Annotated in this window: 98 protein-coding genes, 1 tRNA gene and 4 pseudogenes (2 of these 103 running past the window's edge); 56 read left to right on the forward strand and 47 right to left on the reverse strand. The window is 57.9% G+C overall.

Features of this window, described 5'->3' with window-relative positions; genetic code table 11:
- The 3 genes in view from FHW68_RS06940 to FHW68_RS06950 are tightly spaced (at most 10 nt apart) and all read left to right on the forward strand, a layout consistent with a single transcriptional unit that may run on beyond the window.
- Positions 1-300, forward strand: the end of a protein-coding gene (locus FHW68_RS06940; protein ID WP_183679540.1) for a peptidase U32 family protein. 696 nt of this gene lie to the left of the window's left edge; the window shows 300 of its 996 coding nt (coding positions 697-996); its start codon lies off the left edge, out of view; the stop codon is at positions 298-300.
- A 10-nt stretch (positions 301-310) separates the two neighbouring features.
- Positions 311-1,201, forward strand: a complete 891-nt coding sequence (locus FHW68_RS06945; protein ID WP_183679542.1) for a U32 family peptidase — start codon at positions 311-313, stop codon at positions 1,199-1,201.
- Positions 1,195-1,662, forward strand: coding sequence for an SCP2 domain-containing protein (locus tag FHW68_RS06950; protein WP_183679544.1), 468 nt, complete (start codon positions 1,195-1,197; stop codon positions 1,660-1,662). The genes FHW68_RS06945 and FHW68_RS06950 overlap by 7 nt, the downstream gene beginning before the upstream one ends.
- Positions 1,663-2,381: 719 nt before the next feature.
- Here the strand turns inward: FHW68_RS06950 and FHW68_RS06955 are convergent.
- The 4 genes from FHW68_RS06955 to FHW68_RS06970 form a co-directional block, all read right to left on the reverse strand.
- Positions 2,382-2,780, reverse strand: a complete 399-nt coding sequence (locus FHW68_RS06955) for a putative zinc-binding protein (protein ID WP_183679551.1) — start codon at positions 2,778-2,780, stop codon at positions 2,382-2,384.
- A 73-nt stretch (positions 2,781-2,853) separates the two neighbouring features.
- Positions 2,854-3,528 (reverse strand): Crp/Fnr family transcriptional regulator, encoded by a 675-nt coding sequence (locus tag FHW68_RS06960; RefSeq protein ID WP_183679553.1) that lies wholly within the window; start codon positions 3,526-3,528, stop codon positions 2,854-2,856.
- Positions 3,529-3,614: 86 nt separating this feature from the next.
- Entirely contained in the window at positions 3,615-4,262 is a 648-nt protein-coding gene (gene narL / locus FHW68_RS06965) for a two-component system response regulator NarL (RefSeq protein WP_095631837.1), read from the reverse strand.
- On the reverse strand, positions 4,259-6,061 hold the full coding sequence (locus FHW68_RS06970) for a HAMP domain-containing protein (protein WP_183679555.1): 1,803 nt from the start codon (positions 6,059-6,061) through the stop codon (positions 4,259-4,261). Before FHW68_RS06970 ends, narL begins: the two co-directional genes overlap by 4 nt.
- A gap of 303 nt (positions 6,062-6,364) precedes the next feature.
- On the opposite strand from FHW68_RS06970, the gene FHW68_RS06975 reads away from it, so the two are divergent.
- The 11 genes from FHW68_RS06975 (at position 6,365) to FHW68_RS07025 (ending at position 21,100) form a co-directional block, all read left to right on the forward strand.
- Positions 6,365-7,669, forward strand: coding sequence for a nitrate/nitrite transporter (locus FHW68_RS06975; RefSeq protein WP_095631839.1), 1,305 nt, complete (start codon positions 6,365-6,367; stop codon positions 7,667-7,669).
- Entirely contained in the window at positions 7,647-9,044 is a 1,398-nt protein-coding gene (locus tag FHW68_RS06980; protein ID WP_183679556.1) for a NarK family nitrate/nitrite MFS transporter, read from the forward strand. Before FHW68_RS06975 ends, FHW68_RS06980 begins: the two co-directional genes overlap by 23 nt.
- A 69-nt stretch (positions 9,045-9,113) precedes the next feature.
- On the forward strand, positions 9,114-12,887 hold the full coding sequence (locus FHW68_RS06985) for a nitrate reductase subunit alpha (RefSeq protein ID WP_095631841.1): 3,774 nt from the start codon (positions 9,114-9,116) through the stop codon (positions 12,885-12,887).
- Position 12,888: 1 nt separating this feature from the next.
- On the forward strand, positions 12,889-14,427 hold the full coding sequence (narH, locus tag FHW68_RS06990) for a nitrate reductase subunit beta (protein WP_095631842.1): 1,539 nt from the start codon (positions 12,889-12,891) through the stop codon (positions 14,425-14,427).
- A 2-nt stretch (positions 14,428-14,429) separates the two neighbouring features.
- Positions 14,430-15,185 (forward strand): nitrate reductase molybdenum cofactor assembly chaperone, encoded by a 756-nt coding sequence (gene narJ, locus FHW68_RS06995; RefSeq protein ID WP_095631843.1) that lies wholly within the window; start codon positions 14,430-14,432, stop codon positions 15,183-15,185.
- Positions 15,178-15,858 (forward strand): respiratory nitrate reductase subunit gamma, encoded by a 681-nt coding sequence (gene narI, locus FHW68_RS07000; RefSeq protein ID WP_095631844.1) that lies wholly within the window; start codon positions 15,178-15,180, stop codon positions 15,856-15,858. The genes narJ and narI overlap by 8 nt, the downstream gene beginning before the upstream one ends.
- Positions 15,859-15,868: 10 nt before the next feature.
- Entirely contained in the window at positions 15,869-16,828 is a 960-nt protein-coding gene (locus tag FHW68_RS07005; RefSeq protein WP_183679559.1) for a peptidylprolyl isomerase, read from the forward strand.
- Between the two features lie 25 nt (positions 16,829-16,853).
- Complete coding sequence (gene moaA, locus FHW68_RS07010; RefSeq protein WP_183679561.1) at positions 16,854-17,846, forward strand: GTP 3',8-cyclase MoaA; 993 nt, start codon at positions 16,854-16,856, stop codon at positions 17,844-17,846.
- Between the two features lie 346 nt (positions 17,847-18,192).
- The gene (locus tag FHW68_RS07015) at positions 18,193-20,208 is read left to right on the forward strand and encodes a ribonucleoside triphosphate reductase (RefSeq protein WP_183679563.1); all 2,016 of its coding nucleotides are present in this window, start codon (positions 18,193-18,195) and stop codon (positions 20,206-20,208) included.
- Between the two features lie 32 nt (positions 20,209-20,240).
- A complete protein-coding gene (nrdD, locus tag FHW68_RS07020) occupies positions 20,241-20,408 on the forward strand; it encodes an anaerobic ribonucleoside-triphosphate reductase (RefSeq protein WP_095631848.1) in 168 nt (55 codons plus the stop codon).
- The gene (locus tag FHW68_RS07025; RefSeq protein WP_183679565.1) at positions 20,405-21,100 is read left to right on the forward strand and encodes an anaerobic ribonucleoside-triphosphate reductase activating protein; all 696 of its coding nucleotides are present in this window, start codon (positions 20,405-20,407) and stop codon (positions 21,098-21,100) included. The genes nrdD and FHW68_RS07025 overlap by 4 nt, the downstream gene beginning before the upstream one ends.
- Before the next feature lie 16 nt (positions 21,101-21,116).
- On the opposite strand, the gene FHW68_RS07030 is transcribed toward FHW68_RS07025, so the two are convergent.
- From FHW68_RS07030 to FHW68_RS07045, 4 genes are read right to left on the reverse strand one after another with little or no spacing between them, the layout of a single operon-like run.
- Entirely contained in the window at positions 21,117-22,496 is a 1,380-nt protein-coding gene (locus tag FHW68_RS07030; RefSeq protein ID WP_183679567.1) for a 4Fe-4S binding protein, read from the reverse strand.
- Positions 22,484-23,338, reverse strand: coding sequence for an FTR1 family protein (locus tag FHW68_RS07035; protein WP_183679569.1), 855 nt, complete (start codon positions 23,336-23,338; stop codon positions 22,484-22,486). The genes FHW68_RS07030 and FHW68_RS07035 overlap by 13 nt, the downstream gene beginning before the upstream one ends.
- A gap of 22 nt (positions 23,339-23,360) precedes the next feature.
- Positions 23,361-23,693, reverse strand: coding sequence for a cupredoxin domain-containing protein (locus tag FHW68_RS07040; protein WP_183679572.1), 333 nt, complete (start codon positions 23,691-23,693; stop codon positions 23,361-23,363).
- Positions 23,694-24,224 carry an iron transporter gene (locus FHW68_RS07045; protein ID WP_183679574.1) on the reverse strand — a complete coding sequence of 177 codons (531 nt, stop codon included), beginning with the start codon at positions 24,222-24,224 and terminating at the stop codon, positions 23,694-23,696. It lies immediately after the preceding gene.
- Between the two features lie 204 nt (positions 24,225-24,428).
- Here FHW68_RS07045 and FHW68_RS07050 point away from each other — a divergent pair, with 204 nt between their 5' ends.
- Positions 24,429-24,671, forward strand: a complete 243-nt coding sequence (locus FHW68_RS07050) for a DUF3079 domain-containing protein (RefSeq protein WP_183679576.1) — start codon at positions 24,429-24,431, stop codon at positions 24,669-24,671.
- A 67-nt stretch (positions 24,672-24,738) separates the two neighbouring features.
- Here FHW68_RS07050 and FHW68_RS07055 read toward each other — a convergent pair.
- The 6 genes and pseudogenes from FHW68_RS07055 to FHW68_RS07080 form a co-directional block, all read right to left on the reverse strand.
- Positions 24,739-25,412: pseudogene (locus FHW68_RS07055) on the reverse strand (polysaccharide lyase family 7 protein).
- A gap of 211 nt (positions 25,413-25,623) precedes the next feature.
- Positions 25,624-28,719 (reverse strand): efflux RND transporter permease subunit, encoded by a 3,096-nt coding sequence (locus FHW68_RS07060; RefSeq protein WP_183679578.1) that lies wholly within the window; start codon positions 28,717-28,719, stop codon positions 25,624-25,626.
- Positions 28,716-29,828, reverse strand: coding sequence for an efflux RND transporter periplasmic adaptor subunit (locus tag FHW68_RS07065; protein WP_183679580.1), 1,113 nt, complete (start codon positions 29,826-29,828; stop codon positions 28,716-28,718). The genes FHW68_RS07060 and FHW68_RS07065 overlap by 4 nt, the downstream gene beginning before the upstream one ends.
- 30 nt (positions 29,829-29,858) lie before the next feature.
- Positions 29,859-31,373: an efflux transporter outer membrane subunit gene (locus tag FHW68_RS07070; protein WP_183679582.1), complete on the reverse strand. Its 1,515-nt coding sequence runs from the start codon at positions 31,371-31,373 to the stop codon at positions 29,859-29,861.
- A 118-nt stretch (positions 31,374-31,491) separates the two neighbouring features.
- Positions 31,492-31,707, reverse strand: coding sequence for a hypothetical protein (locus FHW68_RS07075; RefSeq protein ID WP_183679583.1), 216 nt, complete (start codon positions 31,705-31,707; stop codon positions 31,492-31,494).
- A 122-nt stretch (positions 31,708-31,829) separates the two neighbouring features.
- Positions 31,830-34,727: an AAA family ATPase gene (locus FHW68_RS07080; protein WP_183679585.1), complete on the reverse strand. Its 2,898-nt coding sequence runs from the start codon at positions 34,725-34,727 to the stop codon at positions 31,830-31,832.
- Between the two features lie 266 nt (positions 34,728-34,993).
- Here FHW68_RS07080 and FHW68_RS07085 point away from each other — a divergent pair, with 266 nt between their 5' ends.
- On the forward strand, positions 34,994-36,652 hold the full coding sequence (locus FHW68_RS07085) for a bifunctional 3-(3-hydroxy-phenyl)propionate/3-hydroxycinnamic acid hydroxylase (protein WP_183679587.1): 1,659 nt from the start codon (positions 34,994-34,996) through the stop codon (positions 36,650-36,652).
- Between the two features lie 2 nt (positions 36,653-36,654).
- Positions 36,655-37,299, forward strand: coding sequence for a TetR/AcrR family transcriptional regulator (locus tag FHW68_RS07090; protein WP_008067041.1), 645 nt, complete (start codon positions 36,655-36,657; stop codon positions 37,297-37,299).
- A 24-nt stretch (positions 37,300-37,323) separates the two neighbouring features.
- On the opposite strand, the gene FHW68_RS07095 is transcribed toward FHW68_RS07090, so the two are convergent.
- The gene (locus FHW68_RS07095) at positions 37,324-38,559 is read right to left on the reverse strand and encodes an NADH:flavin oxidoreductase/NADH oxidase family protein (RefSeq protein WP_095631861.1); all 1,236 of its coding nucleotides are present in this window, start codon (positions 38,557-38,559) and stop codon (positions 37,324-37,326) included.
- Between the two features lie 350 nt (positions 38,560-38,909).
- Here FHW68_RS07095 and FHW68_RS07100 point away from each other — a divergent pair, with 350 nt between their 5' ends.
- The 5 genes from FHW68_RS07100 to FHW68_RS07120 all read left to right on the forward strand — a co-directional run bounded on the left by FHW68_RS07100 (position 38,910) and on the right by FHW68_RS07120 (position 45,194).
- Positions 38,910-39,524, forward strand: coding sequence for a TetR/AcrR family transcriptional regulator (locus FHW68_RS07100; RefSeq protein ID WP_095631862.1), 615 nt, complete (start codon positions 38,910-38,912; stop codon positions 39,522-39,524).
- A gap of 85 nt (positions 39,525-39,609) precedes the next feature.
- The gene (locus tag FHW68_RS07105; protein ID WP_183679590.1) at positions 39,610-40,701 is read left to right on the forward strand and encodes a VOC family protein; all 1,092 of its coding nucleotides are present in this window, start codon (positions 39,610-39,612) and stop codon (positions 40,699-40,701) included.
- 172 nt (positions 40,702-40,873) lie between these two features.
- On the forward strand, positions 40,874-41,830 hold the full coding sequence (locus tag FHW68_RS07110; protein WP_095631864.1) for a fumarylacetoacetate hydrolase family protein: 957 nt from the start codon (positions 40,874-40,876) through the stop codon (positions 41,828-41,830).
- Positions 41,830-43,731: an acyl-CoA synthetase gene (locus FHW68_RS07115; RefSeq protein WP_183679592.1), complete on the forward strand. Its 1,902-nt coding sequence runs from the start codon at positions 41,830-41,832 to the stop codon at positions 43,729-43,731. Before FHW68_RS07110 ends, FHW68_RS07115 begins: the two co-directional genes overlap by 1 nt.
- Positions 43,732-43,874: 143 nt before the next feature.
- On the forward strand, positions 43,875-45,194 hold the full coding sequence (locus tag FHW68_RS07120) for an outer membrane protein transport protein (RefSeq protein ID WP_095631866.1): 1,320 nt from the start codon (positions 43,875-43,877) through the stop codon (positions 45,192-45,194).
- A 38-nt stretch (positions 45,195-45,232) separates the two neighbouring features.
- Here the strand turns inward: FHW68_RS07120 and FHW68_RS07125 are convergent, their stop codons facing one another.
- Positions 45,233-45,943 carry a bifunctional 2-polyprenyl-6-hydroxyphenol methylase/3-demethylubiquinol 3-O-methyltransferase UbiG gene (locus FHW68_RS07125; protein ID WP_183679594.1) on the reverse strand — a complete coding sequence of 237 codons (711 nt, stop codon included), beginning with the start codon at positions 45,941-45,943 and terminating at the stop codon, positions 45,233-45,235.
- 182 nt (positions 45,944-46,125) lie between these two features.
- Here FHW68_RS07125 and FHW68_RS07130 point away from each other — a divergent pair, with 182 nt between their 5' ends.
- From FHW68_RS07130 to FHW68_RS07150, 5 genes are all read left to right on the forward strand, one after another.
- Positions 46,126-46,287, forward strand: coding sequence for a DUF2986 domain-containing protein (locus tag FHW68_RS07130; RefSeq protein ID WP_095631867.1), 162 nt, complete (start codon positions 46,126-46,128; stop codon positions 46,285-46,287).
- Positions 46,288-46,435: 148 nt separating this feature from the next.
- Entirely contained in the window at positions 46,436-47,131 is a 696-nt protein-coding gene (locus FHW68_RS07135; RefSeq protein ID WP_311655114.1) for a tRNA (adenine(22)-N(1))-methyltransferase TrmK, read from the forward strand.
- Positions 47,132-47,295: 164 nt separating this feature from the next.
- Positions 47,296-47,913 (forward strand): DUF4157 domain-containing protein, encoded by a 618-nt coding sequence (locus FHW68_RS07140; RefSeq protein ID WP_183679596.1) that lies wholly within the window; start codon positions 47,296-47,298, stop codon positions 47,911-47,913.
- Positions 47,914-47,972: 59 nt separating this feature from the next.
- On the forward strand, positions 47,973-48,323 hold the full coding sequence (locus FHW68_RS07145; protein ID WP_095631869.1) for a helix-turn-helix transcriptional regulator: 351 nt from the start codon (positions 47,973-47,975) through the stop codon (positions 48,321-48,323).
- Between the two features lie 38 nt (positions 48,324-48,361).
- Positions 48,362-49,438: an NAD(P)/FAD-dependent oxidoreductase gene (locus FHW68_RS07150; protein ID WP_311655118.1), complete on the forward strand. Its 1,077-nt coding sequence runs from the start codon at positions 48,362-48,364 to the stop codon at positions 49,436-49,438.
- A gap of 40 nt (positions 49,439-49,478) precedes the next feature.
- On the opposite strand, the gene FHW68_RS07155 is transcribed toward FHW68_RS07150, so the two are convergent.
- The 3 genes and pseudogenes from FHW68_RS07155 to FHW68_RS27055 all read right to left on the reverse strand — a co-directional run.
- Positions 49,479-50,153 carry a MarC family NAAT transporter gene (locus tag FHW68_RS07155; RefSeq protein WP_095631871.1) on the reverse strand — a complete coding sequence of 225 codons (675 nt, stop codon included), beginning with the start codon at positions 50,151-50,153 and terminating at the stop codon, positions 49,479-49,481.
- 49 nt (positions 50,154-50,202) lie between these two features.
- A complete protein-coding gene (locus FHW68_RS07160; protein WP_095631872.1) occupies positions 50,203-50,769 on the reverse strand; it encodes a hypothetical protein in 567 nt (188 codons plus the stop codon).
- 51 nt (positions 50,770-50,820) lie between these two features.
- Positions 50,821-50,916: pseudogene (locus tag FHW68_RS27055) on the reverse strand (carbamate kinase); the annotation flags it as partial.
- Positions 50,917-51,114: 198 nt separating this feature from the next.
- Between FHW68_RS27055 and FHW68_RS07165 the strand changes: the two are divergent.
- The gene (locus FHW68_RS07165) at positions 51,115-52,047 is read left to right on the forward strand and encodes a transporter (protein ID WP_095631874.1); all 933 of its coding nucleotides are present in this window, start codon (positions 51,115-51,117) and stop codon (positions 52,045-52,047) included.
- A 117-nt stretch (positions 52,048-52,164) separates the two neighbouring features.
- Here FHW68_RS07165 and FHW68_RS07170 read toward each other — a convergent pair whose 3' ends face one another.
- Complete coding sequence (locus FHW68_RS07170; protein WP_183679598.1) at positions 52,165-53,730, reverse strand: lytic transglycosylase F; 1,566 nt, start codon at positions 53,728-53,730, stop codon at positions 52,165-52,167.
- A 476-nt stretch (positions 53,731-54,206) separates the two neighbouring features.
- Between FHW68_RS07170 and FHW68_RS07175 the strand changes: the two genes are divergently transcribed.
- From FHW68_RS07175 to FHW68_RS07185, 3 genes are all read left to right on the forward strand, one after another.
- The gene (locus FHW68_RS07175; RefSeq protein ID WP_095631876.1) at positions 54,207-54,776 is read left to right on the forward strand and encodes a DJ-1/PfpI family protein; all 570 of its coding nucleotides are present in this window, start codon (positions 54,207-54,209) and stop codon (positions 54,774-54,776) included.
- A 379-nt stretch (positions 54,777-55,155) separates the two neighbouring features.
- Positions 55,156-55,506, forward strand: coding sequence for a tautomerase family protein (locus FHW68_RS07180; protein WP_260296366.1), 351 nt, complete (start codon positions 55,156-55,158; stop codon positions 55,504-55,506).
- A gap of 393 nt (positions 55,507-55,899) precedes the next feature.
- On the forward strand, positions 55,900-56,544 hold the full coding sequence (locus FHW68_RS07185) for a LysE family translocator (RefSeq protein WP_183679600.1): 645 nt from the start codon (positions 55,900-55,902) through the stop codon (positions 56,542-56,544).
- A 388-nt stretch (positions 56,545-56,932) separates the two neighbouring features.
- Here FHW68_RS07185 and FHW68_RS07190 read toward each other — a convergent pair whose 3' ends face one another.
- The 3 genes from FHW68_RS07190 to FHW68_RS07200 form a co-directional block, all read right to left on the reverse strand.
- The gene (locus tag FHW68_RS07190; protein ID WP_183679602.1) at positions 56,933-58,363 is read right to left on the reverse strand and encodes an IS1182 family transposase; all 1,431 of its coding nucleotides are present in this window, start codon (positions 58,361-58,363) and stop codon (positions 56,933-56,935) included.
- Between the two features lie 753 nt (positions 58,364-59,116).
- Positions 59,117-61,540, reverse strand: a complete 2,424-nt coding sequence (locus FHW68_RS07195; protein ID WP_183679603.1) for a class I SAM-dependent methyltransferase — start codon at positions 61,538-61,540, stop codon at positions 59,117-59,119.
- 2 nt (positions 61,541-61,542) lie between these two features.
- Entirely contained in the window at positions 61,543-62,286 is a 744-nt protein-coding gene (locus FHW68_RS07200; protein ID WP_311655126.1) for a protein-L-isoaspartate(D-aspartate) O-methyltransferase, read from the reverse strand.
- A 221-nt stretch (positions 62,287-62,507) separates the two neighbouring features.
- Between FHW68_RS07200 and FHW68_RS07205 the strand changes: the two genes are divergently transcribed.
- Complete coding sequence (locus tag FHW68_RS07205; RefSeq protein WP_048381736.1) at positions 62,508-62,744, forward strand: hypothetical protein; 237 nt, start codon at positions 62,508-62,510, stop codon at positions 62,742-62,744.
- A gap of 146 nt (positions 62,745-62,890) precedes the next feature.
- A pseudogene (locus FHW68_RS07210) lies at positions 62,891-63,370 on the forward strand (transposase); the annotation flags it as partial.
- Between the two features lie 78 nt (positions 63,371-63,448).
- Here the strand turns inward: FHW68_RS07210 and FHW68_RS07215 are convergent.
- Positions 63,449-64,222, reverse strand: a complete 774-nt coding sequence (locus FHW68_RS07215) for an NYN domain-containing protein (protein ID WP_218228029.1) — start codon at positions 64,220-64,222, stop codon at positions 63,449-63,451.
- Between the two features lie 582 nt (positions 64,223-64,804).
- Here FHW68_RS07215 and FHW68_RS07220 point away from each other — a divergent pair.
- Complete coding sequence (locus FHW68_RS07220; protein ID WP_183679604.1) at positions 64,805-65,743, forward strand: hypothetical protein; 939 nt, start codon at positions 64,805-64,807, stop codon at positions 65,741-65,743.
- 181 nt (positions 65,744-65,924) lie between these two features.
- Here the strand turns inward: FHW68_RS07220 and FHW68_RS27225 are convergent.
- From FHW68_RS27225 to FHW68_RS07245, 6 genes and pseudogenes are all read right to left on the reverse strand, one after another.
- A pseudogene (locus tag FHW68_RS27225) lies at positions 65,925-66,086 on the reverse strand (MFS transporter); the annotation flags it as partial.
- A 100-nt stretch (positions 66,087-66,186) separates the two neighbouring features.
- A complete protein-coding gene (locus FHW68_RS07225) occupies positions 66,187-67,221 on the reverse strand; it encodes a GlxA family transcriptional regulator (RefSeq protein ID WP_183679605.1) in 1,035 nt (344 codons plus the stop codon).
- A gap of 48 nt (positions 67,222-67,269) precedes the next feature.
- The gene (locus tag FHW68_RS07230) at positions 67,270-68,619 is read right to left on the reverse strand and encodes an MmgE/PrpD family protein (protein ID WP_183679606.1); all 1,350 of its coding nucleotides are present in this window, start codon (positions 68,617-68,619) and stop codon (positions 67,270-67,272) included.
- 86 nt (positions 68,620-68,705) lie between these two features.
- Entirely contained in the window at positions 68,706-69,749 is a 1,044-nt protein-coding gene (proX, locus tag FHW68_RS07235) for a glycine betaine/L-proline ABC transporter substrate-binding protein ProX (RefSeq protein ID WP_168185071.1), read from the reverse strand.
- 69 nt (positions 69,750-69,818) lie between these two features.
- Positions 69,819-70,823 (reverse strand): glycine betaine/L-proline ABC transporter permease ProW, encoded by a 1,005-nt coding sequence (gene proW / locus FHW68_RS07240; RefSeq protein ID WP_095631883.1) that lies wholly within the window; start codon positions 70,821-70,823, stop codon positions 69,819-69,821.
- An 8-nt stretch (positions 70,824-70,831) separates the two neighbouring features.
- Entirely contained in the window at positions 70,832-71,869 is a 1,038-nt protein-coding gene (locus FHW68_RS07245; protein ID WP_095631884.1) for a glycine betaine/L-proline ABC transporter ATP-binding protein, read from the reverse strand.
- A 448-nt stretch (positions 71,870-72,317) separates the two neighbouring features.
- Here FHW68_RS07245 and FHW68_RS07250 point away from each other — a divergent pair, with 448 nt between their 5' ends.
- Positions 72,318-73,271 (forward strand): LysR family transcriptional regulator, encoded by a 954-nt coding sequence (locus FHW68_RS07250; RefSeq protein ID WP_168185072.1) that lies wholly within the window; start codon positions 72,318-72,320, stop codon positions 73,269-73,271.
- Between the two features lie 146 nt (positions 73,272-73,417).
- On the opposite strand, the gene FHW68_RS07255 is transcribed toward FHW68_RS07250, so the two are convergent.
- Positions 73,418-74,653 (reverse strand): aromatic ring-hydroxylating dioxygenase subunit alpha, encoded by a 1,236-nt coding sequence (locus FHW68_RS07255; protein ID WP_095631885.1) that lies wholly within the window; start codon positions 74,651-74,653, stop codon positions 73,418-73,420.
- 790 nt (positions 74,654-75,443) lie between these two features.
- Between FHW68_RS07255 and FHW68_RS07260 the strand changes: the two genes are divergently transcribed.
- The 4 genes from FHW68_RS07260 to FHW68_RS07275 all read left to right on the forward strand — a co-directional run bounded on the left by FHW68_RS07260 (position 75,444) and on the right by FHW68_RS07275 (position 80,324).
- Positions 75,444-76,355 (forward strand): dihydrodipicolinate synthase family protein, encoded by a 912-nt coding sequence (locus tag FHW68_RS07260; protein WP_183679607.1) that lies wholly within the window; start codon positions 75,444-75,446, stop codon positions 76,353-76,355.
- Positions 76,348-77,865: an aldehyde dehydrogenase gene (locus FHW68_RS07265; RefSeq protein ID WP_095631887.1), complete on the forward strand. Its 1,518-nt coding sequence runs from the start codon at positions 76,348-76,350 to the stop codon at positions 77,863-77,865. The genes FHW68_RS07260 and FHW68_RS07265 overlap by 8 nt, the downstream gene beginning before the upstream one ends.
- Entirely contained in the window at positions 77,862-79,208 is a 1,347-nt protein-coding gene (locus tag FHW68_RS07270) for an FAD-binding oxidoreductase (RefSeq protein WP_095631888.1), read from the forward strand. Before FHW68_RS07265 ends, FHW68_RS07270 begins: the two co-directional genes overlap by 4 nt.
- A 198-nt stretch (positions 79,209-79,406) precedes the next feature.
- Complete coding sequence (locus FHW68_RS07275; RefSeq protein WP_183679609.1) at positions 79,407-80,324, forward strand: DMT family transporter; 918 nt, start codon at positions 79,407-79,409, stop codon at positions 80,322-80,324.
- A gap of 101 nt (positions 80,325-80,425) precedes the next feature.
- Here the strand turns inward: FHW68_RS07275 and fdhA are convergent, their stop codons facing one another.
- The 3 genes from fdhA to FHW68_RS07290 form a co-directional block, all read right to left on the reverse strand.
- Positions 80,426-81,625, reverse strand: coding sequence for a formaldehyde dehydrogenase, glutathione-independent (gene fdhA, locus FHW68_RS07280; protein WP_095631890.1), 1,200 nt, complete (start codon positions 81,623-81,625; stop codon positions 80,426-80,428).
- 197 nt (positions 81,626-81,822) lie between these two features.
- Positions 81,823-82,578, reverse strand: coding sequence for an SDR family NAD(P)-dependent oxidoreductase (locus FHW68_RS07285; protein WP_095631891.1), 756 nt, complete (start codon positions 82,576-82,578; stop codon positions 81,823-81,825).
- Positions 82,579-82,590: 12 nt separating this feature from the next.
- Positions 82,591-83,358: an SDR family NAD(P)-dependent oxidoreductase gene (locus FHW68_RS07290; protein ID WP_095631892.1), complete on the reverse strand. Its 768-nt coding sequence runs from the start codon at positions 83,356-83,358 to the stop codon at positions 82,591-82,593.
- Between the two features lie 240 nt (positions 83,359-83,598).
- Between FHW68_RS07290 and FHW68_RS07295 the strand changes: the two genes are divergently transcribed.
- Both FHW68_RS07295 and FHW68_RS07300 read left to right on the forward strand, forming a co-directional pair.
- On the forward strand, positions 83,599-84,306 hold the full coding sequence (locus FHW68_RS07295) for a TetR/AcrR family transcriptional regulator (protein ID WP_095632016.1): 708 nt from the start codon (positions 83,599-83,601) through the stop codon (positions 84,304-84,306).
- Positions 84,296-85,072 carry a pyrroline-5-carboxylate reductase gene (locus FHW68_RS07300; protein WP_095631893.1) on the forward strand — a complete coding sequence of 259 codons (777 nt, stop codon included), beginning with the start codon at positions 84,296-84,298 and terminating at the stop codon, positions 85,070-85,072. Before FHW68_RS07295 ends, FHW68_RS07300 begins: the two co-directional genes overlap by 11 nt.
- A gap of 70 nt (positions 85,073-85,142) precedes the next feature.
- Here the strand turns inward: FHW68_RS07300 and FHW68_RS07305 are convergent, their stop codons facing one another.
- From FHW68_RS07305 to FHW68_RS07315, 3 genes are all read right to left on the reverse strand, one after another.
- Complete coding sequence (locus FHW68_RS07305) at positions 85,143-85,526, reverse strand: VOC family protein (protein ID WP_095631894.1); 384 nt, start codon at positions 85,524-85,526, stop codon at positions 85,143-85,145.
- A gap of 63 nt (positions 85,527-85,589) precedes the next feature.
- The gene (locus FHW68_RS07310) at positions 85,590-86,714 is read right to left on the reverse strand and encodes an S-(hydroxymethyl)glutathione dehydrogenase/class III alcohol dehydrogenase (protein WP_183679611.1); all 1,125 of its coding nucleotides are present in this window, start codon (positions 86,712-86,714) and stop codon (positions 85,590-85,592) included.
- A gap of 56 nt (positions 86,715-86,770) precedes the next feature.
- Positions 86,771-88,807, reverse strand: coding sequence for an NADH:flavin oxidoreductase (locus tag FHW68_RS07315; protein ID WP_095631896.1), 2,037 nt, complete (start codon positions 88,805-88,807; stop codon positions 86,771-86,773).
- A 205-nt stretch (positions 88,808-89,012) separates the two neighbouring features.
- Between FHW68_RS07315 and FHW68_RS07320 the strand changes: the two genes are divergently transcribed.
- The 4 genes from FHW68_RS07320 (at position 89,013) to FHW68_RS07335 (ending at position 93,008) form a co-directional block, all read left to right on the forward strand.
- Entirely contained in the window at positions 89,013-89,762 is a 750-nt protein-coding gene (locus tag FHW68_RS07320; RefSeq protein WP_183679613.1) for an electron transfer flavoprotein subunit beta/FixA family protein, read from the forward strand.
- Positions 89,762-90,697 carry an electron transfer flavoprotein subunit alpha/FixB family protein gene (locus FHW68_RS07325; RefSeq protein ID WP_095631898.1) on the forward strand — a complete coding sequence of 312 codons (936 nt, stop codon included), beginning with the start codon at positions 89,762-89,764 and terminating at the stop codon, positions 90,695-90,697. The genes FHW68_RS07320 and FHW68_RS07325 overlap by 1 nt, the downstream gene beginning before the upstream one ends.
- Before the next feature lie 142 nt (positions 90,698-90,839).
- Positions 90,840-91,739, forward strand: coding sequence for a glycine betaine ABC transporter substrate-binding protein (locus FHW68_RS07330; RefSeq protein ID WP_183679616.1), 900 nt, complete (start codon positions 90,840-90,842; stop codon positions 91,737-91,739).
- 288 nt (positions 91,740-92,027) lie between these two features.
- Positions 92,028-93,008, forward strand: coding sequence for an isopenicillin N synthase family oxygenase (locus FHW68_RS07335; RefSeq protein WP_095631900.1), 981 nt, complete (start codon positions 92,028-92,030; stop codon positions 93,006-93,008).
- 625 nt (positions 93,009-93,633) lie between these two features.
- Here FHW68_RS07335 and FHW68_RS07340 read toward each other — a convergent pair.
- Positions 93,634-93,721: transfer RNA gene (locus FHW68_RS07340), tRNA-Ser, on the reverse strand.
- Between the two features lie 124 nt (positions 93,722-93,845).
- Between FHW68_RS07340 and FHW68_RS07345 the strand changes: the two genes are divergently transcribed.
- Positions 93,846-94,517, forward strand: coding sequence for a Bax inhibitor-1/YccA family protein (locus FHW68_RS07345; RefSeq protein WP_007898177.1), 672 nt, complete (start codon positions 93,846-93,848; stop codon positions 94,515-94,517).
- Positions 94,518-94,575: 58 nt separating this feature from the next.
- Here FHW68_RS07345 and FHW68_RS07350 read toward each other — a convergent pair whose 3' ends face one another.
- The 3 genes from FHW68_RS07350 to FHW68_RS07360 are packed head-to-tail and all read right to left on the reverse strand — an operon-like array spanning position 94,576 to position 95,816.
- Positions 94,576-94,980 carry a VOC family protein gene (locus FHW68_RS07350; RefSeq protein WP_183679618.1) on the reverse strand — a complete coding sequence of 135 codons (405 nt, stop codon included), beginning with the start codon at positions 94,978-94,980 and terminating at the stop codon, positions 94,576-94,578.
- An 11-nt stretch (positions 94,981-94,991) separates the two neighbouring features.
- On the reverse strand, positions 94,992-95,321 hold the full coding sequence (locus FHW68_RS07355) for a YceK/YidQ family lipoprotein (RefSeq protein ID WP_183679620.1): 330 nt from the start codon (positions 95,319-95,321) through the stop codon (positions 94,992-94,994).
- 57 nt (positions 95,322-95,378) lie between these two features.
- Positions 95,379-95,816 carry an Lrp/AsnC family transcriptional regulator gene (locus FHW68_RS07360; protein ID WP_183679622.1) on the reverse strand — a complete coding sequence of 146 codons (438 nt, stop codon included), beginning with the start codon at positions 95,814-95,816 and terminating at the stop codon, positions 95,379-95,381.
- Between the two features lie 135 nt (positions 95,817-95,951).
- On the opposite strand from FHW68_RS07360, the gene FHW68_RS07365 reads away from it, so the two are divergent.
- Positions 95,952-96,845, forward strand: coding sequence for a DMT family transporter (locus FHW68_RS07365; protein ID WP_183679624.1), 894 nt, complete (start codon positions 95,952-95,954; stop codon positions 96,843-96,845).
- A 7-nt stretch (positions 96,846-96,852) separates the two neighbouring features.
- Here the strand turns inward: FHW68_RS07365 and FHW68_RS07370 are convergent, their stop codons facing one another.
- The gene (locus FHW68_RS07370) at positions 96,853-98,478 is read right to left on the reverse strand and encodes an NADP-dependent glyceraldehyde-3-phosphate dehydrogenase (protein WP_095631904.1); all 1,626 of its coding nucleotides are present in this window, start codon (positions 98,476-98,478) and stop codon (positions 96,853-96,855) included.
- Between the two features lie 331 nt (positions 98,479-98,809).
- Here FHW68_RS07370 and FHW68_RS07375 point away from each other — a divergent pair, with 331 nt between their 5' ends.
- The 6 genes from FHW68_RS07375 to FHW68_RS07400 all read left to right on the forward strand — a co-directional run bounded on the left by FHW68_RS07375 (position 98,810) and on the right by FHW68_RS07400 (position 107,944).
- Entirely contained in the window at positions 98,810-99,697 is an 888-nt protein-coding gene (locus FHW68_RS07375; RefSeq protein WP_183679626.1) for a Dyp-type peroxidase, read from the forward strand.
- A gap of 273 nt (positions 99,698-99,970) precedes the next feature.
- Positions 99,971-100,588 carry a transcriptional repressor LexA gene (gene lexA / locus FHW68_RS07380; protein ID WP_095631907.1) on the forward strand — a complete coding sequence of 206 codons (618 nt, stop codon included), beginning with the start codon at positions 99,971-99,973 and terminating at the stop codon, positions 100,586-100,588.
- Entirely contained in the window at positions 100,588-101,205 is a 618-nt protein-coding gene (imuA, locus tag FHW68_RS07385; protein WP_008006531.1) for a translesion DNA synthesis-associated protein ImuA, read from the forward strand. Before lexA ends, imuA begins: the two co-directional genes overlap by 1 nt.
- A gap of 7 nt (positions 101,206-101,212) precedes the next feature.
- Entirely contained in the window at positions 101,213-102,628 is a 1,416-nt protein-coding gene (locus FHW68_RS07390) for a DNA polymerase Y family protein (protein WP_095631909.1), read from the forward strand.
- Positions 102,604-105,702: an error-prone DNA polymerase gene (locus tag FHW68_RS07395; RefSeq protein WP_311655152.1), complete on the forward strand. Its 3,099-nt coding sequence runs from the start codon at positions 102,604-102,606 to the stop codon at positions 105,700-105,702. The genes FHW68_RS07390 and FHW68_RS07395 overlap by 25 nt, the downstream gene beginning before the upstream one ends.
- A gap of 130 nt (positions 105,703-105,832) precedes the next feature.
- The gene (locus tag FHW68_RS07400; RefSeq protein WP_095631911.1) at positions 105,833-107,944 is read left to right on the forward strand and encodes a PAS domain-containing sensor histidine kinase; all 2,112 of its coding nucleotides are present in this window, start codon (positions 105,833-105,835) and stop codon (positions 107,942-107,944) included.
- A gap of 193 nt (positions 107,945-108,137) precedes the next feature.
- On the opposite strand, the gene FHW68_RS07405 is transcribed toward FHW68_RS07400, so the two are convergent.
- A complete protein-coding gene (locus FHW68_RS07405; protein WP_095631912.1) occupies positions 108,138-108,659 on the reverse strand; it encodes a DUF4142 domain-containing protein in 522 nt (173 codons plus the stop codon).
- A gap of 217 nt (positions 108,660-108,876) precedes the next feature.
- On the opposite strand from FHW68_RS07405, the gene FHW68_RS07410 reads away from it, so the two are divergent.
- Positions 108,877-109,119 (forward strand): hypothetical protein, encoded by a 243-nt coding sequence (locus FHW68_RS07410; RefSeq protein WP_095631913.1) that lies wholly within the window; start codon positions 108,877-108,879, stop codon positions 109,117-109,119.
- Positions 109,120-109,225: 106 nt separating this feature from the next.
- Positions 109,226-109,486: a hypothetical protein gene (locus tag FHW68_RS07415; protein ID WP_095631914.1), complete on the forward strand. Its 261-nt coding sequence runs from the start codon at positions 109,226-109,228 to the stop codon at positions 109,484-109,486.
- 121 nt (positions 109,487-109,607) lie between these two features.
- Here FHW68_RS07415 and FHW68_RS07420 read toward each other — a convergent pair whose 3' ends face one another.
- The 4 genes from FHW68_RS07420 to FHW68_RS07435 all read right to left on the reverse strand — a co-directional run bounded on the left by FHW68_RS07420 (position 109,608) and on the right by FHW68_RS07435 (position 114,615).
- A complete protein-coding gene (locus tag FHW68_RS07420) occupies positions 109,608-110,696 on the reverse strand; it encodes an SMP-30/gluconolactonase/LRE family protein (RefSeq protein WP_095631915.1) in 1,089 nt (362 codons plus the stop codon).
- Complete coding sequence (locus tag FHW68_RS07425; protein ID WP_095631916.1) at positions 110,693-111,838, reverse strand: SRPBCC family protein; 1,146 nt, start codon at positions 111,836-111,838, stop codon at positions 110,693-110,695. Before FHW68_RS07425 ends, FHW68_RS07420 begins: the two co-directional genes overlap by 4 nt.
- Positions 111,839-111,948: 110 nt before the next feature.
- Positions 111,949-112,812, reverse strand: a complete 864-nt coding sequence (locus FHW68_RS07430; RefSeq protein ID WP_095631917.1) for a LysR family transcriptional regulator — start codon at positions 112,810-112,812, stop codon at positions 111,949-111,951.
- 84 nt (positions 112,813-112,896) lie between these two features.
- Positions 112,897-114,615: a hydrogenase maturation protein gene (locus FHW68_RS07435; protein ID WP_183679630.1), complete on the reverse strand. Its 1,719-nt coding sequence runs from the start codon at positions 114,613-114,615 to the stop codon at positions 112,897-112,899.
- Positions 114,616-114,873: 258 nt separating this feature from the next.
- Here FHW68_RS07435 and FHW68_RS07440 point away from each other — a divergent pair, with 258 nt between their 5' ends.
- On the forward strand, positions 114,874-115,343 hold the 5' portion of the coding sequence (locus FHW68_RS07440; RefSeq protein ID WP_095631919.1) for a PAAR domain-containing protein. Its footprint extends 58 nt past the window's final position; only the first 470 of its 528 coding nucleotides appear in the window; the start codon lies at positions 114,874-114,876; its stop codon lies beyond the right edge, outside the window.

Here is a 115,343-nt window from a genome sequence, read left to right on the forward strand (position 1 = left end):
AAGGGCCGTTTCCTGGTCGGCGGCAAACGCTTTCATGCGCTGGAAGAACCCACCAGCCTCGACACCCTGGACTTGCTGCCGGAGCTGACGGCCATCGGCGTCGAAGCCGTGAAAATCGAAGGCCGCCAACGCAGCCCGGCCTATGTCGAACAAGTCACTCGTGTCTGGCGCGCGGCACTGGACGCCCATCGTGGCGCGCCGGGCAGTTTTCGGGTCAAGGAGGAATGGCGTCAGGTGCTGGCCGGTTTGTCCGAAGGCAGTCAGACCACCTTGGGTGCTTATCATCGATCATGGCAATGAGGGATTGGACATGAAACTCAGCCTGGGACCGGTCCTGTTCTATTGGGACAAGGAACAACTCAGCCACTTTTACGCCGAGATGTCGGCCTTGCCCCTGGATGTGATTTACCTGGGGGAAACCGTGTGTTCGAAACGTCGGGCTTTTTCATTGGATCAATGGCTGGGGCTAGGCCGTGAGTTGCAGGAATGCAGCCACGCGCAGTTGGTGCTTTCCAGCCTTACGCTGATCGAAGCGGCGTCCGAGATCTCCAGCCTGCGTCGGCTATGCGACAACGGCCAATTGCTGGTGGAAGCCAACGACATGGGCGCGGTGCATTTCCTGGCCGAACGCAAGTTGCCGTTCGTGGGCGGCCCGGCCCTCAATCTGTACAACGGACACTCATTGGCGCAACTGCTCGACAGCGGCATGACTCGCTGGGTGCCGCCGGTGGAATGTTCGGCGGCGCTGATTGCCGATGTGATCGGGCAGGTGCGCGAACTGGGCCGTGCAGTGCCGGAAGTTGAAATCTTTGCGTATGGGCATTTGCCGTTGGCCTATTCGGCCCGCTGCTTTACGGCCCGGGCGGAAAACCGGCCCAAGGATGACTGCCAGTTTTGCTGCATCAACTACCCCGACGGCCTGGCGCTGACCAGTCAGGAAGGGCAGGCGCTGTTCACCCTCAATGGTATTCAGACAATGTCGGCCGAGGTGACCAATCTGCTGGCCGATTACTCCGGCCTGGTGGCCTGCGGTGCCGATCTGTTGCGCTTGAGCCCTCGTGCTCAGGGCATGGTCGAGGTGATCGCGGCCTATCAGCGGGTTCGTCTGGGTGAGACACCGCCGCTGTTCGTCGAAGGGTGCAATGGTTATTGGCATGGCCAGGCCGGAATGTTGCGTGTCGAGGAGGTCGGCCTGTGTTGAATCGAAAAAAGTGGCTGTTGAAAGGTGCCGACCGGGTGTTGCCGCTGGTGCGCCGAGTGCCTTTTGCCGTGCAGCGGCTGGCGTTGCAACAGGCGCTGAACCGCTGCCTCGCCGGGCCGTTGCGTGATGGTGAGTTTGAAGTTTTACGTGGGCGTTGGTTGTGCTTGCGGATTCCGGATCTGGGGTTGTCCTGGTATCTGACGCTCAGTGGTAAAGGGTTGCGGATTGCCGAGCAGGCCGTGGCGCATGTGACGATCAGTGGCAACTGGCGGGAGTTTTTACTGTTGGCGAGTCGTCAGGAGGATCCGGATACGCTGTTCTTTCGCCGGCGTTTGGTGATTGAGGGTGATACGGAGTTGGGGCTGACGTTGAAGAATCTGATCGACAGTCTGGATCCTGATGTGTTGCCTGTTTGGTTGTGGCGCAATCTGGAGCGGGCGGGGAAGGGGTTGGCGGCCTGATAGGCGACCTGTTTTTCGGTCGGAGTACATATCCATTTCTGCGGTAACGGCGGCTTTGGGTTCCGCCCTTACGGCGGGTCACTTTGGAAAAGCGCCAAAGTAACCAAAACGCTTTTGCCCCTGACGTACGGTGCCTCGCCCAGGCTCGGCATGCCCTCGCTCCGGTCCTGCTCCGTGGGCCCGCCGCCATCGGCCATCCATGGCCGGGGGCGGCTAACCCGGCATCCATGCCGGGTTGCCCACTGCGCAGAACCTGCGCTCGGCCTTCCGACGGGGCAGATCAAGATCAAAAGCCAAAGCAAAGCCAAAGCAAAGCAAAGCAAAGCCACGGAAGCCGTTCCCACACTGATCGTTCCCACGCTCCGCGTGGGAATGCCGCCGGGGACGCTCCGCGTTCCGCTCGCGACGCAAGACTTGAGTCCTGCGCATTGGTCACGCGGAGCGTCACGGGATGCATTTCCACGCGGAGCGTGGGAACGATCAATACGCGCAGGCGTTGAAGAAAGCAGGACCGGAGCGAGGCACCGAACGAAAGGGGCAAAAGCACTTTGATTACTTTCCGCCGGGCCGCGCAGGCTTTTCGAAAGTGACTCGCTGTAAAAGCGAAACCGATAGAAGCCGTTACCGCAGGAATGGATCTGTACTCCGACCAAAACTATAGGTCGGCAGTCAGTCCGCCATCGCGGGCAAGCCCGCTCCCACAGGGTCTTTGTTGTTCTTCAGGCCGTCGTTTCCTGGCGGGATACATGCTGGCGAGCATCACTGGCAATCAACTGCTTGATCCCTTCAAACAACTCATCACTCTGCGCCTGCGTGCAGTCCTCGCCATGGCGCTTGCGCAACCCGTAATGGCTAAGAATCAAATGCACATCCGCATGCAGCCCATGTTGCTTGAGGCAGTTTTCAACGCATTGCAATGGACAGCCATCCAGCGCAAAAATCCGCCGTCCCGAGCGCGCTTTGTTGACCAGCGCCGCCACATGCCCGCCGACACCGACGATGCAGGACATTTCCGCCAGGCCGCTGCGGTCCAGGCGCACGGCCAGGCTGTTGGCCAGTTGGGCGACGTTGGAGCAGCCTGAGCAGGAGTAAACCAAAGGCAGGGTTGAACGGGGCATTTGCACTCTCCGTGGATGGACGCTGCCAGTGTGCAAGACGCCTGGCATTGCGCCTTGATGACAGTCAATTCGCCTATTGGAAAGCCGCCAGCTCCTCTTCAGCGAGGATGCTGATATGGCGACGTTCCATGGCGATCAGGCCGCACTCCACCAGACGATGCAAAATCCGCGAGAAGGTTTCCGGCTGAATCCCAAGCTTCGATGCCACCAGGCGTTTGGACACCTGCAAGACAATCTGGCCGGTCACCGGGTGGCGTTCCTGGAACAGAAAATTGATCACCCGACGAGTCGCACTGGCCATGGTCAAGGTATCGATGTCGCGCAGACGCAGGTGCAGGTGAACACTCATGCTCGCCAGGATCGCCAGACAGACTTTCGGCTGGTCCTCCAGGGCATTGCGGTAATGGTTGCCGTCGATGCTCACCAGCACGCTGTCCTTCAGCGCCGTGGCGCTCACCGGGTAGAGCCGGGCCTGGCTGAACAGCAAGGCTTCGGCAAAGGTCTGGCCGGGCTGGATGATCTCTACCAGATTTTCCTGGCCTTCGCCGGTGAGCCGGTACAGCTTGACCTGGCCGCTGACCAACAAGAAAAAACGCCTGGCCGGATCCCCTTGATGCATGAGCGTACTGTGACAACTCAGGCGCTTGAGCAGGGCCAGGCTGCAGACTTCCTCGAAGACTTTTTCCGGCAATTGGCTGAACAGATGATGACGGCGTAACGTTAAAACGATGGAAGGGTGGGTCAGCATGGCGTACCTCCGCTGACCGTCATAGTAGAGAGCGCAGGCCAATTGACCTATGCCTCTGCTGGCCTACCTCTAAAGAGGAATGCCTGTCAGCCCGCACTGCGCAGATGTTCCATGGCCCACACCGCCGCCTCAACCCGCGAGCGCAAGCCGAGTTTGTGCAGCAGGTTTTTCACGTGGACCTTGACCGTCCCTTCGGTGATGCCCAGCTTGTGCCCGATGACCTTGTTACTGAAGCCGCTGGCGATGGTTTTCAGCACCTGACGCTCACGCTCGGTCAGTTCCACCACGGCCTGGCGCGGCGGCGAGCGCAGCGCCTGGGCCATGACTTGAGTCAGCCCCGGACTGATAACCAAGGCGCCGTTCAAGGCATCGCGGATGTACTGGATCAACAATTCCGGTTCCATGTCCTTGAGCAGATAACCGTCAGCATCCAGGCGCAGCGCGTCGCGAATATCGTCTTCTGCATCCGACACCGTAAACAGCAGCACTTTGCCGGTGTAGTTCATCGTCCGTAACCGGCGCAGGGTTTCGATGCCATTCATCTGCGGCATGTTGTTGTCGAGCAGGACCAGATCCGGTCGAAGCGGCTCGATCAGCCCCAGTGCTTCTTCACCTTGGCTGGCTTCGCCGACGATGAGGAAATCATCTTCGAGTTCGAGCATCTGGCGAATGCCGTGACGCATCATCGGGTGGTCGTCTACCAGCAGGATTCTGTGTTGCGGGGACGGGGTCATAGGGTGCTGCCTTCTGTTTGCTGCCCGAGAAATTCCGGGTGGAATTCCAGTTGGACACGGGTGCCTTGGGGTTCCCTGGAGAGGATTTGCAGCTGGCCGTGCAAGCTGCGAGCCCGCTCATCCATGATGTTCAGGCCATGGTGTTCGCGTTGGTCGACGTTGCCGCTGAAGCCGCGACCGTCGTCTTCGACCGACAACCTGACTGTCTCGCCGTCTTGGCGCAGTTGTAGCCAGGCGTTTTGCGCATGGGCGTGGCGCAAGCAGTTGGAGAGCGCCTCGCGGGTGATCTGCAGAATGTGGATCTGTTCGCTGGCCGATAGCTGAAAGGCCAGGGTGTCGACGTGCAAATGCACCTGGAATTCCCCGCGCCGGGAAAACTCCTCGGCGGTGTCCTTGAGTTCCTGCACCAGCCCCGCGTCGTGAATCTGCAAGCGAAAAGTCGTCAGCAATTCGCGTAACTGGCGATAGGCATTGTTCAGTCCCTCGCGCAATTCGACGGTAACGGTTTCCAGGGTCTGGACCGGTTCGCCGCGGCGCATCAGGGTCTGCATGCGGCTGACTTGCAGCTTCATGTAGGACAGGGCCTGGGCCAGTGAGTCGTGCAGCTCGCGGGCAATGATCGTGCGTTCTTCGAGCAGCAGCAGGCGATGATCCTGTTCCCGTTGGCGCTTGAGCGAGAGCGAGGTGCCAATCAGGTTGGCCAAGGCCTGGATCAGCTGGGTTTCCCAGGCTTGCATGGCATGTCCGTCGACAAAGTGTGCCTTGAGCTCACCCAGTTCACTGCCCTGGTTGCTGATGCTGAAAGTTTGCGGATTGGCTTTGTGGTGCTTCTGGCATGTGGCGCAGTCACTGCTGGCGCAGACTTCGCGGATGTTCGCACCATGCAGGGCCAGTAGCTGTTGAGCCGGTGCCTGCTGTTGGCCTTGCAGGCACAGCGACAGGCGCAAGCCAGGCAAGCGTTGCTGGAAGCGTCGAATCAACTGATCGAGACCTTCGGCATTGGCCAGGCGGGTGGCCAGGCTTCGGCTGCTTTGATACAGCAGCTCCAGGGCGGCATTGGCTTGTTGCAGGTTCAGGGTTTTCTGCCGGACCTGACTTTCCAGGGTGCGATGGGATTCTTCGATCGTCTCGGCCATGGTATTGAAACTCATGGCCAACTGGCCCAGTTCGTCCTGGGACTGATGGTTGACCCGCACCTTGAAATCGCCGCGACGAAAGCGCTGGGTGGCGTCTACCAATTCCTTGAGGGGCGTGACGACACCGTACTGCAACTCGTACAACCCGATCAGCAGGACAATCATGGTGGTGAACAAGGCCAGGCCCTGGATCGCCTGTTGCCAGCCTTGCTTTTGTTCGCTCTGGCGCTGCAACAGATTGACGAACTGGTTCAGTTGCTCAACGAAGGAATGAGCCTGGACTTGAAAGACAGCCGCATCGCCGCGCAGCAGTGCCGGGAGTAAATCCTCGTTCCATTGTTGCTGGATTTTCCCATAACTGACTTGCAGGGCGGCGGTTGGGCCATCTTCCAGCACAGCCTTGAGTGACTGGCTGGTGAGACGGGTTTGCAGGCTGTCAGTGATGGCGGCGATTTCTGCGGGCGTTGCACCCGCGGCCAGTTTCCAGCTCAGGTGATAAGTCTCCATGCGCACCGAGCCGGCGGTGTTGATGGCGGCGGCATCGCCCTGGCTGAACCAGGCGATCAGCCCGGCGCTCAGCGAACTGGCGAGCGCCAGCACGGCGATCAGGATCACCGCCAACCCGGCGCGAGCGGGCAGGGAGCTGCGCAACCAGCGCATCATCGGCGCAGGTCCCGGAGCAAATCAGGAAAACAGAGCATGTGCAGCACCAGAGTGGGTTTAGCCGCCGATCCCGGGCGCGCTACCTCTAAAGAGTTGTCGACAGTTCCTTGTCAGCAAAAGCGTCGGTAAAAACTCTTAACAAGCTGATAAATAAAGGGTTTTAAGACTCTCTTGCACTACCTCCTTGGAGGTAGGCCGCACAAGCATAGGCCTATGCCCCCTTGGGCTTCGTTGACATGGGTCAAGTTTTTGCGGGGTTGGCCTCTCTAGTCTGCCGCCATGGCTAACTGACGGGAGAGCATTGTGAACCCACCGCGAGTAAGACAAGGCTTGGTGCTGGGCATGAGCACGCTGGCCTTCACTGTGTGCTTCATGGTCTGGATGATGTTTGCCGTGCTCGGGGTGCCGATCAAGGAACTGCTCCAGCTCAACGAAACCCAGTTCGGCCTGCTGGCTGCGACCCCGGTGCTGACCGGCTCGCTGGTGCGTTTGCCGCTGGGTTTGCTGACCGACCGCTTTGGTGGGCGCAGCGTGTTCTTCCTGCTGATGCTGAGCTGCGTCGCACCGCTGTATTTGATCAGTCACGCCACCGCCTACTGGCAGTTCCTGGTGCTGGGTTTGTTCGTCGGTCTGGCCGGCGGTTCGTTCTCGGTCGGGATTGCCTATGTTGCCAAATGGTTCGACAAGGAGAATCAGGGCTTCGCCATGGGCATCTTCGGCGCCGGTAACGCCGGGGCTGCGGTGACCAAGTTTCTCGCCCCGGCACTGATCGCCGCCGGCAGCTGGCAACTGGTGCCGAAAGTCTTTAGCGCGATCCTTTTTATTACCGCGCTGCTGTTCTGGTTTCTCAGTGCCGAAAACAAGGACCACCGCAGTGCATCCGGCGCTACGTTGCGTGAGCAACTGCGCTCATTGAAAGACCCTGCGGTGTGGCGCTACTGCCAGTACTACTCGATCGTCTTCGGTGGCTACGTCGCCCTGGCCCTGTGGATGACCAAGTACTACGTCCAGGAATACGGTTTCAGCCTGCAAAGCGCGGCGCTGCTGGCGGCCTGTTTTTCCTTGCCCGGTGGCGTGCTGCGTGCCGTCGGCGGCTGGCTGTCGGATCGCTGGGGGGCGCAAAGCGTGACCTGGTGGGTGTTGTGGGTCAGCTGGATCTGCCTCTTCCTGCTTTCATATCCCCAGACTCAACTGCAAGTGCAGACCATCAACGGCCCGGTGGATTTCCACATCGGCCTGAACCCCGCGTTGTTCACTGTGTTGCTGTTCGTCATAGGCATCGCCTTCGCGTTCGGCAAGGCCTCGGTCTTCAAATACATCGCCAATGACTATCCGAAAAACATGGGCGCCGTGTCCGGCATCGTCGGCCTCGCCGGTGGCCTGGGCGGTTTCGTGCTGCCGATCCTGTTTGGCGCCCTGGTGGACCTCACCGGCGTGCGCTCTTCCTGCTTCATGTTGATGTACGGCGTGGTCTGGGTCTCCCTCACCTGGATGTACTTCAGCGAAATACGCAAAAGCGCGGTGCTGGGTAAAGCGCCGCAGCTGACCCCGTCCCCGATTTCCAGTATTGCCCTAGGAGAAGAACATGTCCGTTCTGCAAAAGCCTGACAAAGGCCCGGTCATTCATGACTGGCGCCCCGAGGACCCAGCATTCTGGGGAAGTAGCGGCAAACAGACCGCCACGCGCAACTTGTGGATTTCCATTCCTGCGCTGTTGCTGGCCTTCGCGGTGTGGATGGTCTGGAGCACGGTGATTGTGCGTTTGAACGCCATCGGCTTCAGCTTCACCACCGACCAATTGTTCTGGCTGGCGGCGTTGCCAGGGCTGTCGGGTGCGACTTTGCGCGTCTTCTATTCCTTTATGGTGCCGATCTTCGGTGGCCGGCGCTGGACCGCCCTGAGCACCGCGTCGCTATTGCTGCCATCGATCTGGATGGGCTTTGCCGTGCAGGACCCGAGCACCTCCTACAGCGTGTTCGTGTTGATTGCCTTGCTCTGCGGTTTTGGCGGCGGCAACTTTGCCTCGAGCATGTCCAACATCAGCTTCTTCTATCCCAAGTCGCAGCAGGGCACGGCCCTTGGCCTCAATGCCGGCCTGGGCAATCTGGGTGTCTCGGTGATGCAGTTCTGTGTGCCGCTGGTGATTACCTTCGGCGTTTTCGGCTTCATGGGCGGCTCGCCGCAAGCACTGCCGGACGGTGGTCAGTTGTGGCTGCAGAACGCCGGGTTCATCTGGGTGCCGTTCATTGTCCTGGTGACGGTGCTGGCCTGGTTCGGCATGAACGACCTGTCCAGTGCCCGCGCGTCGTTCAGCGAACAGGCGGTGATCTTCAAGCGCAAGCACAACTGGCTGATGTGCTGGTTGTACCTGGCGACCTTCGGTTCATTCATCGGTTTTTCCGCCGCGTTTCCGCTGCTGATCAAAACCTCGTTCCCTGATGTGATTGCCTTGAAATTCGCCTTCCTCGGCCCGTTGGTCGGTGCGCTGGTGCGGCCATTGGGTGGCTGGCTGGCGGACAAGCTCGGTGGCGCGAAAGTGACCTTGTGGAACTTCGTGGCGATGATCGCGATGGTCTTCGCCGTGATGCACTTTTTGCCGCAGAACGGCACCGGCGGCAACTTCTACGGCTTCCTCGGCATGTTCATGTTGCTGTTTATCACCACGGGCGTCGGCAACGGTTCCACCTTCCGGATGATCCCGGTGATCTTCCGTACCCAGCATGAAAAAGCGTCGGCCGGCAAACCGCCAGCCGTGCGCGAACAAGCGCTCAAGGATGCCGGCAAGGAATCGGCCGCGGTCCTGGGCTTCAGTTCGGCCATGGGCGCCTTCGGTGCGTTCTTCATTCCCAAATCCTTCGGCTCTTCGATGGCCCTGACCGGCGGCCCGGAGATGGCCTTCTACATGTTCGTCGGCTTTTACCTGAGCTGCATCGTGGTGACCTGGTGGTGGTACGCGCGCAAAGGCGCCGCGACACCCTGCTGAGACGACCCGAATTCAACCATTGCGTGGGCGGGGCACAGACTCCGCGACGAAGCCTGAGAGGACTGCACCGTGAGTCATTTACTGGATCAATTGCGGTTTTTAAACCGTAAGCAAAACGAGTTTTCCGATGGTCATGGAGAGACCCGCAAGGAGTCTCGCGACTGGGAAAACGTTTACCGTTCGCGCTGGCAGTACGACAAGATCGTGCGTTCCACCCACGGGGTGAACTGCACCGGTTCCTGCTCGTGGAAAATCTACGTCAAGAACGGCCTGATCACCTGGGAAACCCAGCAGACCGACTACCCGCGTACCCGCAACGATCTGCCGAACCATGAACCCCGTGGCTGCCCCCGTGGTGCCAGTTACAGCTGGTACATCTACAGCGCCAACCGGCTCAAGTACCCGAAAATCCGCAAGCCGTTGCTCAAGCTCTGGCGCGATGCGCGGCAGACCATGGCGCCGGTCGAAGCCTGGGCCAGCATCGTCGAGGACAAGGCCAAGGCCGATTCCTATAAAAGCAAGCGCGGCATGGGTGGCTTCATTCGTTCCAACTGGGAGGAAGTCAACGAGATCATCGCGGCGGCCAACGTCTACACCATCAAGCAATACGGCCCGGACCGGATCGTCGGCTTCTCGCCGATCCCGGCCATGTCGATGGTCAGCTACGCCGCAGGCTCGCGTTATCTGTCGCTGATCGGTGGCGCCTGCCTGAGCTTTTATGACTGGTACTGCGACTTGCCACCGGCCTCGCCAATGGTCTGGGGCGAGCAGACCGATGTGCCGGAATCGGCCGACTGGTACAACGCCAACTACATCATTGCCTGGGGCTCCAACGTCCCGCAGACCCGTACCCCGGACGCGCACTTCTTTACCGAAGTCCGCTACAAGGGCACCAAGACGGTCGCGATCACCCCGGACTACTCGGAAGTCGCCAAGCTCACCGACCTGTGGCTGAACCCCAAACAAGGCACCGACGCGGCGCTGGCCCAGGCGTTCAACCATGTGATCTTCAAAGAATTCCACCTGGACAAACCGAGCGCCTATTTCACCGATTACGCCAAGCGCTTCACTGATTTGCCGGTGTTGGTGCTGCTCAAGCAAATGGTCGACAAGGCACCGGGCGCCGGTTACCAGCCGGACCGCTTCCTGCGCGCCTCGGACCTTACCGACAACCTCGGCCAGGAAAACAACCCGGAATGGAAAACCATCGCCCTGGATGTAAACGGCGAACTGGTGTCCCCTCAAGGCTCCATCGGTTATCGCTGGGGCGAGAAGGGCAAGTGGAACATCCTGCCTCGTGAAGGTGGCGAAGGCCGTGAGATCGATCTGAAGCTGAGCCTGATCGGTGATGACGTGGCCGAAGTGGCGTTCCCGTATTTTGCCGGCGAATCCCATGAGCACTTCCAGCATGTGGCCGGCGATGCGGTGCAATACCGTCGCGTGCCGGTGCATAACGTGGTGCTGGCGGATGGCAGCGTGGCCAAAGTCGCCACCGTGTTCGACCTGTCGGCGGCCAACCTGGCGATCGATCGTGGTCTTGGTGGTGAAAACGTCGCCAAGGATTACAACGATGCTTCGGTGCCCGGCACCCCGGCGTGGCAAGAGCAGATCACTGGCGTGAGCCGCGAGAAAGCCATCCAGATCGCCCGTGAGTTCGCCGACAACGCCGACAAGACCAAGGGCCGCTCGATGATCATTGTTGGCGCGGCGATGAACCACTGGTACCACATGGACATGAACTACCGCGGGCTGATCAACATGCTCATGCTCTGCGGCTGTGTCGGCCAGACCGGTGGCGGTTGGGCGCACTACGTCGGCCAGGAAAAACTGCGTCCGCAATGCGGCTGGCTGCCCCTGGCGTTCGGCCTGGACTGGAACCGTCCGCCTCGCCAAATGAACGGCACCAGCTTCTTCTACGCCCACAGTTCGCAATGGCGCCACGAGAAGATGAGCATGCACGACGTGCTCTCGCCATTGGCCGATAAATCACAATTTCCCGAGCATGCCCTGGACTACAACATCCGCGCCGAACGCGCCGGATGGTTGCCAAGCGCACCGCAACTGAACACTAACCCTTTGCACATTTGCCGCGACGCGGCGGCTGTCGGCATGGAGCCGAAAGACTACGTGGTCAAGTCGCTGCAGGACGGTTCGCTACGTTTCTCCTGCGAACAGCCGGACAGCCCGGTCAACTTCCCGCGCAACATGTTCATCTGGCGTTCCAACCTGCTGGGCTCCTCGGGCAAGGGCCACGAGTACATGCTCAAGTACCTGCTCGGCACCAAGAACGGGGTGATGAACGAAGACATCGGCCAGGTCGGCGACTGCAAACCCGAAGAAGCCGAATGGGTGGACGAGGGCGCCATCGGCAAGCTCGATCTGGTCACCACGCTGGACTTTCGCATGTCGTCGACCTGCGTCTATTCCGACATCGTCTTGCCGACCGCGACCTGGTACGAAAAAGACGACATGAACACCTCGGACATGCACCCGTTCATTCACCCGTTGTCGGCCGCCATCGACCCGGCCTGGGAATCGCGTTCCGACTGGGAAATCTACAAAGGCATCGCCAAGGCGTTTTCCAGCATGGCGGTCGGGCATCTGGGCGTTGAAAAGGATCTGGTGACCATCCCGCTGATGCACGACAGCGTTGGCGAACTGGCTCAGCCGTTTGGTGGCACCGACTGGAAAAGCGCCGGCGTGGCCCCGGAGCCGGGCAAGAATGCGCCGAACCTGCATGTGGTGGAGCGCGATTACCCGAACATCTACAAACAGTTTTCGTCGCTGGGGCCATTGCTGGAAAAACACGGCAACGGTGGCAAGGGCATCAACTGGAACACCGACGCTGAAGTGAAATTCCTCGGTGCGCTCAATCACAAAGAAGGGGCTGTGGGTATCAGCCAGGGTCGGCCGAAAATCGACTCGGCGATCGATGCTGCAGAAGTGATTCTGTCCCTGGCGCCGGAAACCAATGGCCATGTCGCCGTCAAGGCCTGGGCCGCGCTGTCGGAATTTACCGGCATCGATCACAGCCACCTGGCGCTGTCCAAGGAACACGAGGCGATTCGTTTCCGCGACATTCAGGCACAGCCGCGCAAGATCATTTCCAGCCCGACCTGGTCGGGTCTCGAAGACGATCACGTCAGCTACAACGCGGGCTACACCAACGTTCACGAAGCGATCCCATGGCGCACCATCACCGGTCGCCAGCAGTTCTACCAGGATCACCCGTGGATGCAGGCGTTCGGCGAGCAACTGATGAGTTATCGCCCGCCCGTCAACACCCGCACCATCGAAGGGGTGAAAGGCAAGCGCAATAACGGCCACAAGGAAATCGTCCTGAACTGGATCACCCCGCACCAGAAATGGGGCATCCACAGCACCTACAGCGACAACCTGCTGATGCTCACCCTCAGCCGTGGCGGGCCGATTGTCTGGCTCTCGGAGAACGACGCGAAAAGCGCCGGCATCGAGGACAACGACTGGATCGAGTGCTTCAACGCCAACGGCGCACTGACCGCCCGGGCGGTGGTCAGCCAGCGTGTCAAGGACGGCATGGTGATGATGTATCACGCACAGGAACGGATCGTGAACGTACCCGGTTCGGAAACCACCAAGACCCGTGGCGGCCACCACAACTCGGTCACCCGCGTCGTGCTCAAGCCGACCCACATGATCGGCGGCTATGCCCAGCAAGCCTACGGTTTCAACTATTACGGCACGGTCGGTTGCAACCGCGATGAATTCGTCGTGGTGCGCAAAATGGCCAAAGTCGACTGGCTCGATGGTTCGTCCGGCGATGATCTGCCGCGTCCTCTGCCGACCGATATCGAGGAGAACTGAAATGAAGATTCGCTCACAAATCGGCATGGTTCTGAACTTGGACAAGTGCATCGGTTGCCACACCTGTTCAATCACCTGCAAAAACGTCTGGACCAGCCGCGAAGGCATGGAATACGCCTGGTTCAACAACGTTGAATCGAAACCCGGGATCGGTTACCCGAAAGAATGGGAAAACCAGGACAAGTGGAAGGGCGGCTGGATCCGCAACGCCAACGGCACGATCAACCCGCGCATCGGCGGTAAATTCCGCGTGTTGGCCAACATTTTTGCCAACCCGGACCTGCCGAGCCTCGACGATTACTACGAACCCTTCGACTTCGATTACCAGCACCTGCACACCGCGCCGCTGGGCGAGCATCAGCCCACCGCGCGTCCGCGTTCGCTGATTTCCGGCAAGCGCATGGAGAAAATCGAGTGGGGCCCGAACTGGGAAGAAATCCTCGGCACTGAATTCGCCAAACGTCGCAAGGACAAGAACTTCGACAAGATCCAGGCGGACATTTACGGCGAGTACGAAAACACATTCATGATGTATTTGCCGCGCCTGTGCGAGCACTGCCTCAACCCGACGTGCGCCGCATCGTGCCCGAGCGGTGCGATCTACAAGCGTGAAGAAGATGGCATCGTCCTGATCGACCAGGAGAAATGCCGTGGCTGGCGGATGTGCATCAGCGGCTGCCCGTACAAGAAAATCTACTTCAACTGGAAGAGCGGCAAGTCCGAGAAATGCATCTTCTGCTACCCGCGGATCGAAGCCGGGATGCCGACTGTTTGCGCCGAAACCTGCGTCGGGCGCATCCGTTACCTCGGTGTGCTGCTGTATGACGCCGACCGCATCAGCGAAGTGGCGAGCACCGCCAACGAACAGGACCTGTACGAGAAACAACTGGAGATCTTCCTCGATCCGAATGACCCGGCAGTGATCCGTCAGGCCCTGGCCGATGGCGTGCCGCAGTCGGTGATCGATTCAGCCCAGCGTTCGCCGGTCTACAAAATGGCCGTGGACTGGAAACTCGCGCTGCCGCTGCACCCGGAATACCGCACCTTGCCGATGGTTTGGTACGTGCCGCCGCTGTCGCCGATCCAGAACGCCGCCACTGCCGGCACCGTGGGTATGAACGGGGTGATCCCGGATGTCGACAGCCTGCGTATTCCACTCAAGTACCTGGCCAATCTGCTGACGGCAGGCGATGAAAAACCGGTCAAGCGTGCACTTAAACGCTTGCTGGCGATGCGTGCTTACAAACGTTCCGAGCAAGTCGATGGTGTTCAGGATCTGCAAGTACTCAAGGATGTTGACTTGAGCGTGGCCCAGGTCGAGGAAATGTATCGCTACCTGGCGATCGCCAACTATGAAGACCGCTTTGTGGTACCGAGCGCGCACCGTGAAGACGCCATGAGTGACGCCTTTGCCGAGCGCTCCGGTTGCGGCTTCAGTTTCGGCAGCGGCTGCAGCGGTAGCTCCGACACCAACATGTTCGGTGCGAAGAAAGCCAACCGCCGCGACGTTCTGAAAACCGTTCAGTTGTGGGAGGAGTGAGCATGCAGATTCTCAAAGTGATTTCGCTGCTGCTCGATTACCCGACCGAGACGCTGATTGACGGTCGTGACGAACTGGAGCAAGCGATCATCCAGTCACGGGAAATCAGCCCTAAACAGCGCGGCGCGTTGTTCGAATTGCTCGAGCTGATCTGCGCCAATGACCTGATGGACGGGCAGGAGCACTACGGTGCGCTGTTCGGCCGAGGGCGCTCGTTGTCGTTGCTGTTGTTCGAACACGTGCACGGCGAATCCCGTGACCGTGGTCAGGCCATGGTCGACATGATGGCGCAATACGAAGCCGCCGGTTTTGCCATCGGCGTCAAAGAGCTGCCGGACTATATCCCGCTGTACCTGGAGTTCCTGTCCACCCGCGAAGACATCGAGGCCCGCGAGGGCCTGGCGGATGTTTCGCATTTGCTGGCCTTGCTCGCGGCGCGTCTGGAAGAGCGTGAAAGCGCCTATGCCAGCTGCTTCCGGGCGCTGCTGCAAATCGCCGGGGCAGAACCGCATCAGGCAGTGGCCGACCTGCGAGCGCAGGTGGCGGCGGAACCGCGTGATGACTCCCTCGAAGCCCTCGACAAGATCTGGGAAGAGGAGGCCGTGGACTTTCTCCAGGCCGAACAGCAGGACCGTTGCAGTGGGCTGCCAAGCGCACCGGGCAAGGCTCGGGAAGAAAGCGCGGTGCCGTTGCACTGGGTGGATTTTCAGCATGAAGGGCTGGCCGCCGCGCCAGCCCAGGAGGTCAGTAATGTCTAAATGGAATCTGTTGTTGTTCGGGATCTATCCTTACGTCGCCCTGGCCACTTGCCTGATTGGCAGCTGGGCACGCTTCGACCTGTCGCAATACAGCTGGAAGGCAGGTTCGAGCCAGATGCTCAACCAAGGCGGCATGCGGGTGGCGAGCAACCTCTTTCACGTCGGTGTGTTGTTCGTGCTGGCCGGACACTTCGTTGGCCTGCTGACGCCTGCGTCGGTTTATCACCACGTGATCAGCACTCAGAACAAGCAATTGCTGGCGATGGTGTCCGGCGGGTTCTTTGGCCTGTTGTGCCTGATCGGCCTGCTGATGCTGGTCAACCGGCGGCTCAACGATCCTCGGGTACGTGCCACCTCCAGCCCTTCGGACATCCTGATTCTGCTGGTGCTGCTGGCGCAATTGCTGCTCGGTCTGCTGACAATTGTCGCCTCCACCGGCCACATGGATGGCTCGGTGATGGTGAGTCTCGCGGATTGGGCGCAGAACACCGTGCTATTGCGGCCGATGGAAGCCGCGGCGGCCATTGAGCCGGTCGGGTTGATTTACAAGTTGCACGTGTTCCTGGGATTGACCCTGTTTGTGCTGTTCCCCTTCACCCGTCTCGTACACATGATCAGCGCACCGATCTGGTACCTGGGGCGCCGTTATCAAATCGTTCGTCAGAAGTACTGAGGAGACAATCATGTCAGGTGGATGTGGATGTGGTGGTGGTAACGGCGGTAGCGGTGGCTGCGGGTCTTCGAAAAAAACCGAGGACGTGCTCGACATCGCGCCGCTCGCACAGGCGCAGTTTGAAGCCCTCCCGGTTGAGCCGGCGGCTACCCCCGACGCTCCGGCGCAGTTGATCGCCAGTAGCGAACAGGAGTGGCCGATCATCAGCGTCAATGAGGTATCGATCACCCCGGAGGCAATGGCCCAGGAGCTGCAATATCACCCGGCCGAAAGCCGCGAAGAGGCGGTGTACCTGGCCGCTCGGGCTTTGGTGATCCGCGAGTTGTTGCAGCAGCGCATCGCCGAGCTCGGCGTGTCGCTGGAGATTGGCGCTGGCGAGAATGAAGAAGAAGCGGCGACGCGCTTGTTGCTCGAACGCGAGGTGCAGGTACCGCAGTGCGACGAGGAAACCAGCCTGCGCTACTACGAAAACAATCGCGGGCGCTTTCACAGCGCACCGTTGCTGGCGGTTCGGCACATCCTGCTTGAATGTGCGCCGGATGATGTCGAGGCGCGTGCTGTTGCCCATGATCAGGCGCAAGTTCTGCTGCAACGTCTGGAGGACTTTCCCGGCAGTTTCGCCGAGCTGGCCATGACATATTCGGCCTGCCCGTCGAAGGCCCAAGGCGGTTCTCTGGGGCAGATCAGCAAGGGCCAGACCGTGCCTGAACTGGAGCGTCAGCTGTTCACCCTGGCACCAGGCCTGGCCAGCAAACCGCTGGAAAGTCGCTACGGCTGGCATGTGGTCAGTGTCGATCAGCGGATCGAAGGCATGCCCTTGCCCTATGAAGTGGTGTCGACGGCGATCCGCACGCAGTTGCAGCAAGGCGTCTGGCAAAAAGCGCTGGTGCAGTACCTGCAAACCCTGATCGGTGCGGCGGATATTCGCGGCATCCATTTGCAGGGTGCCGACTCACCGCTGGTGCAGTGAGCATCGAGGCAAACCGGGAGATGTGATGAACGTTGTCATGCAGGATGGCTTTGGACGGCAGATCGATTATCTGCGGATGTCGGTGACGGACCGGTGTGATTTTCGCTGTGTGTATTGCATGGCGAAAAACATGACTTTCCTGCCCCGTCAGCAGGTGCTGACGCTGGAAGAGTTGCAGCGTCTGGCAACGCTGTTCGTCGGGTTGGGCGTACGCAAAATCCGCCTGACCGGCGGCGAGCCGCTGATTCGTCCGGGCATTGTCGAACTGTGCCGCAACATCGCCGCGTTGCCCGGTTTGCGCGAACTGGTGATGACCAGCAATGGCTCGCAACTGAGCCGCCTGGCCCGGCCGTTGGCGGAGGCGGGGGTCAAGCGGATGAACATCAGCCTCGATAGCCTGGACGGACAGAAGTTTCGTGCGATCACCCGCATCGGCGATCTTGACCAGGTGCTCAACGGTATCGAAGCGGCGCGGGACGCGGGGTTTGAGCGGATCAAGCTCAACTGCGTGGTGATGAAAGGGCGCAATTTCGATGAAGTCCCGGCGCTGGTGCAATACGCCATCGACCAGCGCATCGACATCAGTTTCATCGAAGAAATGCCCTTGGGCGATGTCGGCCGTTACCGGGGCGAATCGTTTTGTTCCAGTGACGAGGTCCGGGCGCTGATCGCCAGCCAGCATCGGTTACTCGACAGCGCTGAAAACAGCGGCGGACCGGCGCGCTACGTGCGCCTGGAACGCCATCCTGATACCCGGATCGGTTTTATTTCGCCCAACAGCCACAACTTTTGTGGCAGCTGTAATCGGGTGCGGATGACGGTTGAAGGGAAGCTGTTGCTGTGTCTGGGGCAGGACGATGCGCTGGATTTAAGAGGATTGCTGCGGCGTTATCCGCTGGATGACCAGCCCGTGATCAACGCGGTGCAGAAGGCCTTGCGCGGCAAGCCGTTGCGCCATGATTTCAGTCCTGAAGGGGAGGTGCAGATTGTGCGGTTCATGAACATGAGTGGCGGTTGATCCTTGAAGGTAATGCCGGTCAGTTCTGGCAGCTACGCGGACAGTAGCAGCTGGCGAAGCCTGCGTTCGGCTGCGCAGCAGTCGCAATCGGATCGTCCCGGTTAACCTGAAACACCGCAGCGCCTGATCTTACGACTGCTACGCAGCCGAACGCAGGCTTCGCCAGCTGCTACAGGGAGTCTGTAGCCTGAGTTTGTTGACCCACTGGAATTAGCCGCCGCTGGCGGTTTTTTTCACCGCCAAATCTTGATATCGATCAATTGCAGATCAGCCCTTTGTCCGTAGTCTTCACTGCATGTTGTGTTTGTTTTTATTTAAACATCTATATGTAGTATCTGGAGGCCGAATGCAGAGCACGCTGATCTCAGTAGGATGTAACCGCTTGCACAAGCGCGATGGCAGTCTGGTCGCCTTCGATGCGGACAAGATCCGTCAGGCGTTGATCGCTGCCGGCAAGGCAACCGGGGAGTACACCGAGGTTGAGGTTGAAGGTTTGCTTCAGGCGGTACTCGCCCGGCTGGACGGACTGCCAAGGCTGCATGTCGAGCAGATCCAGGACCGTGTCGAACGGGTGTTGATGGACGCCGGTTTTTTCTTCGCCATGCGCGCCTACATCGTCTACCGCGAACAACACGGGCGTTTGCGTCGCGACCGCCGGACCATGGTCGAAGTGGCGACCTCGATGAACGAGTACCTGGACCGTGAAGACTGGCGGGTTCAGGCCAACGCCAATCAAGGCTACTCACTGGGCGGGCTGGTGTTGAACGTATCGGGCAAGGTCACTGCCAACTACTGGCTGGACGAGGTGTACAGCGAGGCCATCGGCCAGGCCCACCGCGAGGCGGATTTGCATGTGCATGACCTGGACATGCTCGCCGGCTACTGTGCTGGCTGGTCGCTGCGCACCCTGTTGCACGAAGGGCTCAACGGTGTGCCGGGGCGTGTCGAAGCCGGTCCGCCGAAGCACTTGAGCAGCGCGCTGGGGCAAATGGTCAATTTCCTCGGCACCCTGCAAAACGAATGGGCCGGGGCCCAGGCGTTCAGCTCGTTCGACACCTACCTCGCGCCCTATGTGCGCAAGGACCAGCTGAGTTATCAAGAGGTGCGCCAGGCGATCCAGGAGTTCATCTATAACCTCAACGTTCCTTCGCGCTGGGGCACCCAGACGCCGTTCACCAACCTGACGTTCGACTGGGTATGCCCGCAGGATTTGCGTGAGCAGATACCCGTCATCGGTGGGGAGGAAATGCCGTTTGCCTATGGCGACCTGCAACTCGAAATGGACCTGCTCAACCGCGCCTACATCGAAGTCATGCAGGCTGGCGATGCGAAGGGGCGTGTGTTCACCTTTCCGATCCCGACCTACAACATCACCCATGATTTTCCGTGGGACAGTGAAAACGCCGACCGCTTGTTCGAGATGACCGCGCGTTACGGCCTGCCGTACTTCCAGAACTTCCTCAATTCGGATCTGCAGCCCAATCAAGTGCGTTCGATGTGCTGCCGCTTGCAACTCGATGTGCGGGAGTTGCTCAAGCGCGGCGGCGGTTTGTTCGGCTCGGCGGAGCAGACCGGGTCGCTCGGCGTGGTGACCATCAACTGCGCCCGTCTGGGCTATGTGTTCAAGGGCAATACCAGTGGTTTGTTGCAGCGCCTGGACGCATTGATGGCGCTGGCGATGGAGAGCCTGGAGGTCAAGCGCAAAGTCATTCAGCATCACATGGACGCCGGTTTGTACCCTTACACCAAGCGTTACCTGGGCACCTTGCGCAACCATTTTTCCACCATCGGCCTCAACGGCCTGCATGAAATGCTGCGCAATTTCACCGGTGACGAGGAGGGTATGCACACCGAACAGGGCCGCAAGTTTGCCCTGAACATGCTCGACCATGTACGCGCCACGTTGCTGCGTTTCCAGGAGGAAACCGGTCATCTCTATAACCTGGAAGCGACACCGGCGGAAGGCACCACGTACCGCTTCGCCAAGGAAGACCTCAAGCGCTATTCGGACATTCTCCAGGCCGGCAGTGTGCAGGCGCCGTATTACACCAACTCCTCGCAATTGCCTGTGGGCTATACCGAAGACCCCTTCGAGGCCCTGGAACTTCAAGACGAACTGCAATGCAAATACACCGGCGGCACGGTCTTGCACCTGTACATGGCCGAGCGGATTTCTTCGACCCAGGCCTGCAAGCAACTGGTGCGCAAAGCCCTGGGCCGCTTCCGCCTGCCGTACCTGACCGTGACCCCGACCTTCTCGATCTGCCCGGTGCACGGCTATCTCGATGGCGAACATGAGTTCTGCCCCAAATGCGACGAAGTCCTGCTACTGCAAGCGCAGAAAGCCGGCGCTGTTCATTGATTTCGATCCACTCAACCGCAAGGAGCTTCACCATGACTGCATCGCAAACACTGCCCCAGGCTCAACGTCAACGCTGCGAAGTCTGGACCCGGGTGATGGGCTATCACCGTCCGGTGTCGGCGTTCAATCCGGGTAAACAATCGGAGCACCGTGAGCGGGTGCACTTCACAGAAAGCGCGACGCTGGCCGGGCGCCAATGAGTCGAATGCTTCGGGTCGGGGGCATGGTGCCCCTGACCACTATCGACTATCCGGGACAGCTCGCCTGCGTGCTGTTTTGCCAGGGTTGCGCCTGGCGTTGTCGTTATTGTCACAACCCGCAGCTGATTCCCCCTCGTGGCAGTGAGGAAGTGGATTGGCGGCGGGTTTTGGCATTTCTGCAACGTCGTCAGGACCTGCTTGATGCCGTGGTGTTCAGCGGCGGTGAGCCGACTCTGCAGGACGGTTTGCTCAGCGCCATGGACGAAGTGCGGGACATGGGATTTCGCATTGGCTTGCACAGCGCCGGCATCAAACCTGCTGCCTTTGCCAAGGCTCTGATCGGGGCTGATTGGGTCGGTTTCGATGTCAAGGCGTTGCCCGAGGATTGCCAGGCCATCACCCGGGTCGAGGGCAGCGGCACCGCCAACTGGCGCAGCCTCGAGCATCTGTTGGCCAGTGGTGTCGATTACGAATGTCGCACCACCGTGCATTGGCATTTGTTCGAGCCGGCGCGTCTGCTGATCCTGGCAAAACGCTTGAATGCGCTTGGCGTCAAACGCTTCGCCGTGCAACTGGTTCGCACCGAGCGGATGTTCGATCCGCTGTTGCCGAGCGTTTCGGCTCAAGCATTGCTGCCAGCGTTGTGGGAGGCGATGCGCGAGTTGTTTCCAGCCTTCGTGTTGCGGGGGTAACGGGGGGCTGGGGAACTCAAGCCCAGCCCCAGAATTGCAACCACCAGCCAAATCCCACCATGCCTTCGGCCAGGAGCAGGCAAGCGATGGCGGACCCGCGTCGCCCCCGGGAAAGATTTTCGCGACTCAGCCGTTTCCAACCCAGTAGCAGGCTCCAGCCCATCGCAGCCAATAACAGACAGGCCCTGGCCGGTTGCACCCACTCCAGCAGCAGCCCTTCATAGCGCAGTAATTTGACAGTGGTGGCCGACAGCCCGAGAAACAGGCCGGCACCGCCCAAGGGCGTGAGTGTCAGCGCCAGGGGCCAATACAGAGTGCGATTCCGCGCCAGTCGGGCCGCCAGGTGCAGAAGCAGCATCAACGCCGTGCCAAGCACGATCGAGCTCAAACTCAGGTAAGCGACGATGCTGAAACCGTCGAGCCAACTGAAGCTGTCGTTGAGCTGCGGGTAATGGGTGAGCAGCCACCAGGGAGCGTTGTCCTGCAGGGCCCAGAGTTGGTCGTGTTCGACCAGCCACTGGGCGAGGAATTGTTTGAGGGCGACAAACCATGGGCTGACCGTCCACTGAAATGCGCCCATGGCCAAGCCGATTACGCCGAACAGCAGCAAGTGTGTATCCCAAGGGGACAGCGTCTGCGCCGTCGCGTGGAGAATCTCCTGATTGCTGGAGCGGGCGATCAGTTGCACGGCACCGCGTTGCCCGCTGCAGCGTCCGCAGGCGTGGCAATCACTGGCGCCTTGCAGGCGGCGGATATCGAGCAGGGGCGCGCAGTTGGGTGGCGGCAGGCGCGGTGCGGCATTTTCGATCCAGCGTTGTTCATCGACCTGAAAGTGCACCGGGGCGAGCCGGGCGAGCAGGGCGAAGACACCGCTGACCGGGCACAGGTAGCGGCACCAGACCCGCTTGCCTCGGGCGAACAACAACCCGACGATGACCGCTGCGACGGTCGAACCGCCCAGAATCAGCAGCGCAGCCTGGGCGTAGTCATAGACGCTGATCAATTGGCCGTAGAGAGTCGTCAGGCAGAACGCCAAGGTAGGCCAGCCGCCCCAACGCAACCAGCGCGGCACCCCCAGGCCTTTACCGTAATGGCTGGCCCATTCGCTGAGCGAACCTTCCGGGCACAAAACTCCACACCAGAGTCGGCCGAACATAACGATCGACAGCAACACGAACGGCCACCAAATCCCCCAGAACAGAAACTGCGCGAGCAAGGTCAGGTTGTCGAGTATTCGTTCCTGGCTGTCTGGCAGCGGCAACAGCGCCGGGGTCATCAACAGCACCGCGTAAAACAGTACAACAGCCCACTGCACCGCACGGATGACAGGCGCATGGCGACGCATCCCGTCACCCAGGCGCTGGAGCCATCGATTGCGCCGGCTCAGGTCGGGCATGGCAGGTTTTCCGCGGTTCGTTGCCGTAGCCAGCCGCCGACGGCCAGCCAATAACCGACCCACACCAACAAGGTCAGGCCACTGGGGCTTGCCCGATAACCGGCGAACCCGGCAAGAAAGCCACCCAATCCCTGACTGTCGCTCAGCAACATGCTGCTGTCCCAAAGCGCTTCGCCAACGAGGCGGTAAACCACGTCCGGCAAATCCAGGGCAAGCAGTTGGCCGCCGATGCGTTCGGTGCCGCTGACCAGTAACGCTGCGCCGAGCATGAGCAGGATGACTTCGCTGATGGCAAAGAATCGCTGCCATGAAATGAATCGACGACTGCTGTGCAGCAGCATGATGGTCAGCGCCGACAGCACCAGTCCCAATACGCCGCCGACGGCAAACAAACCAAGCTGCGGACCTCTCAACCGGGCGCCGGCGCCATAGAGAAAAACCACCGTTTCGCTGCCTTCGCGACTGATCGCGAGCATGGCCAGCAGTAATAGACCCACGCCACCTTGTCGAGCCAGATGGCTATCGGCGTGTCGTCGCAAATCGTGGTTGAGGTTGCGTCCGTGGCGATGCATCCAGCCCACCATCTGCACCATCAACAAACTTGCAACCAACGCAAGTGTGGCCTGGAACCATTCGCTGGCCGACCCGCTCATGGCCTCACCGGCAAACAGAATCAACACCGCCAGCAGGCCCGAGAGCATCAACCCCAGCACCACACCGGCCCAGAGGAATTTGACCAGACGATTACGCTGGCCTTGCTGGCTGGCCCAGGCCTGGAGAATCCCGATCACCAGCAAGGCCTCGACGCTTTCGCGCCAGACGATGAACATTGATTGATTCATGCAAGCTCCGTGCGCTAGCAGGTTATTTCGCGAGGATGCCGCCCTCGGGCAATTGCGGATTGAACTCGTCGAAGAAGGGGTAGTGGCCGGGCCTCAGGGGGTGAATGACCACGAAGGTCGTCACCCCCGGCGACAAGACTTTTTCAACCCGCAACGGCGTGCTCTCGAACTCGGCCGGTCCTTGGCCGACGTTCTTCAGAACAATCTTGAAGCGCTGTCCGGCCGGCACCTCCAGCAAGGCCGGCGTGAAGTGGCCATCGCGAAGGATCAGCTCAAAACTGGGTAACTGGGCATAAGCCGTCACTGGCACGACGGCTCCGGCGAGGATCAACCAGGCAATGCGCAGGCGCTTCATTCAATAGCCGCCTTTTTTACCGATGCCGGCGTAGATGAATTCGTAGTGCAGTTCGCAGCGTTCAAACCAGGGCGCGACACCGGTTTCCTTATCGGTGTGACGCCCGAGCGAACCATGACCGCCAGGCGGCAGGACGGTGAACGTCAGTTGATATTTACCGGGGCCAAGCAGCTTCACATTGTCGCCATAGTGCGGACCGTCATTGGCCACCATGGCGTGGAAATCACCGTTGATCTCGGGGGCGCTGCCCGGTTTTTTCAGGTTGAAAGAGACATTCAGGTAAGGCACGAAACTGCCTTCCTGAAAGCCCTGCCGGTTGTCCGCAGTGGCGCGAATATCGGCTTCCAGGTGGACGTCGGAATCCGCCGTGGCGCGCATCATCCCCGCAGGTGCCATTTCTATCGGCTGCAAATACACCGCCCCGACTTCCAGCCCGGGACACAACTGTGGTTCCCCGATCGGGTATTCCTTGGCGTGAGCCAGCGGCGATAGCAAGAGCAGGGCGAGGGACAGCGAAAAAGGGGTACGCATAATTAGCTTCCTGGGCACTGACAAGTAGGAGCCCGAGTCTAGGAAGCTTTGCTGCGAACAATAATGATTGTTATCAAGTTTTGAATAATTAAAGGGTTGGTTCAGTGCGCAGGGGGCTCGATGTCGATTCTTGACAGGCATCAAGGCTGGTGTCGCGCAAGGGCTGTAGCTTGGGAAAACGCCACTCAATGATCGGAGATCGGCATGGCCAAGAACTTCCCCGCCAACCCCAAACACCCCGAACGGATCTGTTGGGGATGCGACCTTTACTGTCCGGCAAAGTCCCTGGCGTGCGGCAATGGTTCGGAACGCACGATGCATCCAGTGGAGATGTTTGGAGAGGATTGGCAACTGCCTGGCGATTGGGGCCTTGGTGCTGTCATTACTACAGACAAGGTGGTGGATGACTTTCAAGCGCTGCCTGATGCGCCGCGCGCAAAGGGTTGATCCGCTTTTCGTAGGAGCCAGCGGTGCATCGATCGCCACACCGCTGGCTCCTATAGACTGCAGGATATCAAGCGTGGGTGATGGAAAGGTCGCTGATGATGCACACCGAACCGTCTTCGGGGTCGGTGGTATCGGAGTAATCGATCTGGTTATACACACCGCCGTGGAAGGCCAGCGTTTTGGTGTCCCAGGTGTTGTCGAGGCGCATGATTGCGGAGGTCGATTTGACCCCGTTGCAGCTCGCCGAAACGGAGACAGCGCCGCTCGAATTGGCGTGAATGTTGATTTTGAAAAGTGCACCGAGCGGCACGTTTTCCAGAACCGTCGTGTTCACCGGATCTTCTTGAAGATAATTCGACCGGAACACCATAGTGATTCGGCCTTTGTTCCAAAACACTTTCACCGGTGGTCGCTCTGAACCCTGCACATGAATCTGGCCGATCACGACCTTCTGCAGCGAGTTGACCTTCGTCAGGCGCATTTCTTGTCGATTCCAATGGTCAGCAGCGCTGGCGAACAGCCAATAACCCGGCTCCTTCCACTCGCAGCGGGTTCGGTGCGTGCTTTTGCTCGAAGCGCCGAGCGTCGGCGCCATCATTTGCAGCGAACCATCTGGAAGCATCGAAATGACTTCCGGGCATTCAAGCAGTGCCCGCCAGCCGATGAGCTCAAGTGCGATGGGGTTGGTGTCGGAGATAGGAAGCGGTGTAGCGATTGTGTGTTGCTGATGTCTATGGTCATGGTCATTTTCCTTAATTCATTTTGATGTCACCTTTTGCTCCGTTGAGCCCCATTCTCAGTCGCGCCTTCCGCACAAAAAAACGCCGCTCACTGAGCGGCGTTTTTGTTGCAGAACCTCGCGGCTGACCTTGGTTATTTTCAAGAACGATAACGATGCTGAGTAAGCCCTTCTAATAATGGTGAGGTCGGGAACAAAGTGCCACGGCACTCATCACTCAGAAGCGAGTGCGGCATCCCCCCGTACCTGTTGGCTGTCAGCGACCGTTTGGCGACCGACCTTGAACCACGCGGCGTACAACGCTGGGACGAAGAAGATCGTCAGCAGTGTCGCCACCGTAAGGCCGCCCATGATCGCAATAGCCATCGGCCCCCAGAACACACTGCGTGTCAGCGGGATCATTGCCAGCACGGTGGCCAGCGCCGTCAGCATCACTGGACGGGCTCGGTGAATGGCGGCATCCAGCACTGCATTCCACGGGTCGCGCCCTTCGGCGATCTCGGTTTGTACCTGATCGATCAGGATTACCGAGTTGCGCATGATCATGCCGCCCAGTGCGATGATGCCCAGGATTGCGACGAAGCCCAGCGGCGACTGGAACACCAGCAGCGCCGGCACCACACCGATCAGGCCCAGCGGTGCGGTCAGCACCACCATCCACATGCGAGAGAAGCTCTGCAGCTGCAGCATAAGCAACAGCAGGATGCTGATCAGCATCAGCGGAGCCACCGCCAGCAGTGCCTTGTTGGCCTTGTCACTTTCCTCCACCGCGCCGCCCACGTCGATGCGGTAGCCCGATGGCAGCTTCGCTTCGATATCCTTAAGCAACGGCTGGAGCTCCTGCGTCACCGATACGCCCTGTTCGCCATCCTTCACGTCGGCACGCACCGTGATCGCCATGTCGCGGTTGCGGCGCCAAAGCACTGGCTCTTCCAGTTCAGAGCGTACCTGCGCGACTTGCGACAATGGCACCACAGTGCCCTGACGCGTGTAGAGATTGATGTCTTTCAGCGTGTCGAGGCTCAAGCGTTCCTCAGGTATGGCACGGGCGACGATGTCGATCAGGTCCTCTTGCACACGCAGCTGCGACAGGGTTGCGCCGTTCATCACGGTCTGGGTCGCCAACGACACGTCGGCCGGCGTGAGGCCAAGCGCGCTCGCCTTGTCCTGATCAAGTTCCACTTTCAGGGTACGCACCGGGTCGTTCCAGTCGAGTTGGAGGTCGCGCACCTTCGGGTTGGATGCCACCATCTTCTCCACGTCGCGGGCGATTTGGCGCACCACCTGGGTATCGGGGCCGACGACGCGGAACTGCACTGGGTAGCCGACAGGCGGCCCCAACTCGAGCCGGGTCACGCGCACCCACGCCTGCGGGAATTGTTCGTCGGCCGTGGACACTAGCCGCTCACGCACCCGCTCGCGTGCATCCAGGTCCTTGGTCATTACAACGAACTGGGCAAATCCTGGATTCGGCAGCTCAGGGTTGAGCGAGAGATAGAAGCGCGGTGCGCCGGCGCCGGTATAGGCGGTGAAGAAACGCACGTCCTCGTCCTTCGCCAGGATCTCCTCCATGTGCTTGACCTGCTCGGTCGTCGCGGCGAACGAGGCGCCTTCCTTGACGCGCAGGTCAATGACCAGTTCAGGACGCGAACTGTTGGGGAAGAATTGCTGCGGCACCAGCTTGATACAGGCCAGAGCCAGCACCAGAGCGCCAAACGTCGTACCGATGACCACCCATCGACGCTCGATGGCGGCGTCGATCAGTCGGCGCAGGTTGCGATAGAACTTCGTATCGTAAAGATCACCGTGCTGGTGCTTGCCCAAGTCGTTGGGCAGCATCTTGACCGCCAGGTACGGCGTGAAGATGCCGGAACAGATCCACGAAAACAGCACAGCGGCGCCGACGATCCAGAAAATGCCACCGGCGTACTCGCCGGTGGTGGACTGCGAGAGACCGATCGGCAGGAAACCCACGACGGTTATAAGTGCTCCGGTCAGGCGCGGCATGGCGGTGGATTGGTAGGAGAAGGCGGCCGCCTTTACGCGGTCCATGCCGGTTTCCATCTTCGCCACCATCATCTCGATGGCGATGATGGCGTCATCCACCAGCAATCCCAACGCGATAATCAGCGAACCGAGCGAGATACGCTCCAGGTTCCAGCCCATCGCCAGCATTACCAGCGCCACGCCGCCCAGCACCAGCGGCACTGTGGTCGCGACCACGAGGCCGGCGCGCCAGCCCAGGCTGGCGAGGCTCACCGCGATCACGATGATCAGCGCCTCGGCCAGCGCTCGCCCGAAGTCCAGGATGGCATCCTTCACCGTGGTTGGCTGGTCGGCCACGAGTTCCAGCTCCACGCCATGCGCAAGTTCCGACTGGATCTTGGCGACTGCCGTGTCCATCGCCTTGCCGAGGTCGACGATGTTGCCGTCACTGGTCATCGTGATGCCGAGCATCAGCACTGGCTGGCCGTTGTGGCGCACTGTGTAGGTTGGCGGATCCTCAAAGCCACGTGTAACGGTCGCAATGTCGCCGAGCTTGATCAGCCGATCGCCTGCGGAGATGGGTACGTTGCGGATAGCCTCTTCGCTGGCGAACTGGCCGCTCACGCGCACCATGACACGGTCGCCGCGGGTGTCGATCTGACCTGCGGGCAACAGGGCGTTCTGGCTTTTGAGGCTTTCGGCGATGGCCAACGGTGTAATGCCCAGCGCTGCCAGGCGTTCGTGCGAGAACTCAACGTAGACACGTTTGGCTTGCTTGCCGATGACATCGATCTTCTTGACCATCGGCACCTTCAGCATGCGGCGCTTGATGTCCTCGGCCGCGTTCGACAGGTCGGCGTGACCGACACCGTCGCCCTTGACCGCGTACATCAGGCCATACACGTCGCCGTATTCGTCGTTTACGATCGGGCCGATCACGCCGTCAGGCAGCTCGCGGTTCAGGTCGTTGAGTTTCTTGCGCGCCTGATACCAGGCCTCGCGCTGGTCAGCTTTGGAGGTGCCGCCGCGTACGGTGAGCGTCATGCCCGCGTAGCCTTGCCGCGCGTAGGTGACCACCTTCTCGAAGTTGTCGATCTGCTCGAATTTCTTCTCCATGCGGTTGAGGACCTGGTCCTGCATCTGCTGGGCGGTGGCGCCCGGCCAGATGACCATGGCAGTCATGGAGGGCACGGAAAAGTTCGGATCCTCGAGCTGACCGAGCCTGGTGAAGCTGAAGGCGCCGGCCACTGCGACAATGAGGAGCATGAACAGGACGATGGCGCGATGGCGCAGCGCCCAGTCGGTGAGGTTGAAGTTGTTCATCGGGAGGCCTGCTGCGTAATGCTCGCGTCAACAATCGCCGCACCAGGAAGCGCGACCTTCAGTCCGGATGCCATCTTCTGAACCCCTGCGGTAACGACCAATACGCCAGCCTGCGGCCCGGAGATGAGTACCTCGTCGTTGCGGTAGCCCAACACCGCCACCTGCACCAATTCGACGACGCCTATCGGATCCTTGCCCACGGGCGTGACCACCCACAGGGCAGGCTGGCCGCCGCTTTGCGTCAGTGCCGTGGCTGGCACTGCCGCTACCGAAATACTGGTCATCACGCGCTCGGCCGTTACCGTGGCAGTGGCACCCAGCGGCAGCGCCTGCATCGGCTTGAGCCGCGCGCGGTAGGTGCGCGTTTGCGCTGCAGCCTGGGGCGAGAGCTCACGCAGCGTGACATCGAAGATCTCGTTCGGCGCACTGGCCAGCGAGGCCTTGAAGCGCGCCTCCTTGAAGACGGACAACTGATCCTCCGGTACATCGACGACGATCTCGGATTCATCCGGATTCGCGATCGAGACAACCGGTTGGCCCTCAGCCACGACTTGCCCGGCCTCAACGCGAACAGCCGTGACGACACCGCTACGTGAGGCGCGCAGCACGGTGTATTTGAGCCGGTTGCGTGCGAGTTCAAGCTTTCGCGCCTCGGCCTCGGCGGTCGCATGCGCGGTCTGGGCATTTGTATGCGCGCGCTCGTCGTCGGCCGCACTGACCGAACCGTCAGCCTTCAGCGCGGTCAGGCGCTGGCGGTCCGAATCGGCCTGGCGCGTCTGCTCGATGGCAACTGTCCATTGTTGTCGAGACGCTTCTTCAGCGAGGCGGTAGTCGCTGTCATCCAGCACAGCCAATATGCTGCCTTCGCGTACAAACTGGCCTACATCGACGTTGCGCTGGGCGACTTTGCCGCCCACGCGGAAGGCCTGGTCGACTTCATATCGCGACTGTACGGTGCCTACGTAGCGACTGATATCGCGGGCATTGTCGTAGCTGATTTCAACAGTGCGTACCGGTCGTGGTGGCTGCACGGTTGGCTGGTCCGGGCTACACGCGGACAGCATGACGGCTACGGCCAAAGCGCCGGCCGCAGTAAGGGAGGTTTTCAAGGCGGTTCCTCTTTGAAAAACGGCAGTTTCTTAGGAAAGTGATGGACGGTCGGCTTTGGTGGCTGCGGTGGGAGTAGCGGGTTGTTCGAACACCTGCCAGCCCCCGCCCAGTGCCTTGTAGAGCTGCACGCTATCGAGCAGCAGCCGGGTATTGCTGTCGTTGGCATTCAGGCGCACAGCCAGGCGTGCCCGTTGCGCGTCGAGCAGCGGCAACAGGTCGATCTGCCCCCTGTCGTAGAGCGATTGCGCGTGGCTCAGTGCCGCCTCCGCGGACTCGGTGGCCGACTGCAATGACTGGGCACGCTGACGCTCTTGCGTCTGCGTGACGAGGGCGTTCTCCACGTCTTCGAGCGCGCGCACAATGCCGTCCTCGGCGCGCAATAGCGCCTCACGCTGGCCGCTCTCGGCAACCTCGTTGATCGCGCGTGTGCGCCCGGCGTTGAAGATCGGCATCGCGAGTAGCCCGGCCACATTGGTGAAGCGCGCGGCGCCCAGGTCCAGACCGTTCAGCTCAAGACCCTGACGGCCATAGGACGCGCCGAGGAACAGCCGCGGGAACCATTCAGCCGCAGCTTGTTTACGGCGCGCATTGGCGGCATCGAGCTGCGCCATCAGCGCCAATACATCAGGCCGGCGCTGTAGCAGGGTGGCGGGCTGCCCTTTGCGGACCTCGGGCGCCACCGCGTTGCCACGGGAGGGCTGGATGCTCGTGGCGTTAAAGGCCTGATCCCCGATCAGTACCGCGATGCGGTGCCGCGATACGGCTGCCAGCGTCTCCAGCGGTGGGATTTGCGCGCGCGCCGATGCGGCATCGGTTTGCGCACGCTCGACGTCGAAAGAGGTCGCCAACCCTACACGGTGGCGTGCATTAACCAGGCGCAGTGTCTCGTCTTGCGCCGTCGAGATCGCGCGTAATGTTTCGGCCTGGCGTAGCGCGCCGACCAGCGTGAAGTAGTTGCTGGCAATGTCGCTCATCACCAGCAGACGCACGCCGCGCACGCCGTCCTCCGCGGCCAGTGCCTCGGCCTCGGCCGCCGCTGCTCCAGCGCGTAGGCGTCCGCTGAGGTCAAGTTCCCACGAAACGTCCAGACCGGCGCCCACGGTTTCGGTATCTGGATAACCCTGCTTCTTGGCCGTGCTGTAGCCGCTGCTACGGTCGGAGCCGAAGGCGGACATTCCGATACTCGGAAAGAGCCAGGAGCGACTGATCGTCTCTCCGGCACGAGCGGTGCGCACACGCTCGGCGGCGATCTTGATATCACGGTTTTCGTGCATCGCGCGGCGCACCAGATCCGTCAACACCGGGTCCTTGAACGTCTCCCACCACGCGGCTTCGGGTTCCATTTCGGAGGCTGTGCTTGCGGCGAAGCCGGCCGGCAGGTTTACCGACGGCTTGGCGACCTCAGTAGCGCAACCGGTCAAGACCAGCGCGATAGACGCGGCGAGCGCCGCACCCACGATGACGTCGAACAGGCGTTCGGCATGTTGCAGAGGCGTTTGTCCGGCATAGCGGGTCAACGGAAGGGAAGGGGGAAGTCGCAGCATTGGATTGGACTCGTGTAGATTCGAGGTGGCATCAGCGTAAGGCCCGGGTATGCGCGAAGTCGTCAGCAAAACGTCGCCGTTCGGTCGCCATATCGAGTGCTCATTCATGTTGGAGGCGTCACTCGCCGTCGGGATTTGCCGCGTGCTCGTCGGCCGCCGACGTGAGGTCCGAGTCAATCGACTCCAGTAATTCTTCGGCAGACGAAAACTCGCGCTGACGCCCGGTGACCAGGTTTTCAAGGCGGCCCGCGAGGGCTCCGGGCGTGGCATCGCTGCGCAGCTTCAGGACGTACGAGCGACGATTGGGGTACTTGGATTCAGGGTTCAGGCTCATTGCAGTCCAGGGGGCAAGAAAGTTCGACGACAGCGTAGGCCGCCTCCTGGGTCGAGTCGTAAGCGAAAGGTCAGACTTCGGTCGGGACAGCGCCGCTCCCACAAGTTTGCGACCTTAACTCTTCAATCAGGCTTTGCAGCCTGAAGCAGCGAGCGCGCACGTTTCACCAGCTCGGTTCCATCCGTTTCGGGCAGTTGGTCAAGCAGCGCCGCCAGGGCCTGGTAGTCCTCGGTCGTAGCGTCGTGGTGCCCGCACAGTTCGACTAACGCCTGCAGCTCCAGCCACGGCGCTTCCTGAGTGCGCGCCTCCTCAACCGCACGCCGCACCGCAAGGCTGCCGGCATCGGGCCGGCCCTGCGTCCGCGCAATCGCTGCCTCCAGCAGCAACAATTGCGGCAGGTACACGCGCTCGCCCAGTTCTTCCACAACGTGTAAGGCTTCCTGTAGCTCGACTCGCGCGGCGCCGTAATCACCCGCCAGCAGTAACGCCTCGGCGGCGTAGCCGAGTACCTCGCTGGCACCGGAGCGCATGCCGAGTCCGGTGTGTTCGTTGTAAGCCTCGCGGATGCTGCGGTAACCGTCTCGTGGCGCACCGTTACGTGCGTCAGCCCAGCCGCGCCACCAGCGGCAAGCCGTACGCCCCAGTGCGAGCGAATACTCGTCGACCAGCGTTTGCATGTCGTCAGCCAGCGCCGCCACACGCACAGGGTTTCCCATTCGCACCTCGATCAACACCTCCTGCCAGGTGGCGACCAACCAGGTCATAGGCTGGCGAAGCATTTGTGCGCGGGTCCGCGCCAGTTGCATATGAGCTTGGCCTTGCTCAACCAGGCCGGAACGCACGAGTTCTATGGCCAGCATGCCGTGCAGCATGACCTGAGGGTCGGCCGCAAATATTTCGTTCGTCCCGATGTCCAGCGACTCGGCGATTGCAAGTGCGCGCTCAAGCCATCGGCGGGTCGTCCGCGTGCGCCCTTGGAGATGATGCACCTCGCCCTGCACGATGCACGCCACCAGCATCAGTGCTGAATCGTTAGCCTCGCACGAGAGGGCTTCGGCACGTTCCGCTACCGCCAGCGCCAGCGCATAGTCGCCGCGCAGACCGAGCAGATAGCCGAATCCGTGCAGCAGGCGGCCGCGCATCGGATGTTCGGGTACATCCGCTAGCAGCGTGTAGGCGCGTTCGAACGCGTTCCTGGCTTCGCTGCCGACACCGAGCGTATGGAACGCCGACACGCCCTGCAGCGTGGTCAAGGTGATTTCGAGCGTATCGCGCTCCATCCCTGCTGGCGCTTGGCGCAGCAGGACCATCGCGCGCTCGGTGAGACTGATGCACAAAGCCGGGCTGAAGTGCAGTAGCGCGGCTTCCGCAGCCTCGGCGTAGTAATGCAACGCGATCATTGGCTGCTGGGCCCGGTCGAAGTGCGTCGCCAGCTCCGAGGCAGCAACCGGCACGCCGGCCATGCGTTCGCGTTCGAGCGCAGTGCCAACCTGGCGATGAAGGTGGATACGCAATGAGCGCGGCGTGCGGTCGTACAGTACCTGGCGGAAGAGGGCATGGCGGAACGAGTAGGGTAGCTCCACCGTCTCTTCAAGTTCGGCGGCTCGCGACCGCGTGAGCCATACCTGCTCGCGCACCAGTTCCTCGCAGGCGTCGGCCACCGAAGCGAGGTCGCGTTCGAGGGCCTGCGAAACTGTCTCGACCCGGAATTCGACTCCACTTACCGCTGCCGCCGAAAGCAGCGCACGCTGCTCGGGTCCGAGCTTGGTGATGTAGTGATCGATGATGGCCGCGAGGTTCTCGGGAACCGCCATTCCCGCCAGCCGGGCTTCGATGGTGGCATCGTCGTCCGTGGTGTCCATCACTTCACTGATGACTGATGACACGAACAGCGGTACACCGTCGGTGCGCTCGTGCAGGGCTCGCACGAAAGCTTCATCGCGGGCCAGAGAGGCCGAACGCAGCGCGACATAGTCAGCGACCTCGGTTTCCGAGAATGGATCGAGTACCACTTCCTCGCACAGACGTTGCAGGCGCAGTTCGTGGCGCAACGAGTTGAGCGGATGATCGAGCGCCACCACCTCGGCGACGCGAAAACTCGCCAGCCACATAAGCCGGGTGCGGCCCCGTCGTCGCGCCACATAGTCGATGAGCTGGACCGTCGCTCGATCGCTCCAATGCAGGTCTTCGGTTACCAGCAACAGTGGCCGGTGCTCGGTGTAGCGGTCCAACAGTTCGCCCATTTCCCGCAGCATGCGATCCGGACCGATGCCGGCAAGCTCGCGCCGCAACGCGTCCCGCTCTTGCGCGGTGCTCAGCCATGGCAGTTGCAGCAGCCAGGTCGGTGCCACGGCGCGCATCAGCGTCGGCAGGGCGGGGTCACTGCGGCACAGATCGGCCAACGCTTCCAGCACTGGCAGGTACGGCTCGCCGGTGCCGTAGTGCTCCACGCAATGGCCGCGTGCGCAGGCGATGTCGCCAAGACTGGCGAGGAAGTGCTCGATCAACGTGGTTTTGCCAATCCCAGGCTCTCCGGCAAGCCAGATTACTGCGCGTTGCCCTCCGTAAGCCCGTTCCCACGCGCGCTGCAGTTTTGAAAGTTTGTCGGTGCGACCGATGAATGACGGCGACGGATATGCACCGGCCGCCGGCACCGTCGCGGATGCCGGGGGCATCGAAGGGGTAGGGGATGGCGCGGCGATGAAGCGATAGCCGCGCCGCGACACAGTCTCAATGAAGCGGGGCTGCTTGGGGTCATCGCCCAGCACCTTGCGCAGATCGCTGATGGCCGTCTTCAGCACTGAATCGCTGACGAACCTATGCCCCCACACGGCATCAAGCAAGGCATCTTTGGTCACCAGCGACCCAGGCTGGCGCGCAAGTACGCACAGCAGAGTGAAGGGCGTTGGCGCCAACGCCACGGCTTCTCCGTTACGTAACAAACAGGCGTTGGCTTCGTTGAGCTCGAACTCGACGAAGCGGAGCTGGACTGGGTTCGGATGAGGCTGCGCACGCGCCACGTTGGATTCCTGAAGACAAAAATATAGTTTCTAGCACTGAGTCATTACTTCAATAACAACGCTGATCGGCTCGCAAGCCAAGCTTCATCGGTCGGAAAACCGATCCTCGGCATAACCTCAATGACCTTGTTCCTGTGCGGTAATGATCTCGAAAAAGTAATGACGAACATTTCAATATTGAAATATCTCTCAATTTTACATACCTTGGCCTTGCCTGACGATGAGATCTCCACGTCTCACCACTTCAATCACAACAAGGGCTCGAGATGAACAACAACAAAAAAGCTTTGCAATCGCCTCCCGCCGCCGTCGATGTGCTGGTCGTCGGTAACGGCCCGGTAGGGGCGACAATCGCGGCGCTGCTCGGCCGTTATGGCGTGAACACATTGGTGTTGGACAAGACCCATGAGGTTCTCCTGATGCCCCGCGCGATCGCTCTGGACAACGAGGCGCTGCGCATCCTGCAACTCGCCGGCTTGTCGGAAGATGCTTTCGAGAAGATCGTTATCCCCGAAGTGAAGATGCATTCCCCGGTCCTCGGGCAATTCAGTCGAGCCAACACCGCCGGGTGCATCGACGGCCACCCCAAACTGGTGACTTTCTATCAACCCGACCTCGAACACGCGATGCGTAAACAGGTCTGCGGGCTCAAGTCAGTGACCAGCCTGGGTGGCTTCGAGCTCGAGAATCTGGTCGAGGAGCCGGATTGTGTCGTCGCCTCCGTTCGGGACCAGGACGGCCATCTGCATTTCATTCGCGCCCGATACCTGATCGGTGCGGATGGTGCCAGCTCCAGGGTCAGGGCCTTGATCGGTCAGGAGTTCGAAGGACAAACCTATGCAGAGGATTGGCTGATTGTCGACGTAAAAAACCGGCATAAGTCCGCCATTGATCACGTTGAGTTTCTCTGTGATCCAAAGCGCCCAACGCCGCACATGCCCGCTCCTGGCGGAAGAGAGCGTTGGGAGTTCATGCTGCACCCAGGCGAATCCCGGGAAGAGCTGGAAAGCCCGGAAAGCATCGCCCGGCTAATCGCGCCCTGGATCAATCCGCAGGCGCTGGAAATCGAGCGCAAGGCGGTGTATCGATTCCACGCGCGCTGCTGCAACCGATTCAGCAAGGGGCGCGTTTTCCTGGTGGGGGATGCCGCCCACATTACTCCCCCCTTTGTCGGGCAAGGGCTCGTCGCGGGGCTTCGAGATGGCGCCAACCTCGCCTGGAAACTGGCCTGGGTCCTTCACGGCCAAGCCGCGCCTTCAGTACTTGATACCTATGACGTAGAGCGCCGCCCCCATGCCCAGGCGATGATCAATCTGGCAAAACTCATGGGCCGTCTGGTGATGCCGAGAAACAAGGTCGCCGCTTTCTTCATCCATGGCCTGATGCGCACATTGGCGTTGACTCCCGCTACCAGAAAGTACTTCGAACAACTGGACATCAAACCGAAGAACATCTTCAAAAACGGTCTGTTCATGCGTCATCGCCGTGGCGACAAACTGGTGCGTGGCAGCCTGTTTCCCCAGGCCTGGGTTCGCAACACGCAACAGCAGATCCAACTGAGCGACGATGCGCTTGGACACAACCTGACCCTGGTGGGGTTCGGTGTCGATCCGTTGTCGCTGCTGAGCGCTGCCGAGGTCTTTTCCTGGATACAGATGGGAGGTCACTTCTTGCAGATCGGAGCCTGCGGTCAGCGCTCCGACAGCGCTTGCGACTTCATCGAAGACCTGAACCATGACATCCTGCCGCTGGCTGCCAAAGGCACACTTGTCGTGATCCGCCCCGACCGTATCATCATGCACCACGCTCCCGGCGCACAGGCAGGCAGCCTGGTTCGAGACTGCCAGATCCTGATGGGTAGCGCCGACTCCACTGCCGACAACGTTTCCATTACCATCAACGAGCCTCCTCGATTAAGAGCGTAAAGATGCCTTCCCCCATTTTTCCTTCAGAAGCAACTGAGCAAGAGCCTCTCACTCGAGGCCACAAGAAGCGGGAACGCACCCGTCGCGGCCTGGTGGACGCGGCGTTGCGCCTGGTCGCACGCAAGGAAGTGGGGGAGATTGCACTGCTCGATGTCGCCGCGGAGGCCGCGGTCTCCAACGGCACCATCTACAACTATTTTCGAACGCGTGACGAAGTCCTCGAGGCGGTTGGCATCGCCATGGCGAGCGAGTTCTCCGATGCCATTTCCGCCCTGAGCTCGGACGTGCACTGCGGTGCGCAGCGCCTGTCGATTGGCGTGCGCATGTTCATCTGCCGAGCCGCGTACGACCATCAATGGGCTAACGCACTGCTGCGCATCATTCATTCCGATCAGACCATGCGCTCGCGCTTGGCCGCCCATGTGCTGGGCGACCTGCGTGACGGTCTGAGCGCAGGGACTTTCGCTTATGAGGACGAAGGGATTGCCCTGGACATGGTCGTATCGTGCACAACCGGAGCCATGCGTTCGGTTGTCGAAGGGCGTGTAGTGGCGGATCACGATCTGTTGGTTGCGGAAATGATTCTCAAGGCGCTGGGCGTAACGCCTGCAAGAGCCAAGAAAATCGCCGGTAAGCCGCTACCCTAGTCCTGATGTCATCCTCGGCCGGTGCTAAGCCCGGCCAATCCATTGCCGATAGTTCTTCGTCTGGCGACGAGACTTCAGCTGATTGCCGATCAATGCCATGAGTGGCGACGTCCTGGGTTTTGTCTGTTTGCCTTGGCTCAACAAGCCGAGTTGCTTCTTGACCACCGACGCCACGGCAAGCGACGCCAGCGCCTTGTTCTTCCAGGGGACGACGATGGGCTCCACTTCAGTGTCCTGACCTGCCATCCACTGGCTTGGCAGGGCTGGCTCGATTGCCAACGCAGTGGCAAGCCCCACCATCGACACCGAGCCGCTCACCACTCGCTCCGCGACTTCTTTTCTGCGCACACCGCCGGTGACCATCAGCGGCATGCGCGCGATTTCTCCTATTCTTTCCGCGCACTCGAGAAAATACGCTTCTCGAGCCAGGCGGCTGCCATCGCGGGTTTGCCCTTGCATCGCCGGGCTTTCGTAGCTGCCACCGGACAATTCGACCAGGTCGACCGCCTTGGCGTTGAGCATTTCCACCACACGAGCCGCATCCTCGGCATCGAAACCACCGCGCTGAAAGTCTGCTGAATTGAGCTTCACAGCGACGCAAAAGATCGGTGCCACTCGCAGGCGTATCGCATCGATGGTTTGCAGGAGAATTTGCGCGCGATTTTCCAGACTGCCACCCCAACGGTCGCTACGCCGGTTGGTCAAGGGGGAGAGGAATTGGCTGAACAGGTAACCATGCGCTGCATGAATCTCCACGCCGGTGAATCCGGCACGCTCAGCCAGCACTGCAGCCTGGGTATAGCGCTCAATCAGCTCTTCGATCTCCCGCTCCTTCAAAGCCCTGGGTGGCACAAAGGCCTTTGATAGTCCGGGAATGTCGACAGCCACCGCGGAGGGGCCCCGTGCCGATTGCCCCATGGAGGCCAATAGTTGCCGTCCGGGATGATTGATTTGCATCCAGGCCTGGGCTCCGCGACTGCGGCAAGCATCGGCCCAGAGCCTGAATTTGGCCAGGTTCCGATCGTCCTCAAGCACTACGCCAGCGGGGCCGGTCAAGGCGTGCCGGTCAACCATGACGTTGCCAGTGATGATCAGGCCGGCCCCACCGTCCGCCCAACGCCGGTAGAGCCTAACCAGCGCATCCCCTGGAGCGTGATCTTCATTGGCAAGATTCTCCTCCATGGCAGCCTTTGCGATCCGGTTTGGAATCACCATGCCGTTAGGCAAACGAAGCGGTTTGAAGAGCTTTGAGCCGGTCATGTTCTGTCCTTCAGCTGATGAGAATTCGGCCAGCCATCTAAGGGTCATACCGTTTGAGCACCGTCTGTACAGTGCTTGCTCAGGTTCTTGAACTCTTGGTTTGCATCGATGGGCCGGTTTGATGACCTGCCGGGACGGCGAGCCAGAAACACGATATAGCTGAACACGCGTGTTCAGTTGTGTCAATGTGTAAAACCCCGCAACGATCCTGCCATATCCAATCTACCCACCAGTTTTACGTAATAGAAAGGATGTCATTGAGAAAAACGTATTTAATTCAAAAAACGTTGTTGACGTAAACTGAACACAAGTGTTCAATCGAACCATAAGGTAATCCTGGAGAGAGAACCGTGGAATCCCTGAATCCAACACAGCGCCGTATTCATCAAGCCGCCTTTCGCCTGTTCGCTGAAAGAGGCACCTCACAAGTGAACATTCTTGACCTCGCCCAAGAGGCAGGCGTGGCGCGCGGAACGGTCTATAGCAACATCGACAGCATGGAAAGCCTGTTCGAGGCGGTCGCCAGCCATCTCGCCAAGGAGATGCATGAGCGCGTCAACAAGAGCTTCAATTCCCTTTCTGATCCAGCGCAGCGCCTTGCCAATGGCATTCGATTGTTCATTCGTCGAGCGCACGAAGAGTCCCAGTGGGGGGCGTTCATCCATAAATTCGCCATGAGCAATGCTTCGTTGCGCGAAATGTTCAGCAGCCAAGCGACGACGGATCTTCTGAGCGGACTGTCCAGTGGGCGGTACACGTTTGAAAAAGGGCAATTGCTTTCGGTAATGACGCTGATATCGAGCAGTGTCCTGGGCTCGATTTTCCTGGTACTGGAAGGCCACAAAACCTGGCGCGAATCGGGCTCTGACACGGCCGAGCTGGTCTTGCGGGCATTGGGCGTACCGCCCGAAGAGGCTAGGGCGCTGGCGATCACCGAGTTGCCAGCACTGCCTTCGCTCGACTGATTCATTAACCGAGTCAACCAGACGCCCCTGGATTTTCAGGGGTGCGGGGACGGCTTTACCCTGAAAAACCCGGAAAACAAGAACAATGACCCACAAAAATGAAATGCCCCGGTTAGCGACACCACAACCTGCCCGGCATCCGAAGCCGACGGTGAAGGCCCAGGAGTTGACGCACCTGATCTTTCAACGGCCGGACTTGAACGAAGCGGCGCGGTTCCTGACCGACTTCGGCCTGTCGGTCAGTCAGCAGGACGCCGATACGCTTTACCTGCGCGCCACCGCCCCCACTGCTTACTGTTACCGTGTTCATCGTGCAGAACATGCACGTTTTATCGGGTTCGGACTGGCAGTCCAGTCGCTCAAGGATCTGGAAAAACTGACGCGTATCCCAGGCGCGTCATTGGTAGAAAAATCAGAGCATCCTGGTGGTGGGTATTGCGTCAAACTCACCGATCCTTCCGGATTCATCGTGGAAGCTGTTTGCGATCAGACGGCAGGTATAACGCTGGGACACCGGGCTCCTCTTTCCTGGAATCTGGCGCAAGAGCAACCGCGAATCAACGCCACGCAGCGCCCGCCGATCGCTCCGGCTGAAATCCTTAAACTGGGCCACATCGTCATCGAAGTGGCCGACTACCAGGCGACCTGTGCCTGGTATACGAAGCACTTCGGGTTTATTCCCAGCGATGTGCAGGTGCTCCCCGATGGAACACCTATTGTCACCTTTATGCGCCTTGAACTTGGTGACACTCCTGCGGATCACCATACGCTCGCGATAGCGCAAGGGTTCATGGCGACCTATAGCCATAGCGCCTATGAGGTCGTCGATGCAGACGCTGTGGGCATGGGCCAGCGCGTCCTGCGCGAGCGCGGTTGGGTGCACTCATGGGGCATCGGCCGACACATCCTGGGCAGTCAGATCTTCGATTACTGGCAAGACCCTTGGGGCGATAAGCACGAGCATTACTGCGACGGAGATATTTTCACGGCTGCACAGCCTACGGGCATTCATCCCGTGAGCCCCGAGGCAATGGCGCAGTGGGGGCAACGCATGCCCAAGCGTTTTACAAAACCGAAGATGAGCCTGGCCAATCTGCGTGCGCTGTTGCGCAACCTGCGACGCAGTCCGGACTTGAGCATTCGCAAGTTGATAACACTCATGCGGATGTTCGGGTAGAGCCGCCATGTCGGGCAATGCAACCAGATATGGCCGTCGGGATGTGCTCAAAGCCGGCGCCTTGATCGTCGGCGGCTCGTTGGTCTACAGCGTTGCCAGCCCACCCTCAGAACAACACCACAGTTCTCGCGCCGCCGAGCACGGGACAAACGCCGCTCCAGGAGTACCTTCAATGTCTGCTGTACACGTAGTCCGCTTCGAATTTCAGAACGGTATCCACTGGGGCGTGCTACGCCAGGGCCGTATCACGGTTGTCCCCGGTGCTTTTGAAACCACCGGTGATTTCATTCGCGAGAACAGTATCGACGACCTCGCTCAGTTGAAAGGTGCGGAGCTTGCGGAGGGCGAAGTGAAACTGCTGTCGCCGGTGACGCGCAACCAGCAGTTCGTCTGCCAGGGCGCCAACTATCGTCAGCATATGATCGAGTCGGGCATGGACCCGGATGCGAAGAAATTCAACATGATCTTCACCAAGGCGACGAGTTGCCTGGTGGCCGCTGACAGCGACCTGATCAAGCCGCGCACCGTGCGCTTCCTCGACTACGAGATCGAACTGGGGCTGGTGATGAAACGCGCGATCACCGGCGCTGTTGCTGTCACCGACGCCAATCTGCATGAGTTCATTGCAGGCGTCGTCATCGTCAATGACTACTCGGCTCGTGACATTCAGATTCCTCAGATGCAGTTCTACAAGGGCAAGAGCTTCCGCACTTTCGGTCCGGTCGGGCCGTACCTCTGCCTTCTGGATGCCACGAATATTCGTTACCTGAAAGAGCTGCAACTGCGCCTGACGGTCAACGATCAAGTGCGACAGAACGATAGCACGGCCAATCTGGTTTACGGCCCCGCGGAAACCCTTACCGAGCTCTCCTCCGTGCAAGATCTCGCCGTTGGCGACCTTATTGCCACCGGTACGCCTGCCGGCTGTGCGCTCACGGTGCCTTCGCCTGCCAAACAGCGTATTGCGGCCCTGATGCCGGAGGCCACCAAATGGAAGCTTTTCCTCAAGGCGCAGGAAGGTCGGACGCAATACCTCAAGCCAGGTGACGTGGTCGAGGCGCGCATTCGCAGCGCCGATGGTGTGGTCGACCTCGGTGTACAACGCAACCGAGTCGTGGAGCAAGCCTGATGATTGTGCAGACCCTGAGTGACATCGAAAGCCTCGAACAAATCCCCCTGTCGGAACGTGGCCTGGCATCCAGCACTTATGAAGCGCTGCGACAGGCAGCCCGGCGCTCCCCACAGGCACCGGCGCTAAGCTTTTTTGCCGATGCCGCCGATTTCAAGCGCACCTACACATGGAGCTATTCCCAGCTCTTCGGGGATATCACCCGCGCGGCGAATGCTTTCCATGACTTGGGTATAAAGCCGGGCGAGGTCCTTGCCTTTATCTTGCCCAATCTGCCGGAAACCCATTTCACGATATGGGGTGGGGAGGCGGCGGGCATCGTCATGGCGATCAATCCGCTGCTCGAGGCCAAGCAGATAGCTGGCTTGCTGGATGCTGCGAAGGCATCCGTGGTAGTGACGCTCGCACCGACGGCGGGCAGCGATCTGTGGCCCAAACTGGCTTCGCAACTGGATCAGTTGCCCACGGTCAGGTCTGTCGTGTGGGTCAGCATGGAGCCCTATGTCGCCGAACCCGTGCGTGGAGCCCTGAAAGCAGCGGCACTGAAGGAACGAGACTTACACCGAGATATCGCGATCCACGATTGGCAATCGCTGATGAGTACTCAGTCGCACACATACCTGAAGAGTGGTCGGCAAATCCGCCAGAATGAATGCTCCTCCTACATCTGTACGGGCGGCACCACCGGGCTTCCCAAGATTGCCGCACGCAGCCATGGCTCTGAAGTGTTCAATGCATGGGCCGTAGCCGCTCATTTGCAGCCACGCAGTGGTGGCCAGGTCATCTTTTGTGGCCTGCCGCTGTTTCATGTCAATGGACAACTGGTGACGGGGCTGGTGCCTTGGACTCAAGGCGACCATGTGATCCTCGGCACACCTCATGGCTATCGTGGCGAGGGGGTGATCCCACGATTCTGGGAGATGGTCGAGCACTTCGGTATCAACTTCTTTTCCGGCGTGCCAACTGTCTACGCTGCGCTTCTGCAAAATGAATGGCAGGGCTGCGACCTGTCCAGTCTTCGCTATGCGATGTGTGGTGCCGCCCCCATGCCGGCTGAGCTTTTCCGGGAGTTCGAGCGCCGGACCGGGGTAAAGATCCTTGAAGGCTACGGGCTGACGGAGGGCACCTGCGTTTCCTCGATCAATCCGCCCCATGGCGAGCGCCGTGTCGGCTCCATCGGGATACGGATCGCCTACCAGCGTATGCGCGCGGTCGTGCTCGATGATTCTGGAGATTACCTGCGCGACGCCAACGTGGATGAAATCGGCCTCATCACGGTCAGTGGTCCGAACCTCTTCGAGGGCTATCTGGAGGAGCGTCATAACCAGGGCCTTTGGATCGATATCGACGGTCAGCGCTGGCTGAATACGGGCGATCTGGGTCGCCAGGATGCGCAGGGTTACTTCTGGCTGACCGGACGCAAGAAGGAGTTGATCATTCGCGGCGGCCACAACATTGATCCCAAGCAAATCGAGGAGGCTTTGCAGACGCATCCCGCCGTCGCCTTGGCCGCTGCAATCGGCAGCCCCAATGCCTACTCGGGCGAGGTGCCAGTCGCCTACGTTCAACTGCGTCCCGGGCAAGTCTGCAACGCCGAAGAACTTGAGGCATTCGCTCATCTCAACATCAGTGAGCGGGCAGCAGTCCCCAAGCGCATTGAAATCCTCGATGCGTTGCCACTGACTGCCGTGGGCAAGATATTCAAGCCTGCTTTGCAACAGCGGGAGATTGCCAAAGTAGTCCAGGAAGAGGTGGAGCGCCTGGGGCTTTCGAATATTGCTGTTGAGGTCGTGCAGGACAATCGCCGTGGGCATGTCGCCTGCATCCGGGCCGGAACTACCCAGGAAGTCCTGGCTCCGCTCTTGGGGCGTTATAGCTTTCAAACCGAATGGCTTAATTGAGTCTCTGATTCGCGTGCCCTGGCGCTGTTCAGTCAGGGCTTTTTACACAACTTCGATCAATTCCAACCGGCACTGAAAAGTGCACAGGAAGGCGAAGCCTTGCCTGCGTGCAATCAACAAAAATAATAAACAAGAGGTGGACAATGAAACTGAATAGCCGTGTGGCCCCGTGTTTCTTTACTCAGCGAAAGTATGCTGTCTGGATCAAGTTCACCAGCGCCATGGCCCTGCTCAGCGCCTCTTCCATTGCAAGTGCCAATGGCATTGCTCTAAACGAACAAAGTGCAAGCAGCGCGGGAACTGCTTATGCGGGAAGGTCATCTTCGGCGCTGGACGCCAGCACCATCTATGGAAATCCTGCTGGCCTGACCAAGTTGAAGCGCAGTGAGATTTCCGGCGGTGCCGCGATCATTTCGGTGAGTGACGACATCAGTGATGCGCAGGGCAGTGCCGCAGGAACAAACGAGGGAGATTCGGTGCCTTTGGGCGTCGTGCCCTTTGCCTATATGTCGACGCCGCTTGATGAGCGTCTTTCGGTAGGGCTGGGCCTCTATGCTCCGAGTGGCCTGATCAATGATTACGAGGGCTCTTTTCAAGGTCGCTACCATGGCTCCTACAGCACGACCAAGGAGATAACCCTGCAGCCTACCATTGCCTATCGGATCAATGATCACGTATCTATCGGGGGTGGACCGACCCTGAATCGTTTCAATGCAAAGCTTCAGAATTACATGGCAACCGGCGCCCTGAACAACGGCCAGGACACCCTGGTTACCATCAAGGGCGATGACACGGCGATTGGCTACAACGTTGGACTCTTGGTCGACTTTAATGAGTCAACCCGGTGGGGGATTACCTATCACTCGAAGGTGAACTATCAGCTCGAAGGGCACACTGAGGTTTCCGGCTCCCCAAGCATTATCCCGCTGGACGGAAAGTATGACACCACGATAGATCTTACGATGCCCGAATCAGTGGATACGTCCATCACCCATCGATTCAATAGTCGCTGGACCGGCTATCTGGGGACCACCTGGACACGCTGGAGCCGGATTCAAAAGATCGAAGCAATCAACAGCGATGTTTCCGCCATGGGCCAGGCTGCTGGCCTGGGGCGTGTGGCCGAAGAGATGAACTGGCACGACACTTGGTCCACCGCGGTTGGCGCATCCTATCAGTTGAACCCGCAATGGCTGATACGCGCAGGCTATGCCTATGATCAGGCACCGGTTGGAAATGCCGACCGCAGCGTGCGCGTTCCGGTCGGGAATCGCCAGGCCGTGACCTTGGGCGGCGCTTATTCGCCGACTGCCGATCTGACGGTAGATTTTGCGTATGGCTACCTCTGGGATTCAAAAGCCTCAGTACAGCATTCGAACACCTCCGGACTTCAACCGGAATACAGTGCCAACTACAACAATAGTGCGAATGGAATTTCAGTGCAGGCAACCTATCGGTACTGATCGACACAGCTATTATCCCGACGGGGCCGTGATGCCTGTCAGTCAGCCCCCAGTGCCGCGACTACTTTTGCGGTAATGGGTGGGTTTTGCTCAGCCACCAGCAGCAACGACTGCGGCATAGGGCTTTGCGGGTGCTGCGGTTCCTGCAAGCCGGCCAGCCGAAAGCCGGCCATGTCCAGGGCATTGAACCAACTGGACAGTGTTCGCAAGTACCACGGCATGGGTTGCCACTGCCCCTTGAACCCAGCGAAGGTCTCCTCCCGCCAACCATCCTGATAATCGCCCACCGACGCGGTCCACGGATGCACAGTCTGGATCACCAGCGTGCCGCCAGGAACGAGCAGGGCGTTCATGGCCGCGAGCAGGGGAATGATGTCCTGGTGCAACAGGGCAAAGTTGGCGCAGATCAGGTCGTAGTTGTTGCCAATGTCTACTTTCGCCTCCGCCAACTCTTCATAGCTTGCCAAATGCACCCGCGAAGAGCCCGCCGCCCGCGCCGCCTCAACCAGCGCAGCGTCGCCATCCACACCCACCGCCTGGATGGCGCGGTCAGCCAGCGCACGCAACAGCCAGCCCTCGCCGCAGCCCAGGTCGAGCACGTGCTCGGGTTGGCGGCTGAGTACCGCCAGCAGAATGGCCTGGTCGGTGACTTGCAGGCGGCTTTCGATGCTGCCGGTACGGACGGCCTCGATCCAGGATCGGGCGTTGTGGTGCCAGCTCTGGAGGACGGTGGACTCGGGGGTGAGCATTTCGATATCCGGGCTCATGGGTTAGGTGGAAGGATAGGACACCTGCTGATGCAGCGGGCGCCGTTTGGCGCTGGGCCCCGACTTTCGGCAGCGTGGTCGCGAACCATGTGGAAGCCACAATCATTGTCCCGTTACCCGAACCTCTGCCATCATTCAGGAACTCACACGCCGAGCAAGAAAATATGAACCGTCGTAAAAAAATAAAGCAGCTATTAAAGGCTCACGCCAAAAAGGCCAGCGCCAAATTGGCACCGGCCAGTAAGTCTAAATACATCAGTAAAGCTGACCGATTGAAACTGGCTGCTGAATCCGGTCTGGATTCAACTATCACGCCTGAGAGCTGATCCAGGTTTTTTGGGTCGATAACTGTGCGGTGGGTTGGGGCGAGCCATGGCCCTGGTCGCATAAATTTGAAATGCATGGCGTTACTCGACAGAATCGCGCCCCGATCCGGCCAAGGTGTCGGATGTTCGTGGTGAAAAGGGGCTGCTGTTGAACGAACACACATTGTCCATGCGTCTGGAACGCGTTGCGGCGCATGTACCAGCTGATGCGCGCCTGGCCGATATCGGCTCGGATCACGCCTATCTGCCGGTGGCATTGATGCGCCGTGGCGCCATCGCAGCGGCGGTGGCGGGCGAGGTGGCATTGACGCCATTGCGCTCAGCCGAACGCACTGTGCGCGAGAACGGCCTGGACCAACGGATCACCGTGCGCCTGGCCAATGGCCTGGCGGCGATCGAGCCGGAAGACGGGATCACGGCGATCAGCATCTGTGGCATGGGCGGCGAGACGATCCGAGACATCCTCGACAGCGGCAAGGCTCGCCTCAGTGGCCATGAGCGACTGATCCTGCAGCCCAACGGTGGTGAGCAGCCATTGCGCCAATGGCTGATGGAGAATGGCTACCGTATCCTCTGCGAAGAAGTGCTGCGGGAGAACCGCTTCTACTACGAGATCATCGTCGCCGAGCGCGTCGGGCCGGTGCGATATACCGCTGAGGAGCTGTACTTCGGCCCGGTGCTGATGCAGGCACGCAGCCCGGCGTTCCTGATCAAGTGGCAGCGCATTCTGCGCCATAAGCAGCAGACGCTCAGCAACTTCGCCCGGGCTCGGCAGGTCGTGCCCAAGGAAAGGGTGCAAGACATCGCCCGGCAAGCCCGGTGGATCACCGAGCTGCTGGCTTGAACACGGTCCAGCGGGGTACATGAAGTCGCCAAGCAAAGGATTCACGGATAAGACGGTCTGCCCTGCAATTATCCTGGGAGCGCCTGGTTCGGACTACGCTAAAGCTATGCTGATCCTCGATCAATGATGACCTGTTCGCGCTGCGTCCATCCCTGGAGCGCCCAATGCCACCCATCACCACGCGCCTGGGGGCGCTGTTCGTGCTTTGCCTGACGCTTGACGTGCCAGCCCAGACCACCGCTTGCCCGGCTGGCGAGACACAAGTGTGCCTGAACGGCTGCATCTGCCTGCCAGACCTGGAGCCGATGCTCGGTTCTTTGCCGGATGACGTCCACCAGATCGCGGCACCTGCCTTGGCGCTCTGGTTGACCCAAGCCCGTGCTGATGCCGCCAACACTGGCACCCAACCCATTCCACCGCACATCCGGCAGCAACTGCTGCGCTGGTACGACCCCGGCGTCCTCGATGCCGCGCGCTACAAAGTCAGCGACAACGGTCAATTCAACGCCGCCACTGCCATGCTGCAAAACCCCGATGTCGGGGCCGTGACGCTGATCGACATCATCCTTTTCCGGGACGCTCAAAGCGCGGAACAGAACATCGCGCTCTGGGCTCACGAGTTAAAGCATGTGCAGCAGTATCAGGAATGGGGGGTAGAAGGATTTGCCCAGCGGTATACACAGGATTTCAATGCTGTAGAGGCGCCGGCTTATGCCATACAGGCTGAGGTCAGACGGTCGGTGCGCGAAGGGCTTTTGCAAAATAGCGATGCAGGCAGGTGATATTTGATACCTGTTCGACGAATTGACGTGTGCATGGATGTGCACATATAGTCATCCGCATGACGAACCGAATTTCCATACGTTCCCGGGCAATTGATGCCGCAATCGACTCTCTCGATGGCGCTTTCTTCAAAGCGCTGTGCGAGCCGTCGCGGGTAGCTGTACTCAAGCGAGTCATGCAATTGGGGCGTGCGGATATCGCCGAGATTGCCGAGGGGCTGCCTCAAGAGCGTTCTGTGGTATCTCGCCATCTGCAAGTGCTCTCAGAAGCGGGCATCGTCCGTGCGACCAAAGTCAGCCGACAGATGTTTTACGAGGTGGATGGAGCGGCGGTGGTGACACGGCTTGAAGGCATTCTCCAACACATGAAGAGTCTGGCGCCGTTCTGCTGCCCTGGTGCGCCAGTGTAGTTTTTTTATTGTCTGTATATATGCATGAGTGCGCATACGTGAATGTAAAAATTGAGCCCATGGACGTCATTGTTATCGGTGCGGGCCAAGCCGGGCTCGCATGTGGTTGGCACCTGCAGCAGCAAAACCTCAGGTTTCTCATTCTGGATGCCGAGAACCAGCCCGGTGGAAACTGGCGCAATTACTACGACAGCCTGAGACTTTTTTCCCCTGCCGCTTACTCATCATTACCTGGGATGCCCTTTCCAGCTGACGCCAGGCATTATCCGCTACGCGATGAAGTCGTACGTTATCTGGAGCAGTACGCCGACGTTTTCCAGTTACCCATTCGGCAGAACATACAAGTTCAGAACGTGCGTAAGGAGCACGGACTATTTTTGCTTCAGGCATCGGATGGTCAGTGTTTCTATTCCAAAGCGTTGATCGTTTGCACCGGCGGATTCAATCAGCCGTTCATTCCTGACATTCAGGGGCTGGAAAGTTTTCGCGGGCAATGTTTACACAGTGCTGATTACCGAAATGTCGACAGCTTCAGCAATCAACGAGTAGTGGTGATAGGAGCGGCCAACTCAGCGGTACAAATTGCCCATGAGTTGGCTCAAGTCAGCAGCGTCGTATTGGCGACAAGGGAATCGATCCGGTTTTTTCCGCAAAAGATTCTCGGTGTGGATTTTCATACTTGGCTCAAGTGGACAGGGATAGAGAAGACTCGTTGGCTGAATGATCAAGGTACCCCTGTGCTGGATGATGGCGTCTATCGTCGAGCCATGAAACAGGGACTTTTCGAGCGCAAGCCAATGTTCACGCAGGTAACGTCAACGGGTGTGCTCTGGGCCGATGGCCAACACACCGAAGTGGACAGTCTGATTTTTGCGACCGGATTTCGTCCAGGCCTTGGTTTTTTGGCAGGTCTGCACAAGGAGGCCAACGGAAACCTTGCTCAGTGCAATGGGCAGGCGGAGCACGTACCGGGTTTGTATTTTGTGGGATTGCCGAAACAGCGCAATTTTGCTTCGGCCACCCTCAGAGGCGTTGGGCCAGATGCTTCTCACATCATTCCCAGCCTGATGCGTTTCATTCACGATGCAACGTCGATGAATTCCTTGTACAGCTGACTTTCAAACGTTTTGCAGAGCAAGACCCCGCCCTTCGAAATTACTGAGGGCGGAGCAGATGAGCATTACTGTCAATGATGGTCTGGATTATTTCCACTGAGCCATTAATGGCGAACTGCGCACCCATGCATACCAGAAGGAACCCCATCAGTCGTGATATGGCATCAATGCCTGACTGTCCCATCATTCTCATGATCATTCCTGAGCCAAGCAGGCATACCCAAAGGATAAGAGCGGTAAGCAGGAAGATTAATGGAGGGGCTACCAATATGACCCAGGCAGGGAATAACGTGCTGTGTTTGATAGTGGCGGCGGAACTTATGATCATCGCAATGGTGCCAGGGCCGGCCGTACTGGGCATGGCCAAGGGAATGAAGGCGAAGTTCGGTTGTTCGGTTGCGCCATTGCTGGAAGCAGCGTGCTGAAGCGGCGGCGGAAACAGCATCTTCAAGCCCATGATAATGAGAATTCCGCCACCGGCCATACGCAAGCCCGGTATGGAGATGCTAAATGCATCCATAACAAACGCGCCTAAGTAATAAGTGACCGTCATGATCAGAAAGACATAGAAGGACGTCAGAAAAGCCTGTGTATTTTTTTCCTTGTGACTCAGTCCCTTACTCAAGGCGAGAAACAGCGCCACTGTCGTGGGAGGGTTGGTCAACGGCAGCAACGCCAGTAATCCAAGTCCGATTGCATTGAACAGATCTGTCATGTCGAACTCAAGTCCTGTTGTTCGAGACCGCGTTTGTCGGTGAGCGTCGTTAGCGTGAAGTTTTGACCTTCAGGACTTCGGTATAAATGGCATCGATTGTCTGACCCACCTGGAGTTTCTTCATTCTTTCTTGAAGCTTCGGGTCTTCGACTTTCAGTACAGTGGCTTCTCCCTCCGGCGGAAGCAAGGTCACCTCATGCTTTTTAAAGTCGATGTGAGTGATCTTGGACGTGACCTTGACCTGGCGAACCGCTTCCCCTCCGGGATTGGGATTGTCCTTGGTGGCGCGGATGGACATGGATTCGTCAGTGATGCCTGATGCACCGCCAACATCGGTATCAAGTTTATAAGCGACCGAGCGAATCACATGAATATCGACCACGTCCCCGACTTTCAAATTGTGCAGGTTTTTGGCCTGGTCGGTGAGCTGGATGGGCACGGGATTCTTGTCGTGACCTTCGATGGTGACCTGGTAGTTGGCGGGATCAACGGCCAGTACCCGTGAAACGATGTGACCTTCCATGGCATTGCTGCCCAACGGTATGTCGGCGGCATGGGTCGTCAGGCCGGCGGTCGAGAGGAGTGAAGCGAGGGCAATGGCGCGGATTGGTTTCATGGGTCTGCTCTTCCATAGATGGTTGACAGAACGAATCCAGGGATCAGGGAGAGCCTTGCCCTGGACAATCGCTTCGATATCCGAGAGTGGACCGATCACCGCGGTTTTTCCAGTATGGCGGGCAAAATCGCAGTCCGCTTGGACCTGCGAATCATTGCCGTGGGGCGATCCCCGTTGGTTGCCGGATGGATCATTCGAGTTGGCGTTCAGTAGCGATGCATTTATTGATGACACCGGAAAAAAAGAACAGCTGGCGAGGCGCTGATCGCGGCTATGAGTGCCAAACGAATGCGGATGCGCTACAACAATACATAGCACTCCAAAGGCCTGACAGGAAGCGAGCGAATGTGGATGAAACACAATCCCTGCTTCGTCAGGCTGGTTCGGTTCGCTTCCGCCTCGCTCATCATCGTAACCTCCGGTGCTGGCGCAGAAGATCTCGAACCCCGGTCCTACGCCAATACGCCGGTCGGTATCAATTTCCTGCTCATGGGCTATAGCGATCTGCATGGCAACGTAACGGCCAACCCCTCAATCCCGCTCCAGGACGCCAAGCTCAACATCAAGACTGTCGTGTTTGCCTTTGCCAGGTCCCTGGACGTCTGGGGCCGTTCCGGGAAATTCGATATCGTCGTGCCTGAGGCAAGATTGACCGGCTCCGCTCTGTTCGCCGGTGAACCCAAGGAGCGTAATGTTACTGGCTTGATCGATCCAAGATTCCGCTTCTCGGTCAACTTGTATGGCGCCCCGGCGCTGTCCCTGGCTGAATTCCCCAGCTATCAACAGGATGTGATTATCGGCGCCAGCCTGGCGATCACGGCGCCACTCGGACAATACGACGCTAGTAAGCTGATAAATCTTGGTAACAATCGCTGGTCATTCAAGCCCGAACTTGGGATTTCCAAGCGCTTGGGGTCAGTGACTTTGGAATTATCCGGCGCGGGCACCTTCTACACCGACAATAATGAGTTCCTCGGCGACCGCACATTTTCCCAGAGCCCGATTTATCAGGTACAAGGGCATCTTATCTATGCCTTCAACAATGGTGTTTGGGTTGCACTGGATGCGACCTACTTCGCTGGCGGGAGTAGCTCAGTCGATGGGGTCGGTAATCACGACTACCAGGAAAATACACGTTACGGATGCACTCTGACGCTGCCGTTGAACCGAAACCATTCACTAAAGCTGAATGCAAGTAATGGCGGGCATACCCGCACAGGCAGCGAATATGATGCCATTGGCATAGTCTGGCAATATCGCTTCGGTGGAGGGCTGTGAAACTTGGGACTGACTTAAATTCCATTTATGGGGCCGAGCTTTCCCAATGGCATAAGTCGTTGACGGAAGGGGGGGGCATACCCGAATCGAGCGATTTTTCTTTCACTCCTTGCGGATTTAGCGCGCCTCCTCGATCTCACCCTTCAGCTTTTTGGCGGCATCTTCCTTCGCCGTCCTGGCTTCGATGAGCAATTTGTAGGCAATGTAGTACTTGTAGATGTTACTCACGTAGGTCACTGTCTCCGCGCCGATTTTCTCGGCGACAACATACTCCACATTGTGAAACCAGACATTTGGGTCCAGGCCACGATTGGCCGCTTCTTTGCGAAGCTTCGAAATCCGCCCTGCGCCAGCGTTATAGGAAGCGAAAGCGAACAGCGCCTTGTCCAGCTTGCTCATGGGTTCATTGCCGTAGTACTGATCCATCATCCAGCGCATGTATTTGATGCCAGCATGGATGTTCGGCTCCACTTGCGAAATGTTGCCTACAGCGAGTTCCTTGCCGGTAGCGGGCATGACCTGCATCACACCAATCGCGCCGACCTTGCTCTTGACGGCCTGATTGAGCTGAGACTCCTGGTACCCCTGGGCTGCCATCAGCAACCAGTCCACATCATACTGGTCGCCGTATTTCTGAAAGAGCTGAATCATGGCGAGGAATTTCTGGCGTTCGGACTCTGAAGCCGCATCCTTCACATACTTTGCGTTCTTCAAATAACGCGCCAGGATAATGTTCCCCTTCGTAGTCCCCTGGTTATGGCCAGCCACAAAATTGTTGATGGCAGCCAGAAATTGCGGACTGTCTTTGCGGATCGCCCAAGCAATATCACCGCCGGTGCGCACGGCGACATTTTCATGCACCGTGATTTTGGTAAAGATCTGTTTCCAGAAGTTCGCCTTGTGCTTGTCCACGATAATGAGCGGAATCAATCCGGCGTTGAGCATCTCAATCAGATCCTCGTCCTCCAGGTTCTCCGGCGCCAATTTGAGAATCACGGCAGGTTTTTTCTCGGTGGCGAAGCGCCGGTTGAGGGCCGTCAGGCTTTGATAATAGCTAGAGGATTGGCGAACGAAGACTACCTTTCCCGCTAGCTCTTCCACGCTGGACACTGGGGGAGAGGCTGGACCGGTTACCACCACTTCGCTGGCGTTCCGATATGTCGGTACGGAAAAGTCGACTTGTTTCTGGCGCTCTTCGGTTACGGTGAGGTTGGACGCCGCAATGTCGCCTTTACCGGCAACCAGCGCCTCCAGCAGGTCGCCCCGTGCGACCGGAACAAAAATCATCCGGACCTTGAGATGCTTATGCTTGAGCTTGTTGTCCTTAGCTAGTTTCTTGTTTAGATCTTCCTCGAACAGGCGAAAAATCTCATAGGCCGCGCCGCGCTGGACACCCTTGTCAACAAAATAGAATGTTTTGCTATAGACGGTCAGGACTCGAATGGTTCCGCGCTGGATCATCCCGTCGAGATCGCCTTTCCACGGAATCATCACCTCTTGGGGCGAGATCGTGAGTTCCTCGAGCTGCGATGGCGTCTGGGGAGAGGTTTTTTCCTCGGTCGCAGCATGGACTTGACTGGCAAACAGCGCGAATGTGAGGACCGCAATCGCGATCGCGGCCAGCCTGGAGTCGGTTGGCGAATAACATGGATGCCATGTTTGCAGGGCGTGGTTCCAAAACATAGTGAGCGCTCCACACGTTGCGTTGTCGCATCGGCCTACTGCTCCATCCTCAGATACAGCGGTGGCACGCCGGCCACGAACTTCACGCTAGAAGCACATTTCGAAGTCTAGTTCAGCAATGGCAGAGTGATTGATTTAAGAAATCAATTTCCGAAGACGACTAGCGACTGACGTAGATTGCGGCGTGCCTCATACGGTCCGATAGCCGGTTTGTGCGTCCGGCGATCGCACCTTGCGTAACTGAACCAGTTCCCACTTTCCCGCTCAGGATTCAACTGCTCGCTGCGCTTGGCAAACCTCAAGCGCTTGAGTTGCGCGATCTCATGGTCAGTGTGATCGAACCGCCAGTCTCGCGCGTTGCCAAGGCAGGCCCAGCACTCATGCTGCCTTTGCATCGGGGCCTTCGACCCAAAGCAGCCGTTGAGATCTATTTGTTATCGCTTTATGTTGGTCCCTTTCATGGAGGATTCTGACTGATGGCACGCGTGGGATTGATACTGACCCCCGGTTTTGCGGACTGGGAATATGCTTTCATTGCAGGGACCGCGTCCCCATTTTACGGGATCGACGTCAGGTTTTTCGCCTGTGTTACGGGGCAGTTCCGCTCGCAGGGGGGATTGGCTGTAACGGTGGATAGCAACTTGCAACAATGCCTGGACTGGAAACCGGACGTTGTTGTCGTCATCGGTGGAATGACCTGGGAGCATGCAGATGCACCGGACATTCGAGACTTTCTTCATGCTAGTCGCTCAAGTGGAGCGACAATTGCCGGTATCTGTGGGGGAACACTGGCACTCGCGAGGGCCGGGCTTCTAGACATGGTTCCTCATACCTCGAACAGCGCTGATTTCTTACAACAGAATGCCGTAGGTTATGAAGGCACCGCGCTTTATCAAAGCAGCCAAATAGCAATGGTTGCCGACCGCATCATAACTGCTCCAGGCCCTGCACCCGTTAGCTTTACCTGCGCAGTGTTCGAAGCTGCCGGACTATCTTCAGAGATCGTTTCGCAGTTCAGGTCATTGTTGGCAGCGGAACACGGGTAACCGCTTCGCCCTACAAAAATAGCCGATCAGGTGATGTGTTCGGGTGTCCGTTTCTGGCCAAATTAATGACCGTCGCGGGGGCAGCCGACGGCCAGAAGTGGACGGTGGACACGGTGATGGCAATTGAGTAGTGTCACGGATGCTGCTTTCGACTCTAGAGGGCAGCAGGGCTTGCCGTCATCCATGTCGCGTTTCTCCCTGAGCAATGTCGCATTTACCGCGACCACCTCTAAGCTAGACAAGGACTTACAGGACGACAAGGAACGTTATACGACACGCCATCGCGACAAGAAACGCGACATGGCATGTCACCTAATAGTAGTTATACGCTTGCAAGGAATCGCAATGATCACCGTCTATGGAATTGACTACAATTTAAATGCAAAAAAAAGCACAGATGTCCGATGTGCTACATAATTGCATGACTACTGTTCTAGGGTTGCCCGAAGACAAGCGTGCTCACCGTTTCGTCCCGCTAGATAAAACTAATTTTTATCACCCCGGCGGTAGATCTGAAAAATACACAGTAATCGAAATAAGCATGATTTCTGGGCGAACGGAAGAAACAAAAAAGAAGCTGATAAAGCAAATATTTACAGCCTTTGAGCGAAACTTGGCTATAAATCCGGTTGACGTTGAAATCACAATATTTGAGCAGCCAAGTCATTGCTGGGGATTCCGAGGAATCACAGGCGATGAGGCAACCTTGAGTTACAGGGTTAACGTATAAAAAGCGGTTCAAGCCGTTCGCTTCGCTCTCTGGGACCGCGTACCATGGCTCCTTAACCTAAACGTTAGGCAGTCATGAATATTGTAAGCGTCCGGCACACGCCTTCTTGAGGCCATCGCTTAATGATCAATTGCACTGACTTGACCACCGTTCGCATTTAACTAACCCAGCGTTTGCATCGGACTTCAACGCTAAGTAAACAGTCCGGCAGAGGACGACCCATTGCAGACGTTCGCTAACGACTGCAAATGGCCGATTCTGTTGAAAAAGTCCATCCGGCAAAGACGCCTGTGCAGGATATCGATGTCTCGAATAGCGCTGCCTGCGACATCCAGGCTAGAGTTGTGGTCGACATGAGGATGGATTCCGCTATCGCGCATAAGGAGAGTGACCGTGTTTCCAATGAATATCTGGCTTGCCTATACCGCAGCCTGCATCTTGCTGGTTGTATCCCCCGGACCGGACAACCTGCTGGCAATTGGCAGAGGGCTCAGCCAAGGCCGTATGGCCGCTTTCGTGTCAGGGCTGGCCTCGGGCGCGGGGATCCTGTTCCACGTGACGACGGCCTGCCTGGGATTGACTTTGCTCATGCAAACGTCGGTAGTCGCGTTCTGGATCGTCAAGGTGATCGGAGCGGGTTATCTGCTTTGGCTGGGCATCAAGGTTTTGCGTGCCCGCAGTCTGATCAACTTCACGCCAACAGCTAGTCAGTCGCTGCGCAGCATCTTCCTCACAGGCTTTCTTTCTGCGGCGCTCAATCCGAAACCGGGGTTGTTCGTCCTGGCGTTCATTCCCCAATTCGTCAACCCGCAATTGGGCTCCGTCACCCTTCAGATGCTGGTGTATGGGGTATGGTTTGCCGCATTGACTGCCGTAGGTTTCGCGCTGATGGGGATATTTGCTACCGGCCTGTCAAGCTGCATTCGGCAACGGCAACGGCAACGGCAACGGCCACGGCTGGTCAATGGTCTGAATGTGGGGGCCGGTTTGACTTTTGTCGTGTCTGGCCTGTCCATCGCGACGCTTAGCCAGAAGTAATCCCTTGTGTTGCCAGCAATGACTCTATGCGGCGGGGCAGTCTGCTAAAGCGCCCCCCTTAACGTTATGCACAAGGAGGAACGGGTGCACTTGTTTGAAACGCAGAGGCTAATTGGACGTCCATTATCGCGGCAAGATCTGCCCGCACTTACGGAGATTCTGAGCGATCCTGAGGTGATGAAATACTCTGTTCGTGGGGTTTGTGACGAGAACACAGGCAGAAATCGGCCCAGAGTGTGTAAAAACGCTCATTGCCTCATCGTCTTGGATCATCGACGTTCGTTGGCTGAGCGATAGCAAGGTCAATGTTGCGGGTCGCATCGGTCGCGACCTGGAACACGTCAATGCTGTTTTTACAGCCTCTGGGATGGGCCAAAATCAGCCTTTTTCAGGCCGTCAGCGCTTTCATCAAACCGTTGGCACCGATGATTTTCATGACCCGTTTCAGGTTGTAGGCGAGCACATTCAAGCTCATCTCCGCACTCACCCCGGCCAGCTTCCGCGTCAGGAAGTGCGTCGCACCCATCCATTGCTTGAGCGTCCCGAAGGGATGCTCAACCGTCCGTTTTCGGACTCGCATCATCTCCGGCGCTTTGCTCAGCCGAAGCTGCATTTCCTCCAATACGGCTTCATGCTCCCAGCGTCGAACTCGTCGTTCCGTGCTCGGAGTGCATTGCGACTTCAACGCGCAGCCCTGGCATTTCGAACTCCAGTAACGATGCAACTTCAGGCCTTTTTCAACGTAGGAGTAGTGCCAGATCAGCGCCTCGCCAGCTGGACAAATGTATTCGTTTTTTGCCGCGTCATAGATGAAGGCATCGTTATTGAAACGCCCGTCAGCCTTGGCTCCAGAGGTCATCGGCTTGGGCACATAGGCGGTGATACCTGCATCGTGACAAGCGAGGATTTGTTCGCTTTTGAAGTAACCTCGGTCAGCCACTACCGACAACGTATCTGACGCCATCACCTCGCGGGCTTGCTTGGCCATCGAGCTGAGTTGATCGCGGTCGGAACCGACGTTGGTCACCTCATGCGCAACGATCAAATGGTGCTGGGTATCGACCGCTGTCTGCACGTTGTAGCCTACGATTCCCGTGCCGCGCGTCATCATGGAACGGCTGTCTGGATCGGTCAGTGAGACCTGTTTATCTGGCGATTCCTTGAGCTGGATTTCGATCGCCTGAAGCTCTTTCATTTGAGTTTTGAGCTTGGCGATTTTCTCTTCCAGTCGTACGACACTGGGCTCGGAAGCTGTTGGTTCTTGCCCGTCAACAGCATCGAGTGCCGTCAGGTAACGATTGATACTCGATTCAATTTCTTCCATTCGCCGCTTCAGTTTGGCGCTGGTGAAATTGCGGTCGCGGTTGTTGACTGCTTTGAATTTACTGCCATCGATGGCAACCAGATTTTCTCCAAACAGTCCCAACTGCTGACACAGCACAACGAACTGGCGACAGACGCCTCGGATGGCTTTGCTGTTGTCTTTTCGGAAGTTGGCGATGGTCTTGAAATCCGGCATCAAACGCCCGGTCAGCCACATCAGCTCGACGTTGCGTTGAGCTTCTCGCTCCAAACATCGGCTCGATTGAATGCGGTTGAGATAGCCGTAGATGTAGATCTTCAGCAGGATCGCGGGGTGGTAAGCAGGCCGGCCGGTGTCAGCTGGAATAGCGCCGTCAAAAACCAAGGAGACCAGGTCGAGTTCGTCAACGAAGACGTCGACTACGCGCACCGGATTGGTATCGTTGACGTAGTCGTCGAGGCTTTCGGGAAGTAAGGTGCCTTGGCCTCGATGTTCACCTTGGATGAAGCGCTTCATGGGCGATCCCTGCGATGAAATCCTCAGAAATCATAGCAGGGCTAAGGGCGGTATTCTGTTCAGACATTGATGCGTTTTTCGACCGTCTGTAGTTGCCTTACCGGGTCCCAACCACCCGGGGACGCTTGAGCTTTGCTCCACCAAAGCATTCCTTTAGAGATCCATAATTTCCGCAAATCAGCATGAGCAGATGTCGCGTCATCGTAGCCAAACTGCGTACCGCAGGACGGGCACATGCCAAACGAAGAGCAACCAACTTCATCGTATGGAGGCTCTTCAAGCCCGGGGTATCCACAAACCGGACAAAGATATGAAACGTTGCTTGCAATCATCCAACCCCCAGATTTCTAGCCTTTAGCCCACGTTGTCGGCGCGCCTGCTGATCTCCGGAATCTTATACTGAATCTGAGTAGCTGACGTCTGACCTGGGCTGAGTAGGGCAAAGCATTCCGGAGAGGAAGCAGCTAACAAGGGTTTTGACACACTCTGGGCCGATTTCCGCCGGTCAGCTATGGGATGAAAGTCACCTCTGACGACTCGACTGCGTCGGCCAAAACCAATTACTCGCGGCATGGAACCTCTCATCTTTGGCATGACGCACACGTCCACTTTTTCAAATATTTAGCTTCGAAGCAGGAAAGGCGTCACTCTCGCGTCTCGACACGGTGAGACGTGTGAACTGCGGCAAGCGACGTTCCTATAGGTCATTCGTCTCACCAAGGTCTGTTGACGTTTCGCTGCGAACCGCCGCGATCAGGGAAATGTGACCGCCGCCGCGAGGTACAGCAGCAACGCCAGCAGCAACACCACGGTGAAGCCCAGGTGGATCGCCAGCAGGGTCGCCAGCACGGCCGCTACCACCGATACGCTGGCGTTGACGCCCCAGGCGATCGGCACCAGGGCTTCGGCGCGCGCGGAGATGCGCTTGAGTCCGAGCGGAAACGGCATGCCCATGGCGAACGCCAGCGGCGCTATCAGCGCGGCGCAGATGCCGAACCTGGCGAGGGTTCGCACCGGCGCCAGCAGCTGGAACAACGGGGGCAGGGCGATCAGGTAGAGCAGGGCGATCACGCAGATCGCCAGGACTGGCCACGTGAGCGGATGACGGCGCGCTACACCCGTTCCAATGTCCCGCCGCCGGCGGCCGGAGTAACGGCTGCCGAGGCCAGCGAAGATCAGGAACGCGCTGAGCGTTACCGCCACCGAATACAACGGGTGGCTGAGGAAAAGGGTGAACTTCTGGATGAAGGCGATTTCCACGAACATGAAGGCGCAGCCAATGGCGGCGAAGTAGGACACGACCCTAAGTTCGAACCTGCCCAAAGCCGCATTCTGAGAGCGCCGCCGCGCCACCCATAGCGGCACCAGGATCAGCAGCACGGCGGCCACGCTGGACTGCAGCAGGGTGGCGATCAGCACCGGATAGCCCCACTCCAGCATTGACAGGCCGCCTTGCTCCTTCAGCGCCAGCAGTTCCTGCAGCGAGCGCCACTTGAAGAAATGGAAGAAATACGGCCGATCATCCATGGTCGGACGCACGTCGAACTTGTAGCGTTCCAGGAACTCCGCGCGTTCGCCGGACAGCAGGGCCTGCGCCGCTTCGAAGAACCAGGGCCGGTCGAGCAGGTTGTAGCGGTTCGCCTCGGCCAGGGTCATCCCGGGGTAGTAGGCCAGGTCGAAGGAGCGCGCTCGGCAGAACTCCCGCAGCACGGCGATGCCAGCGTCGTCGAAATCCCTGTTGCTGACCAGCAGCGTGGCGGTCTTCCAGCCGCGGATCATGACGATGCGACGCGCCGCGTTGGCCTGCCCGTCGCGCTCGATGGCTGCGGCCGCGGTGGCCAGTAGCCTGGGAACATCGCGGGGCGGCAGGGTGACCCAGCGGGTGATGGCCAACATACCACCGGGCGCGAGATGGCGCAGGTACTCGGCGAAGGCGTCCACCGTGTACAGGTAGTTTTCGGACAGCGCATGCAGGCCGCCCGAGGCGGTGCCGAAGGAGTCCAGCAGGGCGATCTGGATCAAGTCGTAAGGCTCGTCGCGTGAAGCCACCAGGCCGCGCGCCTCGCCGATCAACACACGGACGTTGGGCGCGCTGTACGGCTTGCCGGAGAAATCGGCGAAGCGGCGCTGGACCAGATCGATCACCTGCGGGTTCAGTTCGATGGCATCCACCGCGCTGGCGCCGTGGTAGATCGCCTGCAGCACATCGGCACCGGCGCCGCTGCCCAGCACCAGCACGCGGGGTTGCCGCAGCAGGTGATAGGGCAGAGCCGAGGTCAGGTAGCCCAGGTAGGCGAGCGGTTCACGGCGCCCGTCATAGCGGTTCAGCACGGAAAGGCCATCGCCGTCAGTGAAGATGGCCAATTGGGCGGGCGGTTCCTGCGTCGCGTTGAGGCTCAGACCCGGCGCGTGGCGCAGGGGAATGGTCGGGCTGTCGACGACCGTGAGCAGGCCCAGCGGACTCCAGGTCTGGGTGATTGCGTACGCATCCTTGATACGCAGCGTCTGGCTCAGTTCCTTGTACTCGGAGGGCGACAGGGCGATCCAGCGCTCGGGCACGCCGGCAGGTACAACCACTGCCGCCGCCAGCAGCAACGGCGCGAGCCAGTGCCTCTTCCCCGTGCAAGCCATGCCGGCCAGCGCCCCGGCGGCGATGCCGGTGCCGCCCAGCAGCCGCAGCGCATCGACGGGCGTCAAGGCGAACAGCGCGGCGACGATTACCAGGCTGCCCACGCCGGCGCCGAGAATATCAAAGGCGTAGATCCGATGAATCTGTTCCTGAAAGCAGGTGAAGGTCAGGCAGATGCACACCGCCGCGCAGAAGAACGGCACGAACAGCAGCAGGTAGATCATCAGCAGGCGCGCCGACTGCCGCGCGTCCCAGAGGATCTCAAGGGGATTGAATGGAACCTGCTGGGCCAGGCCGAAGCAGGCAATGGCGCTCAGCCCGAACAGCACCGCGCCGCCGATGAACACGCCGTGGAAGCGCGGCGCCAGGACAGACCGCGCCAGCGCCACGGCGGTGCCGGCGGCGCCGTAGCCGAGCAGCGCGACGCTGATCATCATGTAGGCGAAATGGTGCCACTGGATGATCGAAAGCAGCCGCAGCAGCAGCACCTCATAGCCGAGCGCGGAGGCAGACAACAGCGCCAGGGCGAGCAGTGGCGGCGAATGCATGCTCAATTGCCTCCGACCAGAGGCACGAAGCGCACAGGCAGCACCTGCCGGGTGGACACGCTGCCATCGCCGGCCTTCTCGATCAGCAGCAGGTACTGGATCATGAACGGCGCGCCGACCGGGATGACCATCCGTCCGCCGGCCTTGAGCTGGGCGATCAGTGGCGGCGGCACATGGCTGGCGGCGGCAGTGACGAGGATGGCGTCATAAGGTCCGTGCTCGGGCCAGCCGTGGTAGCCATCACCCAGCCGGGCCTGCACCTTCGCATACCCCAGCCGCCCCAGGCGCTCACTGGCCTGCACTGCCAGCGGCTCGATGATCTCCATTGTGTAGACCGCCTGCGCCAACTCGGCGAGGATCGCCGCCTGATAGCCCGAGCCAGTGCCGATCTCGAGTACCACGTCGCCGGGCCCGACCTGCGTCAGGTCGGTCATCAGGGCGACGATGTAGGGCTGGGAGATGGTCTGGCCGTAGCCGATCGGCAGCGGGCGATTCTCATAGGCGTAGGGCACCTCGTCGGGCGGGACGAACTTATGGCGTGGCACCTTGGCCATCGCGGCCATCACCGGCGCGGCAAATTCGACCCTGCCGGTTTCGTCGCGTGTGACGGACGACATGTTGGTGATCTCCCGCACCATGGCGTCGCGCAACGGTGCGAACGGATCATCGGCATGCAGGCCGGCGGATGCCAGCGCCAGAGCGATGGCAGGCGCCAGGATGCGTGTCAGGAGCATCACCGGCTTCACAATGACTCCTCCGCCTGAGGAATAATCGAATCGTATGGCCGGCGGGCTGGCTCGGCAAGCCCGGGGTGCTGATACAAAAGTGAATGCGATTGTCAGCTAGTAGCTGATTCTGTTGAAAAAGTCGGCGTTCGGATTCAGTCTCTTCTACAGAGCCGATCCATAACGGCCGTTCCATCAGAGTTTCGGGCACCATAACGACCTTAAAAAACAGAACCTTGAATATGAATCATGAACTTTGGCAGGAACCTGATGGCTGTCAGACCTTTTGTCTAGCCGGTGCTGAAGGTGATGGTGCGCGTGCGCTTATGCATTCGGAAGCGAAGCTTGTTTGGGAGGTTGAGGCTGAAAGTCATTTCGAAGCGATGACTAAATATTATGCGCACATGCAGTGGGGCGAGTACCTGACGGACTTTCCCGAACAAGACAAGACTTCCTACAGAAAACTGGGCTGGGAATGACCAGTCAAGAGTCGGATAAAACTGCGGAACCCTCTCTATCTGATAACCACTTGCCATGGTCTGCTTTGGGTCGACCTTGCTAAGAATGGCGCCCCTGTGTCGTCTACGGCAAAATCACTCCATCGGCCAGCGAGAGAGTACGCAGCATGATGGGACAGTTATCGAGTGGGCAGGATCGACTGTTTTACTCGTTCAACCTTGAAGATCACATCCCAGCCAATCACCTTCTGCGCAGCATTGATCAATGTCTCGATCTGAGCGACCTGCGCCATTACCTCGCCGATTTTTATAGCCCGATTGGGCGTCCGTCGATTGATCCAGAACTGATGATTCGCATGCTGATCGTCGGCTACTGCTACGGCATTCGCTCCGAACGGCTGTTGTGCGAAGAGGCCCATTTGAACCTGGCATATCGCTGGTTCTGCCGGTTGAGCCTTGATGATGAAGTCCCCAACCACTCGACCTTTTCCAAAAATCGACACGGCCGTTTTCGGGACAGCGATTTGTTTCGCTGGTTGCTCAACGAGGTGCTGCGTCGTTGCATGGAGGCTGGCTTGGTCAAAGGCGAAGGATTTGCTGTGGACGCCAGCATCATCAAAGCGGATGCGAGTCGGCAGCGCGGCGTCCCGGCCAAATCTGAAACCGTTATGAACACGTTCAGAATCAAATCTGAACGCGTTCAGAACGTGGTATGAGGCTTGTTCCTACGATGTACTTGCTTCGGCCTGGTGGTGCGTCGTGGGGCTTGATTTGCGTGTGTTCTTGATAAACATCGCGGTTCCACCGTGGCGCATATCGATCTCGAATAGCTCTGACGTGCGAATGAGATCGCCCAGCGTACGATGCCCGTAATTGACTGCTGAGAACGAGCTGTTGTTGCGGATGAATTGACCGACTTGACTGAGATGCGACCACCCGGCGTCGTCTGCGGTTTTCTCTGCTGCTGTCCTCAGCAATCGGACAAGGGACGTGTCGCTGCGCAGCTCGTTCCGGGTTCGCTTCGTGGATTGTGGTGGTTCGCCCTCGGCAGCTTTTTCCTGATCGTCGCTCATCAGGTTCTCTGTGTAGATAAACTGAGAGCAGGCATCCACGAACGGCTTAGGAGTCTTCTTCTCGCCAAAGCCATACACTGGCAGGCCGCTTTCAAGCAGTCGCAGCACAAGCGGGGTGAAGTCGCTGTCGCTGGTCATGAGCGCGAAGGCATCGACGTTCTTACTGTATAGCAAGTCCATTGCGTCAATGATCATTGCAGAGTCAGTGGCGTTCTTGCCTTTCGTGAAAGCGAACTGCTGCATGGGTCGAATAGCGTAGGGGTGGACCTTCTCGACCCAGCCTGCAAGGTGCGGAGAGCTCCAATTGCCGTGAGCGTGCCTGATGTTCACCATGCCATATTTGGCAAGCTCATCGAGCACACCGCCGATAGCGGCGTGGCTTACGTTGTCGCAGTCAATCAGCAGTGCTATCCGTTTCGACTCCACGATGGATCCTTATCAGTCTCGATGAGTCGCCACTATGTCATCAGGCCGGCACGGCCTTCAAGACTCAGTGCTGGCCTGTGGTGCGGTTGGAGTCGGGACACTCACGCCAGATATTTCATTTTTTGTAGTTGATGTGCAGTGTCGTCGTAAGCGGGCTTTTTCCCTATCGCTGCGCTGGTCCTCAGGCCGACATGGAGACGTTTTCGAATGACTCGCATCCACTAGAATTTAAATCCGTATTTTTTCATTTAATAACAAAAAGATAGGTATGCTTTTGCATCGTACTAAAGATACAAGAGCAAGTAGCTTAAAAGCTTCACCCTGGTCATTAACGCGTCAATCAAGATTGACCGCTGCCTCTGTTAGGGTGGTGTCAGGTCTTCTGTTTCTGCGAGATTGTGTGATTTGGAAGGACAGTTTCTGGGCTAAGCGGTCAGCTATCCCCAATGAATACGTCCTCTTTTCACGCACGTACCATTTCACGTAACCCCACTTGCGATATTTTATGAGGGAGTTGCTGATCCCTTGCGCAAGCGGCCAGATGTACTAGCCTGCATTAACCACTATCGCGGAGCTAGACTTATGATACCAATGACTATTAAGGATGAAGAAAGCAAAAGCGAAAATGGAGACTCTAGTTCATCGGGTGATGCAGATAAGCGAGACAATATTGTCTTTTGGGATCTGCTAAAAAATAACAGAAGTAGAATAAAGCAGGTTGAAGGTAAAGGAGTCTTGTTGGCAGGAGACAAAAGCTTTGCGACCCATGGGGCATCGATCTATGTAAGCGCAAAAAAAACAGGAGAGTGTCACTGGGAACTATCGAAACAAATTGGTCATGACTGGACGAAGGTCTATCTATTAAATTACTCCGCTAAAAAAGTTACGTGCGTTCAACGTAGCGACTACGAAAGTGATCATGAGTTTTTTATCACAGTCGAGCTAAGTGGCTGCAGGTTCACTATTACTGACGAATTTGTTCTTCATATCGCCGCAGACGTTGGGCTTAGTTACGAGTCGGGTCACGTGAGGCGCGATAAAGCCGAGCAGACGGCACTCAAAAATAAGGCGCCTAATATGCGGCGGAGAGTTTCGATAACTGAAAGACCCGGAACTCAACCTTATGTTGCCCGCAGAGGGGAGGGTCTTGTGGATGTTGCAACAAATACTTTGATGAGCGCTTGGCCGGAAAACCGCTACACGGCAACAACATTGCGGAGTATTTATAAGGAAAAAGGAGCATCTGCGGACACGATAACGAGTATAACCACGTCGGTCGTCCAGTTGGCAATGTCAGAAGGCAAGAGCGAGGAGGATGCCAAGATAATAGCTGCAAAAGTCAAAGCTGCAGCAGAGGATGCGTTGCCCACCATGTTGTCAATACCATTGGGTGCCTTCATCTTTGGACTTAGAGCAGACAGCGGATGGAACTATTATGCTTTAATCAACGGTGAATGGTCTGATATCAATCCGGTACCTCTGAGTAGTTCTAGCAGTTCTGGCATGTTGTTTTCGAAATGACTTTTCTCAAGAAATGGCACAACAAGAAATGGTGCGGATTTTATTTTTCAAGAAATGGGATAGATTTGTTTTTCCATACTGTCACGTAAAAAATCTGTCCCCTTTCTTTTTCTTTCTTTGTTTACTTAGCTCGCTGGGGCGGGATAAAGCCCACCCCTTATCCGAATGTTATACATCCAAACAACCCCAGGCCGCCATCGTCCAGGCCAGCGCGGGCTTTAACCAATGGGACCAGAGGCGCCCATGCGGACATGAGTAAACCCGCGATAAGGAAGGCGATGCGTGTAGACATCCGCTCGATGTGGTTAGCCGTGGGTACCAACACGGGCGATGGAGCATTCATAGTTCTCGGTAATCCTTATCGATGATGCAAGCCATCGTTTGTTGGGCTTAGACAGTATGGGTTTCTTGTGTGTGTTTGGCGGGCCGAGGTTTCGGAAAACCTAGCGCCTGCGCTCATACGTTGCTCTATAACTGCTTGGCGCTACGCCAAAGAAGTCACGAAAACGCATATGGAAATTGGCGAAACTACAGAAACCGGTCGCTATCGCGATATCGGTGATGGGCCGATTGCTCTGCAGAATAAGCTGCCGCGCTCGAGTCAAGCGCAGCTCAAGGTAGTAGCGTGTGGGCGTGGCCCCCACGAAACGGCAGAAGCGACGCTCTAATTGTCGTCGGGAAATGTTCACACACTCAGCGACTTCGTCGATGGATAACGGCTCTTCAATGTTCTTTTGCATCAGTTCTAAAGCAAGCTTCAGGGTTTGAGGCAAGGTAGGGTCAGAGTCAACGATGACTGTCGATATCCCAGACACTTCAGCGGTCTGATCACAACTGAGTATTTCCTCGACAGCATGGGTCAGCGAGACGCTTTGTTTAGTAGTGATGAGCTCGAGCATCATGCGTAACGAGCTGCTGGCGCCAGCGCACGTGATACGGTTTTTGTCTATTACGTGAGTTCGACAAGAGACCAAGACTTTGGGGAAAACATCCTTCATCATCGCTCGTCCATCGGGATGGAAGGCGCACTCGACACCGTCCATTAGCTGAGCTTCCGCCAGGAAAAATGCACCGTTCCACAAACCTCCCATCGTCGCGCCAAGAGAGGCGACGTTACGCAGCTTGCGTCGTAATAGTGGATCGCTGACCAGCTTCACTCTTAAACCACCGGCGACAATGAGAACGTCGATACGATCCGGTAGTTGTGACAGCTCCAGGTCTGCTGAAATCGCAATGCCCAAATCGCTCATTACCAGACGGTTATTGATGCCGACAGTCAACACCTCGAACGCCGGTGTCTCGCTAATCAGGTTGGCGGTCACCAGCGCATCGATAGCGCCGGTGAACGACATCATCGAGAAATTGTTCAAAAGCACGAAAGCCACACGAGTCACTGCCTGCGGCCTTACTGGTTTCTGCGCCGTATAGGAGTACCCCATGTTTTTGTCTTTGAGCACGCTCTCGAATACGAATGTCATAAATCCTCTTTGACACCTTAACCAATAGCTAAGAACACGCTGCGCAATTTAGGCCGCGGTTTTTGGAGCGGACAGCAACAAATCAAAGAATGATTGGCAGTCATCACTACCGGGCAGTGCCTCAACACTGTTCTTGATGGCATTGCTGAGTGTGGTTCCCAAACTGTCATCAGCCAGTAAATGGTATTTAGCGGTGAGTTCGTCACTCGACATAGGGTTGCCGGGGTCGCCCTTGGCCGTCGCGGTTGGGCTCGTAAGACGCGTGCCGTCTTTCAGGGTAACCGTGACGCGGGACAGAATTTCCTCCGGGAACCTGGTCGACAGGTCAGGCGCCTCATGAAGGGTGATTTTCTCGCTGATGCTCAAGATGTCTGGTGCATGAATGGAATCACCGGTGACCTCTTTTGGCCCCAGCTTCCCGCGAACGATCAAGGCCGCCAGCGGGAACGCCAGCGCATACTGGGCCTCGTCCGCGTTCTTCGGAAAATGCCCCTGCAAGCACACAGACTCATGGAATGTTTCGACATCTATGGTCTCGATCAACTCTGCAGTGATGACCGGATGTGCTCGCATCAAATCGGTCATGGCGGTGAGTGCCGGTTGCGCCCAGCGACATACCGGCCAAGGCTTGAAATATTGCTCGTCGATCTCCCAACGGGTTCCGATGTCCTGCCAGAAAGTGGAAATCTCCAACGGTTCAACGGTGGCGGCTGGGGCGCCAGTGACACCGAGCTGCGCCATCAGTAGTGCGTTCAGTCCGGCATACGCCCCGGCGCCGTGGGCATCACGCAACATTGTCGGATAGCTCACCAGGCGCATCATCGGGCATCTCGGGCCGAAGTATTCTGCGATACCCAGCGCGTGACGGAATGTCGCTTCATCAAGCTTCAGCAGGCGGGCACCGGCGCAAACGACCCCGATTCCGGAAAAGGCGCCTGAGGCATGATATTCAGGAGCGGTGGCCATCAATGCCTCGCCCGCACGCAGGGCGGTCTCGTAACCGATGCACAGTGCGCTGAGGAATTCCTCGCCGCTGATGTCTTTGCCCTGGCTGCGATACGCGTCAACCAATGCAACAAGGGCCGGGACAACGGTTGCACCCGCATGTCCCTTGGAGGTGAAGTGACCTTCATGTGCATCCAGGCTATCAACGCAGAAACCGCCTGCATACGCAGCGCCCAATGGATGCACGACTCTGCCGTCGAACCAAAGGCGGCTGGACAGCTTGTTGGCAGAGTAGTGGGTGTTAGCGTAGGTTTTGAGCGTCACGCTGGTTTGATTGTCGCGAGCACCGGCGGCCACACCAATGATGTCGAGCAGGCAAGTTTTAACCAACTCGCGTGTATGCAGGGGCGCGTCCTTGTAACTGAAATTCTGGACGAATGAATACAACTGCATTTCATGATTCCTGAATGATGAACGCCGAAACGGATAAAAAGTTGCCCGGGGAAGGGCAACCTTTTATGCAGATTTAAATGAAGGGATTAATTTTTTGCGGTGGCGGTATTAGCCGCGGCTCGTGCGTCTACCAGCCAGCTGTTGTATTTCGCGTGATGGGCCGCGATCCATTCTTTGGCGTGACGAGTAATGTCAGCTGCACTTTTTTCACCATTGTGCATTTTGAGATTTTGCGCGCTTTCATCGTCAGTAGATATCTGCATTTCAGACAGGAACTTCGCGGCAGCCGGATTTTTCTCGGCGAACTCTTTGTTGATGACCGCTCTGACACTGTCGACCGCGAAACCAAGGTTTTTACCATTGAAGGTAGTGTTGACATCGTTTTTACCACCTGGAAGATCCGTACGTGGCACGGTTAACCAAACAACATCTTTACCTTCGACCAGAACACCGGAGATCCACTGAGGTACCCAGGTGTAATAGAGAATCGGCTTGCCTTCTTTGTAACGAGCAATGGTGTCGGCCATCAGGGCAAAATAGGAGCCCTGGTTATTTGTGACAGTCTTATCCAGGCCATAGGCTTTCATATGGTGGGCAATGATCAGCTCACAGCCCCAGCCGGGGTTGCAACCAGTCAGGTCCGCTTTACCGTCACCGTTACTATCGAACAGCTTGGCAATCTCTGGCTTTTTCAAATCATCGAGAGAGGTGATGTGATACTGGTCAGCCGTTTTCTTATCGATCATGTAGCCCTGTAGTACGCCCGGCATAATATTGCCGGTTTTCACCATCGCTTCATCACCGCCGGCCTTCGCGTAGAACGATTTGTGCAGTTCCTCCCACAGATGAACCGAGAAATCAGCGTCACCATTGGCAATCGCAATCATCATGGTGGAGTATTCGGTTTCCTTAGGCGTCTGAACGTCGTAACCCAATTCCTTGAGTCCCGCCATTGCGATCTCTCCGCGAAATCGCTCTTCGGCGATTGACGGGAAAATCGGGGTGATTGATACACCTTTTCCGGGCTCCTGCGCCGTGGCGGCTGATGCGAAAACAGGTGAGACTGCTAGTACTAAAAGCGCCACAGAGTGAATGAATTTCTGTTTTATTCCGAAGGTTGTGAAGTTCATTATCGTTTGCCTTGGCTGGATTAAAGAAGTTGGCATTTCTTTTGGTTCACGACGCGCCGCTTAGCGGAGTTAGCTTTCTTTAGGACTGACTTCTATTTTCATGACAGGGTTTTTTCTTCTCAGGCGATAAATGACGCCCGCCGGTCCTGTCTGGTACCAGTGTTCACCTTTGGTTGCCCTGTTACTGCGTTCGCCCATTGCCTGGGTCAGTCGGTCGAGGAAAATCGCCAGCAATACCAGACCCAATCCACCGACGGTTGCCAAGCCCATATCGAGGCGGCCAATCCCTCGAAGTACCATCATCCCCAGTCCACCAACCGATATCATTGAAGCAATCACCACCATGGACAGTGACAACATCAATGCCTGATTAAGACCCGCCATGATCGTCGGTGCAGCTAAGGGAAGTTGAACCCGCCTCAGCATCTGGCGTGGGGTGCATCCGAAAGCCCGTGCAGCTTCAACCTTGTCTTCCGGTACCTGGCGAATGCCCAGATTGGTGAGCCTGATCAGTGGTGCGACCGAAAAGATGATCGTGACCAGTACTCCCGGTACGTTACCGATGCCAAACAGCATCACCACGGGCACCAGATAAACAAATGCAGGCAGTGTTTGCATTGCATCGAGTACCGGGCGCAGAAGCATCTCTAGTCGGTCACTTCGGGCACACAGGACGCCCAGCGGAATGCCAATAACTGCACAGAAAAACAGTGAAGTGAGCACCAGGGCGAGGGTGATCATGGCGTCATTCCATACGCCGATCACTCCTAAGAGGGTGAGGGTGACGAAACAAAGTATGCCTATCTTTTTCCCTCCTATCTGCCAGCCGAAGAGCGTTGCAATAATAATGAATATTGATGGAGGAATAGCCAACAATCCGAACTGAATACCATTAAGTACCTGGTCGATTGGCCATCTTATCGATCGGAAAATCTCGCGGAAATTATGAACCAGAAAGTTCAGGGCAACTTCTACCCATTGGCCCAAAGGGACGTTGATGGATTGAAAGGGGTCTAGGAAATTGAATTCGTTCATGTCATCACCTGAATGTCCGAGCCTGGCAAGCCAGCAAATAGAGCCTGTTAGTGTCGGCTCATTGTTTGAAGCAGTAGGCTCTTGGAGATCGTGCCTTTGAACACACCCTGGCGATCGAGCACGGCAACTGGATTAACGGCATCAGCAACGATGTGAAAGACGTCCTGCAGAAGTACATCGTCGCGAAGCGTAGGAGTGGAGTGATCCATGGCGTACGGATGCTCTGCGCAAATTTTGGCGACGTCCCCCGCCTTGAGGATCTTCGAGGCATCAAAGCCTTTGAAGAAAGCTCTGACGTAATCGTTCGCTGGGTTGCAAAGCAGCTCTTGCGGGGTACCGATCTGAACGACCTGACCACCCTCCATGATCGCGATGCGATGGCCGATGCGAATAGCCTCGTCAATGTCATGGGAGATGAAGATGATGGTGCGATGCTGTTCTGCCTGCAGGCGGATCAGTTCGCCCTGCATTTCGTGGCGAATCAGTGGGTCGAGTGCCGAGAAGGCTTCATCCATCAGCAGGATGGCGGGATCATTGGCCAGCGCTCGGGCCAGACCTACCCGCTGCTGCATGCCGCCGGACAGTTGATGCGGATAGCTGTAGGCGTGGCCATCGAGCCCCACCTGTTTGAGTGCCTCAAGTGCACGTTTATGCCGTTCACTTTCCTCGACACCCGAGATTTCCAGGCCGAAAGCGACGTTGTCGATCACACTCATGTGGGGCATCAGGGCGAATGACTGAAACACCATGCTCATGTCTTTGCGACGAACGCTGAGGAGATCAGCATCTGACAGGCCGGTGATTTCCTGGCCGTTGAGATGGATGGTGCCCGAGGTCGGTTCGATCAGTCGGTTGAACAGCCGAACCATCGTCGACTTTCCAGAGCCGGAAAGTCCCATGATGACGAAAATCTCACCGCGTTTTACGGAGAAACTGGCATCAAAAACGCCAACGACTTGACCGGTTTTGCTGAAAATTTCATTCTTGTCAGCACCGCGAGCCAGCATCTCCATCGCGAGCTTTGGCTGAGTACCAAAGACTTTGTAAATGTTTTTTACCGAGAGTATCTCGTCACCAAGACTCATAACCCCTCCTGCTGCAATTACGACGTAAGATCAAGATTTTAGGTGTACGTGTCTTGATCAGTTAAGACAGTGCTTGTGGGGGCAGTCAAAATGGGAGACAGATTGGGAATTAGTCATTGTGACCATCCTCTTTATTATGTGATGTTTATTATTTTTGTTTTGTCGGCGCTGAATTAAGCAGTTCCTTGAGAACCAAGTTATTACCTAATAGGGTCAGCGTCTAACAACATTTCTTCCTGCCAATCAATAACGTGATGTTATCAATCATTTAAATAGGTCAATTTGCGACTGCGGCAGTGCTAGTTGCGAAGACGACTGCCGCTGGGCCTGTCTTAGACTCACTGTTTCAGCTACGCTCCAGTGTAGGCTCTAGGTGGAACCCTTCGGCCGATCTCATCCCTAACGGCCCTCCGAAAGGCCCCAAATCGGATATTCAATACTCTAGGTTATGGTTAAGCACATCGATCCAGACATGACGCTGCTGAAAATGCCGTCTCTGAAAGCAGTGAAGTCATTCGTAGCCGCCGCCAAATATCAGAGCTTTACGCGTGCGGCTGAAGCGCTGTGCGTTACCCAAGCGGCAATCAGCCGTCAGATTCGGGAGCTTGAGGCGTACCTTGGGGTGGATCTTTTCAAGAGGGTGGGTCGAGCGGTCGAGTTGACGGAAGCCGGGTCCATCTTTTTTGATGCGGCACAGCTATCTTTCGTCAATATTTCCCAAGCGGCGGAGCGCATTCGCACCAAAAATGCAGGCAAACGCACGCTGACGCTTTGCTGTTCTCCCGCGTTTTCAGCCCTCTGGCTCGCAGCGAAGCTGCCGGGGTTTTTTACCAAGAACGCAGACATCGACCTCAACCTGGTAACCACTCAAAACTTTTTGTCGATGGAGCCGGGTGTAACTCCGGACATCTTCATCACCAAGATGGCCAGGATTCAGGATGGGTATCGTAGCTATCCGTTGTTCCATGACGTCATCTACCCGGTGTGCACGCCTCGTTACAAAGCGGAGCACCCTGAGCTATCCAGCCTGGAAGGATTACGCGACGGGGTTTTGCTAAACCTCAGCCCCTATGGCAGATCCCAGGTAGCGGAGCACGTCGACTGGGGTGTTTGGCTGGCTTATCACGATGTTGATATCGAGAAGCGCCCCCACGACAGTCCTCACGTTTTCAACGCGAATGACTACAACCTGGTGATTAGCATGGTGTTGACACACCAAGGTGTAGCGCTGGGCTGGAATCACCTGGTCGAAAACCTGATCGAAAACGGCACGCTGATTCGGCCGATCGACGAGGAAGTGGTTCTCCATGAAAGCCAGCACTATCTGACATTTCGTGAAGACCGGATCAATGACGACGCCTGTTGCCGGCTACGCGACTGGATTCTGGCCCAGTTTTCCTGAGCCGTTTAGAAGAAAGGAAGGCGGCCGTGATTGAGCAATCACTCGAGGTGCGGGGAGCTCCACCGCCAACAGGTATTGCTCAAGGCAGAACTGAAGGGGATGCCGGTGGTGATCATTCATGATTCTCACCACCGGCAGTGTTGCACTTAGCCGACAGATCTTAACGGGATGGTGTCATTGAGCTGATCAAGCATCGTTTTGCAGTACCAATCATCAAATTGACACACACCAATTTCGCTGGCTACCGACAATGGGCCAGGCTCGTAAGCAGGAGAACTGACGCCGACCTGTGCCCCTTCAACCAAGGTGCGATCCTGGTCATTGGTTGCAAGCCAAACCTTGGTCAGGTGATCGATGTCATAGTCGACACCTTCTTGCGCGTCCTTCTTGACGATCCATTTTGTGGTGACCAACGTCTCGCCCGGACCAATGGGCAGTACGCGGAAGCTCAGCGCGTGATCGCCCAGAAAGTGGTTCCAGGTTGATGGGTAGTTGAAATACAGCAGCGCACCGATGTTGGCTTCTCCGGTGGTGTCCAACCGGCCAGCGACCGCAGGCTTGCCATCCATTGTGTAGCTGACCGCCCCGGAAAACAGGGGGATGCGCGTTATTCGGAAACGACCTTTATCATCCATGACCAATCGGCTAGGCAGACCTGCCGCCTCGCAGCGATCCCAGTGCTCTTTGAGTTCGGGATCTTCATCGCCGCCGGCGCCACCCACCGATGGGTTGTCCACGAATGAGTGCATCAATTCCGGGTGAGTACAATCGCAGTGGTAGCACTCACGGTTGTTCTCGAAAACCAGTTTCCAGTTGCCTTTCTCAATGATGTTCGACTCAAACGCGACTTTGCAGTCGTCCAGGTTATGAGGCGCAACGAAAGGGGTGACGGATTTTCTGAACGACGAAAAGTCTGGGGCGACCTCTGCAACGCACACATAGATGTACGTTTCGACGACCTCACAATGCACCGACTTCAACCCATGCTGAGACTTGTCGAAATCGTCCCCCATATTCCCGGCGAAAAGCAGTTTGCCGTCCAGCTCGAATGTCCATTTGTGGTAAGGGCACACCAGTTTGGCAACTTTGCCACTGGCTTCCGGGCACACCTTGGAACCGCGATGGCGGCAGGCGTTGTGGAATGCACGAATCTGCTTGTCTGCGCCGCGCACGATAGCGACAGGGTAGTCGCCGATTTGCAGCGACAGGTACTGACCTGACTTCTCCAGCTCAAATGTGTGCCCTGCGAAGATCCAGCTTTTGTGCCAGATCTGTTCCAGATCCTGCCTGTAAACGTCTGGATCGCTATAAAGGGCACCTGGCAGCGCGTGGTCAGGCTTGCGCTGCGCGATAAGATTTGAAACTGCCGATTTAGTGCTCACGGTCAACACACTCCAAAATACCAAGGGGGCGAAACGTTCAGCCTGCTCAGCGAGGTGAGGCCAAACGGTCTTGAGTTCGCAGTACCGTCTGAGGATGCAAGCCCATCAAACTGTGCTGCTTCTATCCGCGAACCGGAACGGTTTACCACGTCCAGAAAGCGCCTTACGAAAAGTGTGCCTTCTTGGATGATGGTGCCATCCGTGCACTCATTTCGTTAAAGTCCTTATTCATGCAGACATTTCTGGAATGCCAATGTTTGCATCAATAGCTATATTTCTACATCACCTTAATTCGAGCTTGGGAAACCAGATCTTAATTAATGAGACGACTGTACGAGAAAATCTTTTGTCCAATGTATCGGTAGAATATCGCTGTTGTAAGGCTACGACGGTAATCGTGCGTCAACAAGAAACATTTACTCTTATCAATGCATAAACAAATGTTATCGATTGATGCCGCTGCTTCGGTGATGATTTTTTATGTTATTGATTATTCAGGAAAATTAATTTTATTGGCTGAAGGATTTACCCTTTCAGAAAGGTATGCGGCAGCAATACACTCTATTGACCACCTTCTTGGCGCATGCGAGTCTGGATTCAGCAGTCCACCGCACTAGTTGGTAACACAGCCTCTGCAGGTCATTTGTGAAAGCAGAAAACTGCTCTTTACAGAGACTTTAAACATCAGGGCCTGTGTCCCGTGAAACATGGAGTTTTTTATTGCGCCTCAAGGCATCAACGCTGACGCGCTCGTTTATCTTCCACCTGACTCGCATTCGGAGCATTTATCTTGAAATTTGAAGGTATTTATACGCCAGCAGTAACTCCTTATAACTCGGACGGGGAGATTGACTGGAATGTGTACTCGCAAGTTTTGGAGTCGCTGATTGAGGCGAAGGTGCACGGCATTATTATCGGCGGGTCAACCGGCGAGTATTATGCGCAGACCTCCGAAGAACGCACCGAGTTGGCGGCCTACGCCAAAGATGTGATTGGCACTCGGGTGCAACTAATCGTCAGTACCGGGGCGATTCGTACCGAAGATGCAGTTCAGTACGCCAAGGATGCCAAATCGATCAAAGCGGACGCCATTCTCGTCACGTCCCCGCCCTACGCGCTGCCAACCTCACAGGAAAACGCGATCCACGCGCTCACTATCGATCGCGCAGCGGATTTGCCAATCATGCTTTACAACTATCCGGGGCGCATGTGCGTTTCGATGGATGAAGAGTATTTCACGCGTGTCAGCCAATCGAAAAACGTTGTCGCCATCAAGGAAAGTTCTGGCGACATGGGCCAGGTGCATATGCTGGCCCGGCAGTTCCCCAACATCGCCTTGTCCTGCGGATGGGACGACCAGGCCCTTGAGTTTTTTGCCTGGGGCGCCCGCAGCTGGGTGTGCGCAGGTTCCAACTTTTTGCCCAAGGAACACGTCGCGCTTTATGAAGCCTGCGTGATCGAAAAGAACTTCGACAAAGGCCGTCAAATCATGTCGGCGATGATGCCGCTGATGAATGCGTTGGACGGTGGCAAGTTCGTGCAGTCGATCAAGTACGGCTGCGAAGTTGCGGGATTGAAAGTCGGTAACGTGCGCCTGCCATTGCAGCCACTTGAAGCGGACGAAAAACAGAGTTTCGCGTCGGTCATTACAGAACTCAAACGTAACGTAGCCAACATTTCTTCGGGAGCCAGCCATGGGTGATCTTCTGAGCAAGGCCGAATATGCCGCTCTGGCCAAAGACATTTCGTTGCCATCCAAGGCGTTCATCAATGGCGCATTTAAACCCGCGATCTCTGGCAGAACCTTCGCCACGAACAATCCGGCGACCGGTGACTTTTTGACCGACGTTGCAGCTTGTTCGTCCGATGATGTCGACTTCGCGGTGAGCAATGCCAAGGAGGCATTTGAGGATGGACGCTGGAGATCTATTTCTCCTCGGGAGCGCAAAGCGGTTCTGTTGAAGTTTGCAAACCTGCTTGAAAGCCATCAACACGAACTGGCCGTCCTCGAAAGTCTCGATAGCGGCAAACCGGTCAGTGAATGTCAGTTGGTCGACATCCCGGACACCATCCACACGATCCGCTGGCACGCAGAACTGATTGACAAGATTTATGACAACACAGCACCGGTTGGCAGCGACGCGCTGACCATGGTGGTCCGGGAGCCGATCGGCGTGGTGGGCTGTGTATTGCCCTGGAACTTCCCGCTGCTGATGCTTGCCTGGAAAATCGGTCCGGCGCTTGCTGCGGGCTGTTCGGTCATCGTCAAACCTGCTGAACAAACCTCGCTGACTACGCTGCGTGTCGCTCATCTGGCGTTTGAAGCCGGTATACCCGCTGGTGTACTCAACATTGTCACCGGCACGGGTAAAGACGTTGGTGAGCCCATCGGTTTGCATAACGATGTCGACATGGTCAGCTTCACCGGCTCCACCGCGACCGGCCGCCGTTTCCTGCATTACGCCGCCGATTCGAACCTGAAACGCATCGTCCTTGAGTGCGGCGGAAAAAATCCGGCCGTGGTGATGGACGATACCCAAGACCTGGATCTCGTTGCTCAGCATGTCGTCAACGGCGCATTCTGGAACATGGGCGAAAACTGCTCCGCGACTTCACGTCTGATCGTCCATGCGTCTGTTAAAGACGAACTGCTGGAGCGCATGGGTGCCTACATCCGCGAATGGAAAATGGGTGACCCACTCGATCCGCAGAATCGCGTAGGGTCGCTGGTCAGCCCAGAGCATTTCGCAAAAGTGAAGTCGTACCTTGAGCACGCCACCGCCGGAAAGCTTCAAGTTGTTTACGGTGGTGCGACCAAAGACGGTGCCTTTGTAGAGCCAACGGTGATTGACGGGGTTGGTCGAGACGACCGGCTGTTCCAGGAAGAGATCTTCGGCCCGATCCTTTCGGTCACCACGTTCAACACGATCAGCGAAGCCATTGCGCTGGCCAATGACACGGTGTACGGCCTGGCCGCCTCGGTCTATACCGGCAGCCTGCGCCGGGCAATCAAGTTGTCGCGGGAAATTCGCGCGGGCATCGTCACCGTGAACTGCTTTGGTGAGGGCGACGCATCGACACCATTCGGTGGCTACAAGGAGTCGGGATTTGGCGGCCGGGACAAATCGATTTTTGCTCATGATCAGTACACCGAAATCAAAACCATCTGGATCGATGTGTCTGATCGGTCGGATGAAGAGACCGAAAAATGAGCACCCATACCATCAAGCGCCTGCCGGTAGACACCGGAGTTTCAGGTTGGGAGGCGATTTCCGCACGCACTGCGCCTGTGCGCATGCTTGATGGAAACGTGACGGCGGATTGGCTGATTATCGGGGCCGGTTTTGCCGGCCTGTCCGCCGCTCGCAGACTTTCACAACTGCACCCGGGGGACAGCATAGTTGTGGTCGATGCTCATGAAGTCGCCAAGGGGCCGGCGGGCAGAAACTCTGGTTTCATGATCGATGTGCCGCACAGTCTGTCGTCCGGGGAATACTCCGTGGCGAGTGAGTCTGCAACGGCCCTGGAAATCACGCAAAATCGTTTTGCGATTGCTTTTGCCGCTGAAGCTGCACGGGAGTACGGCATGTCTGCCGACACGTTCGATCCTTCCGGGAAAATCAACGCAGCCGCCACTGAGCGGGGATTGAAGCTGAACGTCAATTACGCTCAATCCCTTGAGCGCATTGGTGAGAAGTTCGAGATGTTCGATGCCGCGCAAATGCGTGAAATCACCGGGTCCACCTATTACCACGGTGGGATCTACACTCCCGGCGCGGTGATGATTCAACCCGCGCAATACATTAGAGACCTGGCAGCAGGGCTCGACGGGAAAATCACGCTGTTCGAGCGCTCTCCGATTATTGAGTTGACCAAGCAGGGAAACGGTTGGAGCGCTCGATCTCATAACGGTACGGTGCACGCACCCAAGGTCATCCTGGGGGTTAACGGGCACATTGAAAACTTCGGCCATTATCAAGGACGCCTGCTGCACGTCTTCACTTACGCGTCCATGACGGCGGCGTACAGTGATGATGAATTCAGGAAAGAGGTGCCGGGCAAAGCCAAGTGGGCGTTGCTGCCGGCTGATCCAATGGGAGCGACCGTTCGCAAGATCTCTTCAGACGGTCTCTCGCGAATTGTCATTCGGACAAAGTTCACCTATGAACCGAGTATCCAAGTCACTCCAGAGCAGGTAGCTGCGGTGGCTAAGGAGCAGCGTCACTCCCTGGATGCGCGCTTTCCCGAGCTGAAATCCACGGCGTTGGAATTCAGTTGGGCCGGCCGCCTGTGCTTAAGTCGTAACAGTGCTGCGGCATTTGGCGAGATTGAAGAAAATCTGTATTCGGCATGTTGCGAAAATGGACTGGGTACTGTGAAAAGCACCTTGGCAGGTGTGATGGCTGCGGAGTTGGCATCGGGCACGCGTTCGGCGTTTCTCGATAGCTTCTGTCACGCACCAGGTCCCAGCAAGCTACCACCTAAAATAATAACGAAACTGGGCGTCAGTTCGGTTATTCGCTGGCATGAGTTTTGGGCCGGGCGAGAAGGTTAACAAATTTAAGTTGTCGGACTTTCCAATAAAGGCCGTTTAACAAGTCACTAATAAGAACGGAAATCCAAGAGAAATATCTGGAAGGCATTCTGCGCGCTCGCGCTTGTGGGCGTGATGAGTTTTGGTTACCGGCCTTCGAGAGAAATGCGAATGGCGAAGTAAAAAACAGGCCGTTGCTGAAATTTTAAGGAGGAGGGCATGGCCGAGTTGCGATTGAAGAGCGACCGAACAAAAAATACTGCGCCCACTGTCGCCGCTAATCCTGGGGTCGCGAGGCCACAACTCGGGATCTTTCTATGCCTGCTTTCAATGCTTATCTTTGCGAGCCAGGACGGAATAACCAAGGTGCTTGTCAAAGACTTCCCGGTCGCCCAACTGGTCATGATGCGCTATTGGGTGTTTGTCGTTTTTGCACTCGGATATGCCGCCTGCCACGGTAGGGCAAAAGTGTCGTTTCGCAGTAAGCACCCCTGGCTGCAAATCATTCGAGCGTTGCTGGCTGTGGGTGAAACCGTACTGTTTGCAGTGGGGCTACGATATTTGGGCCTGGCCGAAATGCATGCGCTCTATGCCGCATTTCCGCTGATGACACTGGCATTGGCGGGGGCGGTGCTTGGGGAGTTCATAGGGCTGCGGCGCTGGGTTGCTGCGGCGATAGGGTTCACCGGCACACTGACCATTCTCCGACCAGGCGCGGGCGTCTTTGAACTCGCGGCGCTGATCCCCCTGCTGGCTGCTTTGGCGTTCGCGGTGTTCAACGTACTGACGCGCCGGATTAGCCAGCACGACTCCTTCGCAACGAACATGCTCTACATGGCAAGTGTGGGTGCCCTGACGGTCACATTTGCGGGGCTGCCTGCATGGGTGACTCCGACTCCAGTCCAGGGCCTCTTGATGGGGATCCTGGCATTGACCGGAGTAGTCGCACAGGTTCTCTTCATTCAAGCACTGAAATACGCGACCGCTTCTTCCCTGCAGCCGTTCAACTATGCGCTGCTGGTGTTCGCCACGTTGATTGGTGTGATCGTGTTTGCCGAGCGCCCGGACACCTGGGTGATTGTCGGTGCAGCGTTGGTGATTATTGGGGGGCTGTATGCGATTAAGGCAAAGGCGTGAACGTACCTGAGTGTATGAAGTAATCAATGCGTGTTTGGTTTTCAGGGCGAGGCTGCGATAAAAAAGGGCAGCTCAACGCTGCCCTTTTCCCAACCTACCCCTTAGGCCGCGCTAAACAGCTTGTGCGGGTCCATGACAAATTTCTTCGGCACCCCGGCGTCGAACTCGTGGTAACCGCGCGGCGCGTCGTCCAGGCTGATCACTTGCACGCCGACGACCTCGGCAATCTTGATCCGGTCCCACATGATCGCCTGCATCAGCTGGCGGTTGTACTTCATCGTCGGGGTCTGGCCGGTGTGGAAGCTGTGGGACTTGGCCCAGCCGAGGCCGAAACGGATGTTCAGGCTGCCATGCTTGGCGGCTTTGTTGACCGCGCCCGGGTCTTCGGTGACATACAGACCGGGGATACCGATATTGCCGGCGACCCGCACCACGCCCATCAGGGCGTTGAGCACTTCGGCCGGGGCCTCGTGCTGTGCGCCGTCATGGCCGTGGCCACGGGCTTCGAAGCCCACCGCATCGACCGCACAATCGACTTCCGGCTCACCGAGCAGGTCGGCGATTTGCTCGTGCAGTGGAGTGTCCTTGGTCAGGTCGGCGATCTCGAAGCCCTGAGCCTTGGCATGGGCCAGACGTAGCGGATTGACGTCGCCGACGATCACCACCGCCGCACCCAGCAGACGGGCGGAGGCGGCAGCAGCCAGTCCGACCGGACCGGCACCGGCGATATACACCGTGCTGCCAGGGCCGACACCGGCGGTCACCGCGCCGTGGTAGCCGGTCGGCAGGATATCGGAGAGGCAGGTCAGGTCGCGGATTTTCTCCATCGCCTTGTCGCGATCAGGCAGCTTCAGCAGGTTGAAGTCGGCATACGGCACCAGCACGTATTCGGCCTGGCCGCCAACCCAGTCGCCCATGTCCACATAGCCATAGGCACCGCCGGGGCGCGCCGGGTTGACCGTCAGGCAGACGCCTGTGTGCTGTTCCTTGCAACTGCGACAACGGCCGCAGGCGACATTGAACGGCACCGAGACCAGGTCACCGATCTGCACGTTCTCCACGTCGCGACCCTTCTCGATTACCTCGCCGGTGATCTCATGGCCAAGCACCAGCCCGACCTGAGCCGTGGTCCGACCACGCACCATATGCTGGTCGGAGCCGCAGATATTGGTCGAGACCACGCGCAGGATCACGCCATGGTCAATGCGCTTGCCGCGCGGGTCTTGCATTTTCGGATAGGGGATGGCCTGCACCTCGACCTTGCCTGCGCCGAGATACACGACACCACGATTACCAGACATGATTTCACCTCGCTTTTGTTGTTGTGAGAACACGGCCCTTGTACTGCGAAGGGTCGCATGGCCTTACAGTGCGGCGGTATATGTCTTGCGTTTGCGCGTGAATGCAGATTGGTTGGAAGTCACCTTCCAACGACGCATGATTAGCAGTCATCGTATCGATCCTACGCCTGGTATCAGTACCCGGCGAGAGCATTTAGTCAAAACGGCAGTGGTAGTTTCGCCGTGCGTCCGCCATCCACCACCAGCACCTGCCCGGTGATAAAGGCCGATGACTCCGAGGCCAGGAATACGACTGTCCCGCCAACATCCGCCGGCAATCCGGTACGCCCGACCGGGTGAAGGCGCAGGAGTGCCAGGCGCGCCGCACGCGGATCAGCTTGAGCGGCGAGGTACGCATCACTCAACTCGGAATTGATCCACCCTGGAGCAATGGCATTGCAGCGGATCCCGTCCCGGCCCAGATCGATTGCCAAGGCTCGGGTCAGCCCATGGATGCCGGCCTTGGAGGCACAGTACGCGGCATGTTCAGGGTTGGCGCCTATGCCTTCGATCGAACCGATGTTGATAATGCTGCCACGGCCTCGCTGACGCATCTGAGGCACCAACGCCTTACACAAGAATGCTGGCGCCCGCAGATTGACTGCCATCATGCGATCCCAGTCCTGCTCGGTCATATCATCAATGGATTTCTCGAACATGAACCCGGCGTTGTTAACCAGGACATCGATTCCGCCAAGCTGCTCCTGGGCGAACTGGGCAATCAAATTGGGTGACTCCATCGAGGCGAGATCAGCCTCGACGAAATAGACTTGAGGGTGATTTTGCAAGTCGGCGTCCAGTGCCTGACGCTGAGCGATCAACACAGAAGCTCCCGCCTCAAGCAATTGTTCGGTGATGCCTCGGCCAATCCCTCTGCCGCCCCCGGTCACCACTACATTTTTACCGTTGAGCATCGCTACCTCTCCTTAGCCGGATACCGGCTTGGCGCCTGTGACTTCTACCGTTTCACCGGCGATGTACCTGGCCTCGTCGGACGCCAGAAATGCGATGACATCCGCAATGTCTTCAGGTTCGGCGATGCGGCCTAATGGCACGCTCTTGTTCAGTTCTTGCACGGCTTTGTCCGGATCCAGGCCGCGACGCTCAAAGCCGCTGCGTATCATCGGGGTGTTGATTTCGTGCGGGCATACGGCGTTGACACGGATGCCCAAAGGGGCGCAATCGCGGCCCAGATTTTTGGTTAACGCCGCAACAGCCCCTTTGCTTGTGCAATACGCCACATGAGCGGGGCCGGGATAAATGCCCCAGACAGATGATGTGTTGACGATTGCGGCGCCCGGGCGATTTTTCATGTGCGGTATCGCGGCACGGCAAATGAAGAACACCGCATTCAGGTTTACGCTCATGGCGTCGAACCACATGTCGTCGGTGGTTTCCTCAATCGTGCCGCGGGGAATGATGCCCGCATTGTTCAATACGATGTCGATCCCCGAAAAAACATCGACGGCGGTTTGGACAATCGCTTCGCAATATTCTTTTCGGCGTAAATCGCCTGCCACGTAGTGGACTTCTGCGCCCAGGTCATGGACTTTGGCGGAGATTGATTTGCAACCGGCTTCATCAAGATCAGACAAGACAAGCTTGGCGCCTTCTCGGGCGAACAATAGTGCTAGCGCCTGTCCGACACCGCCGGCAGCGCCGGTAATGACCACCACTTTATTATTGAATTTCATAGGGCAACCTGCCTGAAGTTTTTGGCGCAGCCATTATTTGGTTTCAATGGATCGCAGCGTCCAACAACTTTTTTACTGGGCCAAAGGATGACGTGGCGTTATCCAAAAAATCGCGCGCGCAACATCCTCTTGGCATGGCGAACATATGTCTAAAAAATGTACGCCGATGTACATGCCGTGTACGCCACAGATTCCGAGGTGTACAGTGACGAAGAATTTTCAAAGAAAGGTGCAACCCGAATGTCACAGACAGGAAGGGCGAAAACCAAAGCGCAGGACGCAGGCTGGCGAGGTTCCGTCGATGGTTGGCTGGATGCCGCTTACGATGCTCTCAAAGAGTCGGGTGTGGATGCTGTGCGGGTGATGCCGCTGGCCAAGCGTTTGAATTTGTCTCGTACCAGCTTCTACTGGTTCTATGAAGATCGGGAACAGCTGCTAGCGGCACTCCTGGCTCGTTGGCGGGACAAGAACACCGGCGGTATGGTCAGCCAATGTGAGAGTTATGCGGAAAGTATTTCCGAAGCGATTCTCAACGTCTTCGAGTGCTGGCTGAACCCTGAGCTGTTCGACTCGCAGTTTGAATTTGCCGTGCGCAGTTGGGCGCTGCAATCGGACGAGGTCAAAGCTGAAATCGCTTTAGCCGATGAAGCGCGGATGAATGCCTTGGCCGCGATGTTCCGACGGTTTGGTTACGACGTCGAGGGGGCTGACGTTCGGGCCAGGACGATCTATCTCACACAGATCGGCTACATCTCGATGAAAACCAATGAAGATATTGTCGTGCGATTTCGACGGATTCCTCAGTACGTGAGCGTGTTTACCGGCAAGGTACCGAAGCGTCGCGAGCTGGACCGCTTTTATGGAAAGTTCGGCTACGCAGAAAAAGAGCCCGGTGTTTTCGTTCCCTTGGTCGATACATTCGAGGAGTCTCCTGCCGATGGAGAATAGAACCCTGGGCATCATTGGGGGCACCGGCTGGCTCGGGCGCGCAATCGCGCAGGCGCTCCTTGAAAGCGGCTTCATCAAGCCTGACCATTTGTTGATCTCGAACCGCTCCGGCGTCAGTACTTTCGAGCCAGGCGTGAGGCTGCTGGCCGACAACCAGCAGTTGGTGGACCTCAGCCATATTGTCGTGCTGTCCATCCGGCCGGAGCAGTTTCGTGAACTGCTGATCAACGCCCGCGGCAAGTTAGTGATTTCTCTGATGGCCGGAGTTCCGGCGGCAGCCATCAGCGCGGCAACCGGTGCGGATGTAATCGTGCGGGCCATGCCGAATGCGGCCGTGGAAATCAGGCAGTCGTTCACGCCCTGGTACTGTGCCGGAAACCTTGTTGAGCGCGACCGCCAGTGGGTGCAGCGACTGTTCGAGTGCGTAGGTTCGGCGGACGAAGTGCCTGATGAAGACTGTATTGATTATCTCAGTGCATTGTCCGGGACTGGGCCGGCCTTCCCAGCGATGCTGCAAATGGCGCTGACTAATCAGGCGGTGGCTGCAGGAATTCCACTTGCCATCGCGCAACACGCTGCACAAAGCGTGGTGGTGGGGGGAGGCCAGATGCTTGCCAGCCGCGATCCGCGACAAATGATTGAGTCGTTGATGGCTTATCGTGGCGTGACGGCGGCAGCGCTGCAGTCGATGGCCGATCAGAACATCGAGTCCATTGTGGGGACGGCGGTAAAGGCCGGCGCTGAAGTTGCGCGTCGGGGAATGTAGCCAGGGCAGGGGATAGACAGTGAAGGCCCGCTGAAGGGCCTTCACTGTAGAAAGCATCAACCGATTGCGATTATTCGGCCTTGAAGCAGTAGACAGCCAGTTTGTTGCCATCAAGGTCCCGAGCGTAAGCGGCATAGGCATTTTCAGCCCAGCTACGCGAACCCGGTTGGCCTTCACAGGTGCCACCCGCCGCGAGTGCGGTTTCGTGGAATGCATGTACTGCAGCGCGACTTGGCGCTTCGAAACTCACGGTCACGCCATTGCCAACGTTGGCAGGATTGCCATTGGCGGGTTTTAGCACGAAGAACGACGGTTTATCCACGCCCCAAATGGAGCCGGATTCATCAAGGTCGGCAACACGGTTAAGACCAATTTCTTTGAGAACACGATCATAGAAGGTCCGTGCTTCGGCAAGGTCATTGGTACCGACAGTGACATGGGTAAAAACAGACATTTTGATTTCCTTTGGGTTGTGATGCGGGTGTGAGCGCTGGCCGGTATCACGGCAGTGCCTTGGTCAAAAATGAATGACGGTGCGGATGCTTTGCCCTGCATGCATCAATTCGAAAGCCTTGTTGATGTCTGAAAGGCCAAGGTTGTGAGTGATGAAGGTTTCCAGCGGAATTTCGCCGGTGCTCGCTTTCTCGACGTAGCTGGGAAGCTCCGTGCGGCCCTTGACTCCACCAAACGCGCTGCCACGCCAGACGCGCCCGGTTACCAGTTGGAAAGGGCGGGTACTGATTTCCTGGCCCGCACCGGCAACACCGATAATGATCGATTCACCCCAGCCCTTGTGGCAGCACTCCAGAGCAGCTCGCATCAATTTGACGTTGCCGACACATTCAAACGAATAGTCCACGCCACCGTCGGTGAGCTCGACAATCACGTCCTGGATGGGCTTGTCATAGTCCATGGGGTTTATGAAATCGGTGGCGCCGAGCGATAGGGCGACGTCCCGTTTGGCCGGGTTGATATCAATGGCGATGACTCGCCCGGCGTTGGCCATTTTCGCGCCGATGATGGCCGCCAGCCCGATCCCGCCGAGCCCGAATATCGCAACGCTTGCCCCGGCCTCGACCTTGGCAGTGTTGAGTACGGCACCTATGCCTGTGGTCACGCCACAGCCCAGCAGGCACACCTGCTCTAGAGGCGCATCCTTGGGGATTTTGGCCAGGGAGATCTCCGGCAATACCGTGTACTCGGAGAAGGTCGAGCAGCCCATGTAATGGAACACCGGCTGGCCCTCAAAGGAGAAGCGCGATGTTCCGTCAGGCATCAAGCCCTTGCCCTGTGTCGCTCTGACTGCCTGGCACAGGTTGGTCTTGCCCGACAGACAGAATTTGCATTGCCGGCACTCGGCCGTGTACAGCGGAATCACATGGTCGCCGACCGACAATGACGTCACGCCTTCGCCGATCGACTCGACAATCCCGCCACCCTCATGACCCAACACGGCAGGAAAGATCCCCTCGGGATCGTCGCCCGACAGAGTAAAAGCATCCGTGTGGCAGACACCGGTTGCCACGATTCGTACCCGTACTTCGCCAGCCTTGGGCGGTGCGACATCAATGTCCACCAGCTGCAACGGCTGTCCTGGGCCAAAAGCGACTGCCGCCTTCGATTTAATGGTCACTGCTGACATGGTTCCCCCTCTTGTTTTTGGCGAGCCTCCGTTCCAACAAGAATGGAGGCTCGAACTCAGATTTCTTTCACCAGGCGCAAAGCGTCGTAGATGGCCGCGTGGGTGTTGCGAGCAGACACGGCGTCGCCGATCCGGAACAGCTGGAAACGTCCTTCGGGATTGGTGACGATGTTCTGTGCCGTGCCGGCTATCAGGTCATGCTGCTCTACCGCGCCGCCATTGGTGGAGAGAGGACGCAGGTCGAAGTACAAGTCGTCCAGAGGAAGAGTGCCGTGGTTGACGACCACCTGATCGACCACGCGCTGCTTGTGGACCTGCCCGTAATCGCTGCCAAAGGTTGCAACGAGCCCGTCATCACGTTTTTCCACTGTGTCGACCCGATAGGTGACGGTGAAGGTGACGTCCAGGTCCTGCAGGCTGCGCATGTAGGGCACCAGGTTCATGGCCATGACTTCAGGTGCAAACGAGCGGTCAGGGGTGACGATTTCTACTTTCGCGCCGCTATTGGCGATGACTTCGGCTGCCTGTAGAGCAGCATGATCCCCGGCATCGTCGAAGATCAGTACGTTGCGACCGGGCTTGATGTCACCGGAAATGATGTCCCAGGTTGAAACCACGAGTTCGTTGCCTTTGCGGAGCACCTCGGTATCCGGTAGACCGCCGGTCGCAACGATGACCACGTCAGGCTCGAAGGCTTGCACGGTGTCGGCTTCGGCCCAGGTGTTGAAATGAAACTTCACCCCCAGTCGTTCGCATTGCGCCATGCGCCAATCAATGATGCTGATCATTTCGCGACGACGCTCGTTCAATGCCGTCAGACGAATCTGCCCGCCAGGTTGGTCAGCCGCCTCAAGTACCGTTACATCATGGCCGCGCTCACCGGCGACCCGCGCCGCTTCCAGCCCGGCAGGGCCCGTACCGACCACCAGCACCTTGCGCTTGACCGCGGCTTTGGGAATGTCATGAGGCATGGTGGTTTCCCGCCCCGTCGCTGCGTTGTGGATGCAGTAGGCCGCGCCACCCTGATAGATGCGATCCAGACAATAGTTGGCGCCGACGCACGGGCGAATATCTTCTTCGCGCTTCTCGATGATTTTGCGCACGATGTGCGGATCGGTCATGTGCGCGCGGGTCATGCCCACCATGTCCACTTTGCCCGAGGCGATCGCGTAGCGCGCCGTGGCAACATCGGGAATCTTCGCTGCGTGGAAGGTCGGGAAGCCTGTTGCCGAACGGATCTCTCCAGCGAAGTCGAGGTGGGGTGAGTTGCGCATACCCTGAATCGGGATGACATCGGTCAAGCCAGCGTCCGTATCGATGTGGCCGCGTACCACGTTCAGGAAGTCGACCAGTCCGCTGTCCTTGAGCATGTGGGATATCTGCATGCCCTCGCTGGCATTGAAGCCACCGGGCAGTTCTTCATCTCCGGTGTAGCGAACCCCGAGCAGAAAGTCTTCGCCGACCCGATGGCGGATGCCACGCAGGATGTCGAAGGTAAAGCGCATGCGGTTTTCCAGCGAGCCGCCATAAGGGCCGTCGAGGTCATTGGTCAACGGCGACCAGAACTGGTCCATCAAATGCCCGTAAGCCTGAAGCTCCAGACCATCGAGACCTGCCGCCTTCATGCGCTCCGCCGCGTCTACATAGTCCTTGATGATCCTCTCAATGTCCCATTCTTCCATTTTCTTCGGGAAGGAGCGGTGTGAAGCCTCGCGACGGTGTGACGGCGACACCACCGGCAACCAGTCGGCCTTGTCCCAGCGGGTGCGGCGGCCCAGGTGAGTCAACTGGATCATCACTGCCGCGCCATGTTCGTGGCATTCATCGGTCAGATCCTTCAACCATCCGACCACTTCATCCTTGTAGGCGAGCACATTGTTGAATACCGGCGGGCTGTCTCGGGAGACGGCTGCGGAACCGGCAGTCATGGTCAGGGCGACACCGGCCTTTGCGCGCTCCACGTGGTAGGCGCGATAGAGATCCTTGGGCATGCCATCCACAGGGTAGGCCGGTTCATGGGAGGTGGTCATGATCCGGTTTCTGAGGGTCAGATTCTTGATTTTATAGGGTTGCAGCAAGGGATCGCTGGACATCGTGGTGCGCTCCAAAGTGGGCTTCATCAGGCTTGGTGACTAGAAATTAGGATAAATGTACACATGTGTCAATGCTTTGTGACACAGGTGTACATTTTGCTTGCGCAACAAAAAATCCAGGATTAACATCCGTCAAAACAAGGACTGAACTGGCTTAACCACGCCTGTCATCCATTGCATCGATTGATGAGTGCCCGAGGGAATTATGAAAGTGCTCGTAGCGGTAAAACGCGCCATTGACCCGAACGTGAAGGCTCGTGTTAAAGGTGATGGTTCAGGCGTCGACCTGAATGGCGTAAAGATGGCCTTGAACCCTTTCTGCGAAAACGCAGTGGAAGAAGCTATTCGCCTTAAGGAAAAAGGCGTGGTTTGCGAGGTGGTGGTCGTTTCAGTTGGCACTTCTGCTGCGCAAGAACAATTACGTACGGCATTAGCGCTTGGCGCAGATCGAGCACTCCTGGTTGAAACGAACGCGATGCTCGAGCCGCTCAACGTGGCCAAATACCTAAGCAAAGTGATCGATAACGAAAAGCCGCAATTGATCCTTTTTGGTAAACAGGCTATCGACCAGGAGAACAACCAGACCGGGCAGATGGTTGCGCAATTAATAGGTAGTGGTCAGGCCACCTTTGCCTCAGCCGTCAGCTATGCCGATGGCCGATGGGTTGTTGAGCGTGAAATCGATGGTGGCAGCCAGGTTGTGGCCCTTACGGCACCCGCAGTTGTTACCTGTGATCTGCGCCTTAATGAACCGCGCTACGCCTCGTTACCTAACATCATGAAGGCCAAGAAAAAACCGCTCGAGGTGATTGCCGCTGATGGCTTGGGCGCGAGCGTGAGGGAGCACACCCGGCTGCTCAAGGTGACGCCACCTCCAGTGCGAAAAGCAGGTATCAACGTCAGTTCGGTATCTGAACTGGTGGAAAAACTGAGAAATGTGGTGGGGTTAGTTTGATGCGCACATTGGTTATAGCCGAGCACACAGGTAGTCAACTCACGGCAGGCACGTTGAGTGCAATTACTGCTGCTATCGATCTGGGCTTCGAAACGGATTTGCTTGTGATGGGGGGGGCGCAGGCATCAGACGTTGCGGAACAGGCCGCGCTTACCAAGGGCCTGCATCGAGTGCTGCTCGCGCAGGATGAGATGTTCGAGAAGACGCTGGCCGAAAATGTCCAGCCACTGATCACTTCGCTAGTGGGCGACACTTATACCCATGTAATGGCGGATGCGAGCAGCATGGGTCGCAATGTGTTGCCACGGGTAGCGGCCAGCCTGGATGTCGGAATGCTTTCGGACGTCATCAAAATTGTGTCGGTAGACACTTTCGAGCGACCCATTTATGCGGGTAATGCGATCGCCACCGTTCAGTCCATCGATTCAGTCAAGTTGTTGACCCTCCGTGCCTCGGCTTTTGCCCAAGCCTCGTCCCATCAGGATCGCTGCGAAGTCATGGCCGTTAATGGGGGACGCATTGCAAGCACTGTCAGCTTTGTAAGCGAACAGCTGACGGTGAGCGAAAGGCCTGATCTGTCGAGCGCTCGTGTCGTCGTTTCCGGTGGTCGCGGGATGCAGAGCAAAGCGAATTTTGAATTGATCGAACGTGTTGCAGACAAGCTCGGTGGCGCCGTAGGCGCATCACGCGCTGCAGTGGACGCGGGTTTTGCCCCCAACGACTTGCAAGTCGGGCAGACGGGGAAAATAGTGGCACCGGATCTCTACATCGCCGCAGGTATCAGTGGCGCCATTCAACACCTGGCGGGTATGAGTGGATCAAAGGTAATCGTCGCGATCAACCAGGACGCTGAGGCGCCGATCGCCCAAGTTGCAGATTACATGTTGGTTGCGGATTTGTTTGAGGCATTACCGGCGCTCGAAAAGGCATTGTGAGTGAGTTGATAATGATTCCATGGCAGAACAATGTGCGAAATTTTATATTTGAAAGTTTAATATTAGCTTCGCATTTTTATGAGGGAAGTTGATGCTTCTGCTGTCCTGTCAATAACTATTAATACAGCACGCGGAGATGCACATGATTACGTTATCCAGTAAAACTTGTACCGGCTGGCTTGCAGGTTTGGTTATGATCTCCAGCAGCCTGATAGCTCAAGCCGAGGAGCCCGCGCCTATCCGTATTGGTTGGGTGAATTGGTCGGATACGGAGATCGCTGTAAAGCTGGCAGATACAGCGTTGCGAGATCACCTGAAGCAACCGGTTAAATTGGTTCTGGCCGATATTGGTATTCAGTTCCAGGCGCTGGCTAACGGTAATATCGACCTGATTCCTATGGTTTGGCTGCCAAGCACTCACAAGTCCTTTTATGACAAATACCGCGACAAGCTCGAAGACTTAGGGGTGCTTTATGAGGGGCGGATTGGCATGGCGGTACCCACTTCTATTCCTGTCAGTGAAATCGCCAGTGTCGAAGACCTTAACAAGCCAGAGGTAAGGGAAAAACTCGGCGGCAAGATTTTGACTTCCGAAGTGGGTAATGGTCAGTACAAACTTACGGAAAAGGCCATTAAAGAATATCGTCTTGATGGTTATAAGATGGTCGCTTCTTCAGAGTCTGGAATGTTGAGCGAGTTGGACCGTAATCTGAAACGTGACAAGTGGTCTTTGATTAACGCATGGAGCCCGCACTGGATGTTCTCCAAGTGGTCACTGCGATATTTGGATGATCCGAAGCAGATTTTCGGAGGCTCTGAGCAAATCCACGCGGTCGCACGCAAAGGTTTTAGCGCAGAACACCCCGATGTTGCTCGATTCTTCGCCAACTTCAAAATCCCTAAAGCTGACCTTGAGAAAATGATGGCTACTGCGCGTGATAGCTCGGCAGATAAGGTAGTTGCAGAATACTACTCAGCCAACAAACCCCGCTTTGCAGCAATGTTTGACGACACGACTGCTTCAACAACAGCGGGCCAGTGACGACGGCCACTGTCTTGTCACTATTTTGCAGTTCGATGCCCTTTGCAGTGAGTGAAGGGTGTTGAGTGTTTATCTTTGGATCGGATTTTTGTAAATGCCGGACACAGGTCATTGTATTGCCTTGCGGCGTTATATGATGAGTGGTTCTTGAACATTAGTTTGAGAAAAATAAACGAGCAGTAGCATGCGGGCACGCTGTTGAATCATGTGACTCAGTGAGATCAAAGAGGGCGTCGCCGTGCTTTCTAAATCTTCTGCCTAATTGACATTCTTGAAAGGAGAACATACATGACAGAGTTATTTGATATTCGTCTGGCTAGCAAACAAACAGCTTTCACTGAAATTCCAGTCATAGATATATCGTCGCTCATAAACGGCGAAAATCCACTGGAGGTGGCAAGCCAAATAGGTGACGCATGCGAAAAGGTGGGTTTTTTTTATATAAAAAATCATGGTATTGACCAGCAGTTAATAGATGAGATGTATGCGCTTACCAAAAGCTTTTTCAAGCTTCCTTTTGATGAGAAGAACAAGCTTAATGTCGTAAATTCCGGGCCCACGCTACGTGGTTATATACCGATGTACGCGGAAAACGTCGATCCAGCTAATACCCGCGATTTCAAAGAATGTTTTGATTGCGGAGCTCATTACGATGAGGTCTCTCCATTTTTTGGTCCTAATCAAATGCCGTCGGCACTGCCGCAATTTGAGAAGGTTGCCGAAGATTACCATTCCTCTGTATTGGCACTCGCGCGAATGCTTATTGGTGGGATCGCGCTGAGCTTGGGTCTACCACAAAATTACTTTGAACACCTTCAGCGTAAGCCCATCACGATTCAGCGGATTTTGCGTTACCCGCCCCAGATCGGAAGAATTTCCCAAGAGGAGATTGGTATTGGGGCGCACACGGACTATGGTTTCTTGACGGTCCTATCCCAAGATGCAGTTGGCGGTTTGCAAGTCAGGAACCGTGCAGGGGAGTGGGTTACTGCCCCTCCAGTTGAAGGCACTTTTATCGTCAATATTGGTGATCTGGTTCAAACCCTCACCAACGATCGCTACACCTCGACAATGCATCGCGTCATAAATACCAGCGGTCTAGAGCGCTATTCAATACCTTTCTTTATTGATTTGGATTTCGATGCGGTTGTTGAGCCTGTGCCAACCTGCGTGAGTGAGGCTCTACCTGCGAAGTATGAAGCGTACACGTGTGGCCAACACAAATTTAAGCGTTTCGTTGATAGCTATGCGCATTTGAAAGGCGAATAGGGGGTTATCAATGTGCATCCTATACATGGCCAATCCCGCCGATGCGCAGAAATGGCGAGATGCCTGTCAACGCTCGCCCCTCAACTAGAGTTCCGCCAATGGCCTGATATCGGTAACCCGGCAGAGGTGCACTACATCCTGGCTTGGGAGCCTCTTCCCAGCCTTGTGGACCAATCGTGCACGCTTCACAGCGGCGTGTTGGTGTCATGGGGGTTGGTAGTCTCGGACGCGCCTCGCTTGATCGCCTTCAGCCATTGGACTTTCAACTCAGCGGCTGGAGTCGTTCTTCGAAGGAGGTGCCAGGTGGTCACTGTTACGTCGGCCTGGACGAATTAGAGGAATTTTTAGGGCAGTGGCCGCCCCTATGCCGATTTACGCGTAGTTTGTTGGGCTGTGTCGAAAAGAGATCACAACCTCTGTTTTCGTTCCGGCGCTTTCCTGCGGAAGCTGCCTCTAAATCCGTTCTTCAGGCCTGTAGGTGTAGGCAAGAGACCATTCGAAAAGTTAGCCGCTGGTCGAAAAGCAATACTTCATCCAGGGTGTGGGCTGAAGTGTGGGCTGGCAGGGTTTTCCAAAAGCCAGAAACGACAAAGCCCTGAATAATCAGGGCTTTGTCGTATAAAGATGGCGGAGGCGATGGGATTCGAACTCATGGACCTGTTACAGTCGACGGTTTTCAAGACCGTTGCCTTAAACCACTCGGCCACACCTCCGTTTGCGTTGCGGGCGCCATAATACCTGAATGAAACACACTGTCAAACTCTGTGCATGGCTTGTTACAGAGCGTCTGTTATGATCTTTGCGACTGAACGTTTCAAACCCAACAGGAGTGTCGCCATGCGCGAACAGGATTACGCAGTGAATAACAGCGTGCAGGCTGAGCAGCTAGAGGTTAGCCGCGTCCTGCGCAACACTTACGGTCTACTCGCTCTCACCCTCGCATTCAGCGGCGTGATGGCGTTTGTCGCACAGCAGATGCGTGTCGGCTACCCGAATATCTTCGTGGTGCTGATCGGCTTCTACGGTCTTTTCTTTCTCACCAACAAACTCCGTGATTCGGCATGGGGCCTGGTTTCTGCGTTCGCGCTGACCGGTTTCATGGGGTTCCTGCTCGGCCCGATTCTCAACCGTTATTTGGGTATGCAGGGCGGCGCAGAAGTCGTCAGCTCGGCCTTCGCGATGACCGCGCTGGTGTTTGGCGGCCTGTCGGCTTATGTGCTGATTACCCGTAAGGACATGAGTTTCCTCGGTGGTTTCATCACCGCCGGTTTCTTTGTGCTGCTGGGCGCGACACTGGCTAGCTTGTTCTTCCAGATCAGCGGTCTGCAACTGGCGATCAGCGCAGGTTTCGTGCTGTTCTCCTCGGTGTGCATTCTGTTCCAGACCAGCGCCATCATTCACGGCGGTGAGCGCAACTACATCATGGCGACCATCAGCCTGTACGTATCGATCTACAACCTGTTCGTCAGCTTGCTGCAACTGTTCGGCATCATGAGCCGCGATGATTGATCGCCAGCCTTGAGTAAAAAACCCGCTTCGGCGGGTTTTTTATTGTCTGTGATTTGGCTCAGCGTTGGTTTTGATCAGGTTCGTGGCAACACACGCAGAGTTTGTTGCCGTCCGGGTCGCGCATATAGGCGCCGAAGTAATCGGGATGGTAATTCGGACGCAGGCCCGGCGGCCCCTCGCAGGATCCACCATGAGCCATGGCCAGTGCGTGACAGCGTTTGACGATCTCGTGACTCGGCGCAAGCAGGGCGATCATCTGCCCGTTCCCCGGTGTGGCCGGCTGTTCGTCGTACGCAGTGCCAATGACGAACAGCGGACGCGGTGCATCCTTGCTCATCCACCCCGCCCAGGGTTTGCCGGGATCGCAAAATTTCATCTGCAGCTGCAGTGCATCCATGATCGGTTGGTAGAACGCCAATGCACGATCGAAATCGGTGATGCCGATAAAAACGTGAGACAACATTCATCTGCTCCTTATTCGACCACAATGATGCTGCCATCAGCCTGTTGCCGATAAATGGTGTAGGGCAGCAGCATGGTATCGAGAACGCCGGAAATCACTACGTCGATCAGTACAAAGAGTGTGCCGTTGTTGTATTTGTACTCATCGATGCCCGGGCCTGGAGACGCATGCAGACTGCAAAAGTCATACGTCACGCCGCTATAGATCCGTGGAACCGCACCGCAGTAGGTTTTCTGTTCCTTGAGACTCTTCGCTGCTGCCTCGTCACTGCGCACCACGGTCTGAAACGTGCCGCAACCGGTGAGTGTCATTGCCGCCAATAACATGGCCAGAGTTTTCATGCCGCCAATCCTTCGCCGGAAAAACGCCAATCTACCCCTTTGCGAACAAAACAGCACTCAAGCCATCGGTGGCAGCCGGCGCTTGATCGGGGTCTTCTTGACGATGGCAGTGTTGGTTTCGGCGTGGCTGTTGAGGCGATCGAGGAGGGTGTCCAGTTGTTCCATCGAGCGAACGTGCAGGCGGGCGATGAAGCAGTCATCGCCAGTGACCTTGTCGCACTCGGTGAATTCAGGGATGGCCTGAATCTGTCGCTCCACTTCCTGCAATTGCCCTGGTAACGGGCGAATACGGACGATGGCCTGGAGTTGGTAACCGAAGCATTTGGGGTCGATCTCGACGGTGTAGCCCTTGAGCACGCCACGTTCTTCGAGGCGGCGCAGCCGCTCGGCGACGCTGGGCGAGGACAGGCCGCTGATCTGTGCCAGGGCCTTGAGCGAGCGGCGTGAATCTTCCATCAGCGCGCTGATCAGCACTTGGTCGATGTCGTCGGTCATGGCGAATCCCCTGTTAGGCAATCTGGTGAATAAGCCTTGATAAAAAAGGCAGAAGCCGAGTTTAGCCTGCTTTTTACGCTGGAGATGCCCCCAAATGGATTGGCATACTTTGCGCTCAAACACAGGAGGTTGATGATGGACAGAACAATACGTCGCGGCTCATTCGAAATGACCGCCGCCATGCTGATTTCCGGGACCATTGGCTGGTTCGTGCTGGTGTCCGGGCAACCGGTGCTGGACGTGGTGTTCTGGCGCTGCGTGTTTGGTGCCGCCACCTTATTGCTGATTTGCGCGGCGTTCGGCTTTCTGCGCCCTGGCATTTTGACGTCCACCACTTTTCTGCTGGCCGTACTGAGCGGTGTGGCGATTGTCGGTAACTGGGTGCTGTTGTTCGCGTCCTATTCCCGCGCCTCGATTGCCATTGGCACGGCAGTTTATAACGTCCAGCCGTTCATGCTGGTGGGGCTGGCTGCGTTGTTCCTGGGGGAGAAGATCACCCTGCAGAAGTTGTTCTGGCTGGGCATTTCCTTTCTTGGAATGCTGGCGATTGTCAGCGCACACGGTGAGCAGGGCGATGGCGGTAACGATTACCTGATGGGGATTGGTCTGGCGCTAGGGGCTGCCTTTCTGTACGCGATTGCCGCGTTGATCATCAAGCGCCTGACCGGCACACCACCGCATCTGATCGCATTGGTCCAGGTGTGCACCGGCGTGCTATTGCTCGCGCCCTTTGCGCATTTCTCGGCGATACCGCAAACGCCCGATGCCTGGGCCAGCCTGGTGACCCTGGGCATCGTGCATACCGGTCTGATGTATGTGCTGCTTTATGGCGCGATTCAAAAACTGCCGACAGCGCTGACCGGCGCGTTGTCGTTCATCTACCCGATTGCGGCGATTTTCGTCGACTGGTTCGCCTTCGGCCATCGCCTGGAGCCACTGCAATGGATCGGTGTCGCCGCGATTCTGCTGGCCGCTGCCGGGATGCAACAGGGTTGGAGCCTGAAGCTTCGGCGGGTAGCGGCGCAGTGAACAGGCCTCAGAAAATATAGTCGGTGGTCAGGAAACTCGAATTGCGTCCGCTGATGATCTCGCTGAGAAGCTCTTTGCTGCTTTCCTGGAACTTGGTCGCCACCAGGGTCCGAATCGAAAACACTCGCAGCGCATCGTGCACCGACAGTGTGCCCTCGGCAGAGTTCTTGCGGCCGTTGAATGGATAAGTGTCCGGACCGCGCTGGCATTGGGCATTAAGGTTAATCCGGCCGACCTGGTTGGCGAAGGTGTCCACCAGCCTGCCGACCGCCACCGGGTTGGTGCCGAAGATGCTCAATTGCTGGCCGAAATCGGATTCCAGGACGTAATCGATCACGGTGTCCAGATGACGGTAAGGCACGATCGGCACGACCGGGCCGAACTGTTCTTCCTGGTAGACGCGCATCTGCGGTGTCACCGGGTACAACACCGCCGGGTAGAAGAACGATGCGCGGGACTCACCGCCATTGGGGTTGACCACGGCTGCGCCTTTGCTGACGGCGTCCGCCACCAGGGTGTGCAGGTAATCGACCTTGCCTGATTCCGGCAATGGCGTCAGGGCCACGCCACTGTCCCACGGCATGCCGGGTTTGAGGCCGGCGAGTTTGGCGTTGAACTTCTCGATGAACGCTTCGACCACATCTTCATGGACGAAGAGAATTTTCAGCGCGGTGCAGCGTTGGCCGTTGAACGACAGGGAACCGGTGACGGCTTCGCTGACCGCATTGTCCAGATCGACCTCCGGCAGAACGATGCCGGGGTTCTTCGCATCCAGGCCCAGCGCGGCACGCAGGCGGTGAGGCCTTGGGTGGAGTTTTTTCAGGTCGCTGGCGGCCTTGTTGGTGCCGATGAATGCAAAGATATCGATCTTGCCGCTGGCCATCAGGGCGCTGACCGTCTCGCGGCCGCTGCCGTAGATGACGTTGATGACACCGGCCGGGAAGCTGTCACGAAAGGCTTCCAGCAACGGGCGAATCAACAGCACCCCAAGCTTGGCCGGCTTGAATACCACGGTATTGCCCATGATCAGCGCCGGAATCAGCGTAGTGAAGGTTTCGTTCAGCGGGTAATTGTAAGGCCCCATGCACAACGCCACGCCCAACGGCACGCGGCGGATCTGGCCGAGGGTGTCCTGCTCCAGTTCGAAGCGGCTGGAGCGGCGGTCGAGTTCCTTGAGGGCATTGATAGTGTCGACGATGTAGTCGCAGGTGCGGTCGAACTCTTTTTCCGAGTCCTTGAGATTTTTACCGATCTCCCACATCAGCAACTTGACCACCGCCTCGCGCTGTTCGCGCATGCGAGCCAGGAAGGTTTCGACGTGCTGGATGCGCTCGGCCACGCGCATGGTCGGCCACAGGCCCTGGCCGCGGTCGTAGGCGCGGACGGCGGCGTCGAGCGCGGTCAATGCGGTGTCGGCATCGAGCAGCGGCGTGCTGCCCAGGATTACCTGCTCATCACCATTGGCACCGCTCAGGTACACCGGGCTGCGGACTTGGGCGAGGGGCCCGGACCAGGTTTTCAGTTCGCCATCGACCAGGTACTCGCGCTGCTCGATCGGGCCGTTGAGACGGTACTTTTCCGGGACGTTGTCGGCAGTGGGAAACAGGTTGCCAAGGATTTGTGCTGTGGTCATATCGCTACCCCGTCTGGATTGGGTGATGCTCTGATGAATCGTTTTAGCAGACCTCGGACTCGCTTGTCATGGCCCATTTTATGATTTTTTTGCTCGGCGTTATGGATCGTCGTAGCAGCTGCCGAGCCTGCGTTCGGCGGCGAAGCCGTCGCAAACCCTGTATGCAAGGTTTTCCTGACGCACCGCAATATCCGATTTCACGACGGCTTCGCCGCCGAACGCAGCCTTGCAGGCTCGGCAGCTGCTACAGGGGGCGGCGATCTTTTGCCCTGAAAACACACAAGTCACGATCCCCCGGTTAAACTTCACGCTCTTTTCTCAAGGAGTTCATATGAGTTATTACCAGCCGGGCATTCTCGCCACCCCTGTTCCGCCTCAAGCTCGTCATATGTTCTTCGCCCTTGAATCCGCCGAGGCACTGCCGGCTGCCCTGGACAACCTGATGCGCCTGGTGGACGGCAAGTCGGCTGTAGTCGGTTTCGGTGAGTCGTTGGTCAAGGCGCTGCACGCACAGGTCGATGGCCTGCGCGCTTTTCCGGCGCTGGTCGGTGTCGGTGTCGACAACCCGTCGACCCAACACGCGCTCTGGTGCTGGCTGCACGGGGTTGACCGTGGCGAACTGCTCAATCGCAGCCATGCGCTCGAAGCCGCGCTGGCACCGGCCTTGCGTCTGGTGCAAATGAACGAAACCTTCCGCCACATGACCGGGCATGACCTGACCGGTTACGAAGACGGCACCGAAAACCCTCACGATGAAGCCGCTGTGGCCGCTGCATTGTTGAGCGACGGCGCGGACGGTCTGGTCGGTGGCAGCTTCGCCGCGATCCAGCAGTGGCAGCATGATTTGAAAGGCTTCCACGCGTTGTCGCCCCATGAGAAAGACAACATCATGGGCCGTCGCTTGAGCGACAACGAAGAACTCGATGACGCGCCGATCTCTGCCCACGTCAAGCGCACCGCCCAGGAAAGCTTCACACCTGAAGCCTTCGTGGTCCGTCGCTCGATGCCATGGATCGAAGGCGATCGCGCCGGCCTGATGTTCCTGGCATTCGGTTTTTCCCTCGATGCGTTCGAATCCCAGTTGCGTCGCATGAGCGGTCTGGAAGACGGCATCACTGACGGCCTGTATCGCATCAGCCGGCCAATCACCGGCGGCTACTACTGGTGCCCACCGCTCAAGGACGGTCGCCTTGATCTGCGCGCACTGCGTATCGGCTAAACCTCAATAAATCGGACCCGCCGATGCCGGTTCTGTCTTGGTTGACGCCTTGAGCGACGATTACTGGCAAGTCCGCCACCCGCAGCCACGAACACGGCATCTACCTCGTTGCCCTACCTCTCAGGACTCACCTGAAACCTGTAGGCGCTGACGAGTGAAGCGAGGCTGCGATCTTTTGATGTTGTTCTTAAAGAGCAAGGATCAAAAGATCGCAGCCTCCTTTCATCGACAGATCCTACAAGTCCTTGTCAGGAAAATTTCAAAAGAGTACAAATGTACTCCATGACAACTTTAACTCCCCGTCGTACCGCCATCCTGACTTTCATCCGCGATCGAATCGCCGAACACGGTCAGTCCCCCAGCCTCGCTGAAATCAGCGAAGCCTTTGGCTTTGCCTCCCGCAGCGTGGCGCGCAAGCATGTGCTGGCGTTGACTGAGGCCGGTTTCATCGAGGTTAATCCGCATCAGGCGCGCGGCATTCGGCTGTTGAATCAGCCGCCGCGGCCTGAACTCCTGGATGTTCCAGTACTCGGTCGCGTGGCGGCTGGTGCGCCGATCGGTGCCGATGCCGAAGTCCACAGTCGTTTGCTGCTTGATCCATCAATCTTCTCGCGGGTACCCGATTACATGCTGCGGGTGCAGGGCGATTCGATGATCGAGGACGGCATTCTCGACGGCGATCTGGTGGGCGTGCGGCGCAATCCCGAAGCGGTCAACGGCCAGATCGTCGTGGCACGGCTCGACGGCGAAGTCACCATCAAGCGTTTCGAGCGGGCCGGCGATTCTGTTCGCCTGTTACCGCGCAATCCGGCTTACAAGCCGATCATTGTTCGAGCCGATCAGGACTTGGCCATCGAAGGCGTGTTCTGCGGTCTGGTGAGGCAAGGGTGATGGGCGCCGTCGTTGCGTTGGATACGCTGTTCAATGGCGGCCAGGTCTGGAAGGGCCGGCCTGCGCCACCGGCCGTCAGCCCGCAACCCACCGGGCATGCGGCGCTGGACGCGGCATTGCCCACAGGTGGCTGGCCGGAAGCGGCGCTGACTGAAATCCTGTTGGCCGGGCAGGGCGTGGGTGAGTTGCAACTGGTGTGGCCGGCGCTGGCGCGGCTGTCGGCGGCCGGGGAGCGCATCGTACTGGTGGCGCCGCCTTACGTGCCGTATCCCCAGGCCTGGCAGAATGCCGGGGTCGATTTACGGCAACTGTCGATCATCCAGGCCAGTGAGCGCGATGCGCTGTGGGCGGCGGAACAATGCCTGCGTTCGGGCAGTTGCGGGGCGGTGTTGTGCTGGCCGCACAAAGCCGACGATCGGGCATTGCGACGTTTGCAGGTGGCGGCGGAAACCGGCCAGACCCTGGCGTTCGCCTATCGCTCGCTCAGTGAGGCCATCAACCCGTCGCCAGCAGCCTTGCGCATCGCCATCGACGCCAAACCTGCGCAATTGCGGGTGCTCAAGTGCCGGGGCGGGCTGGCCCGTTCGGCGCCGATTGCCTTTGCCGTAGGGCATTGAGGTTGCCATGCGCTGGGTTTGCATTCTCTTCCCGCAATTGGCGCTGGACGCGGTATTGCGTCAGCGCCCCGACCCCGATGAGCCGCTGGCGCTGCTGACCGGCCCGGCCCAGCGTCGGGTGCTGCAAGCGGTCAACGGTTCGGCGCGGGCGCTGGGCTTGCGGCCCGGCCAGTCGATGACCGCCGCTCAGGCCCTGAGCAAAGGGTTTGTCACCGCCGAATACGACGCCGCCCAGATCGAACACTGGCAGCAATTCCTGGCCGCCTGGGCCTATCGGTTCAGCTCTCAGGTCAGCGTGCATTACCCGCGTGCGGTGGTGTTTGAAATCGAATCCAGCCTGGGCTTGTTCGGGACCTGGCCGCAGTTCGAGGCGCGATTGCGGGCCGAACTTGGCGAACTGGGGTTTCGTCACCGGATTGTCGCCGCGCCCAACCCGGTGGCGGCGCGAGTATTGGCCAACGTTTATGACGGTCTGGTGGTGCCGGACAATGACGCTTTGCAGCATCATCTCGGGCAGTTGCCCATCGACCGGATCGCCTTGGAGCCAAACGTTGCCACGGCCCTGTCGCGCATGGGGCTGCGCACGTTGAGTCAGGTGCAGGCGTTGCCACGACATAGCCTGGCCCGGCGTTTCGAGGCCCAGGTGCTCAAGCATCTGGACACCCTGTTCGGCTTACGGCACCTGGCGCTGGCGTTTTACCTGCCGCCGGACCGTTTCGATGTGCGCATCGAACTCAACTTCGATGTGCAATCCCATCAGGCATTGCTGTTTCCGTTGCGCAGGCTGACTGGCGACCTGGCGGCGTTCCTCTGCGGACGGGACAGCGGTGTGCAACGTTTTGACCTGCACCTGGAGCACGCCGGGTTACCAGACACGCTGATCAAGGTCGGCCTGCTCAGCGCCGAGCGTGATCCGGCGATGCTGTTCGAACTGGCCCGGGGGCGTCTGGAACAGGTGCAGGTCGAGGCGCCGGTGCGCGGTTTTCGTCTGCGCGCTGAAGACTTGCCGACCTTTGTGCCCCAATACCAGGAACTGTTCGATGATCGTCCGCAACAATCCTTGCCTTGGGAGCAACTGCGCGAACGCTTGCGCGCACGGCTGGGGGATGACGCGGTGCAAGGCTTGCGGTTCCAGGCCGATCACCGGCCGGAATGCGCGTGGCAGGCCCGTGTCGACAGCCAGATTTGTGGGACGCTGCCTGCGGTGCAACGACCAGGCTGGTTGCTGACGGAGCCGCAGGCCGTACACGAAGGTTCGACGCGCATCCTCATGGGGCCGGAACGTATCGAGTCGGGCTGGTGGGACGGCGACGATGTGCGCCGCGATTATTACCTGATCGAAACCCGTTCCGGTCAGCAGGGCTGGGCCTATCGGGCGGTGGGCGAAGGCGGTCCGTTGTGGCTGCAAGGCTGGTTCGCATGAGTGTCGATTATGCCGAGCTGCACTGCCTGTCGAACTTCAGTTTTCAGCGCGGTGCCTCGAGTGCGCTTGAGCTTTTTCAGCGGGCAAAACAGCAGGGCTATCAAGCGCTGGCGATTACCGATGAATGCACCCTGGCGGGCATCGTCCGCGCCTGGCAGGCGGCCAAGGCCGTGGAATTGCCGCTGATCATCGGCAGTGAAATACGCATCGAAGACGGCCCGAAACTGGTGCTGCTGGTGGAAAGCCTCGAGGGTTATCAAACCCTGTGCCGTCTGATTACCCGCGCCAGACGCCGTATGCAGAAAGGTCAGTATCAGGTGCTGCGGAAGGATGTCGCCGAGCCGTTGCCGGGGCTGTTGGCGCTGTGGGTGCCGGACGCCGTCGATGACTTTGAGCAGGGCCATTGGCTCAAGCAAGTTTTCGCCGAGCGTCTGTGGTTGAGCGTTCAGTTGCATCGCGGGCAAGACGACACCCAACGACTGGCGGCGTTGCTGACCCTGGCGCGGGAATTGCGAATCCCGGCGGTGGCCAGCGGCGATGTGCATATGCACGCCCGTGGCCGTCGCGCCTTGCAGGACACCATGACCGCGATTCGTCATCACCTGCCGGTGGCCGAGGCCGGGTTGCGCCTGCACCCCAATGGCGAACGGCATTTGCGCAGCCTCGACGCCTTGCGCGATCTTTATCCGCAGGCACTGCTCGACGAAACGCTGAACATCGCCCGGCGCTGCACGTTCGACCTCGCTCAGTTGCGTTATCAATATCCCCGGGAGCTGGTGCCTGAAGGGCGCACGGCCACGTCCTGGCTGCGGGAGTTGGCCGAGAAGGGTGTTCGGTGGCGCTGGGAAAAAGGCCCTAAAGCCGAGGTGTTGGCGCAGATCGACAAGGAACTGCAACTGATTGCCGAGCTGGGGTACGAAAATTATTTCCTGACCGTTCACGACATTGTCAATTTCGCCCGCAAGCAACACATTCTGTGTCAGGGGCGCGGTTCTGCGGCCAACTCGGCGGTGTGCTACGTGTTGGGGATTACGGAGATCGATCCGGAGCGGAGCACGTTGCTGTTCGAGCGTTTTCTCTCCAAAGAGCGCAACGAGCCGCCGGATATCGACGTGGATTTCGAGCACGAGCGGCGTGAAGAAGTCCTGCAATACGTGTTCCAGCGTTATGGCCGCGCCCGCGCGGCGCTGACGGCGGTGGTCAGTACTTACCATGGTGCCGGCGCAGTCCGCGATGTGGCCAAGGCACTGGGTTTGCCGCCGGATCAGGTCAACGCCCTGGCCGACTGTTGCGGCCACTGGAGTGATCAGGCGCCACCCGTCGAGCGCCTGCGTGAAGGTGGTTTCGATCCTGACAGCCCCGTGTTGCGCCGGGTGCTGAGCCTGACGGGGCAATTGATCGGTTTTCCCCGGCACCTGTCCCAGCACCCTGGCGGTTTCGTGATTTCCGAGCAGCCCCTGGACAGCCTGGTGCCGGTCGAGAACGCCGCCATGGCCGAGCGCACCATCATCCAGTGGGACAAGGACGATCTGGATGCGGTCGGGCTGCTCAAGGTCGATATTCTGGCGCTGGGCATGCTCAGTGCGATTCGCCGTTGTTTCGACCTGCTGCGACGGCACCGCGGCCGGGACTTGAGCCTGGCAACGGTACCGGCCGAAGACCCGCAAACCTACGAGATGATCGGCCGCGCCGATACCATCGGGGTGTTCCAGATTGAATCCCGGGCCCAGATGTCGATGCTGCCCAGGCTCAAGCCCACGACCTTCTATGACCTGGTGATTGAGGTGGCGATCGTTCGTCCGGGACCGATTCAGGGCGGAATGGTGCATCCCTATCTGCGGCGGCGTAACGGTGAAGAAGAGGTGATCTACCCGTCGAAAGAACTCGAAGCGGTGCTAAAGCGTACCTTGGGCGTACCGCTGTTTCAGGAGCAAGTGATGCAGATCGCGATTGTCGCCGCCGACTACAGTCCCGGCGAGGCCGATCAATTGCGCCGCTCCATGGCCGCCTGGAAACGCCACGGCGGACTGGAACCGCATAAGGAGCGCCTGGCCGACGGGATGAAGAAAAACGGCTACACGGCAGAGTTCGCCGCACAGATTTTCGAACAGATCAAAGGCTTCGGCAATTACGGCTTTCCCGAATCCCACGCCGCCAGTTTTGCCTTGCTGACCTATGCCAGTTGCTGGTTGAAATGCCACGAGCCGGCGGCGTTTGCCTGTGCGCTGATCAACAGCTGGCCCATGGGTTTCTACAGCCCGGATCAGATTCTTCAGGACGCCCGTCGGCATCATTTGCAGATTCGTCCGGTGGACGTGCGGGCCAGTGACTGGGATTGCAGCCTGGAACCGATTACCGGCGCGCAGCCGGCCATTCGCATGGGGTTGCGGATGATCAAGGGCTTTCGCGAGGACGATGCCAGGCGCATTGAAGTTGCACGGTCGAAAGGGGCGTTTGCCGATATCGCCGACCTTGGCGAACGGGCACGACTCGATGCCCGCGCCCAGGAGCAACTGGCCGATGCCGGAGCCTTGCGCGGGCTGGCCGGTGACCGGCATCGGGCGCGTTGGGAGGTGGCGGGGGTGCAAAAGCAGCTCGGCTTGTTTGCCGGTTTACCGAGCCAGGAAGAGCCGAGGGTATCTTTGCCCAAACCCACCGTGGGCGAGGACTTGCAAGCCGATTACAACAGTCTTGGTACTACCCTCGGCCCACATCCGCTGGCATTGCTGCGAGGCGAGTTGAAAGCCCGGCGTTGCCGCAGTTCGAAGGAGCTGATGGATGTCGAGCACGGTCGACCGGTCAGCGTCGCCGGGCTGGTCACCGGTCGGCAACGTCCGGGGACCGCCAGCGGCGTAACCTTCGTGACGCTTGAAGACGAGTTCGGCAACGTCAACGTGGTGGTCTGGCGCGACCTGGCCGAACGGCAACGGCAGGTCCTGGTCGGCTCGCAATTGCTCAAGGTCGATGGGCGCTGGGAAAAGGAAGGGGAGGTGCGGCATCTGATTGCCGGCCGCCTGAGCGACCTGAGTTCACTGCTCGACGGTATCCATGTGCGCAGCCGGGATTTCCGCTGAACTTTGACATTCAGCTATACCTCTATGAAACCATTGGCGTCGGCGATGCTCGAAACAAACGGGCACGCACCGTCTCCTCACGCCGTTGTACTGCCTGAAAACATGTCATCCACAGGACATAGGCCAGTCGATGCAGTTTCTAGACAATAGCCACGGATGTACCGGCTGGAGCGGTGAAATGGCCGAACGCATCCGCACGTTCGACTGGAGCCTGACCGAACTCGGGCACATCGATACCTGGCCCGGGAGCCTGTGCAGCGCGGTGCAGTTATTGCTCGCCTCACCCCTGCCGATGGTGATGTTGTGGGGCCGGCCCGGTTACATGATCTATAACGATGCCTACTCGAGATTTGCCGGAGGGCGACATCCTTACCTGTTGGGTTCCCCGGTGGAATTGGGCTGGCCAGAGGTTGCCGAATTCAATCGGCATGTGGTGGATACCTGCCTGGCGGGCGGCACTTTGTCCTATCACAACAAAGCCCTGGTGCTGTTGCGTGATGGCATACCCGAAGATGTCTGGATGGATCTTTACTACAGCCCTGTCGCCGATGATGACGGGCATCCCGCCGGCGTCATGGCGATAGTGGTCGACACCACTGACCATGTGATTTCCGAGCGCCGGCGCCAGGAAGCCGAACGCGCTTATCGCGCCGACAACGAAAGAGTTCGCCTGGCGCTCAATGCCGGGGCTTTGCTCGGTTCATTCGTCTGGGATATCAAGGCTGATGTGCTGTCTGCCGACGAACGCTTCGCCCGCACGTTTTCCTACCCGCCCGATCAGGACCTGGCCAACCTGCCACCGCTCATCGCCGAGATGCAGATTCATCCCGATGACCGGGGTTGGGTTCAGGAGCGGATCAATCAATCGGTGGAAACCGGCATCCCCTATAACGCCGAGTACCGGGTGCTGCGGCCCGATGGCAGTTACCTGTGGGTGCTGGCCAGCGGGTGTTGCGAGTTCGATGAAAAAGGCGAGGCGTTCCGCTTTCCCGGGGTGTTGATTGACATTCATGAACGCAAGACCGCCGAAGAATCCTTGCTCAAATTCACCCGCAACCTGGAGCAGCGAGTCGCCGATGAAGTCGAAGCGCGGTTGGCGGCCGAAGAACAGTTGCGTCAGTCACAGAAACTCGAAGCCATCGGCGGTCTTACCGGCGGCGTGGCCCATGACTTCAATAACCTGTTGCAAGTCATCGCCGGCAACCTGCATTTGCTGGCGCGTCACGAGCCGGACAACGCCAACGTGCAACGCCGGGTCAGTGCGTCGATTGCCGCGGTCGAGCGCGGTGCCAAATTGTCGTCGCAATTGCTCGCGTTCGCCCGTCGTCAGCCTTTGTCGCCGGCGGTCTGCGATCCACGGCAGATCTTCGAAGGGCTGGGAGAATTATTGCAACGGGCGCTGGGGGAGACTATCCAGATCAAGGTGACGGCGCCTGACCATTCATGGCATCTCTACGTGGATCGCAATCAACTGGAAAACGCCATTCTCAACCTGGCGATCAACGCCCGAGACGCCATGAGCGGCGAGGGGATCATTGCCCTCAGCGCCGAGAACATTGCCCTCGACCGCAAGTTTTGCGCAGGCAAGGGCATCGTGGCCGGCGACTATGTTTGCGTCGCGGTAGCTGACACGGGTGTCGGCATGCCGCCTCAAGTGCTCGCCCAAGCCTTTGAACCGTTTTTCACCACCAAGGCCGATGGCCAGGGCACCGGCCTGGGTTTGAGCATGGTGTTCGGTTTCGTCAAGCAGAGCGGTGGCCACATCGAGATTTCCAGCGTCGTCGGGCAGGGCACTCGGGTGCAGTTGTATTTCCCGCGCAGTTTGCGCCCGTTGCCCGGTGAAACAACGCGCCATGATCCGCAGCATCGGGGCGGGCACGAAACCATTCTGGTGGTCGAGGACAACGAAGCGGTGCGTGGCTCGGCGGTGGATTTATTGCGTGAAGGGGGCTATCAGGTGCTGACCGCGGCCAACGGTGACCTGGCCATGCAAATGTTGCTCGATGGCGCGTCGGTGGACCTGATTTTTACCGATGTGGTCATGCCCGGTCTGATCAAAAGCGCGGACCTGGCCGCTTGGGCCAAGGTACAGAATCCACCGGTGGCGGTGCTGTTTACCTCCGGCCACACCCGGGACATCATTTCGCGCAATCACCAACTGAGCCCCGACACTTATTTGCTGAGCAAACCGTATGGCCCTGAAGCGCTGTTGAATAAGATCCGCAACGTACTGGGAGGTTGAGACTTGCAGGCTGTAATGCGATCGCCCCTGTAGAAGCGAGGCTTGCCCGCGAAGAACGATGACGCGGAGTACCTGATACACACGCGGGGGTTCTTGTTCGCGGGCAAGCCTCGCTCCTACAGGGGACTAACCGACCGGCATCAAGGCTTACCCGCGATGAGCGATCACCGGGCAAGCCTTGTTCCTGTGGAGATTATTTATCGGGATGAGCTGCCTGAAGTTTTTTCGCCATATCCAGATGTTTTTCCAGCGTAGGCAGCATTTTTTTTGCAAAGGCCGTGAGATCGGTGGCGCCTTTGGTTTCGTCGTCCGTTACTGTGTTGGCTTGTTTTTTGAACCGTTCAATCGTTTCCTCGTGAGCCTTCACCTGATTGTTGGCATAGGCCCTGTCGAAGGACTCATCGCGCAAGTCGAGAATTTTTTCCTTGGCCTGTTTGACCACCGTTGTGGTGTCCGGCATCTCGATGTCGTGCTTTTTCGCCAGGGCTGCCAGCTCTTCATTGGCTTTGGAATGATCGGTGACCATCATATTGGCGAACGCCTTGACGTCGGCTGATGAGCTTTTTTCCAGGGCCAGTTTGCTGGTCTCGACTTCCGCGATGCCACCCTCGGCCGCGTCATCGACGAAGTCGTTGGAAGTGGCGGCAAAGGCCGTGCCCATGCCGGTGCTCAAGGCTACGGCCAGGGCGAGGTGACGCAGATTGAATCCGTCCATCGGTCATTCTCCACACAGGTTTTATGGGCGATCCAGGTGATCGTTAATCAATGGAGGCAGACGATCGGGCAAAGGTTTTATCGCATTTGCGACAGGACGACGAACGGACACCGTTGGTCTGATAGACGGTCGACAGAACACCCTATGCAAGGCCATTCTGATAGCTGGTGAACGCAATTGATCGCGTTCGCTACCGATTAACCAACGGAGGTGTTCCATGCCGGTGACTCATGACCTTTATCAGGATTTGCGCTGCACGAAGGAAGAGATCCAGCAAAAACGCACCAAGGATCCGTTACTGGATTCACTGCTCAACAAGTACTCCCAGACGGACGCGGAAGTGGTGAAAGCCGAGTCTGGACAATCGAATGCACTCAGCGATGACGAATTGAAGAAGCTCAAGGAGAAGCGCGTGCTGGTTAAGAACAAGATCGTTGAACGACTCCAGACGCCATCCTGACATCCATGGCAAATCACCGACGACCGGTGACTGAAAAAGTGGAACGTGACAAATACCGGCACCTCGAACGATCAGAGCCGACTTTGCGGCCCATGCGAGGTGCCCCATGCCCCCTTCAGACTTTCCCGATAAAGAAAAATACCCCAGCGAAAAACAGGGCGGTTATGACCCGATTCCGAAACATCCGGACCCCCTGAGCCCGGGGCGCACCACCGTCAACCCCGAGGATGAACCGGGCATTGATGAATTGCCGGACAATGAGGACATAACGCCTCTGGAACAGGATGACGTCACCGACATCGACCCGGAGCGAGTGCGCGAAGAGACAGACAATTCGGTACGCGATGGTGAGATGGATCCGCGGTGATTCAAGACCAAAAGATCGCAGCCTTCGCCAGCTCCCACAGTTAACCGCGCGCACCGTGATCTTGCGGATGCACCCGAACCCGTAGGAGCTGCCGAAGGCTGCGATCTTTTTGGCTGCACGCCTACTTCAATGCCGTACTCAACGGCAACCGCGCCATGTGCCGCGCTTTCAGCGACCCCAGATACAACCAGTCTCCATACTCGCGCACGGTGGTGATGGGAGAGTAGTTGCCGCTGCTGGCGTCCTGTAGATTGGCGATCACTTGACCGTCGAGGTCCAGGCCGAGGGCGAAGGCGCGGTTCTCCACCGGTATGGGCAGGATCGTCATCGCACGCACGATCATTTTGCGTATCAGCGGGTAGGGCGCCGTGGCGTCGAGCAATGCATTGCGCGGGGCATACAGCGCCACCCAGAAACGGTCGCGGCCATTGAATGCCAGGTTGTCCGGCAGCCCTGGCAAATTGTCGATGAACAGATCGTGGGTCCCGGCTTTCGGCCCGGTCAGCCAATAGCGGCTGATGCGATAGGCGCCGGTTTCGTTGACTAGCACAAACGCGTCGTCAGGCCCCAGGGTTACGCCGTTGGCGAACTCCAGTTTATCCAGCAGGACCGTCGTTTTGCCTGTCTGGAAGTCATATCGCAGCAATCGGCCGTCGCCGCCGTGCTCGATGATCGCCTCGCCATCCTTGCCGTAACCCCATCGGCTGGACGCATCGCTGAAATAGGCGTAATGCCCTGACTTGTCGATGACCACGTCGTCGGTAAAGCCGAAGGGCACGTTATTGGCGGTGGTGCTCAATGCAATCACACGGCCCTGTGCATCGAGCGACAGCAAACCCTTGACCCCGTCGGCGATTACCAGCATGCCATTGGGATGGCGCGCCAGGCCCAATGGCCTGCCACCGGTATCGGCCAGCACCTTGGTGGTATTGCCGTCGAGGCTGGTGCTAATCAATCGGCCGTCATGCAGGCCGGTGATGAGGATGTTGTCTTCCAGCAGCAATGCCTCCGGGCCGTCGATGTCAGCAGCACCGACACGTTCCACGCCTTTGAGGCGCTGATTGTCTGTGTAGATGCCATCGATGAGGGAGGGCGCCGGTGACGGTGTCCAGGCAATCGGTTGGACCTTGGTGGGTAATAACAGCAAGAAGCCGCCGATCACGATGATCAGCAGCAACAATAAATACCGAAACCTGAGGGCTCTTTTCACGCGATGACTCCTGTCGAGGCCAGATGTTTTTGCGCTATCTCCCGTAACGCCTGCATCGATTGCGCCGATTCACGCTCAATGCGCCGCTTGAGCAACAATCGATTGGCGATGCGCATCAGTACACCGCTGAAGCAATATTCCAGGGTGCGGACAAACCGTGTGCCATCGCCAAAAGCCTCGCACTCGTAAGTCAACACCAACGACAGCCCATGATCGTCCCGGGCCCGAGCGCTCCAGCGACGGCCGGGCAAGTATTCGTCGACTTCCCAACTCAAATGTCCCTCACGCCCGCCGGCCCGAATGTCTTCCTCGAACCGCGCTCCGGCATACAGCGGGCCGCTCTGGCCATCGACCTTGAGAGAGGACGGATGCCACTGCGGCCAAAGTGTCGCGGTGCTGGCGTAGGCGAGCACGGCGAGCGGATTTCCTGCGATGTCGACCACGTGCTGCAGGCGGGTCATGGGCATTCTCGTCAGGTGCGGGGACGCTTTTTCCGACTCCCAATACAAGGTGCCGAACAAGTAGTCCATCAGTGGAAACACGATATTGAAATTGCGCTCCTGCATCAGCTCGCGGCGGTGGTGCAGTTCATGCAGACGGCGCATCTGGCGAATCCACGGCAGACGTGTCAACGGGTTGCCGGGTGGTAGATGTTCGCAAGCGTGGAACACCTCATAAGTCAGGTAACCGAGGACCATGCAACCGCCGAACAGCCCCGCGACGTTGTCATTGAGCTGAGCCAGCAGCCACCAGGCGGGCGCGGTAATGAGGAGGGTGTGCAACACAATCAGCCAGGCCGGAAACAGAATCACCCGCCAGTCGCGTGCATTGTCATAGGTCATGTGGCCGGGGGTGAAAAAGCTGTGATGGTCACCCGCGTGACGGGCATAGAACATTCGCGCCAGACGCTTTTTGTGGTGCCCCAGATGCCGATGTACGACATAAACGCCGAAGTTGAAGAACAGCAAGGTCAGCGGTACCGTCAGCCATTCCAAGGGGTGTACCTGATGCACGGTGCTCCAGAACACGCCGATGGCCAGCAACCCGAACAGCAACACAAAGCCGCCATGCAGCCAAGGGTTGTAGAGCGGATGAATATCGGCACGGTAGCGCGCGCGAAATGCTTCGGTGGTCTGCCTCACTGCGTTCACCTGTGGTTATTGTTACCACCAGCAGATTAGTCGATCCCGCCGCAGAGGCTGGCCCAACCTTGAGGCCACATGCGCCATGCTCCGGTGCAAGGCGCCTGGCGTCAGGTCAAGGGGTTCCAGCGTTGGGACCAATCGTCGTCTGATTTGATCACTTCACGCAGTAAGTCAAAGGCTCGTTGTAGGGTCGCCGAATCGCGGTCCCGGGAGTAAACCAGGTAAGTCGGATAGCTGAACTCCGGCGCCTTGGGCACTGGCTCCAGCACACCGCTTTCCAGATAGCTCTGGACCACGCGAGTGCGGAAATAACCGCTGCCGCCGTTTTCCAGGATGTATTGCAAGGCCAGCGGGCCGAGGTTGAAGCTCAGGGCTGCCTTGGCTTTTTCCGGCAGCGCGGCATCGTGCTGACGGCGGAAGTCCGGGCCCCAGTCGATATACACATACGGATCGGGCTGGCTGGCCAGGCGTACCAGAATGAGTTTTTCTTCCAGCACCTGCTCGACTTGCAGGCGTGGCCAATACTCGGGTTGATAGACCAGCGCCGCATCCAGCACCCCCAGCTCCAGTTGCCGCAGCAGGTTTTCGCCGTCGCGGATTTCCATGCGCAGGGCGTGGCTGGGGATTTTCTCGCGTAATTCGCCGGCCCAGCTGAGCATCAACGGGTTGCACAGACTGACCTCGCCGCCGATGTGCAGCACGTCGCGGTAGCCCTCGGGCAGCGGCAAGTCCCGGCGCGCGGCATCCCAGGTTTGCACCAATTGATTGGCGTAAATCACAAAGGCCTCACCGTTCGGTGTCAGGCGCGCCCCGGCGCGGTTGCGCACGAACAGCGTGCTGCCCAACTGACTTTCGAGCTTTTGCACGCGTGCGGTGATGGCGGTCTGGGTGACATGCAGCTTTTCGGCGGCCGCGGCCAGGCTGCCGTGGCGGACGATTTCCAGAAAGGTGCGGGCGAGGTCGATGTCCATGGGCAGGCCGATGCGGGAGGTGTGGGCATTGTAAGAGCAGGCGCCGCCAGCGGATAGAAAGCAAAATCAAAAGATCGCTACCGATCAGCCGGCCAGCTCAATCTCCTTCACCACCGCCCAATCGGCCACCAACCGCTGGGGCGAGCCACACGCCTTGCGCTTGAACACAAAATTTCGGCATTTTTCGGCAAACTGTTTGCGGTTCTGCACCATGTCCAGCTCCATCTCTTCCAGTTCGGCATTACGACAGTGTTGCGCCAGTTGAATATCGAACTGGCTTTTACGCTCACGTATCGCCTGATACGCCGGATCACTCAACGCACCATTGGCCCGCTGCAACAACCACAGGCCAAACTCGTCGGGGCAGCGTGGGCCGATTTCCTGGACCATGCCCAGTTGCAAGGCCTGCGTGGCGCTGATCGGCAGACAGTCTTCAGTGAGCTTTTGCGCCATGGCCTGGCCGACGGCGCGGGGCAGGCTGTAGGTCCAGTACTCGGAGCCGTACAGGCCCATGGTCTTGTAATGAGGGTTGAGCACGATACCGGACCGGGCCAAGACAATATCGGCAGTCAGTGCCAGCATCACGCCGCCAGCCCCGGCATTCCCGGTCAAGCCGCTGACCACCAGTTGCCGGGCGCTGAGCAGTTCCTGGCAGACGTCATCGATCGCCTGAATATTGGCCCAGGCTTCCAGCCCCGGCACCGCTGCAGCCTGGATCACGTTGAGGTGCACGCCGTTGGAGAAACTGCCGCGCCCACCCTTGATCAGCAGCACCTGGGTGTCCCGCAACTTGGCCCAGCGCAGGGCCTCTATCAGGCGCTGACACTGTTCGGTGCTCATCGCGCCGTTGTAAAACTCGAAGGTCAGTTCGCCGACATGGCCGGATTCGCGATAACGGATCGGTTGATAGCTTTCGTTGTTGAAGGGATGGGAGGCGATCGACCAATCAAGGGTAGGTACTTGCGCCAGCTGTTCGGCGAGCACATGCCGGGCCGGGCGCTTGAAGGTTTCTTCACCGGGCCGGGGTTTGCGTCGCAACGAACCGATCCACAGGCTGGTATCGCCGGTCGCCACCAGCACCGCGTCGTCGTGCACCGCGAGAATCTTTCCCGGCGTGCCGCTGCGCGAATCCAGGTGAGCGTCGTACAGGTAATACTGACCGCCGGCCAGGCTCGCCAATACGCCGGGCTGGCCGTCGGCGGCGTCGATGCAGCGTTTGATGAAGTGTGAGCTGTCGTGCCAGCTGAAGGATCGGTCAGCTTGTTTCATGTTCGGCTGCAAGCGGCCAATCACATGGCGTTGGCTGTAATCCAAGGGCACCGGCACGAAACCGTCGATGAATTTTTCCACCACTTCGTGGATGCAGGAGATCGCCGCATCGCTGACGCGCCCGTTGTACAACTCGGATTTGCGCAAGCCTTGAGGCAAGTTGAATTCACAAGTGGCCCAGACCGGCCCGGCATCCATTTCTTCCACCGCCTGCAACGCAGTCACGCCCCAGCGGTTGAGTTCACGGGTGATCGCCCAATCCAGCGCACTGGCGCCTCGGTCGCCGACAATGCCCGGATGAATGATCACCACGGGACGTTGGCGGTTGCTCCATAACTGTTGTGGTACCCGGTCCTTGAGGAACGGGCAGATCACCAGATCGGCGCCCGAGTGTTCGATTTGCTCGCACACCGCCTCTTGGTCGGTGAACAGCACCACGCTGGGCGAGTGGCCGGCCTGACGCAAATCCAGCCAGGCCCGCTGGGTCAGGCCGTTGAACGCTGACGCCAGCAGAATGATTTTCAATGACCGCACGATTGACTCTTCCTTGAGAATGACGGGCCGCAGGCTCCCAATGAGCCGTCCGTGGCCTTCGATGGAAGCGTGATAGTAGTGATTGCGGGGAAGAGAACAACTGATCGAGGTCAAGCTTGTGTCAGCGGGTGTTTCATTGGCGGTGTGAAGGCAGGCGAGTGAACCGCTTTTCGTACGCCAGGCATCGGGCATTAGCCCTATCAACAATCCCGTCTATCCGGTAAATTCCGCGTCCAAGCTCATACATGGATGTAGATGATGGCCAAACCTGCCGCTCGACTCAGCGATCTCAATGCCTGCCCGGTGACCGGTCATGGCACCAACCCCAGCACCAGCGGTTCACCCAACGTGAACATCAACGGCATGCCGGTCTTGCGTGTCGGTGACACCACCGCCTGCGGCGACACCGTGACCGAAGGTATCGGCAACATCCTGATCAATGGCAAGCCCATCGCCTTTCTGGGCAGCGCCACGGCCCATGGCGGCATGATCATCACCGGCTCCGGCGATGTGTTCGTCGGCACACAAGTCGGTGCCGCGCCGTTCACTCCGATCATCACCGTGCCCAAACACAGCGAACGCTTTCAACTGGTCGACGAGACCACAGGCGACGCCATTCCCGACATGCTCTATTGCATCGAAACCGGCGACGGCCAGCGCCTGGTCGGTCACACCGACAACCACGGCAACGCCGCACGGGTATTCACCGCTGAGCCCACCTCTGTTGT

It is taken from the genome of Pseudomonas sp. Tn43, from assembly GCF_014192635.1.
Classification (GTDB): Bacteria; Pseudomonadota; Gammaproteobacteria; order Pseudomonadales; family Pseudomonadaceae; genus Aquipseudomonas.

Excerpts from the sequence above, each read along its gene's own strand:
- FHW68_RS06945 (WP_183679542.1), top strand. The coding sequence starts at position 311 with ATGAAACTCAGCCTGGGACCGGTCCTGTTCTATTGGGACAAGGAACAA.
- FHW68_RS06955 (WP_183679551.1), bottom strand. The coding sequence starts at position 2,780 with ATGCCCCGTTCAACCCTGCCTTTGGTTTACTCCTGCTCAGGCTGCTCC.
- FHW68_RS06960 (WP_183679553.1), bottom strand. The coding sequence starts at position 3,528 with ATGCTGACCCACCCTTCCATCGTTTTAACGTTACGCCGTCATCATCTG.
- narL (WP_095631837.1), bottom strand. The coding sequence starts at position 4,262 with ATGACCCCGTCCCCGCAACACAGAATCCTGCTGGTAGACGACCACCCG.
- FHW68_RS06970 (WP_183679555.1), bottom strand. The coding sequence starts at position 6,061 with ATGATGCGCTGGTTGCGCAGCTCCCTGCCCGCTCGCGCCGGGTTGGCG.
- FHW68_RS06980 (WP_183679556.1), top strand. The coding sequence starts at position 7,647 with ATGTCCGTTCTGCAAAAGCCTGACAAAGGCCCGGTCATTCATGACTGG.
- narH (WP_095631842.1), top strand. The coding sequence starts at position 12,889 with ATGAAGATTCGCTCACAAATCGGCATGGTTCTGAACTTGGACAAGTGC.
- narJ (WP_095631843.1), top strand. The coding sequence starts at position 14,430 with ATGCAGATTCTCAAAGTGATTTCGCTGCTGCTCGATTACCCGACCGAG.
- narI (WP_095631844.1), top strand. The coding sequence starts at position 15,178 with ATGTCTAAATGGAATCTGTTGTTGTTCGGGATCTATCCTTACGTCGCC.
- FHW68_RS07005 (WP_183679559.1), top strand. The coding sequence starts at position 15,869 with ATGTCAGGTGGATGTGGATGTGGTGGTGGTAACGGCGGTAGCGGTGGC.
- moaA (WP_183679561.1), top strand. The coding sequence starts at position 16,854 with ATGAACGTTGTCATGCAGGATGGCTTTGGACGGCAGATCGATTATCTG.
- FHW68_RS07015 (WP_183679563.1), top strand. The coding sequence starts at position 18,193 with ATGCAGAGCACGCTGATCTCAGTAGGATGTAACCGCTTGCACAAGCGC.
- nrdD (WP_095631848.1), top strand. The coding sequence starts at position 20,241 with ATGACTGCATCGCAAACACTGCCCCAGGCTCAACGTCAACGCTGCGAA.
- FHW68_RS07025 (WP_183679565.1), top strand. The coding sequence starts at position 20,405 with ATGAGTCGAATGCTTCGGGTCGGGGGCATGGTGCCCCTGACCACTATC.
- FHW68_RS07030 (WP_183679567.1), bottom strand. The coding sequence starts at position 22,496 with ATGCCCGACCTGAGCCGGCGCAATCGATGGCTCCAGCGCCTGGGTGAC.
- FHW68_RS07035 (WP_183679569.1), bottom strand. The coding sequence starts at position 23,338 with ATGAATCAATCAATGTTCATCGTCTGGCGCGAAAGCGTCGAGGCCTTG.
- FHW68_RS07040 (WP_183679572.1), bottom strand. The coding sequence starts at position 23,693 with ATGAAGCGCCTGCGCATTGCCTGGTTGATCCTCGCCGGAGCCGTCGTG.
- FHW68_RS07045 (WP_183679574.1), bottom strand. The coding sequence starts at position 24,224 with ATGCGTACCCCTTTTTCGCTGTCCCTCGCCCTGCTCTTGCTATCGCCG.
- FHW68_RS07050 (WP_183679576.1), top strand. The coding sequence starts at position 24,429 with ATGGCCAAGAACTTCCCCGCCAACCCCAAACACCCCGAACGGATCTGT.
- FHW68_RS07060 (WP_183679578.1), bottom strand. The coding sequence starts at position 28,719 with ATGAACAACTTCAACCTCACCGACTGGGCGCTGCGCCATCGCGCCATC.
- FHW68_RS07070 (WP_183679582.1), bottom strand. The coding sequence starts at position 31,373 with ATGCTGCGACTTCCCCCTTCCCTTCCGTTGACCCGCTATGCCGGACAA.
- FHW68_RS07075 (WP_183679583.1), bottom strand. The coding sequence starts at position 31,707 with ATGAGCCTGAACCCTGAATCCAAGTACCCCAATCGTCGCTCGTACGTC.
- FHW68_RS07085 (WP_183679587.1), top strand. The coding sequence starts at position 34,994 with ATGAACAACAACAAAAAAGCTTTGCAATCGCCTCCCGCCGCCGTCGAT.
- FHW68_RS07090 (WP_008067041.1), top strand. The coding sequence starts at position 36,655 with ATGCCTTCCCCCATTTTTCCTTCAGAAGCAACTGAGCAAGAGCCTCTC.
- FHW68_RS07095 (WP_095631861.1), bottom strand. The coding sequence starts at position 38,559 with ATGACCGGCTCAAAGCTCTTCAAACCGCTTCGTTTGCCTAACGGCATG.
- FHW68_RS07105 (WP_183679590.1), top strand. The coding sequence starts at position 39,610 with ATGACCCACAAAAATGAAATGCCCCGGTTAGCGACACCACAACCTGCC.
- FHW68_RS07110 (WP_095631864.1), top strand. The coding sequence starts at position 40,874 with ATGTCTGCTGTACACGTAGTCCGCTTCGAATTTCAGAACGGTATCCAC.
- FHW68_RS07115 (WP_183679592.1), top strand. The coding sequence starts at position 41,830 with ATGATTGTGCAGACCCTGAGTGACATCGAAAGCCTCGAACAAATCCCC.
- FHW68_RS07120 (WP_095631866.1), top strand. The coding sequence starts at position 43,875 with ATGAAACTGAATAGCCGTGTGGCCCCGTGTTTCTTTACTCAGCGAAAG.
- FHW68_RS07125 (WP_183679594.1), bottom strand. The coding sequence starts at position 45,943 with ATGCTCACCCCCGAGTCCACCGTCCTCCAGAGCTGGCACCACAACGCC.
- FHW68_RS07130 (WP_095631867.1), top strand. The coding sequence starts at position 46,126 with ATGAACCGTCGTAAAAAAATAAAGCAGCTATTAAAGGCTCACGCCAAA.
- FHW68_RS07140 (WP_183679596.1), top strand. The coding sequence starts at position 47,296 with ATGCCACCCATCACCACGCGCCTGGGGGCGCTGTTCGTGCTTTGCCTG.
- FHW68_RS07145 (WP_095631869.1), top strand. The coding sequence starts at position 47,973 with ATGACGAACCGAATTTCCATACGTTCCCGGGCAATTGATGCCGCAATC.
- FHW68_RS07155 (WP_095631871.1), bottom strand. The coding sequence starts at position 50,153 with ATGACAGATCTGTTCAATGCAATCGGACTTGGATTACTGGCGTTGCTG.
- FHW68_RS07160 (WP_095631872.1), bottom strand. The coding sequence starts at position 50,769 with ATGAAACCAATCCGCGCCATTGCCCTCGCTTCACTCCTCTCGACCGCC.
- FHW68_RS07165 (WP_095631874.1), top strand. The coding sequence starts at position 51,115 with ATGTGGATGAAACACAATCCCTGCTTCGTCAGGCTGGTTCGGTTCGCT.
- FHW68_RS07170 (WP_183679598.1), bottom strand. The coding sequence starts at position 53,730 with ATGTTTTGGAACCACGCCCTGCAAACATGGCATCCATGTTATTCGCCA.
- FHW68_RS07175 (WP_095631876.1), top strand. The coding sequence starts at position 54,207 with ATGGCACGCGTGGGATTGATACTGACCCCCGGTTTTGCGGACTGGGAA.
- FHW68_RS07180 (WP_260296366.1), top strand. The coding sequence starts at position 55,156 with ATGCAAAAAAAAGCACAGATGTCCGATGTGCTACATAATTGCATGACT.
- FHW68_RS07190 (WP_183679602.1), bottom strand. The coding sequence starts at position 58,363 with ATGAAGCGCTTCATCCAAGGTGAACATCGAGGCCAAGGCACCTTACTT.
- FHW68_RS07195 (WP_183679603.1), bottom strand. The coding sequence starts at position 61,540 with ATGCATTCGCCGCCACTGCTCGCCCTGGCGCTGTTGTCTGCCTCCGCG.
- FHW68_RS07205 (WP_048381736.1), top strand. The coding sequence starts at position 62,508 with ATGAATCATGAACTTTGGCAGGAACCTGATGGCTGTCAGACCTTTTGT.
- FHW68_RS07220 (WP_183679604.1), top strand. The coding sequence starts at position 64,805 with ATGATACCAATGACTATTAAGGATGAAGAAAGCAAAAGCGAAAATGGA.
- FHW68_RS07225 (WP_183679605.1), bottom strand. The coding sequence starts at position 67,221 with ATGACATTCGTATTCGAGAGCGTGCTCAAAGACAAAAACATGGGGTAC.
- FHW68_RS07230 (WP_183679606.1), bottom strand. The coding sequence starts at position 68,619 with ATGCAGTTGTATTCATTCGTCCAGAATTTCAGTTACAAGGACGCGCCC.
- proX (WP_168185071.1), bottom strand. The coding sequence starts at position 69,749 with ATGAACTTCACAACCTTCGGAATAAAACAGAAATTCATTCACTCTGTG.
- FHW68_RS07245 (WP_095631884.1), bottom strand. The coding sequence starts at position 71,869 with ATGAGTCTTGGTGACGAGATACTCTCGGTAAAAAACATTTACAAAGTC.
- FHW68_RS07250 (WP_168185072.1), top strand. The coding sequence starts at position 72,318 with ATGGTTAAGCACATCGATCCAGACATGACGCTGCTGAAAATGCCGTCT.
- FHW68_RS07265 (WP_095631887.1), top strand. The coding sequence starts at position 76,348 with ATGGGTGATCTTCTGAGCAAGGCCGAATATGCCGCTCTGGCCAAAGAC.
- FHW68_RS07270 (WP_095631888.1), top strand. The coding sequence starts at position 77,862 with ATGAGCACCCATACCATCAAGCGCCTGCCGGTAGACACCGGAGTTTCA.
- FHW68_RS07275 (WP_183679609.1), top strand. The coding sequence starts at position 79,407 with ATGGCCGAGTTGCGATTGAAGAGCGACCGAACAAAAAATACTGCGCCC.
- fdhA (WP_095631890.1), bottom strand. The coding sequence starts at position 81,625 with ATGTCTGGTAATCGTGGTGTCGTGTATCTCGGCGCAGGCAAGGTCGAG.
- FHW68_RS07285 (WP_095631891.1), bottom strand. The coding sequence starts at position 82,578 with ATGCTCAACGGTAAAAATGTAGTGGTGACCGGGGGCGGCAGAGGGATT.
- FHW68_RS07290 (WP_095631892.1), bottom strand. The coding sequence starts at position 83,358 with ATGAAATTCAATAATAAAGTGGTGGTCATTACCGGCGCTGCCGGCGGT.
- FHW68_RS07295 (WP_095632016.1), top strand. The coding sequence starts at position 83,599 with ATGTCACAGACAGGAAGGGCGAAAACCAAAGCGCAGGACGCAGGCTGG.
- FHW68_RS07300 (WP_095631893.1), top strand. The coding sequence starts at position 84,296 with ATGGAGAATAGAACCCTGGGCATCATTGGGGGCACCGGCTGGCTCGGG.
- FHW68_RS07305 (WP_095631894.1), bottom strand. The coding sequence starts at position 85,526 with ATGTCTGTTTTTACCCATGTCACTGTCGGTACCAATGACCTTGCCGAA.
- FHW68_RS07310 (WP_183679611.1), bottom strand. The coding sequence starts at position 86,714 with ATGTCAGCAGTGACCATTAAATCGAAGGCGGCAGTCGCTTTTGGCCCA.
- FHW68_RS07315 (WP_095631896.1), bottom strand. The coding sequence starts at position 88,807 with ATGTCCAGCGATCCCTTGCTGCAACCCTATAAAATCAAGAATCTGACC.
- FHW68_RS07320 (WP_183679613.1), top strand. The coding sequence starts at position 89,013 with ATGAAAGTGCTCGTAGCGGTAAAACGCGCCATTGACCCGAACGTGAAG.
- FHW68_RS07325 (WP_095631898.1), top strand. The coding sequence starts at position 89,762 with ATGCGCACATTGGTTATAGCCGAGCACACAGGTAGTCAACTCACGGCA.
- FHW68_RS07330 (WP_183679616.1), top strand. The coding sequence starts at position 90,840 with ATGATTACGTTATCCAGTAAAACTTGTACCGGCTGGCTTGCAGGTTTG.
- FHW68_RS07335 (WP_095631900.1), top strand. The coding sequence starts at position 92,028 with ATGACAGAGTTATTTGATATTCGTCTGGCTAGCAAACAAACAGCTTTC.
- FHW68_RS07345 (WP_007898177.1), top strand. The coding sequence starts at position 93,846 with ATGCGCGAACAGGATTACGCAGTGAATAACAGCGTGCAGGCTGAGCAG.
- FHW68_RS07350 (WP_183679618.1), bottom strand. The coding sequence starts at position 94,980 with ATGTTGTCTCACGTTTTTATCGGCATCACCGATTTCGATCGTGCATTG.
- FHW68_RS07355 (WP_183679620.1), bottom strand. The coding sequence starts at position 95,321 with ATGAAAACTCTGGCCATGTTATTGGCGGCAATGACACTCACCGGTTGC.
- FHW68_RS07360 (WP_183679622.1), bottom strand. The coding sequence starts at position 95,816 with ATGACCGACGACATCGACCAAGTGCTGATCAGCGCGCTGATGGAAGAT.
- FHW68_RS07365 (WP_183679624.1), top strand. The coding sequence starts at position 95,952 with ATGGACAGAACAATACGTCGCGGCTCATTCGAAATGACCGCCGCCATG.
- FHW68_RS07370 (WP_095631904.1), bottom strand. The coding sequence starts at position 98,478 with ATGACCACAGCACAAATCCTTGGCAACCTGTTTCCCACTGCCGACAAC.
- FHW68_RS07375 (WP_183679626.1), top strand. The coding sequence starts at position 98,810 with ATGAGTTATTACCAGCCGGGCATTCTCGCCACCCCTGTTCCGCCTCAA.
- lexA (WP_095631907.1), top strand. The coding sequence starts at position 99,971 with ATGTACTCCATGACAACTTTAACTCCCCGTCGTACCGCCATCCTGACT.
- imuA (WP_008006531.1), top strand. The coding sequence starts at position 100,588 with ATGGGCGCCGTCGTTGCGTTGGATACGCTGTTCAATGGCGGCCAGGTC.
- FHW68_RS07390 (WP_095631909.1), top strand. The coding sequence starts at position 101,213 with ATGCGCTGGGTTTGCATTCTCTTCCCGCAATTGGCGCTGGACGCGGTA.
- FHW68_RS07400 (WP_095631911.1), top strand. The coding sequence starts at position 105,833 with ATGCAGTTTCTAGACAATAGCCACGGATGTACCGGCTGGAGCGGTGAA.
- FHW68_RS07405 (WP_095631912.1), bottom strand. The coding sequence starts at position 108,659 with ATGGACGGATTCAATCTGCGTCACCTCGCCCTGGCCGTAGCCTTGAGC.
- FHW68_RS07410 (WP_095631913.1), top strand. The coding sequence starts at position 108,877 with ATGCCGGTGACTCATGACCTTTATCAGGATTTGCGCTGCACGAAGGAA.
- FHW68_RS07415 (WP_095631914.1), top strand. The coding sequence starts at position 109,226 with ATGCCCCCTTCAGACTTTCCCGATAAAGAAAAATACCCCAGCGAAAAA.
- FHW68_RS07430 (WP_095631917.1), bottom strand. The coding sequence starts at position 112,812 with ATGGACATCGACCTCGCCCGCACCTTTCTGGAAATCGTCCGCCACGGC.